Consider the following 112,269-nt stretch of genomic DNA (forward strand, 5'->3'; position numbering starts at 1 on the left):
GCGGCGACGAGGTACGGGAGCGCGCGGTGCTCGCCCGGAAGCGAGAACATCGCCTCGCCGGCCGACTCCCACGAGCAGTCGAGCGCGACGAGCGTCTCCCCCACGTCGCGGTCGGCCGGCGACAGCGCCCGTTCGGCGTGGGGGTTGAGCACGACGCCGTACGGCGTGGCCGCGTCCGAGCGGTGGAGCTCCGCGAGGTCGAAGCGCGCGAGCTTCCGGGCCGTGCACTTGTTGGGGTCGTCGTCGCCCTCGTACCGGACGTGCAGGTCCACGTCGGGCGGGAGGCGGCGCGGGCGAATAAGCGCCCCGGAGCGGGAGCGGAGCGGGACGGCGTGGCGTCCCCCGGCCGACCGATTCAAGCGCGTCGGGGACCGCCTGCGATCCGTGACCTCGGAGGCGACCGCGCGGGCGTACTACCGCGCCATCGACGACGGCGACTACGACGCGCTCGCCGACCTGCTCGCGCCCGAGTTCGTCCACGACCGACCCGACCGGACGCTGTCGGGCCGCGAGCGGTTCGTCCGGTTCATGCGCGAGGGGCGCCCCCGGACGGACACCGAGCACGCGGTCGACGCGGTGTACGTCGCGTCCGGGGAGGGCGCCGACCCCGACGGCGACGCGGCACGTGACGGCGCCGACCCCGACGGCGACGCGCTCCCCGGAGTCGCCGTCCGCGGGCGACTGATCGGCGACGACGGCGAGGAACTGTTCGGCTTCGTGGACGTGTTCGCGTTCGCGGGAGCGATCGAGAGCGACACGGAGGCCGACGCCGGGAGCGGGGCCGACGGCGACGCCGCGGGTCTCGTCGTCCGCCTCACGACGTACACGAACTGATCCGGAACGGCGCGGGACGCGGGATCCGGCGGGGCTCGGGCCGCCGTCGGACTACTCCTTCTCGCCGGCGCCGAGGGCGCTCTCGCCGACCTTCTCGCCGCCCTCGATGACCTCCCGGCCGCCCATGTACGGCCGGAGGGGTTCGGGCACGTCGACGGTGCCGTCGTCGTTCTGGTAGTACTCGAGGATCGCCACGACGACACGCGGGATCGCCACGCCCGAGCCGTTGAGCGTGTGGAGGTACTCGGCCGACTCGTGGCGTTCCGGGCGGAAGCGCAACCCGGCCCGGCGCGCCTGGAAGTCCCGGAAGTTCGACACCGACGACACCTCCAGCCAGCGGCCGCCCTGTTCGGGCCCGTCCTCCATGTCGTCGCCGGGGGCCCACACCTCGATGTCGTACTTCTTCGCCTGTGTGAACCCCAGATCGCCGGTACACATCTCCAGGATGCGGTAGGGGAGGTCCAGGCGCTTCAGGACCTCCTCGGCCTCCGCGAGCAGGTCGTGGAGGCGCTCCTCGCTGTTCTCGGGGCGGACGAAGTTGACCAGCTCCACCTTGTTGAACTGGTGGACGCGGACGATGCCCCGCGTCTCGGTGCCGTGCTCGCCCGCCTCGCGCCGGAAGTTCGGCGAGTACGCCTGGTGTTTGATCGGGAGGTCGTCGTCGAGCAGGATCTCGTCGCGGTACATGTTCGTCACCGGTACCTCCGCCGTCGGCAGGAGCCAGAGGTCGTCGTCGTGGATCTCGTCGGTGTTCTCGTCGCCGACGCGGTAGGCGTCCTCGACGAACTTGGGGAACTGACCGGTCCCCTCCATCGCCTTCGAGTTCACGGGGATCGGCGGGAAGACGTCGTCGTACCCCTGCTCGCGGTGGACCTCCAGGAAGAACTGGATGAGCGCGTGCTCCAGCATCGCGCCCTCGCCCTTCGCGAAGTAGAAGCCGCCGCCCGACACCTTCGCCCCGCGGTCGAAGTCCAGGATGTCCAGGTCCTCGCCCAGGTCGTAGTGAGGGATCACCTCCTCGGGGAGGTCGCGCAGGTCGTCGAACCCCTCGCGGCGCCGCTCGACGTTCTCCGACTCGTCCTCGCCGACGGGCACGTCGTCGTCGGGGAGCTGCGGCACGTGCAGCATCGCCTCGTGGAGTTCCTCCTCCAGCTCGTCGGCGCGCTCCTCGATCTCCTGTAGCTCCGCCTTGAGCTCCTGGCTCCTCTCGATGGCCGCCTGGGCCTCCTCCTCCTTGCCCTCCTGTTTCAGCCGGCCGATCTCCGACGAGACCTCGTTGCGCTCGTGGCGGAGCGTGTCGCCGCGGCCCTTCAGCTCGCGCCACTCCTCGTCGAGTTCGAGAATCCGGTCGAGGTCGACGTCGACCCCCTTGTTCTCGATCCCCTCGCGAACCTCCTCGGGGTGTTCGCGGAGGTACTGCCTCGAGATCATTTGGTGGGGATTCCGGCGGTCCCGCCTAAACCGTGTCGGGTCTGTGTGAGCGATTCGGTAGGTGGTTCGGTGCTGTGGTTTGCGTGTTCGCGTCCTATGCCACCGGGACGGCTACCGCGTGGCGTGGACACAGTTCCCGAAAGCCCCCGCATCGCTGGACTCGCGCGACTCGCTGCGCTCCTCGCTCGCTTCGCTCACGGTTCACTCCGTTCACCGCTCGCAACGAGGTCTCACTTCGTTCGACCTCGCTCCGCTCGCTGTGGTGCTTACGTCGTCGGGCTTCGCCCAGCGATGCGGCCCCTTTCAGTCCCACCCTGAGGTCGGACGGGCCGAGTGTCGAACCTGTCTGCCCGGTGTGTGCGAACCGCGATCGCCTGCTGCGGCGCGCGTCGGCGGGCCTGCGTGCCCGCCGACCGCGCGAGGGACGAGGAGCACAGCGAGGCCGGAGGCCGAGCGAGCACCGCAGGCGGTTGGGGAGGGAGAGGCGTGGGTGGGACTGAAAGGGGCCGTGGCGCTCGGGGAAGGCGGCCGATGCAAGCACCGCAGGAGCGAACGGAGTGAGTGACGAGGAGCGCAGCGAGGCCCCCGACCCGAGCGCCACGGGGGCTTTCGGGAACTGTGCGGCGGACGTGTTCGTCCGGTCGACACATGTCGCTCGAACGTGAAGACACCCACTGAAAACCGCAGACTGAACTGCGGATCTACCGACTGAACTCGATCGCCGCGCCCTGGCCGAAGCCGACGCACAGCGACGCCAGCCCGCGGTCGACGTCCCGCTTGATCATCTCGTGGATCAGCGTCACCGGCAGCCGAGCGCCCGACGCCCCGAGCGGGTGGCCGATGGCGATCGCGCCGCCGTTGACGTTGTAGCTGTCCTCGTCGACGCCCAACTCGCGCCGGGCGTACTCGCACTGGGAGGCGAACGCCTCGTTCACCTCGACCAGCCCGTAGTCGTCGATGTCGGCGCCCGCACGCTCCAGCAGCCCCCGCGTGGCCGGCACCGGGCCGATCCCCATCACCGTCGGGTCGACGCCGGCGACGTGGTTCGTGCCGACCTCCGCGAGCACGTCCAGTCCGTGCTCGTCGGCGAACTCCCGCGAGCAGACGAGCGTCGCCGCCGCGCCGTCGGTGATCTGCGAGGAGTTGCCCGCCGTCACCGTCCCGTCGCCGGTGAACGCCGGCGGCAGCCCCGCGAGCGTCTCCACGTCCGTGTCCGGACGGATCCCCTCGTCCTCGGTGACGACGCCCTCGTCCGTCTCGATCGGGACGATCTCGTCGTCGAACCGGCCCGACTCGGTCGCCTCCGCGGCCCGGCGATGCGAGCGGACGGCGAACTCGTCCTGCGCCTCGCGGGAGACCCCGTACTCGTCTGCGACCTTCTCGGCGGTCATCCCCATCTGGAGCTGGAAGACGTTGTACATCTCCGACAGCTCCGGGTGGAGGTGCTGGTAGGAGTCGCCGTCCATCGGCACCCGCGACATGGACTCGACGCCGCCGGCGACGATGCACTCCCTGTTCCCGGCGGCGACGGCGTCGCTCGCCGAGATGACCGCCTGCATCGAGGAGGCGCACCAGCGGTTGATCGTCGTCGCGGGCGTGCCCTCCCCCAGCTCCGAGAGGAGCGCGATGACGCGGGCGACGTTGTTGTCCTGCTCGCCGCGCTGCTGGGCGACCCCCCACATGAGGTCGTCCACGTCGTCGGCGGCGAGGCCGTGCTCGTCGAGGATGTGGTCGATCAGCGCGACCGAGAGGTCCTCGCTTCGGGTGTCGGCGAAGACGCCGTCCTGCTTCCCGAACGGGGTGCGGTACGCGGCCGCGATGACGGGTGTTGCCATGGATCCGTGTCGGCGGTCTATCCTGATAAATCCGGGAGAACCCCGCCCCCGTTTCGACGGGTTGGATGCGAGGCCGAACGGAGTGAGGCCTCGAAAACGCGAACGGCGACCGGAGGGAGCCGTGAGCGAGGGGAGGTCGACCGGAGTGAGACCTCGTTGCGAGCGGGGAGGGACGACCCGCGAGCCGGCGACGGTGCGTGCCGGACGCCCGCGGCGTCCGTCGCTTCGACGCGCTTAACAGCCTCCGCCGGCAATCCCTGGGGGATGAGTGACCCGGCAGAGGACGTGGTCGAGCTTCTCGTGACCGTCCACCGCTACAACGAGGACCGCGACCTCGACGCCGACGACCTGCCGCCGCGGTACCGCCGTGTCTTCTGGAGCGAATCGCCCGAGGACGAGACCGGGCCGGGCGGCGTGGAGCGCCCGCTCCACGTGACCGAATCGACTGCCAAGACAGCCACGGGCGTCGAGCGCCCCTGGGAGGCAATCTCCGATCTCCTGTTCACCCAGCGCAAGGAGTTCTCCGGGGAGGTGTCGCTCTCGCAGCCCGAGATGGCCGTCGAGTGGCTCCTCGACCGGATCGACGACGAGGACCTCCGCGAGAACCCCGTGCTCGCGGCGATCGTCGCCGACCCCGAGGTCGACCACGACGGCGACTTCTCCGTCTCCCACGAGGAGGCCCGCGACGAGAACCGCCCCGTCCGCGCCGACCGCGTGTGGATCGACGCGCTGCTGGGCGAGTACTTCGACGAGGAGGAGGACGCCGAGATGCTCGACCTCGTCACGGTGAAGGCGCCCGAGGAGATCGAGATGACCCTCCGGGACCTGGTGCTCACGGCGGACCAGGAGGGCGAGATCCGCAAGCTGATGAAGGCGATCGAGCACCGCCAGTACCTCGCCGACATCGGCCTGCGCGAGATCGGCAAGCTCCTGTTCGTGGGCCCGCCGGGCACCGGGAAGACGACCGCCGCCCGCGCGCTCGCGCACGAACTCGGGCTCCCGTTCGTCGAGGTGAAGCTGTCGATGGTGACGAGCCAGTACCTCGGCGAGACCGCCAAGAACGTCGAGAAGACGTTCGAGGTGGCCAAGCGCCTCGCGCCGTGTATCCTGTTCATCGACGAGTTCGACTCCGTCGCCAAGACGCGCAAGTCCGACGAGCACGCCGCGCTCAAGCGCGCCGTCAACACCCTACTCAAGAGCATCGACGAGGTGTCGCTGGTGCGTGACGAGGTGCTGCTCATCTCGGCGACGAACCACCCGGACCAGCTCGACGCCGCCGCCTGGCGCCGCTTCGACGAGATCGTCAACTTCCCCAAGCCCGACCGGCAGATGCGCGCGGACATCCTCCGGGTCATCACCCGCCAGATGGAGATCGCCGAGTTCGACCCCGAGGAGGTCGCCGACCGCACCGAGGGGCTCACCGGCAGCGACCTCCGACTCGTGCTCCGGGAGGCCGTGCTGGAGGCGCTCACCGAGGAGCGCATGGAGATCACCCAGGCGGACATCATGGACGCCGTCCGGGACTTCGAGGAGCGCGACAACCTCAAGAACATGGACATGATCGACGGCGAGGGCGCGGAGGTGCTCGGCGACGGCGGCGCCGGTCACGACCACGACCACTCCGACCACGAGCACTGAGCCGCCGTCGAATGCGCGTCACTCTCCTCGGCACGGGCGACACCACCGGCACCCCCACGGTCGGGTGCGACTGCGACACCTGCGAGGAGGCGCGCGCTCGGGGGATCGAGCGCTCCCGCTTCTCGGTCCACGTCGAGAACGGGCGCACGGGCGAGTCGCTGCTGATCGACGCCTCGCCGGACTTCCGCCAGCAGTTCCTCGCGCACGACGTCCCGCTCCCGGACGCCGTCGTGATCAGCCACATCCACTTCGACCACCTCGACGGCCTCGGCAACGCCTACCGCCTGTTCGACGACCTCCCGGTGTACGCCGCCGACGAGGTCGACCCCGTCACGGGCGAGTCGGTCGCCGACACGGTCCGCTCGAAGTACGACTACCTCGACCGGGTGACCGTCCGCGACGCGACCCCGTTCGAGCCCGTCCGGACGTGCGGCCTCGACGTGACGCTGGTCCCGGTCGACCACCCGCCGCTGGTCTGCTACGGGCTGTGCGTCGAGGACCCCGAGACGGGCGCGCGACTGTCGCTGTCGGGCGACACCAGCTACGACGTGCCCGCCGACTCGCGCGAGGCGCTCTCGGACCCCGACCTCCTGCTGGCGGACGGCATCGTCCCGGCGCGCTTCTGCGAGTACCACCCGCTCGGCGGGAAGGACGAGGCTCCCGACGGCACCCCGTACACCTTCGGCACGAAGCACATGACCCGCGAGGGGGCGCTGGCGTTCGCCGACGACCTCGACGCCGCCGAGACCCGGCTGGTCCACCTCGCGCACTACTACCCGGCGGAGGAGGCGTTCGCCGAGCCGCTGGCGGTCGACGGCGAGACGTACGAGCTGTAGTGTGGGCCCGGGGCGGTCGCCGCGACCCGCCCCGTACCGTCCCGTGTCGCGCCGGTCCGACCCGCACCGGCCCGCTCTGCGCCGGCGAAGGTATTTGCGGCTCCGACACCTAACCGGGCTAACTTGAACGACCGTTCGACCGGAGCGGCCGCGGTCGCCGCCGCCGCCCTCCTCGCGATATCGGTACTCGTCCCGTTCGTCGGCCTCGCCGGCGCGGTGCCGGACGCCCGCGTCGCGGTGACCGACGCGACCGTCTCGCCCGCCACCCCGACCGCGGGCGCCCCGGTCACCGTCGAGGCGACGGTCCGCCTCTCGGGCGGCAGCGCCTCCGCCGCCGACCTCGACCGCGTCGCCGTCGTCGCCGCGAACGGCACGACCCTCGCGGAGGCGACCGGCCTCGGGACGCTCTCGCCCGGGGAGACGCTCACGGTGCCGGTCACGCTCGTCGTCGACGACCCTGGCGCCTACGACCTCTCGGTCGTCGCGACGGTTTCGGACGCCGACGACGAGACGGCGACCGCCGGCCGGCCCCTCTCGCTCGTCGTCGAGCAGGGGGCGCCCCTGGTCGAACTCGACGCGCCCGACGCCGTCGCCGGCGCCGACTCGCGGGTCGACGTGACGCTGTCGAACCCGACGACCGCCGCCCTCCGGGACCTCACCGTGACCGTGACCGACCCGACGGACGGCGAACGGGTCCGCCGGACGGTGGCGACGCTGGCGGCGGGGGGGACTCGGCAACTCAACTTCTCGGTCCGGCCCGACGGGGCGGGCGACCGGGCGTTCCGCGTCCGCGTCGACTACACCACCGCCGCGGGAACCCGGGCGACGGTCACCCACGAGCGCGCCGTGACCGTCGAGGACCTGTCGGCCGACGTCGGCGTGCGCGTCTCCCGCGCGAGCGCCGGCGCCGACGGCGCGGCCGCGGGCGCCGGCGGCGGGGCGGCCGGCCTCGCCGGCCTCATCGGCGGCGGGGCCGGCGGGGCGCTCCAGCCGTCCACCGGCGACGGGAGCGAGGGGGAGGCCGACCGCTCGCGCGTCGACGTGACCGTGACGAACTTCGGGAACGCCGCCGTCGAGCGCGTCGTGCTCGTCCCGCGGGGCGCCAACGGCACCGTCGTCGGGGAGGTCGGGCGCGTCGCGGTCGCCGACGCCCTCGCGCCGGGCGAGTCGGCGACCGTCACCGTCGACCTCTCCGACGTGGAGACCGCCGGCGACCTCCGCTTCGTCGCCGAGTACGACCTCGCCGGCGAGCGCCGCGAGGCGGCCGCAGCCTACGACTTCCGCCCCGAACGCGGCGCCGTGGAACTGACCGGCCTGAACGTCAGCGTCGGCGAGGACGGGGCCGTCAGGATCGAGGGCAACCTCGGCAACGTCGGCGACGGCGAGGTGTCCGGCGTCGTCGTCGGCGCCGCCGACGCCGAGTTCTCCCGTCCGGCGTACCCCCAGCGGAGCTACTTCGTCGGCAGCGTCGGCGCCAGCGAGTTCGCCCCGTTCGAGGTGACCGCGAGCGTCGACGCCGCGAACGCCTCGACCGTGCCGGTCGCGGTGTCGTACACGACCGGCGGCGACCGCGTCACCGAGGTGATCGAGGTACCCCTGCCAGCCGAGGACCGCGACGCCGGCCGGCCGGTCGGCGCGTTCGGCGGCTTCGGCGCGCTCGGGGGCGTCCTGCTGGCGGTCGGGCTGGCGATCCCCGCGGCCATCGGGCTGCTCGCCCGACGGTACGCATGAGCGGCGACGCGTCCGCGAACGCGGCCGACGCGGCCGCGGCCGGGGCCGCCGGACGCGACGGCGCGGAGACGACCCCGGTCGACGCCTCGACCCCCCCGCTGCGCCTCGTCGACGCGACCAAGCGCTACGAGGGCGGCGGCGGCACCGTCACCGCGCTCTCGCACGTCGACTTCGCGGTCGAGCCGGGCGAGGTCGTCGCCGTGATCGGTCCCTCGGGGTCGGGCAAGTCGACGATGCTCAACCTGCTGGGCCTGCTCGACGACCCCACCGAGGGCCGGGTCGAACTGCACGGCTCGCCGGTGGCGGGCCGCTCCGAGCGCGAGCGCACCGACGTGCGCCGCGAGACGGTCGGGTTCGTCTTCCAGGACTTCCACCTCATCCCGACGCTGTCGGCCGTCGAGAACGTCCGCCTGCCGACGGCGTTCCTCCCGGACGACTCCACCGACCGCGCCCGCGACCTGCTCACCCGCGTCGGCCTCGGCGACCGCCTGGGCCACACCCCGGACGAGCTGTCGGGCGGACAGAAACAGCGCGTCGCCGTCGCCCGCTCGCTGATCAACGAGCCGGACGTGCTGCTGGCGGACGAGCCCACGGGCAACCTCGACCGCGACACCGGCGTCGCCGTGCTGGAGGAGGTCCGCGGCATCGCCGCCGGCGGCGTCGGCGTCGTCGCCGTCACCCACGACGACCTCGTGCGCGAGTACGCCGACCGCACCGTGGAACTCGTCGACGGGGTGCTCCGCGATGCCTGACGGCCGCGGGCGACGCGACGGGGCCGGGGGTCTCCTCGCCCGCCTGGCCCGGGCGCTCGGCCGGATCGGAAGCCGGCTCCGCGGGACCGTCGGCGGCGTCGCCGCCGCGGTCGAGGGGCGGGCGGCCGCCGCGGTGCCGGACCCGGTCGCGATCCGGGTCGCCCGCGCCGGCGACGCGCTCGGCCGGCGCTTCCCGGCGGCGTCGCTGGCGGCGCGCAACCTCTCCAGACAGCGCCTGCGCGCCGGGCTGGCGGCGCTGGGCATCGTCATCGGCGTGTTCGCGGTCGTCTCGCTGGGCATGCTCGGCACCGCGCTCCAGACGGCCGCGACCGACGAACTGGGCGGCCTCGGGAACCAGGTGATCGTCAGCCCGGCCGCCGAGACCGGCGAGGAGACGCTCAACAGCCGCGACCTGCGCGCCGTCGAGCGCGCCGCGGCGGGACGCGGGGAGGTGATCCGGCTGAAGTCCGCGGGCGCGACCGTCAGCGGCGGCGGCGGACGGACGGCGGCCCAGGTGTACGGGACGACGAACCCCGCGGCGCTGTTCGGCGAGGCGCCGGGCGTGCCCGACTACCACCGCCAGGGCGCGCTCGTGGGCGCCGACGTGGCCGGCGCGCTCGACCTCCGGGTCGGCTCGACGGTCACGGTCGAGTCGAACACCTACCGCGTCGTGGCCGTCCTGCCCGAGCAGTCGAGCATCACGCCCCTGCGGGCGGACTCGGCGGTCGTGCTCCCGCCCGACGAGTTCGCCGAGAGCGGCTACTCGCAGGTGGTCGTGCAGGCCGACTCCGGCCGCGACGCCGAGGCGGTCGCGGGCGAGGTGCGCGAGCGGCTGAACGCGCGCGAGCGGCGGGTGTCGGTGTTCTCGCTGACGAGCGTCCTCTCGCAGATCTCGGAGTTCTTCGCGCTGCTCAACGGCTTCCTGCTGGCGGTCGCGGGCGTCTCGCTGGTCGTCGCGGGCGTGTCCATCTTCAACGTCATGCTGATGACCGTCTCCGAGCGCCGCGGGGAGATCGGCGTGCTCCGGGCGGTCGGCATCCACCGCGCGCAGGTGCTGCGCACCCTGCTCGTCGAGGCGACGCTGCTCGGCGTCGGCGGCGGCGCCGTCGGGGTCGTCCTCGGGACGGTCGCCGTGGTCCTCGTCGCGCTCAACACGGACCTGCCGCTGGACGCCGTGTTGGTTCCGACGAACGCGCTCGTGGCGCTGGGGGCGTTCGCCTTCGGCGCGGCCGTCGCGCTCGTCGGCGGGCTGTACCCGGCGTACCGGGCGGCGTGGGAGCCGCCGGTGGAGTCGCTCCGGGGGTGAGCCGCGTCCCCAGTCGCCCGAGGGGTTCCCCGGGATCGGACGACGCCCGTCGGACGCGGGGCGGGGGCGGACCCGAAGACACTTGCGGACGTGCCGGCTTCCACCGTGCATGTCGAACGACTGGTCCCGCCGCCGGACGCTCGCCGCCGCGGGCGCGGCGCTGTTCGCCGGCTGTAGCGACTCGCCTCCCTCCGCCCGATCGCCCGACGGCGACGGCGTCGGGGGCGGCTCCGGCGCCGCGACGACACCCGACACGCCGACGCCGGAGCCGACGCCCGTTCCCGAGCCGGAGTCCTCGTTCACGCCCGAGGAGTGGACGGCGCCGACCGACGCCCCGACGACCGACGTGGAGCGGACGGTCCTCGTGGAGAACCTCGAAGTGCCGTGGGACGTGTCGATCGCCGCCAACGGCGACCTGTTCGTCACCGAGCGCGTCGGCCGGGTGAGCCGCTTCGCGAACGGCGACCTCGACACCGTGTTCGCCCCCGACGACGCCATCGACGCCGGGTCGGTCGACAGCGAGCCCCAGGAGATGCAGTGGTGGGTCGAGGGCGGCGAGGGCGGCACCCTCGGCGTCGCGGTCCACCCCGACTACCCGGACGTGGAGGTGCTGTACGTCTACTACACCGCGAAGACCGACGGCGGGCGGGCGAACCGCGTCTCGCGGTTCGACCTCTCGGCGGACGACCCCGCCGCGACCGAGCGGGTCGTCGTCGGCGACATGGCCGCCAACAACTTCCACAACGGCGGCCGGATCGCGTTCGGGCCCCGCGGGTACCTGTGGATCACCACCGGCGACGCCGGCGAGGAGTCGCTGGCGGCCGATCCGGGCGAACTCCCGGGGTCGGTGCTGCGGGTAACCGTCAACGGGGAGGCCGCGCCCGACAACCCCGACGTCGACGGCGGCGACCCGCGCGTGTTCACCTACGGCCACCGCAACCCCCAGGGGCTCGTCTGGCTCCCCGACGGCACGCCGGTCGTGAACGAACACGGCCCGGCCGGCCGCGACGAGATCAACCGCCTCGTCCCCGGCGGGAACTACGGCTGGCCCGACGTTCGTACCGCCGAGGAGTACGAGTCGCTGGGCGAGGACAGCGACGTGCGCCGGCCGCTGGCGAACACACGGACTTCGACCTGGGCGCCGACGGGGTCGCTGTTCTACACGGGCGACGCGGTGCCGTCGTGGTCGAACCGCATGGTGATCGGCGGCCTGCGGAGCCAGCAGCTGATCGTGGCGACGCTGTCCCCGCCGGAGGCGGACCTCCCGCCGCTGGGCGAGAACGGCCGCCGCTTCGACGCCGGCTGGCTCGACGACGCCTACACCGTCACCGCCCACACGATGCTGACGGACGTGCTCGGACGGATCCGCCACGTCGAGCAGGGGACCGACGGGGAGCTGTACGTGATCACCTCGAACCGGGACGGCCGCTCCTCGGAGGCGTTCCCGAAGGAGAACCACGACGTGCTGGTCCGGCTGGAGGCGAGCGAATGAGCGGCGAGGGGTCCTCTCTCGGAGGCCGGATCGCGAGCCGATCCGCCGCAGCGCTCGTCGCGGCCGTTCTGGTCGCGCTCGCGGGCGTCGCGCCCGCGGTCGCCGCGGCGACGGGGCCGGGCGCACACGCGCCGGGCGTCGCGGCCGGCCCCCACGCCGCCGGCTCCGGCGCCGGCGCGGGTGTCCCCGGCGCCCCGGCCGCGCAGTCGGACGGGCTCAACCCCTGCGTCGGCACGGTCGAGCAGCGGCCGGAGACGACGACGCTCGTGTCGATCCAGGGCGCCCGCGGCGGCGGCAAGACCGCGGCGCTGCTGGTCGGCGTCGCGCCGAACGGCTCGGTCCACGGCGTCCACAACGACACCGCCGACGGCCGCTGGTGGTCCTACGACGTGGACCCGCTCCCGAACGGGGAGCTGCTGATGGCGACGACCGAGCCCGGCATCTCCGTCGTCGAGCGGATCGACCCCGCGACCGGCGAGACCACCGAGGTCACCCGCCTGGAGAACGTCGAGGACGCCCACGACGTCGACTACCTCGGCGACGGCGAGTTCGTCACCGTCGACAAGGGCGACGAGCGCAACCGGGTCGTCATCTTCGACGAGTCGGGGGAGATCGTCTGGCAGTGGCGCTTCGGCGAGCACACCGACCGCTTCCCGCGCGACGGCGGCGGCCCCTACGGCGAGGACTGGACGCACGTGAACGACGTCGACCCCATCGGGAACGGCACCCTCATGGTGTCGGTGCGGAACTTCGACCAGGTCGTCGCCATCGACCGCGACACGAAGGAGGTGAAGTGGACGCTCGGCGAGGACGATAACTACGACGTCCTCAACGAGCAGCACAACCCCGACTTCATCCGGGGCGAGAACGGCACGCCGACCGTCCTCGTCGCGGACTCGGAGAACGACCGCGTCGTCGAGTACGCCCGCACCGCCGACGGGGACTGGGAGCGCACGTGGACGCTCTCGGGCGGCGGCCTCCAAGAGCCACGCGACGCGGACCGCCTGCCGAACGGCAACACGCTCGTCACCGACCGCCGGGGCCACCGCGTGCTGGAGGTGACGCCCCGCGGCGAGGTAGTCTGGGAGTTCTACACGCCGTGGCAGCCGTACGACGCCGAGCGCGTCGGCACCGATCCCGGCTCCGAGGGCCCGACGATGCGCCAGGTCGGCGGCGAGGGCGACCAGACGATGACCGGCGGCGCCGGCTACGACGCCGAGCGCATCGAGTCGTGTTACGAGTACCTCCTGGACGTCGAGCGCGACCGCCTCGTCCCCGACGACGAGCTGTGGGGCGACGGCGGCGACCTCGACGACGCGGGGACCGCGACGGCGACGAGCGGCGGCGGCGACGACACCGGCGGCGGCGACGCGGACGGCGACGGCACGGGGACGCGCGAGTGGACGACCGTCCCGGACGACGCCTCGGTCGTCGACACGCCGGGCCTCGGCGTCCCCGTCGCGCTGGCGGCGCTGACGCTGGCGCTCGCGACCGCGCTCGCGACCCGCCGACGGCGCCGAGACGGCGACCGCCGCGGGTGACCGCCTACTCCGCCTCCGCGACGTCGCCGCCGACGCCGTAGCCGGTCGCCATCAGCCGGCGGACGATGGCGACCAGCCCGTTGTCGAACCCGCGACCGAACACGGCCAGCTCGTGGCCGCGGCCGCCCCCGTCGCCGGCGGTGAAGGTGCTCACGAGGATGGCCTCGCGGTCGGCCAGCACGTGGCGACTTATCTCGGTGGCGTCGTCCTCCACCGCGGAGCCGCTGAGCCACTCGAGCCCGGAGACGAACACGTCGACGTCGGGGAGCGACTCGCGGACGGTCTCCGCCAGCGACGGGGAGCCGGCGCCCACGAGCACGTCGACCCCGCGCTGGTCCGCGGCCGCCAGCCGGTCCGTCAGCTCCGGCGTGACCACCCCCTCGTGGCCGATCACGAGGATGACCTCGCTGTCGGCGTCGTCGATCAGTTGTCGGGTCCTGCTCGTGATCCCCTGGTTCCCGGACAGCGCCCACACCTCGTGGGTGACCTCCGTCTCCTCGCCCTCGTCCGGCGGCTCGAGCCCCTCCAGCGCCGCGCGGAGCGACTCGGTCCGCCGCTCGTACTCCGTCCGGAGCGTCGTGACCGCCTCGTCGATCGGGACGGCCCGGAACACCTGCGGGTTGGAGTGTTGCGTCTCCACGAGCCCCTCGGCCTCCAGCACGCGGATGGCGTCGTAGACGCGCGTTCGGGGCACCTCCGAGGTCTCGCTGATCTCCTTGGCCGTCGCCTGTCGCCGCCGCGCGAGCGCGACGAACGACCTGGCCTCGTACTCCTTGAGCCCGAGCTGCTGGAGCAGCTCGACCGCCTGCCGTCGATTCGTACCGTCGTTCATGGGTCCCAACCTCGCTGCGACAGGCACGCTTGACGGCCCGGGGATTTAGTAGGTCCGTGACGCCGGTCCGTCGGCCGTCGACGCGACTGGCGCGTCCACACGGTTGTGATACCGAGAGTGACACGCACCGCAACTCGACAGGAAGCCACCGGTCGGACTGCTGAATTCCGAACAGGGGTTCACTCGATTAATCACAGTAAGACTAAATGGGGCGGACCCCTGCGGATTCCTGGCGCGCGACCGCAGCACTGGTCCCAACCGCGCTGTCGCCGCGCGCCGAGAACTACCCCTCGCGGGTAGTTTTCTCGATATACTCCGACGATGAAAACGGCGACGACGACGGCGACGCGTCCGGGCAGCGACCGGCGGGGGCGGCGCTCCGCGTTCGTCGTTCGGCCGATCACAACAGTTCTATGCGTATCGAGGGGAGAGTAGCCGAGAGGATGACCGACGCCGTCCGGAGACACCGCACGCCGGCTCGACACGGGCCGGGGAGGAACCGATGAGCGAGCGGTCGTGGGAGGACGGTACCGACCCGGGCGTCACGATCGTGGAGGCGGTGGCCGACGCCTCGGGCCGGCGACCGAGAGACCTCCCCCCGCTGCAGCGGGCCGTCGACGTCGACGCGCTCGAGGCGCTTCTGACCGGGGACGGGGGAACGCGGTTCCGGGTCGAGTTCCGCTACGCGGACGTTCACGTCGTCGTCGACCGGGACGCCGTCGTCGCGAGCGAACCCGCGGCGGAGACGGGACGGTAGGGGCGCTCGCGACCCACGTGACCGGCGACGGGCGGCGGCGTTACACGCCCCCGGGGCCGTCCGTCTCGGCCGGCCCCTTCAGGTGCGGCTCGACGGCCCGACGGAGCGAGTCGACCGACCCGAAGCGGGCGCCGCGTCGAACGGCGCCGGTTTCGGGGTCGTAGTCGACCACGCCGGCGTCCCGTACCCTCGGCAGGAGGTTGTACAGGAGGTCGAGCCGGACGGCGTCCCGGGAGTGAGAGTTCCCCGTCGAGGGACGCCGCCAGCGACTCGACCGTGACCTCGCCGGCCAGCAGGTCCGGGAGCGCGCGCCGTCGGCGGTCCGCGAGCGGCCGGAGCGCGACGTCGGTCGGGACCGATCGTTCGTCAGGGCTCATCCCGAACTCGCCCTCGGCTCGCGACCCGATCCCCCGAGTTTGGGACATGGATACCGGGATCGGCCGTAGAACGCAAACGCGACGACTGTCACCCCGATCCTCACACCCCCGGCCCGGGACGGCCGCCCGACGCTACCCGAACCGGTCCAGCCCGGCCTGCCGCCGCGCCACGCCCGGCGGGTCGCGCACCCACGGCGTCCGCTCGTCCCGGAGCGCGGCGGCGTCGTCGGCGTCGGCCGCGGGGTCGGCGGGATCCCACCCCGGGCACGCCTCGCCGCACTCGCTCGCGGGGTCGACGACGCGCCCGAAGTGGACACAGCGCGGCCGGCCGTCCTCGGTCGCCGCGCAGTTGCCGCAGCCCGGGAACCCGTAGGTTCGCCACCCCTTCCCGTATGCGCGCTCGGCGATCCGTCGGCGCTTGCGCGCCTTCTCCGCGGGGTCCACGAGCGCCACGTCCGTCCGGCCGGGTCGCTCGGCGAGGGGTTCCACGCCGGGGCCGTCGCTGTCGAGCGTCCCGGGCTCGCGGACCGTCTCCCGCTCGCCGGCCTCCGGGTCGAACCGCCAGACGCCGACCGCCTCGGGGAGGCGGTTCAGGTGCGCGCCGGTGACGTGGCTCTCGGTCGCGAGGACGACCCGGTCGAACAGGGCGAGGCTGACGTCGACCCGGAGTTGCCGCCGGAGGTCGCCCGGCCGGCCGAGGTCGGGCTTGTTCTCGATGGCGACCAGTTCGTCGTACCAGTCGTCGGGGTACCGCGTCGCCTTCCGGACGTACCGCCTCCCGCCGCGGCGCTCCTCGGCGAAGAAGCCGCACTCGACGGCCGCGTCGGCGACCGCGCGGGCGCGCTCTGGCCGGGCGTCGACCGCCTCGGTGACGGGGACGGCCTCGCCGACGCCGGCGTCGGCTTCGACGGCCGCCGGGGGGATCGTCCGGTCGGTGATCCGGGCGCGCTCGTCGAACGACTGGCCGGGGACGACGCCGACCACGTCGACGACGCGGCTCCCCGGGGCGGCGACGGCGCCGCCGAGCTGACGCGCGAGCACCCAGTCGGTCTCCCGTTCGAGGCGGGCACACAGCGCCAGCTCGAACGCGAACTCCATACCCGACGGCGGGGCCGGACGGGCAAAAACGCTCGCCCCCGGGAGGACGGCCCGGCCCCCGGCCCGCCCTACCCCGCACCGTCCCCGACCGCACCGCGAACGGACGGCCGTGGCGCTCTCGTGGCTGATACCCACGGCGACGGCCTTTTGTGTCGGAGCCGTCCCCCGGCGAGCATGGACAGACGACGGTTCCTCGCGGGGGCGGCCGCCGCCGGCGCCGCGGGGCTGGCCGGCTGCGGCACCGCCGCGGGGACGGTCCGCCCGCCGCGGCTGCCGGCGGACCGGCTCGAGGAGGGGGGATGGGAGCGCACGGGCGCGGAGACGGCGGAGGTGTTCTCGCGGACGGTCGCCGGGACGGACGTGTCGGCGACAGCGGTCACCCGCGTGTTCGACGACGCCGCGCTCCGCGCCGAGGTGCGCGAGAAGACGCTGGGCGCGCTCGACGCGCCGCTGTCGAACTTCTTCGCCAGCCGGGTCGCCTTCTCGCCGAACCTCGCGGACGTACCACTGGAGTCGGCCCGAGAGGAACTGGCCGCCCGCGCCGGCGAGGTCGCGACCGCGCAGTTCGAGTCGCGCCTGGAGTCGGCCGGCCTCTCGGACATCTCCTCGACGGACGCCGGGACGCTCGCCGTCGCGACGGGCGAGGACGCCGACCTCACCGCGTACGAGGCCGTGTTCGCGTTCGACTCGCTCTCGTTCGACGTGCGCGGCGAGCCCGTCTCGATCGACGGGGGCCGCGTCGCCGTCGAGGGGCTGCTCGCCACGTGGGTCCACGGCGGCGGCCTCCTGATCGCCGGCGGCGCCTACCCGGCGGAGAACTTCGCGCGCACCGTCGACACCGAACTCTCGGAGGCGATCACCGTCACCGTCGACGTGGACCTGGGGCTCACGCCGGAGGCGTACGCCGAGGAGGTGCGCGGGCTGGTGACGCGGGTCGAATAGGGCGGGACGTCCGGTCGACGGGGTACCGGCATCGACGCCGTCGCCGGCCCGGTACCGGCGCGGTCCGGCGGCCGCCCGCCCCGACCGCGCCCGCGCGGACCGCCGGATGCACAAGGGGTTAGTTCCGGCCCGCCGACCCGCCGCGTGTGCGAACCACCGACGCCTTCGTCGCCCTGCGGTGCATCGACTGCGGCGCCCGGCACGACCCCGCCGAGGTGACCCACCGCTGCCCGGACTGCGGCGGCATCACGGACCCCGAGTACGACCTCGACGCCGTCGACCTCTCGCGGGCGGAGCTGGAGTCGCGCCCGTTCGACTCGCTGTGGCGCTACGGGGAACTGCTCCCGTTCCCCCGCGAGGCGGCCGTCTCGATGGGCGAGGGGGCGACCCCCCTCGTGGACTGCCCGACGCTCGCCGACCGGATGGGCGTCGGCGCCGTCTACGTCAAGGACGAGGGTCGCAACCCGACGGGGACGTTCAAGGACCGCGGCCAGACGGGCGCCGTCACCGCGGCGGTCGAACACGGCGCCGAGTCGATCGCGCTCAACAGCGCCGGCAACGCGGGGCAGGCGGCCGCGGCCTACGCCGCCCGCGCCGGCCTCGACGCGCACGTGTTCCTCCCCGACCGCGCCGGCTTCACCCAGAAGGCGATGACGGAGGTCCACGGCGGCGACCTCCGGGTCGCGAAGGGTGAGATCACCGACGCCGGCGCCGAGTACGCCGCCGCGATGGAACCCGACGCCGAGGGCGACGAGGCGGACTGGTACTCGACGAAGACGTTCGTGACGCCGTACCGCCACGACGTGAAGAAGACGATGGCCTACGAGACGATCGAGCGACTGGACTGGGACGTGCCGGACGCTGTCGTCTACCCCACCGGCGGCGGCGTCGGGCTGATCGGGATGCACAAGGCGGCCCTGGAGCTGCGCGAACTGGGGTTCACGGACGGCCTGCCGGGGATGTACGCCGCCCAGGCCGAGGGCTGTGCGCCGGTCGTGCGGGCGTGGGAGGAGGACGCCGAGGCGCACGAGCCGTGGACCGACATCGCCACCGCCTGCAACGGGATCGCGGTGCCGGACCCCGGGGCGTCGCCGTGGATCCTCGACGCGATCGAGGAGTCGGGCGGCGGCGCCGTCGCCACGAGCGACGACGCGATCCTCGACGCGGCCGTCGAGGTGGCGCGAACCGAGGGGCTGGAGGTCGGCGCGACGTGCGCGGCCGCGGTGTCGGGCGCGTTCGCGCTCGCCGAGCGCGGCGACCTCGGCGCGGACGACACGGTCGTCCTGCTGAACACCGGCGCGGGCAACAAGGACGTGGACACACTGCGGAGCCACCTCGGCGCCCGCGAGGCGGCCGAGTAGCGCCCACCCCGGACGCGACGCCGGGCGCGCGAGGGAGCGGCGTCCCCCGCGGCCGGCTCACTCGACGACGGTCACGCCGGTGACCTCGAAGCGCGCCCCGCCGCTCGCGCCCTCGGTCGCCCGGATCGACCAGCCGTGGGCGTCGGCGATCTGTCGGGCGATGCTCAGGCCGAAGCCCGTCCCCTCCTCGGCAGTGGTGACGCCGGTGTCGAACACCTCCTCGCGGACCTCGGGGTCGATCCCGTCGCCGTCGTCCTCGACGTAGAAGCCGCCGGGGAGGTCGCCGACGTCGACGGCGACGTCGCCGCCGGCGTGCTCGACCGCGTTGCGCACGAGGTTCTCGAACAGCTGTCGGAGCCGCCCCTCGTCGGCGCGGACCGTCCGGTCGGTGTCGACCGTCAGCGTCGCCTCGGCGGTGTCGACGTTCCCCCAGGAGGCCTCGACCGTCGCCCGGAGGTCGACCGGCTCCGGATCGTGCACCTCCTCGCCCTCGCGGGCGAACGCGAGCAGGTCGTCGATCAGCGCCTCCATGCGGTCGAGCGCGCGCTCGATGTCGTCGAGGTGGGCGCTGTCGTGCTCCTCCCGCACGAGCCGGAGCCGGCCGTCGGCGACGTTCAGGGGGTTGCGGAGGTCGTGGGAGACGACGCTCGCGAACTCGTCGAGGCGCTCCACCTCCCGTTCGAGGCGGCGCTCGCGCGCCTTCTGCTCGCTGATGTCGGCGATCGTGCCCACGTGGTAGTCGTCGCCGTCGACCCGGACCCTGGTGGTGGTCGTCCTGACGGGCACCTCCTCGCCGGTGTCGAAGCGCCGGTGGAGGGTCTCGTGGACGCGCGTTTCCCCCCGGCCGTAGGAGGTCCAGTAGTCGTCGAACCGCTCGGCCTCCAGCAGGGGGTTCGCCTCCCACACCTTGCGCCCGCGGAGGTCCGCCGGCGTCGTCCCGAGGAGGTGCGCGTAGTAGTCGTTGAAGAACACGAGCGTCCCGTCGGCGTCGTAGGCCCCGACGCCGGCCTCGATCTGTGCGACGCCGCGCTCGAGGATCGTCCGTTCGTACTCGCGCTCCCGGTCGTCGCTGACGTCCCGCCCGAACACGAAGAACCGGGCCCCGTCTGCCGTGTCGGCCTTCACGAGGTGGACCTCGACGGGGAACGTCGAGCCGTCGGCCCGGCGGTAGCGCCCCTCCCGGTCCCGCGTCTCCCCCGGCTCCATCCGCCGCCGGCGGTCGCGCGCGCCCGCCGGCTCGATGCGCTCGTCGACCGCCGCGATGTCCGTGCCGACCAGCTCCTCCGTCCCGTAGCCGAGGGCGTCGCACAGCCGCCGGTTGGCGTCGAGGATCCGGCCGTCGACGTCGTGAACGGCGATCATGTCCGGCGAGTGCTCGAACGGCACGCCCGACGTGGCCGCCGACCGGCGGTCCTCCCGCTTCCGGTTCCGGTCCCGCTCGCGCTCGCGGTCCTCCGAGACGTCGCGGACGACGCAGACGTGCCCCCCCGTCTCCAGCGGCGCCAGCGACAGCACCTTCGGGTACGTGCTCCCGTCCGCGCGGCGGCCGACCGAGTCGCCCACCCACGTCTCCTCGCCGGCCAGGTCGGGGAACACCTCCTCGTTCAGGCGCTCGGCCTCCTCGTCGGGGACGGTCGTCGTCCACGGCTCGCCGATCAGCTCCTCGGGCTCGGCGCCGTAGCAGTCGGCGTAGGCCTCGTTCATCTCCGCGTAGCGCCCGTCCTCGTCGATGACGGAGATGCCCTCGTTGGCCGTCTCGACGGCCCGCGTCCACAGCGTCGCCCGCTCCTCCGCCCGCGCCCGCTCGACGGCGTTGCGGATGCGGTTCGCGAGCAGGTCGTACTGGTCGCTGCCGCCCTTCTTCTGGAGGTAGTCGGTGACGCCCGCGGTGATCGCGTCGCTGGCGACTTCCTCGCTCCCCTTTCCGGTGAACAGCACGAACGGGAGGTCCGGGCGGCGCTCCCGGACGGCCTCCAGCAGCTCGATCCCGTTCGTGCCCGGCATGTCGTAGTCGCTGACGACGCAGTCGACCCCGTCGTCGAGCCGGGCCAGCGCGGCCTCGGCGTCGTGTGCCGTCCCCACCGCGAACCGGTCGTCGGTCCGCTCGAGGAAAGTCGCGGTCAGCTCCGCGAAATCCGGGTCGTCGTCGACGTGGAGTACCCGGATCGGTTCGGTCATGCCTCACCCCTCTGGCTCGGGTGGGAAAAACGTACACCCTCGGTGCGCCGGGGTCGCGGACGTACTCGACGACCGCGGCGGTTGCGGCGGCGGTCGGCCGTGGTCGTGGGTACGGTCGTCGCTGCGGGCGTGGCCGTCGCCACGGTCGCGGTCGGCGCCGCGGGCGCGGTCGTCGCCGTCGGCGTCGCCGTCGCTCCCGGTCGGAAGTCGGGCGGCTCGGGTGAATCCCTCGTCACACGGGGCTCGGTGGGGGTAACCCTCGTCACTGCCGCCCGGTCGTGTGTATCCGGTCGGCGCGTATCACTCCTTTCCATCGTCGCCGCGGCTTCCCGAGTCGGCCGCGTCGCCCGCGCGGTCCCACCCCGCCAGCGCGCGGTGCTCGGCGGCCGTCTCCCGCACCGCGTCGGCGTCGAGCGGGCCGTCCTCGGTGACGAGGACGACGGTCCCGGGCGGGGCGCGGTCGAACAGCGGCGCGTACGCCGCGACCCCCTCGGGCGCGTCGAAGGCGGCGCGCTCCGGGCGGAACTCCCCGTCCGGGGCGACCTTGTCGCGGGCGGCGACCGCGTACACGGGCACCCCCTCGCGGGCGGCCGACAGCGCCAGCCCCCGCGTGCCGACCTTGTTGGCGACGCTCCCGTCGGGGAGGACCGCGTCGGCGCCGACGACCGCCGCGTCGACCCGGCCCTCGGCAAGCAGCGACGCGACCGCCGCGTCCGGCAGCAGGGTCACCTCGCGGCCGTCGTCGCCGTCGCCCGCCAGCGATCCCGCGACCTCGCGGCCCTCGCCGCCGGGCTCCGACTCGGCGACGAACACGGGCCCGTCGAGGCGGTCGAGCGCGGCGGCGACGGTGCCCGAGCGCGACAGCGTCAGCACCGCCGGCGGGTCGTCTCGGTCGGGGTCGCGGTCGGCGTCGCCGGCGCGGTCGCGGTGGGCGTCGCCCTCCTCGCGTTCGGCCAGCAGCGCGGCCGCCTCGCGCGCGGCCCGGTCGTCCGCGTCGGCGGCCGCCGCGACCGCCCGGACCGCGCGGTCACGGACGGCCGCGGGGGTCCGGTCGGCCTCGCTCCGCTCACGGGTCACCGTGTTCCCCGTTCGTGTCGAGGCCTCCCCTCGGTCGGCCTCGCTCATCACCCGGTTCACGCGCGTCGCGAGCGCGGTCATGCCCGGGCGGGCGTCCCGGAGGTCGCGGGCGACCGCGGCGACCCGTTCCCACGGCTCCCCCGCGAGCGCCGCCTCCGCCGCCTCGTCGCGCAGCGCCTCCAGCGCGCGCAGCGACACGTACGCGGAGCCGTGGGTGCGGTCGGCGGCGACCGACTCCGCGGTCGGACCGACACGACGGTACGCCTCCCACAGCCGCGGCACCGTCTCCCGCTCCAGCATCGCGGTCGGCTGGACCCACTCCCACTCCGCCAGTTCCTCGTTCGGGTCGACCGTCCGGGTCGCGCAGTCGAACAGGAACGGGTGGACGGTGAACGCTCCGTGTTCGTCGTCCACCGCGACCGGGTCGCCCCGGCGGACGAGCGTCAGGTCGTCCTCCCCGATCCCCGTCTCCTCGCGCACCTCCCGGCGCGCGTCGGCCAGCGGGCCGTCCGTGTCGTCCTCGACGTACCCCGAGACCCCGCCCCAGCGACCGGCGTAGGTGCCGACGGCGTCGCTCCGGCGGACGAGCAGCACCCCGGGGCCGTTCCGGAGGAACGCGGTGACGACGTTCGCCATGCGCGTGGGTGGGGTCGCCGGCGACTTCCCGGTGTCGGCGACCCCGCGAGGTCGGCGCGGCCGTCGGCGGCCACGCGGGCGCGATGCGCGAGCGCCCGGAACACCGGACACGTGTACCACCACCGGCGCGCTTTTGCGGGCGACGGCCGCAGGACGCATATGGACCTGTTTCCCGTCCCCGACCTCCCCGAGATCCGGGAGGGGGACGACCTCGCGGCGCTGATCCGCGACCGGGTCGACCTCCGCCCGGACGACGTGGTGTGCGTCGCCTCGACGGTCGTCTCGAAGGCCGAGGGCCGCGCGCGCGACCTCGATGACTTCCCGGCCGGCCCGCGAGCGCGGGAGATCGCCGCCCGCCTCTCGGAGATATCGGGCGACGAGAAGGACCCCCGGTTCGCGCAGGCCGTGCTGGAGGAGTCGACCGAGGTGATCACGGAGGCGCCGTTCCTCCTCACCGAGTCCCGGTTCGGGCACGTCGGCGTCAACGCCGGCATCGACCGCTCGAACGTCCCCGACCACGACCTGCTGCTCCTCCCGGAGCGGCCCTCCGAGTCGGCCGACCGCATCCGCGCGGAGCTCCCGGCCGACCGCGTCGTCGTCACCGACACCTGCGGTCGGCCGTTCCGGCACGGCCAGCGCGGCGTCGCGATCGGGTGGGCCGGGATGGCGCCGGCGCGCGACTGGCGCGGCGAGGTCGACAGGGACGGCCGCGAGCTCGGCGTCACCGTCGAGAACGTCGTCGACGAACTGGCCGCCGCCGCCAACCTCGTGGCCGGCGAGGGCGCCGGCGGCGACCCCGTCGTCGTCGTCCGCGGCTTCGAGTGGGGCGACCACGGGGAGAGCGACGCGCACTTCCGCGACGTCGACGGCGACTTCGTCCGGCAGGCGGTCCGGGGGTGGGAGTTCGATGGGTGAGGACGCCGACCGCGCCGGCGACGACGCGCCGATGCTCGGGATCGAACTCGCGCCCGAGCACCCCGTCGACCGCATGGTCGAACTGGGCACGCTCGCGGCGGACTCGGGGTTCGACTCGCTGTTCGTCTCCCACCACTACAACAACCGCGACGCCTTCTCGGTCCTCTCGCGGCTGGCGGCCGCGACCGACGAGGTCCGGCTCGGCCCGGGCGTCGTGAACCCCCTGGAGTTCCACCCGGCGACGCTCGCCTCGAAGGTGGCGACCCTCGACGAGGCCAGCGGCGGCCGCGCCGTCTTCGGCGTCGGGCCCGGCGACCCCTCCACCCTGCGCAACCTCGGCCTCGGCGACGACCGCGGACTCCGCCCGGTGCTGGAGGCGTTCAAGACCGCGCAGAAGCTGTGGGCCGGCGAGCGCGTCGACGGCGGGTCCACCTTCGACGCCGACGACGCCGGCCTGAACTACGCGCCGCCGCAGGGCGCCGACATCCCGGTGTACGTCGGCGGCGAGGGCCCCCACATGTGCCGGATGGCGGGCAAGCACGCGGACGGCCTGCTGTTCAACGGCTCCCACCCCGACGACCTCGCGTGGGCTCGCGAGCAGGCCGAACAGGGGATCGCGGACCGCCCCGACTCCCGCGGCGAGTTCGACCTCGCGGCCTACGCCGCCGTGAGCGTCGCCGCCGACGCGGAGGCGGCGCGGGAGGCCGCCCGCCCCCCGGTGGCGTTCATCGCCGCCGGCGCCGCCCCGCCGGTGCTGGACCGCCACGGGGTCGACGCGGACCTGGCCGGCGACATCGGCGACCGCATCTCGGCCGGGGAGTTCTCCGAGGCGTTCGACCTCGTCACGCCCGCGATGGTCGACGCCTTCTGTATCGCCGGCGACGCGGACGCCGTCGCCGAGCGGATGGCCGCGGTGCTGGCGCACGCGGACTCGCTGGTCGTCGGGTCGCCGCTCGGGCCGGACCTGGACGAGGCGGTCGAACTGGCGGCCGCGGCGGCGACGCGGGCGACGGAGTAGACGGGGGTGAGAACGGGGCGGAAACGAGGCGAAGCGGCCGTCGCTGCGGCGGTCGGTCGGGGCGAGCGCGGCTCAGCGGCGTCCCTGCCCCTGCGGACCCTCGAACCGGCTCCGCTTCGCCGGGTCGCCGATGCCGAACTCGTAGCCGAGCGCGCCGAGCGCGAGGTAGCCCATGACCGCCGAGGCGCCCCCGACGAACAGCGCGCCGAACAGGAACGAGACGAACGCCAGCGGGTCCCGCAGCGCCACGTCGGTCACGAAGATGACGATCAGGTCGACGGCGCTGGTGACCAGCCTGACGACGAAGTCGATGACGGTTACCATACCCCGGGGTCGGCCCCGCGGGGACTTGAGCGTTGATGTGTCGGCGGGGGAATCGGCGGCCCGGCCGGAACGCGCCGGAGTTATGCCTTCCGCGACGGTGCTCTCGACCGTGCCCGAGGACCGATCGCTGGACGAGTTCGTCCCCGACGGCGACGCGAACGACGGCGGCGACGAGCCTGCCGTCGACGGCGACTCCGGCACGGACGCCGTCGACGCCGGCGGCGACCCGACTCCCGACTCCGGCGCTGGTGCCGACGCGGAACCCGACGCCGCCACCGAACCCGACGACGACGCCGAACCCGATGACGCCGAAGCACCGGCGGTCGCCGCGGACGCCGTCGAGCCAGCGGAGCCAGCCTACGACGTGTCGCCCGACGGCGCGGCCTGCGCGGCCTGCGGCGAGACCGTGACGCGGCGCTGGCGCGACGACGGCGCGTACGTCTGCCCCGACTGCAAGGACTGGTAGCTCCGGGCGCGACCGATCCCGGGAGCGGCCGTCGCCCCCCGAAGTCACCGCGACCCGTGTCGTTCGAACCCCCTCGCGAGCGTCTCGTCCGCGATGGACAGCACCGTCGGCCGGCCGTGCGGACAGGCGTACGGCCGCTCGCACTGGCCCAGTCGCTCCAGCAGGCGCGCCGCCGTCTCGCGGTCGAGGTCGTCGCCCGCCTTCAGCGACGGGTGACACGCCAGGTCCGCGACCAGGTCCTCCCGGAGCGTCGCGGCCGGGTCGCCCCCGGCGCCCCTGCCACCGGCAGCCTCGGCCAGCTCCGCGGCCACCTCCCGGAGCGCCTCCGCGTCGGCGACCCGGCCCAGCGGCGCGGGCACCGCGCTCACCCGGTAGGTGGTGCCGCCGAAGGGCGTCACCGCGAACCCCAGCGCCGAGAGCGCCTCGCGGTGCGCCTCGACGGCGGCGGCCGCGGGCGGGGACAGCGTCACGGTCGTCGCCGGGTCGAGTTCGGCCGAGGGCACCGCCTCGTCGGCCAGCGCCGCGCGCAGGCGCTCGAAGTTCACCCGCTCGTGGGCGGCGTGCTGGTCGACCACGAGCAGGTCGTCGCCGGCCTCGCAGACGACGTACAGGTCCCGGAAGACGCCCAGCACCGTCGCGTCGGCGAACTCGGAGTCCGCGCCCTCGACGGGCGCGAGCGAGGCGTCGAGGTCCATCGCCACCTCGCCCGAGCGCCGGAGGTCGGCGGTCGTCAGCGCCTCCCGGACGCCGGCCTCGACCGCCTCGGCGACGCGGTCGCCGCCGCGGAGCGCCACCCGCTCCTTCGCCGGGTGGACGTTCGGGTCGACCGCCCACGCCGGGAGGTCGAGCCGGACGGCCGCCACCGGCTCCCGGCCGCCGGGGAGCAGGCTCCCGTACCCGCGCGAGACGGCCCGCCGGAGGTCGTCGTCGCGGACGGGCCGGCCGTTCACCGAGACGTGGACGTGGTCCCGGCTCGCGCGCGTCGCCGAGGGGTAACAGAGCCGCCCCTCGACCGCCAGGTCCGCCGACCGGTCCGCCAGGTCGACGCCGACCCGGTGGGTGAACCCGGTCGACTCCCCGCCCGTCTCGCGACCGTACAGCGCGACGAGCGCGTCCCGCGTCCCGGTGCCGGGCGTCGAGGCCGTCTCGCTCCCGTCGTGTTCCAGCGAGAACGCCACCTCCGGACGGGCGAGCGCGTACGCCGTGATCAGCTCCGATATCCGGCCGAACTCCCGCGCCGGCGACGCGAGCGACTCCCGGCGGGCGGGCCGGTCGCCGAAGAGGTCGGTGACGACGACCGTGGTGCCGCGGGCGCGGCCGGCGTCCTCGACCAGTTTGTCGCCGTCGCCGCGGGTCCCGTCCCCCTCGGCGACGACCCGCGTGCCCACGTCGCCCCCGTCGTTGGTGACGAGTTCGAGGCGCCCCGCGTCCGCGATGGCCGCCAGCGCCTCCCCGCGGAAGCCGAGCGTCCCGGCCTCCCGCAGGTCGTCCGCGTCGCGGATCTTGCTCGTGGTGTGGGGCTCGACCGCGCGGACGGCGTCCGCCCGGCCCATCCCGTGGCCGTCGTCGGCGACCCGGATCCGGTCGGTGCCGTCGCGGTCGACCGACACGTCCACCCGGTCGGCGCCGGCGTCGAGGGCGTTCTCCACGAGTTCGGCGACGACGCGCGCCGGCCTGGTGATCACCTCCCCGGCGGCGATGCGCTCGACGGTCGCCTCCGGGAGTTCGCGGACCGTGCCCTCGCCGTGGCTGCCGGCGCCGGGTCGGTCGCCGGGGGGGTGGCCGTCGGTCACGATCCCTCACCGGCGTCGTCGCCGTCGGTGTTCCCGTTGCCGTCGCCGACGCCGGTGTCGGTGTCGGCCGCCTCCTCGGCGCGCCGCTGGAGGTCGTGGAGCGTGTTCAGCGCCTCCAGCGGCGTCGTCTCCGCGACCCGGAGCTCCCGGAGCGTCGCGAGCAGGTCCCCGACCGCGTCGGCGTCGGCGTCGTCGCCCCCGGCGGCCGCGTCGCGTCCCGCCGTCGCGTCGCGGCCGTCGGCAGTGCGACCGTCCCTCCGGCCGCTCCCGCCCCCGTTCGCGTGCCCGTGCCCGTTCCCGGCGAGGTCGTCGAGCGTCCGCTGGGGCGGGTCCGCCGGAGCGTCGTCGGTCGACGCCGGTCCCGTCCCGTCGGCGTCGCCTCCGGTCCCCTCCCCGTCGTCAGCGCGCTCGGCGGCGACGAGGTCGTGCGCGCGGGCGACGACCGACTCCGGCACGCCCGCGAGGTCGGCCACCTCGACGCCGTAGGAGGAGGAGGCGGCGCCCTCGCGGATCCGGTGGAGGAACGTCACGTCCCCGTCGCGCTCGGTGGCGGCGAAGTGGCGGTTCACCACGCGCTCGTACTCGTCGGCGAGGTCCGTGAGGCCGTGGTAGTGGGTCGCGAACAGCGTCGTCGCGCCCGCCTCCTCGTGGAGGAACTCGACCGCGGCGCGGGCGATGGCCCGGCCGTCCGTCGTCGCGGTTCCCCGGCCCACCTCGTCAAGGAGGACCAGCGAATCGGCGGTCGCGTCGTGGAGCACGTCGGTCAGCTCGCGCATCTCGCGCATGAACGTCGACTCCCCGCCCGCGATGTCGTCGCTGGCGCCGACGCGGGTGAACACCCGGTCGACCACGGGGAGGCGGGCCTCGTCGGCGGGGACGAAGGATCCGGCCTGCGCGAGCACGACCGCGAGCGCGACCTGCCGCATGTACGTCGACTTCCCGCTCATGTTCGGCCCGGTGATCACCGCGACCGTCCCCCGCGGGAGGTCGGCGTCGTTGGGCACGAACTCGGGCTCGGTCTCCTCGACGACCGGGTGTCGGGAGCGCTTCAGGTGGATTCCGGCGTCGTCCGCGTCCCCGCCGCTGTCGCCGTCGTCGGCGCGGTCGCCGTCGCCCGCGATCAGCTCCGGGCGGACGTAGTCGCGTTCGACGGCGACCGTGGCGAGCGCCGCCAGCGCGTCCACGCGGGCGAGCGCGTCCGCGAGGGCGCCGATCCGGTCGGACTCGTCGGCGACCTCCTCGCGGAGGGCGGCGAACAGCTCGTACTCCAGCGACTCGGCGCGCTCCTCGGCGCCGAGGATCTCGTCCTCCCGCCGTTTCAGCTCCGGCGTGTAGAAGCGCTCGCTGTTCTTCAGCGTCTGCCGGCGGGTGTAGTCGTCGGGCACCTTCCCGAGCTGCCCGTTCGTCACCTCGATGTAGTAGCCGTGGACCTGGTTGTACCCGACCTCCAGGTTCTCGATCCCCGTCCGCTCGCGCTCGCTCGCCTCCAAGTCCGCGACCCACTCGCGGCCCTCGCGGGCCGTCTCGCGGAGGTCGTCCAACTCGTCGTCGTAGCCCGCCCGGATCACGCCGCCCTCGGTGATCTCCTGCGGGGGCTCCTCGACCACCGCGGCGTCGATCCGCTCGCGGAGGTCGTCGAGCGGGTCGAGATCCGCCCGGAGGTCCGCCAGCGCGTCGATCCCCGCGAGCGCCTCGCGGACCGCGGGCACCGCGGCGAGGGTGTCGTGCAGGGAGCGGAGGTCGCGGGCGTTCGCCCGCCCCCGCGAGACCCGGCCGACGAGCCGCTCCAGGTCGTAGGCGGCCGACAGCGCCTCGCGCACGTCCTCGCGGACGAGGGTGTGCTCGGCGAACGCCGCGACCGCGTCGTGTCGCGCCTCGATGTCCGCCGCGTCCACGAGCGGCCGCCGGAGCCACGCGCGGAGGCGCCGCCGGCCCAGCGCCGAGCGCGTCTCGTCGACCGTCTCGAACAGCGTCCGGCCGGAGCCGACGTGGTTCTCGAACAACTCCAGCCCGCGGAGGGCGGTCGCGTCGAGGCGCAGGGAGCGCCGGGGGTCGTACCGGCGGACGCGCCGGACGTACTCCAGCGGGCCGTCGTCGCCCTGGGTGTACTCGGCGTACGCGAGCAGGGCGCCGCAGGCGACGCGCTCGGCCGGCCCGAAGCGGTCCGGGTCCGCATACGCCGCGAGCCTGTCGGCGGCGGCGTCGGGTTCGAAGTTCCCCGGGTCGCGTTCCGTGACCATGCAGCCGGCGGCGTCGACGACCGCGTCGGGCACCTCCGGGCCGCGGAGGAGTTCGGCGGGCGCGATCCGCGCGAGTTCCTCGTCCACGTCGGCGGCGTCGCCCCGGGTGACGGCGCACTCGCCGGTGGAGACGTCGACGTAGGCGACGCCGTAGGCGGGGTCGTCGTCCTCACGGATCGGTTCGCGCGTCTCGCGCTCGCTCCGCTCGCCCCCGCGCGCGACGCAGGCGACGTAGGTGTTCGACCCCTCCGCGAGCAGTTCCTCCTCGACGACGGTGCCCGGGGTGAGCACCTGCGTGACCGCGCGGTCGACCAGGCCCGAGGCCTCCTCGGGGTCCTCCACCTGGTCGGCGACGGCGACGCGGTAGCCCGCGTCGAGCAGGCGCCGGAGGTACTTCGGGGCGTTGTCGACGGGGACGCCGCAGGCGGTGTATGTGCCCGTGGAGTCCTCGCGCTCGATGCGGGTGAGTTCGCAGACGCGGGCCACCTCGTCTGCGGCCTCGCAGAACGCCTTGTAGAAGTCGCCGACGCGGAAGAGGACGACGCAGTCGTCGTACTCCTCGGCCACGTCGACGTACTGGGCGAGCATCGGCGTGAGCTCCTCGCGGCGGTCGAGCATCGTCGCCGGCGCTCCCGTGACCATGTCCTTGCTTGAGTGCCGGGCGGGCGAGGGGCGAAAGGGTTTCGCACCGACCGGCGGGGCGACGGTCCCCGCTCAGATCCCGATATCGTCGTCGTCGCCGTCGGCGTCCCAGTCCCAGGGGTCCGCGGTCAGCCGGGACGACGACCGCCGCACGCCCGCGCCGTCGAGCCCCTCGGCGTACGTGAAGCCGTACGTCGGCGGCTCGTACTCCTCGGGGTCGACCACGGGCTCGTTCCGCCGGAAGCGACGGCCGACCAGCAGGACCGGCGTCCCGCCGGCGGCCGTCCCCGGCACCTCCCGAAGCTCCTCCAGGCGGTACCACTGCGGCAGGCGCTCGCGCAGGCGGGTCCCGAAGCGCGTGTCCCGGAAGCGCCAGGCGACGCGGAGCGCGAGCGTGCCGTTCTCGGCGAGCCACTCGCTCGCGCGCTCGACGTACAGCGCGGAGGTGTCGTAGGTGTAGTACGCCGTCTCGTAGTCGGCGTACGCGTCCGCCACCGGCCCCTCGGCCACGTCGCGCCGGAGCGTCGCCGGCGGCGCCCCGACCACGTAGCCGTAGTCCTCGCGGTCGAGCGCCGCCGGGGTGTGCTCGCGGATCAGCGGGTCCGTGCAGTGGACGGGGAGGGGACCGAGCGTCCGGCCGTCGTCCGTCCGGCGGACCGCCAGGCAGTCCCCAAGCAGGCGGAGGAGCAGGCGCGTCTCCGTCACCCGACACGCCAGGGGGTCGGGGCTCGCGCCCGTCAGGCGGTCGGTGACGGCCCGCAGGCGCTCCTCGGGGGCGGCGTCCGCGAGCCCCGCCAGTAGCCGGTCGGCCGCCGCGAGGAGGTGGCGACCGTCGCCGACGGCGGGGTCGAGCAGGTCGGCCCCCGTGCCGGCGGCCGCCCCCACGTCCCGGCCGCCGCTCTCGCCCGACCCCGCGTCGGCGCCGCCGGCCGCGGTGTCGGCGTCGTATCCCGCCGCGTCGAGCAGCCTTCCGGGGAGCGGGTCGGGGTCGGCGGGGTCGGTGTCGATCCCCGGGAGGTTCGCGACCGAGAGCAGGCGGTCGTACGCCGCGGCCGCGCGCTCGGCGTCCCCGGGGAACGCGAGAGGACCGAGGGCCCGGACCGTCCGCGAGAGCGCCTCGGCGACCCCGTCGTCCGACAGCGCCCACCCGGCGAGGTCGGGGGCGCGGCGGTCGAACACGTCGGCGAGGCGCTCGCGGGCGACGCCGAGCAGGTCGCCGGCGTCGCGCCCGACGCCCGCCGCCTCGGCGAACGCCTCGAACCGCTCGACCGCGTCGCCCGCGAGCACGTCCTCGACGGTGCCCAGGCTCCCGAGCGTGCGCACGAGGAGTACCTCCTCCAGCAACTGGAACGCGGCGACGCGGGCGAACGCCCGGCGGTTCTCCGAGGGGGTGAACCCCGTCCGCCCGGCGCCGCGGACCCAGGTGCCGTAGGCGGCCCGGAGGTCGCGGGCGTCGGCGTGGGCGCGCTCGTGGGCGCGCAGCCGTCGCCGCGCCGGCCCCGCGGCCGTCCCGTCGCCGTCGCCGCGGCGGGCGCTCGCGACCGCCTCCCGCAACTCGTCGGCGCGCTCGTCGAAGGCGTCGGCGTCGCCCGCCAGCGCCGACTGCGCGTCGGCTACGGCGGGTGCGAGGTGGTCGTCGAGGCAGTCCCGGAGCGTCCCGACGAGCGCGCCCGGGTCGTCGTCGACCGGACGACCTCCGGGCCCGCCGTCGTCGGCCGGGCGTTCCCCGGACTTGCCGTCGCCTGACCGACCCTCCTGCCCGTCGTCGCCGGAGCCGCGAGGTCGGGCCGGCGTCAGCTGTCCGGGCCGCAGGTCCGCCAGTTTCGCCACCGCGAGCTGTCGCCCCGGCCGGAGCGTCTGCGAGAGCGGGCCGCGCCGGCCGGCCTCGATCACCTCCCCGAGCGGGATGTCGGCGTGGGTCGTCGCGGTCACCCCGGCGACGGTCCGCGCCTCGTCGTCGTCGGCGTCCTCGCGGGTCCGCTCGAACACGAGCAGGCGGTCGAGCCCGCCGGCGACGACGTAGCGGGCCGACGGCGCGGCGCTGGCGGCCTCGAACGCCGCGACCACCGCGGTCCCGACGTCCTCGCCGCGGCCGACGGTCGCCGCCGTCGCGCCGACGACCCCGTCGGCGTCGCGGAGGCGAACCACCCGCCCGTCGCGGGCGTAGCCGTCCCCGCCGTAGCCGAGCACGTCGGCGAACAGCGCCGAACACAGCGCCTCCGCCACCGCCGCGGCGTCGGCGTCGGCCGGCAGCGCCGCCTCGGCCCGGTCGGCGGCCGCGACGGCGCGCTCCACGAAGCCCCCGCCGTACGAACCCTGTGGTCTCCCTGACATCCTCGATCCCGAACCGGGTACCCCTCCGGATCGAACCCACCTAATCCTTTCTCAGTCGGGCGATCCCTCGCGTCGCCGTCGAGTCGGGCGATCCGCGACCGATCGTTTCTCCCGGGTGTCACGTCGGTACGGACGGCGGACGCGCGTCGCTGCCGGCGACGCCGGCCGCGTGTCGCGGGCCCGCCGTCGCGCCCGGCGCCCCCGGTTCCGGGCCCGCGTTCCACACGAACCCGTCGGGTTCGCTCCCCCGTCCCCCCCGTGGCTCCCGACGGCTCGCGACCGGTCGACATCGCTCCCGAGCGATCCGGAGCGGTCGGTATCGCGCCCCCATCGCCGTTTGGTGTGCGGCGCGTCCACAGGCGGCAGAGTTAGGTCCGTCCGGGCCTTGACGACGCGTGTGAACGACACCCAGACAGCCCGCTGCCGGGTGTATTCTCCGCTCTCGGGGGTGCTTCGCGCGTGAGCGACGCCGAGGCGGAAGCCGACCGCGAGCCCGAGGCGGCGACCCGCGACCGCGAGGCGGGCGAACCCTCCCCCCTCCCGATCCCGGAGGCGGCCGACCTCGTCTCCCGCGTCGCCGACAACGTCGGCCGCGTCATCGTCGGCAACGACGCCGCCGTCGAGCACGTCCTCGTGACGGTGCTCGCCCGGGGGCACCTCCTGCTGGAGGACGTGCCGGGCGTCGGGAAGACGATGCTGGCGCGCTCGCTGGCGCGCTCGGTCGACTGCGAGTTCAAGCGCGTCCAGTTCACGCCCGACCTCCTCCCGTCGGACGTGACCGGCGTCAACGTGTACAACCAGAAGACCGGCGAGTTCGAGTTCCGGCCCGGGCCGGTGTTCGCGAACATCGTCCTCGGCGACGAGATCAACCGCGCGCCGCCGAAGACCCAGTCGGCCCTGCTGGAGGCGATGGAGGAGCGGCAGGTCACCGTCGACGGCGTCACCCGCGACCTCCCGGACCCCTTCACCGTCATCGCGACCCAGAACGACGTGGAGCCCGGCCGGACCTACGAGCTCCCCATCGCGGAGATCGACCGCTTCATGAAGAAGCTCCGGCTCGGCTACCCCGACCGGGCCGACGAGACGGAGATGCTCGGCCGCACCGCCGGCGACCACCCGATCGAGTCGCTGGACCCGGTGGCGACGACAGAACAGCTGCGCCGCGCCCGCGCGACCGTCGGGGAGGTCGGCGTCTCCGAGCCCGTCCGCGAGTACGTCACCGACCTGGCGGCGTACACCCGCGAGCACGCCCAACTGGGGGTGAGTCCCCGCGGGAGCATCGCGCTCGTGCGCGCCGCCCAGGCCCGCGCGGTCCTCGACGGCCGCGAGTACGTCGTCCCGGACGACGTGCAGACGGAAGCCCGGTCGGTGTTCGCCCACCGCGTCCGCCCCCGGACCGGCAGCGAGTCAGGCCTCGACGTGGTCGAGGACGCCCTCTCGTCGGTGGCCGTCGAGTAGCGATGCGGCTCACCCGACGCGGGAAGGCGGTCGTCGCCGTCGCCGTCCTCGCGGTCGCCTCCGGCCTCCTGTTCGGCCCCCGGTCGCTCAACGCCGTCGTGGTGCCGGCGCTGGTGGTGCTGACGGCCGCCTACCTCCAGTTGCGGTGGGCGGAGGTGCCGACGGCCGCCCGCGCCGTCCCGCCCGACGACCACGTGGGGCGCAGCTACCCGGTGCGGCTGTTCTTCGGCGACCGCGAGGGCCCCCGCCCCGACGAGGAGACCGGCATGGACCGGCCGTTCACCGGGGTCGTCCGCGAGCGGGTCGGCGACGGCGTCAGCGCCGACCGGCTGGTGACGCAGACGGTGGTGGGGGCGGTCCCCGTCGAGTACGAACTGGCGTACGAACGGCGGGGGCGCCACCGGCTCGGCCCCGCGGAGGTGACCGCCCGCGACGTGCTCGGGCTGGCCGAGACGGACCTCTCGACGGCCGAGACCGCCGAGGTGCTCGTCTACCCGATGGTCCACGCGGTCGCGGGGTGGGCGCGGCGCGACCTGCGCGCGCTCCACGAGACGGGCGTCCACCGCGAGCGCCGCGAGTTCGACCGGCTCCGCGAGTACGCCCGCGGCGACTCCCTGCGCGACGTGCACTGGAAGTCGACGGCCAAGCGCGACGACCTCATCGTGAAGGAGTTCTCCGCGGAGGCCGAGACCGAGGCGGTCTCCGTCGCCGCCGGCGCGGCCGCCGCGCCCGGCGCCGCCGACGGGATGGCCGAGGCGACCGCCAGCCTCGCGCTCGCGCTCGTGGAGGACGGCGTCCCGGTCGACGTGCGCCTGCCCGACGGGACGCTCACCGTCACCGGCGAGCGGGGGAGCCAGGTGCGCCTGCTCGAACGCCTCGCGGTCGCCGGCCCCGGCCGCCTCGGCGACACGGAGGCCGACGTGACCGTGTACGGCGAGGCCGACCGCGTGCGCGTGACCGTCGCCGGCGAGGAGCACGACTTCGCCGACCTCCGGGCGGAGCGCCCCCCGACGTACGGCGTCTCCCGGCCCGACGGCCGCGTCGGCGACGGCCCCGCCGGCGACGGGGAGGTGATCGCGTGAGCGCCCCCGTCGGCGACCGCTTCGGCGGCCTCGGGTCCGGTGGGGGGAGCGACCGCGGCGACCGCGGCGACGCCGCGACCGCCGCCGGCCGCGACGGCGACGGGGACGACCCCGGGAGCTACTCGGTCGCCGCGGCGGTGCGGCGGCCGGCCGCGCTCGGGGTCGCGCTCGCGGTCGCGGCGTTCCTCTCGGTGTTCCACCACGTCGTCGACGTGGTCGGCGGCGCGACGTTCTTCCTGATGGAGACGGCGCTCGTCGTCGCCGTCGCGGCGTGGCTCGGCGGCTTCCTGCGCGAGCGCACCGCCGTCGGCCTCACCGCGGTCGGCTTCGCGCTCGCGCTGCTCGGCTACTTCATGTCGGTCCCGCAGGCCGCGCGGTCGCTGTTCACCCTCGGCCGGGTCGCCGCCGACGTGCTCGCCCTGCTGTCCGGGCTGTCGGTGCTGCGCCTGCTGAACGCCGGCGCGTGGGCGCTGTTCCTCGCGCCGGTGCCGACGTTCCTCGCGACGTACCTGCTGGTGCGCCGGCGGTACGTCGAGGCCGCGACCGTGGCGGGGGCGACGACCGGCTTCTTCCTGCTCACGGGCGACGCCGGCGCCGGGGTGGGGCTGACGGCGGCCGTCGGCCTCACGCTCGCGGTCGGCTTCGCGGGGCTGGAGGCCGCGGGCCGGCGCGGCGTGCTCGCCCAGTGGGACACGCTCGCGGTGCTCGTGGCCGCCATGGTCGTCGCCACGAGCGTCGTCACCGTCGTCCCCGGGAGCGCGACGAACCCCGTCGTCCCCGGCGGCGCCTCCCCGACCGTCGAGTCCAGCCTCGTCACTAACAGCGACTCCGTCGGCGTGCTCGGCAGCATCCGCCTGTCGCCGGAGGTGCGCTTCACCGTCGAGGCCGACGACGCCGCCTACTGGCGCGTCGGCTCCTACGACCGCTACACCGGCGGCGGGTGGGTACGGACCGGGGACACGGAGCCGTACACCGGCCCCGGGTCGCTCGGACCGCCGCCCGGGGAGAGCGAGCGCCTCGTCCAGCGGGTGACCGCACGCGGCCAGCTCGACGCGCTCCCGGCGGCGTGGAAGCCCGTCGAGGTCCGCGGCCGCGCCGGCGACACCGCGCAGGTGACCACACACGACGGGCTCCAGCCGGGGACGACGCTGCTGGAGAACGACACCTACACCGTGGTCAGCCAGCGGCCGACCGCGACCCCCGCCGACCTCCGGCGCGCCGGCACCGACTACCCGGACGGGATCCGCTCGCGGTACACGCAGCTCCCCGGGAGCACGCCCGACCGCGTCGGCGAGCGCACGGCGCGGGTGCTCGATCAGGCCGGCGCGAGCAACCCCTACGACGCGGCCGTCGCCGTCGAGCGCTACCTCGAACGCACGAAGGAGTACTCGCTGGACGTGCCGGCCCCGCAGGGCGACGTCGCCGACACGTTCCTGTTCGAGATGGAGTCGGGCTACTGCGTCTACTTCGCGACGACGATGGTCGCGATGCTCCGCAGCCAGGGCGTCCCCGCCCGGTTCGTCACCGGCTACACGTCCGGACAGCAGGTCAGCGAGGACACGTACGTCGTCCGCGGCCTCGACTCGCACGCGTGGGTCGAAGTGTACTTCCCCGGCCACGGCTGGATCCGGTTCGACCCGACGCCCTCGGGACCCCGCGAGTCGGCCGAGCAGGCGAGCGTCGAGGCCGCCCGCGAGGAGGGCGTCGAGAACGTCGACGCCGCCGGCTCCTCGGACGGGAGCTACGAGACGCCCACGGCGACGCCGGGGAGCGAGACGACCGCCGGGGTCGGCACGCCCGACATCGGCGCGATCAACCCCGGGAACGACGAGTTCGGCAACGCCACCGCCGCAACCGCCGTCGGCGGCCTCACCGGCGACGTGACGCCCGCGGGCGGCGGGGGCGGCGCCGGCGACGGCGGGGGCGACGGCTGGACGCCGACCCGCGGCGACGTCGCCGTCGGCCTCGCCGCGCTGGTGGGTACTCTCGCGGGCGCGCGTCGGTTCGGCGTGACCGGGCGCGTCCGCCGGACGGTCTGGCTGCTCCGGCAGTCGCGCGCGGACCCCGCGACCGACGCCGAGCGGGCGTTCCGCCGGCTCGAGTACCTCGCGGCGCTCGTCTACCGGCCCCGCCGCCCCGGGGAGACGCCCCGGCAGTTCGTGGCGGCGCTGGCGGGCGACCGCTTCGGGGACCGCGCCCGGACGGTCGCGGACGCCTACGAGCGCGCCCGCTACGGCGACGGCGTCGACGAGGCGGACGCGCGGCGGGCCGTCGAGGCGGTCGACGACCTCGTGCGCGAGCACGCCCCGGTCCTCCGGCGCCTCGGCGGCGCCGGCAAGCCGTCGTGACGCGCGGGCCGGGACCGCGCGGTCCGCACGACCCTCCCGTCGCGGTCCGCCCGGCGGCCGCCGGTCCGGCGGGGACGCGCCCCCGACGGCGGGACGCAGCGCCCGTGTCTCGCGTGCGAACACCCGACAGGATTTAATATAGCGGTCCTGTACGTCCGACCGGAAATGTCCGAGGTATGCTCGACGTGCGGACTGCCTGAGGAACTCTGCGTCTGCGAGGACGTCGCCAAGGAGTCTCAGGAGATCTCGATCCGCATCGACGAGCGCAGGTACGGTAAGGAGGTAACGGTGATCGAGGGGTTCGACCCGAAGGACGTGGACATGGACTCGCTGTCGAGCGACCTGAAGTCCAAGTTCGCCTGCGGGGGCACCGTCGAGGACGACGCCATCGAGCTCCAGGGGAACCACAGCGGCCGCGTCGAGAGCTTCCTCCGCGACAAGGGGTTCAACGTCGCGTGACCTCCGGACCGACCTGAGATCCGCCGTCGAGCAGTCGCGTTCCGTTCTTCCGTTCTTCGGATCCCTCGCGAGCGCCGCGGCCGGCGCCGCCGACCCCGCTGTCGTTCGTTCCGGCGGGAGTGACACCCGAATAGCCGCCCCGACCGCTCGGCCGAACCGGGACCCCGCGGCCCGATCCGCCGAACGGTTTTATATGCGTCCCCCGAACGGCCGGCCGTGACTCGGGGGAGCAGGGTCGTCGCCGCGGTCTGTCTCGTGCTCGTGCTCGTCGCGCCCGCGGGGGCGATCCAGCCGGCGGCGGCCGCCGGGACGGCCGATCCGGGACCGCCGTCGGTCGGTCAGCCGACCCGGACCGCGGCGGCGACGGGCGGACCGACCGCGGCGTCGGCGACGGCGGCGACGGCCGCGTCGGCGACCGACGACGTCGAGCTGACGACGACGCTCGCGCTCACGCCGGAGACGCCCGGCGAGGTTGGCGTCACCCTCCGGTTCGAGATCCCCGACCGCGTGACCGAACTGGAGGCGTCGATCGACCCCGACGCCGCGGGCGTCGAGACGGACGGCTTCTCGGCCGCCGGCGGCGACACCTACGAGTGGGACGGCGAGACGGCCTCGCCGACGATCAGCTACCGCCTCCCGGCCAACGAGACCGCCGCGTCCGGCGGGTTCGACGGGCACGCGCTCGCGGCGGGCGGCCCCGTCGCGGCCCGGCCCGACCGGGCGAGGACGGTCGCCGACGCGGCGACACCCCGGGCGGCCGGCACCGCCGACGGCGGCTACCTCTTCGTCGACGCCGGGGAGTGGGCGCTCGTGCGGGTGCCCGGTCCCGGCGTCTCCTGGCGCTACCGGGGCGACGCCGTGGGGTTCAGCCGCGAGGCGACGACCGCCGGTCCGGGCGCCGTCGGCGGGCGCGTCGCCTTCCTCGGCGACCACACGACCCACGAGCGGACGGCCCACGGGCAGACGTTCCGGCTGGTCGTCCCCGAGGGCGCGGCCGACGACATGACGACCGCGCCCGAGGAGGTCCTCGACGCCTACGCGGCCGCGTCCGACGCGCTCCGCGTCGGCGACCGCGACGGGTCGGTGTTCGTCGTCGCCGCGCCGACGGGCGTCGAATGGGCCGTGCGGGGGATCCAGACCGGCGACGCCGACGCGTGGGTGCGGGCCGGGGAGCCGCTGAACGACGCGTCGAGCCCCTGGCTCCACGAGTACGTCCACACCCGGCAGTCGTACCGGACGACCGCCGAGACGCGCTGGACGATCGAGGGCTCGGCCGACTACTACGCCGCGTCGCTCGCGCTCCGACAGGAGCGGATCGGCTTCGAGGCGTTCGCCGACCACCTCGCGCGGGGCACCCGCGACCCGTACGCCGACGCGGTGCTGGCCGACCCGGACACCTGGGAGGGCCCCGCGCAGTACCGGAAGGGCGCCCTCGTCGCCGGCGACCTCGACCGGCGGATCCGCCTCGCGAGCGACGGCGGCGCCACCTTCGCCACGGTGCTCGCCCGGCTGAACGCCGAGGACGACCCCGTCACGGGCGACCGCTTCCTCGCGCTCGTCGCCGACGCCGGGAACGGGTCCGTGGGCGACGCCGCCGAGCGCTACACGCGGACCGACGCCGCCCCCCCGATGTGGGACGGCGACGCCCACGAGGCGGCGTTCGGGACGCTCCCGGCCCGGATCGTGGTGAGCCGGCCGGCGGCCGTGGAGGCGAGCGGCCCCTACCGGAACGGCACGCTCCTCGCGCCGCCGGCGACGCTCGCGCTCGGCGAGACGGTGACCGTCCCCGTGACGGTCGCCAACGACGGCGGCGCCGCCGGCGAGTACCGTGTGGCGCTGACGGTCGGCAACCGCACGGTCGACGCGGCGAACGGGACGCTCGCGCCGGGCGCGAACGCGACCGTCCCGCTGTCGTGGACGCCAGCGGAGGCGGGCACCTACGAGGTGACCGTACGCGGCCGGAGCTACGAGGTGCGCGTCCGCGAGCCGGCGGCGCCGTCGGTCGCGTCGCTGTCGGTGGACCCGTCGACCGTCGCGTCGAACGAGTCGTCGCTCGTCGCCGCCGAGGTCGTCGCCCCCGGCGACGTCCCCGCCGACGGCGACCTCGTCGTCCGCGTCGACGGCGAGCGCGTGGCGACCGAGCGCGTCCGGGTCGCCCCCGGCGGAACCGTCACGCTCCGGATCCCGGTGAGCGTGGCCGACCCCGGCCGCCACACCGTCGCCGTCGGCGACGCGACCGCGACGCTGACCGTGGAGGCGACCGCGACGCCGGAGGACGGGTCGGACGACGGACCGGCGACCGCCGACGGGGGCGGAACCACCGGAACCGACGTTCCGGTCCGCGGGTTCGGCGTCGGCGCGGCCGCCGTCGCCCTCCTCGTCGCGGCCGCGGGGCTGGTCGCGGTCGGTCGCGCCGGCCGGGGGCGTCGGTAGCGGGGGACCGCGCGGCGGTCAGCCGTCGGGCCGCGCCGACGGTCGCCTCAGAACGGCGACTGCGGGCCCTCGTCGGCCTCCGCTTCCGTCTCCGTCCCGTCGCGGCCGTCGTCGCCGGCTTCGAGGTCGCCCTCCCACGCCTCCAGCCCGCCGGCCATGCTCTCGACGGTCGCGTCGGCGGTCCCCTCGAACGACTCGATGAGCCGGGCGGCCTGCACGCTGGCCTTCCCGTGGGGACACACGGTGACGATGCGGTCGCTGCCGGTCAGCGACTCGACCCTGTCGGGGAGCCGGTCGAACGGGACGTTCTCGGAGCCGGGGATGTGCCCGCGGGCGTACGCCCCCGGCGAGCGGATGTCGACGACGCGCACGTCGGCGCCGTCCGCGAGGAGTCGCTCGACCTCCTCCGGTGTGATCTCGCCGTCCATGCCCGTGGGGTGCCGTCGCCCGGTGAAAAGCGCTCCGCCGGCGGCGACCCCCGCAACCGCGGGCGCGACTACCCCCGACACCCCCTACAGCAGGCCCTCCTCGCGCGCCAGCAGGACGCCCTCCAGCGTCGCGTCGTTCGTCGGCGGCGTGCGGGCCACCTCGACGGCGTCGTCGACCGGGACGGTCCGCGGGACGAGGTACTCGTTGTCGTCGAGGTCCTGCCCGACCGGCTCCAGCCCCTCGGCGAAGACGAACCCCCGGGTGTGGCGGAGCAGGCCGGTCGTGCACTGCACCTCCCCGAGCACGGAGAGGGACCCGGCGTCGAAGCCGGTCTCCTCGCGGAGCTCCCGCCGGCCCGCCTCGGTGTAGGACTCGCCCGCCTCGACGATGCCGGCCGGGAGCTCCAGCTGCGTGTTGCGGACGGTCGGGCGGTACTGCTCGACCATGAGGAGGTCGTCGCCGGCGCGGGCGACGACGACGACGGCCGTCGCCAGCTCCGACCAGTAGTACCGCTTCGTCGAGCCGTCGGGGTGTTCCACCAGGTCGTAGCCGGCGAGCTGCCACCCCGTCTCGTACTCGACGACGCTCTCGCGGACCGGCCACTCCGGCTCGCCCGGCCAGTCGTGTCGCCTGCCGTCGTCGAAGTCGGGCGCGTCCGACTCCCATCCGTCGTCGCCGTCGGGCGTCTCGTCGCTCACGGATGCCTCGTCGTTTACGGGTGCCTCGTCGCTCACGGGTGCTCGATCGTTACGCGGTATCGGGTTTCGTTGTACCGGACGAAGACGGCGTCGCCGTCGACGGCCCCCTCGGGCGCGAACTCCCGGAACGTCGCCACCTCGTCGAACGGCGAGTGCGTGAACCCCTCCTTCAGCCCGTAGGGTCCCCTCCGGTACGCCTCCGAGCGGCCGTCCTCGGACTCGACCGCCGAAAAGAAGTACCGAAAGCGCTGCTCGGCGATGCCGCCCTCGCTCGCGTTCAGGGTGTAGGCCGGCCCGTCGGCCTCGGCGGGCGTCGCCGTGAGGTAGTACGGGTCGCCGGCGCCGAGGTAGGAGGGGAGCGCTCCGAGCGCGAGGAGGCCGACGAGCACCGCCAGGACGACGGCGAGGAACGTCCGCGTGACCGGTCGCATGGGCGCGGTACGGGTCGACGGCGCAAACGGGTTACGCCTCGGGGCCGGGGGGCGCTGTCGGCGTGACGCTCCCGCTACTCGGAGGACTCGTCCGGGCCGTCGCCGGCGACGGCGTCGGCCTCGTCGCCGTCCGCCTCGCTCACGACCGGCCGGTACGCCCGCCCGAACGCCCGCCTCCGGAGGGTGCCCAGCGCCGCCTCGCGCTCGGCCTGCCACGTCGCCGCGAGGACCGGCTTCGTCCCGTCGGCGGGATCGGCGTCCGCCCCCCCGTCGGCGTCCCTCCCCTCGCTGTCGCCGTCCGCCGTGCCGTTACCGCCGGCCGCGAACCGGACGGGGTGCCAGACGACGTTGTCGACGTGCTCGCTGCCGGCCAGGTCCGGCTCGTACTCCGGGTGGTCGTCCAGCCACGCCTCGTACTCCTCGCGCGTGCCGACGTGCACGCGCAGCAGCGACGCGAACAGCGCGTCCCTGACCGACTCGACGACCTCGCCGGTCACCCGGTCGGCGTACTCCTCGCGGTCGAACTCCATCGCCTTCGCCGCCTCGCGGACGGCCACCTTCGCGGCGGGCACGAGCGCCTCGTACTCCGCGCGGGCTTCCGCGGGCGTCGCCGGCGCGAGGGTTCCCTCGGTCTCCATACGGTCCGGTGGGGCGGTTCCGCCAAAGAGTGGTTCCCTTCGCTCCCCCGCCGGCGACGCGGCGGGCGACTCCCCCCGCCTACTCCCCGTCCTCGCTGTCGTTCGCGCCGTCGACCTCTCCGTCGCTGTCGGTCCCCCCGTCGCCGTCGTTCGCGTCGCCGTCCGACCCGTACATCTCCTCGGTGAGTTCGCGCGCCTCCGCGAGCACCGACTCGACGGCCTCGTCAGTCACCGCCCCCGCGACGCCGCCCAGTCCGCCGGCGGCGTCGCCGGCGACGTCCGGGCGGTCGGGGGCGCCGTGGTCGTGCGAATGCTCGTGGTCGTTCGCGCCGTGCTCACGGGTCGCGTCCGCTCCCCGTTCGCTGCGGGGCCTCCCTTCGGTCGGCCCCGCAGTGTCCTCGAACACCTCTTCGTACTCGTCCTCCTCGGCGAACTCGACGACGGCCGACGCCAGGTCCGCGGGCGTCCGGGCGCCCCAGTCGTCGACGTGCTCGTCCAGCCACGCCTCGTGGTCGTCGCCGTGGAGCATCGCCGTGAACGCGAGGTGGTTCGCCAGGTGCTCGCCGTCGCGCTGGGGAGTCTCACACACCGGACACGCGTATCCCATGCGCCCGGGTCGGGGCGCGAGGCGCAAAACACCTGCCGTCCGTGGTCGCCGACGCGGCGACCCAGCGTCGGCCGGCGCGACCGCGGTCGGTCGTCGCCCGCGGCGTCCGCGGCGGCTACGGCGACCCGGCGTCCGCGTTGCACCCGCGGACCCACTCGCCCAGGTCCAGACGCATCACGAACGCAGCCTCGCCGTCGCCGTAGTAGCCGGGGACGCGCCGGGCGGGCTCGAACCCCTCGTCCTCGTACAGCGCCTGCGCGCGGTGGTTCCCCTCGCGGACCTCGAGCTTCACGACGCTCGCGCCGGCGGCCGCCAGCTCCGACAGCGCCGCCCGGAGCAGCCGGCGGCCGAGCCCGCGCCCCTGCGCGTCGGGGCGCACCGCGATGTCCTTCACGTGGCCGATGTCGTGGCCGTGGTTCGGGGTCACGTCGCCGACGACGTACCCGAGCACGTCGCCCGTGTCGATGCGGGCGTCGGCGGGAGCGCCGTCGCCCTCGGCGACGAGGAACGCCGGCGCGTCGAGCAGGCGCTCGAAGGCGGCGTACGGCCACGGCTGGGCGAACACCGCCTTCTCGATGCGGAACACGCCGAGCAGGTCCACCCGCTCGACCGGCCGGATCCGCGCCTCGGCGTCCGCGTCGTCGCCGGCGGCGGACCCGCGCGAGGTTGTCACAGGCCGACATAGGGACTGCGAGGCATAAGCGCGGTGGCGGGGGAACCCGGGGGGCGACGGGCGACCGCTCAGTCGCCCTCCAGCCTGACGACCCGGTCGGCCCAGTCGCGAAGCGCGTCGAGGGCGTCGCGCTCCCGGCGGGAGACGGGGTCGTCGGTCCCCAACTCGTCGGAGTCGAAGGCGTTGCAGACGGCCGCCGACGCCCGGTCGCAGTAGGCCGTCAGCCGCGCGGGGTCGCCGGAGGCGTGCTGCAGCGGGATGGTCGCGTCGTTGACGAACACCGCCGCCGGGTCCGGCGGCGCGGCCTCGAACAGCCGGGCGGCCCGCGCGGCGTTGTCGGCGGCGAGTTCGACCGCCCCGGCGTCGGTGTCGCTCCCGGCCCGGGGCGCGTGCGCCGCGAGCACGCCGTGCCAGGCGCCGTCCGGGACCGAGGTGAACCGGGTCAGGCGCCCGCCGAGCACGCGCCCGTCGCGCTCGACTTCCGGGCCGAACTCCAGCACGACGACGCGCTCGGGGCCGTTGTCCGCGACCCAGGCGTCGAGCGCGCGGGCGGTCAGGCGGGTCTTGCCGACGTTCGAGGGTCCCGTGATCAGCGTCGACCCCGACAGCGGGAACGGGGGGGCCGCGCCCTCCCCGTCCGCGACCGCGGGGTCGTCGCTCGCGTCGGTGACGTCCGGGACGACGTCGTCTCCGCCGCCGTCGTCGCCCCCGGTCACGCCGGCCGCCCCCGGAGGTACTTCCCGGCCACGCCGCCGGTCGCCGCGCCGAGCACGAGCGCGAAGGCGACGACGAACGCCGTCATCGGGTCCGCGAGCCCGCCCCCGGCCCGCTCGACGACGAACCGTCCCGCGAGCACCGCGGTCACCCCGATCAGGACGAGGCCGCCGAGGTTCGCGAGCCGGGAGTTCGGCTCGGGGACGGCGCCGGGGTCGTTCAGCAGGTACAGGACCACCGCGAGCGCGAACGGCGTGCCGACGAGGCCGAACGCCAGCACCAACACGAGCAGCGGGAAGAACGCCCCGCCGACGAAGACGCCGCCCGCGCCGACAAGGGCGGTCGCCGCCAGCAGCGCCCGGTAGCGCCCGTCGGAGACGTCGGTCCTCCAGCCGAGTTTGTCGGCGAGGAGGTACGGCGGGACGACCGTGTTGCCGCCGAGCGTCGAGACGGCGGCGCCCCAGAGGCCGAGCAGGAACAGCCACTCCGCCGCCGGCCCCGCGAGCGGGCCGAGCGCCCGGGCGGCGCCAACCGCGGTCAGATCGCCGGCGGGAATCTCGCCCCGCAGCACGCCCGCGGCGACCAGGAAGATGGCGAGGCTGTAGACGCCGAAGGCGACGAGCATCGAGGCGCCCACGTCGACCGTCGCCAGCCCGTAGTCGTCGGCGGTCCACTCCCGCGCCCGCACCGTGTACGACTGCATGGTGACCAGCGTCACGTGGACCGCGCCGCCGAGGACGCCCGCGGCGACGAGCGCCCCGTCGACGCCGCCGGGGACCGTCGGGACCAGCCCGCCGGCCGCCGCCGCGGGGTCGACCGGGACGACCGCCAGCGAGGCGAGGAAGGCGACGACCACGGCGGAGACGAGCAGCTTCGCCCCGAGTTCGAGGACCCGGTACCCCCGGCCGGCGAGCCCGACCGCGAGAACCGCCGCCCACGCGACGCCCCAGAGGCGGGCGTCCACGCCTGTCACCGCCGCCGAGACGTCGGCGACCGTCTTCATGATCACTAGCTGCGCCAGCCCGGCCGCCAGCACCACGTCGGCGACCAGGAGCCACGCCCACCGCTCGCCCAGGCGGTCCTCGACGACGGCGACGATGCCCGCCTCCGTCAGGAGGCCGAGCCGCGTCGCGAGGTACTGCGCGAGCGCCCCGAGCACCGCCGAGAGGACGACGACCCACAGGAGCGCGTAGCCGAAGCTCGCGCCGGCGGTGAGGAGGCTCGCCATCGTCGCCGGCCCGGCCGCGACGGCGCCGGCCACCCACGTCGGTCCCATCTGGCGGAGGCGCTCGCCGATCCGTCCCCGCGCGACCGCCCGAACGTCGTGTCGCGTCTCGCCGCTCATGGGAACCCGGTCGACGCCGGAGCGGTATAATTACTCCGTAATACAACCGACTAACTACGCTCCGTCCGGCGCCGAAGTCAGTCGTCGCCTCCGCCGTCGGTCCGTGCCCCGGCGCCCGTCCCCGGGTCGTCGAGCCGGCGGATCGCCGTCGCGAGGCGGTCGAGGTCGAAGCGGCCGGGGGCGACCAGGGCCGCCAGCAGCGTCGTCGCCGCCGAGACGCCGGCCGCGCCCACGAACGCGACGAGGAAGCTCCCCGCCGGGAGCGCGTCGCCGAGGAGCGGGACCGCCGACAGCGGCCCCCGAACGACCGGCGCCGGGTAGAACGCCAGCCCGACGCCCGCGCCGAGGAGCCCGCCGGCGACGACGCCGGGCTCGCTCGCGCGCGGCGAGTACAGCCCCGCGAGCAGCGGCACCATCAGCGCCGCGCCGAGCAGGTCGGCCAGCAGGAACAGCCGGAGGACGCTCCGGGCGCGCAGGCTCACGAGGACGGCCGCGACGGCGACGACGACGGTCAGCCCGCGGGCCGCGAACGTGAGCGTCCGGTCGGAGGGCTCGTCGAGCAGCCGCGGCAGGTCGGCGGTGACGACGCTGGCGAGCGCGTTGAACAGCGTGTCGGCGGTGCTCGCCACGAGCAGCAGCGCCAAAAGCGTCACCGCGAGCACGAGCGCCTCCGGGAACGCCTCCAGGAGCAGGAGGAAGAAGCCGACGCTGGCGTTGTACTCGGGGCTCGTGGGGTCGACGACGAGGTCCACGTACCCCCGCGCGACGACGCCGAACAGGCCCGCCAGGAGCACCACGACGAAGTTCACGACCGCGGCGGTCGGGAACGCGCGCCGCAGGGTCGCGGCGTCCTCGGCGGCGTAGACGCGCTGCCACCACGTCTGGTTGAGCAGCTCCGCCCCGAGGATGGCGATGGCGACCCAGACGCCGAACCGCAGGCCGTCGAGGAACGTCGGGTCCACCAGCGTCGGGTCGGCGGCGACGACGCGCTCGTAGACGACGCCCGTCCCGCCGAGCGCGAGGACGGCGCCGACGGCGGTCGCCGCCAACAGCGGGAGGATCACGGCGGCCTGGACGGTGTCGGTGAAGATGCTGGCCCGGAGGCCGCCGTAGGCGGTGTACGCCAGGACGAACCCCCCGACGAGGACGGCCGTCTGCCACCGCGGCACCCCCGCGATCAGGTGAAACGCGCTGGCGATCCCCGTCAGCTCCGCCGCGAGGAAGACGAACATGTAGAAGACGCTCACGCAGAGCACGAACGCGTACATGACCGGGCCGTACCGGGCCAGCGCGTACTCGGTGAGCGAGTGCCCCTCGGGGATGAGCTCGCGGATCCGCGGGCCGAGCCGGGCGTACGCCAGCATCGGGAGCGCCTCGCCGACGGCGTACCCCAGCACCGCGGAGACCCCCCCGAACGCCGCCCCCGCCTCCGCGGGCGCCAGCAGGATCCACACGCCCATCACCGAGGCGACGAGCGTCGCCGTCGTCGCCCCGAGGCCCGCGGAGTCCCGGGCGGCGATGAAGTCCTCGACGCCCCCCACCCGCCCCCGGGCGTACCGGACGCCGAGCGCCGCGAACGCCGCCAGCGTCGCGGCCGTCAGCCCGAGCGCCGTCGCGGCGCTCACCACGGCGGTCCACCTCCCGTGCCGGTCGCGCGTCTCCCGTCGGCTGTCGCGTGCATCACCGCGGCCGTTGGACGGACGCCGTGATAAAACTTAGTTGTATCACTTGATTATACACCGCCCCGATTTATCGCCCGGCGGGGTCACGGGGGGGACATGTCGCTGGTGATGCCGAGCGAGCTCGTGGTCGACCGGTTCCTGCCGACGGTGCGGGCGATGCTCGCGCGGCGGCTGGCCGAGCGCGGGCTGACACAGGAGGAGGTCGCCGCCCACCTCGGGGTGACGCAGGCGGCCGTCAGCAACTACGTCGGCGGGGACACGACCACGGTCGCCCGGATCCGGGACGACCCCCGGACGGGGGCGACCGTCGACCGGATCGCGGACGGGCTGGCCGACGGGACGATGGACGGCTACGCGGCGCTGGCGGAGCTGCTGTCGCTCGTGCGGGAGTTCGAGGACCGCGGCCCGATCTGCGAGCTCCACGAGGAGGAGATGCCGGCGCTCCGGGGGGTGGGGTGCGACCTCTGCGTGCGCGGCGCGGACGCGGAGCTCCGGGCGGAGCGCCGGGCGCTCGAACGCGTCCGCCGGGCCGCCCGCGTGCTCTCGACGACGCCCGGGATGGCCCGCTTCGTCCCCAACGTCGGCAGCAACGTGGGGGAGGCGCTCCCGGACGCGACGGCGGTCGCGGACGTGGCCGCCGTCCCCGGCCGGGTGTACGCCGTCGGCGAGCGGGTGGAGGTGCCGGCCAACCCCGAGTTCGGCGCCTCCAAGCACGTCGCGACGGCGGTCCTCGCCGCCGGCGACGTCGACCCCGCGGTCCGGGGCGCGGTCAACGTCGCCACCGACGACGCGCTCCTCTCGGCCGCCCGGGACGCCGGCGTCGACCCCCTGGAGTTCGACGCCGACTACGAGGACCGGCGCGAGCGGCTGCGCGAGCGCTTCCGCGAGCGCGGGGAGGTGCCCGCGGTCGCGTTCCACCGCGGCGCCTTCGGCGTCGAACCCGTCAGCTACGTCTTCGGGGAGATGGCCGTCGACGCGGCCGAGCGGGCGGCCGCGCTCGTCGAGGCCGCGGACGGGTAGCTCCCCGGCGGTCGCCGCCGCCGGTCGCGCACCCCGGAGTCCCTGCGTCCTCTCAGGGCCCGGCCGTCCGCCCCGCGGTCACTCGTAGGCGGCGTCGAAGAAGGCCGCCTCCAGTTCGACGGTCCGGCGGAAGTGCCGCTCGACGCGGTCGCGGCGGCGGGGGGACAGCTCGGGGCCGACCGCGTCGAGCTGCCCGCGGAGCCACTCGACGGTGGCCGCGAACTCCGGCCCGTCGTGCAGGTCGACCCACTCGCGGAGGTAGAACCGGTCCGGGTCCCCGTCGACGTCGGTCGCCCACGAGAGATACGTCCACTCCGCGGGTACGAGAACCGCAAGCGTCTCGGCGTATCCCTCGCCGGCCGCCCGGCCGATCAGGTCCTCGAACGCGGCCGTCGGCGGCGCCCGCTCGGGGTCGGTCCGCTCCGCGTCCGGCACGTCGAGCGCGTCGAACGCCCGCTCGAAGTAGTCGTTCTCCTCGTCGGCGAGCACGCCGAGGAACGACGCAAGCCGCGCCCTGGCGGCCATGTCCGGCGCGTGCGCGACGGCCGCGCCGACGAGCCCCGCGAGCGAGTCGACGAACGCGTAGTCCTGCACGAGGTACCGCCGGAAGACGGCGTCGTCGAGCTCGTCGGCGCCGAGCTCGCGGACGAACCGGTGGTCGACGGCCCGCTCCCACGCCGGGGCGCACTCCCCGCGCAGCCGGTCGGTGAACCGGGTCCCGTCGCTCACAGCTCCCACTCCTCCCGTCGCCACGCGGCGTCCCAAAACCGGTACTCGTAGCGGGCCGAGGTGGCGAACAGCTCCCGGTAGCGTTCGCGGTCGGCCTCGCCTGCGTCGGCGGCCACGTCGTCCATGAGCGCCTTGCACCAGTCGGTGAGTTCGGTGAACTCCTCGCCCGCGTACGTCTCGATCCACTCGGCGTATCCCTCGTGGTCGGGAAGCCCGTCCGCCGCCAGGCGCTTCCCGGTCTCGTTGAACCCCCACATGCACGGCAGCAGCGCGGCGACCGTGTCGCCGAAGGTGCCGTGGGCGGCCGTCCGCACGAGGAAGTCCGTGTACGCGCGGGTCGTCGGCGAGGGCTCGGTCGCCTCCAGGTCCGCCTCGTCGATGCCGAACCCGGCGGCGTACTCGCGGTGCAGCGACATCTCCTCGGTCAGCGTCGACTCCAGTAGCTCGGCGAAGGTGGTCATCCGGTCGAGGTCGGGCGCCTTCGCCGCCCCCAGCGCGAACACGCGCGAGTACTCGATCAGGTAGCGGTAGTCCTGGCGCACCCAGTACCGGAACGGCTCCTCGTCGAGCGTTCCCTCCCCCAGCCGCTCGACCATCGGGTGCTCGCATATCGCCGTCCAGAACGCGTCGGCCTCGTCGGCGATCGAGTCCGTGAACGCCATGTCGGCCCCCTCGACACCCGACCGCAAAAGTGTTATGAGTCGGTTGTAAATGTGAGTTGTGAAATGATCCGCACCGATCCGACCCGTTCCCGACGGCAGGACTGGCCCCCGTCGACGCCGTGGCGACGGGGACGGAGGCGCACATGACGCGGCGACCGTCCCCGGACGCCCGGCCGGTCGGGCTGACGGTCGCCGGCTCGGACTCCGGCGGCGGCGCGGGGATCCAGGCGGACCTCAAGACGATGGAGGCCCACGGCGCCTTCGGCACGAGCGTCGTCACGAGCGTCACCGCCCAGCACACCCGCGGCGTCGAGTCGACGCACGTACTCCCCGTCGGGGAGGTGACCGCCCAGTTCGACGCCGTCGTCGACGACTTCGACGTGCGGGCGGCCAAGACCGGGATGCTGGCGACCGCGCCGATCGTCGAGGCGGTGACCGAGCGGGCGCGGGACCTCGACGCGCCGCTCGTCGTCGACCCGGTGATGGTGGCGGCCTCCGGCGACCGCCTGCTCGACCCCGAGGCCGAGTCGGCCTACGAGGACCTCGTCGCCGCGGCGACGCTCGTGACGCCGAACGCCGACGAGGCGGCCGTGCTGACCGGCGTCGAGCCGACCGACCGGGCGTCGATGGGCGAGGCCGGGCGACGGCTCGTCGACATGGGCGCCGACGCCGCGCTCGTGACGGGCGGGCACGTCGACGGCGGGGCGGGCGACGGCGAGGGGGGCGGCGACGAGGTCGCCGACGTGTTCGTGACCGCCGACGACGTCCGGACGTTCGTCCACCCGCGGGTCGACACCGACGCCACCCACGGCTCGGGGTGCACGCTCTCCAGCGCGGCCGTCGCCCGACTCGCGCACGGCGACCCGCTGTCCGAGGCCGTCGAGGCGGCCGTCGAGTTTCTCGCCCGGGCGGTGCGCTACCCCCTCGACGTGGGACAGGGACCGGGCGCGGTCCACCACCTCGTCGGCCTCCGGGAGGCGGCCGCGAGGGACCCCGTCCGGGAGGCCGTCGAGGGCGTCGTCGAGCGCCTCGTCGCCGCGGACGCGCGCCCGCTGGTCCCCGAGGTGGGGCTGAACGTCGTCGGCGCGACCCCGTACGCCGAGACGTCGGGAGAGACCGCGGCCGTGGAGGGGCGGATCACCCGAACCTCGTCGGGAGTTCGGGACACCCGCGGCGTCCGCTTCGGGGCCTCCAGCCACGTCGCCCGCTTGCTCCTCGCGGCCCGGGAGGTCGACCCGGCCCTCCGGTTCGGCGCGAACTGTCGCTTCGACGACGACGTCGAGGCGGCACTCGCCGATCTGGGCTGGGAGGTCGTCGAGTTCGACCGCGAGGCCGAACCCGACGCCGGCGGCGGGACGATGGACTGGGCCGGCCGGCGGGCGCTGGAGGCGGCCGACGGGACGCCCGACGCCGTGGTCGACCGCGGCGCCGTCGGCAAGGAGCCGATGGCGCGCGTGCTGGCGACCGACGCGGAGGAACTCGCCGACGACCTGGCGGAACTGGCGGACGCGCTGCGCTAGGTCGCCTTCCGGATGGAGCTATGTGGAGAAGTGGCTGTTTCGAACGTACTGGCGGTGCGGACAAGCGGCCGTACCGCGAGCGAGGGCCGTCAGGCCCGAGCGAGCGGCCCTTTTGGCATGAACGGGTTTTCGCCGAGCGGTTCCCGCAGCGCGCCGCGAAGCGGCGCGCGAGGAAACCCGAGGCGAAAAGAGGTTCCTCTAGTCGTCAGCGGGCGCCGCGCCGCTGCCGGAGTCGTGCTGCTGCTTCGTCCACGAGAGCTTCCCGCCGGCCGCGAGGATCTTGCGCTCGCGCTCGGAGGCGTCGAGGTGGGCGGTCGCCTCCCAGTCGTCGTTCACGCGGATCGTGAACTCCTCGGCGCCGTTGCGGACGCCCTCGCCCACGTCGTCGACGATCTCGACGTCGTCGCCCTGCTCGATCCGCTCGTACGTCTCCTCGTCGATGGTGAGCGGGACGAGCCCGAAGTTGAACAGGTTCGCCTTGTGGATGCGGGCGAAGCTCTGCGCGAGGACGCCCTCGATCCCGAGGTACATCGGGCACAGGGCGGCGTGCTCGCGCGAGGAGCCCTGGCCGTAGTTCTCGCCGGCGACGAGGAAGCCGCCGTCGGCCTCCAGCGCGCGGTCGGCGAAGGTGTCGTCCACCCGCGAGAGGGTGAACTCCGAGAGCTTCTCGATGTTCGAGCGGAACTTGAGGATGTCCGCCGTCGCCGGGATGATGTGGTCGGTCGTGATGTTGTCCTCCATCTTCAGGAGCGCCTCGCCCTCGATGTCCGAGGCGAGCTCGTCCTTCAGGGGGACGTCGCCGATGTTCGGCCCCTTGATGAGGCTGTCGTCGACGGCCTCGTCGGGGCTGATGATGTCCGGGTCGGACTCGCCCATGCCGGGGCCGTACTTCGTGCCCATCTCGAAGCCGGGCGCCTCCAGGTCGCCCAGCTCGTCGGCCAGGTCGCGCGGGTCGACGATCTCGCCGGCGATGGCCGCCGCCGTGGCGACCTCGGGCGAGCACAGGTACACCGAGTCGTCCTCGATGCCCGAGCGGCCCTCGAAGTTGCGGTTGAACGTGCGCAGCGAGACGGAGTCGGAGGCGGGCACGTGACCGATGCCGATGCAGGCGCCGCACGTCGCCTCGGAGAAGTTCACGCCGGCCGCCATCATCTCGGCGGTCCAGCCCTCGCGGGCCAGCATCTCGGAGGCCTGCTTGGAGCCGGGCGCGACGATCATCTCGGTCTTCTTGGCGACCTCGCGGCCCTCCAGCATCTTCGCGCCGGGGAGGATGTCCTCGTAGGCGCCGTTCGTACAGGAGCCGATGATGACCTGCTCGACGTCCGTGCCGGCGACCTCGCGGACGGGCACGACGTTGTCGGGCATCGACGGCGTCGCGATGAGGGGTTCCAGCTCCGAGAGGTCGACCTCGATCGTGTCGGCGTACTCGGCGTCCTCGTCGGGCGAGAGGTCGACGTACTCCTCCTCGCGGTCCTGGCGCGCGAGCCAGTCCTTCGTCTTCTCGTCGGTCGGGAAGATGGAGGAGGTCGCGCCGAGCTCTGTCCCGAGGTTCGTGATCGTCGTGCGCTCGGGGATGGTGAGCGTCTCGACGCCGGGGCCGGTGTACTCCAGCACCTTGCCGACGCCGCCCTTGACGGTCAGCTCGCCCAGCAGGTGGAGCGCGACGTCCTTCGCCGTCGCCCACTCGGGGAGCTCGCCCTCGAGCTGGACGTTGACGATCTCGGGCATCTCGACGTAGTAGGGGCCGCCGCCCATCGCGACGGCGATGTCGAGGCCGCCCGCGCCGATCGCCAGCTGGCCGAGGCCACCGGGCGTCGGCGTGTGCGAGTCCGAGCCCAGGAGGGTCTTGCCGGGCGCCGCGAAGTTCTCCTTGTGGACCTGGTGGCAGATGCCGTTGCCGGGCCGCGAGAAGTACGCGCCGTAGGTGCCGGCCGCCGAGCGGAGGAAGCGGTGGTCGTCGGTGTTCTTGAAGTCGAACTGGTACGTCTGGTGGTCACAGTACTGCGCGGCCAGTTCGGTCTGGACCTCGTCGAGGTCCAGCGCCTCGAACTGCAGCCAGACCATGGTCCCCGTGGTGTCCTGCGTGAGGACCTGGTCGATCTCGATCCCGATCTCCTCGCCGGGCGTCAGCTCGCCCTCGACGAGGTGATCGTCGAGGATCTGCTCCGTGATCGTCTGTCCCATATCGTCCGCGTATCGACTCCCGGCGGATATAAATCCGGCGAGTTCCCACCCCGACGTTCGTGAAGGACCGCCGCTCCGTCCGGTAATTATTGCGCACGGCACTCGGATTCGGGACGAAAACTGTCCGAACGATCGAACGTTCGCGGCGACGCTTGACGGCCGGACCCGTCCCCGCGGCGACGGCTGTCGACCGGCGGGCTTTTCGGTCGGCCTGCATCTCTCTCGGGCATGTTCGAGTCCGGCGCGACCGTCGCGGAGTACCTGGACCCGGTCGAGGACGACCAGGTGCAGCCGAACGGCGTCGACCTGACCGTGGAGTCGCTGTACGAGCAGACCGCCCCCGGCCGGATCACCCGCGACGGGAAGCGCGTCGGCGAACGCGCCGAGGTCGACCCGGAGGACGGACTGTACCGCCTCGACCCCGGCGCGTACGTCCTGACGTACGGTGAACGCATCCGGGTCCCGGACGAGCACGTCGGCTTCGTCTACCCGCGCTCGACGCTGTTGCGCAACTCCTGCATGCTCAACACGGCCGTCTGGGACGCCGGCTACGAGGGGCGCGGCGAGGGGTTCCTGCAGGTGGGTCACCGGATCGAACTCGAACCGGGCGCGCGCGTCGCGCAGTTCGTCCTCGCCGCCGCCGACCACGTGGGCCGCTACGACGGCACCTACCACGGCGAAGGGTAGCGGCGCGTCGGAGCGTGCCGTCGGCGGACCGACGGACGTGACCCCCGTCGTCGCGGTCGTTCGGCCGCAGTCCGGCGATCCGTCGCCCCGGGATCGCCGGCCGTATGCCGAACGTCTGACGAAAGACTGTTTGTACCTGGATAGTAATCGGTGCGTAGTTCGACGGCCGGTCACCGATCCAATATGTCAACCAACAAACCGGGCCTCTACCGTGAAGCGTTCCGCGAGACGGTCAGCCCCGCCGTCATCGCGGACACGGACCTCGTCATCACCGACGTGAACGAGGCGGCCCGCGAGTTCACCGGGTACTCCCGCGAGGAACTGATCGGGTCGACGCCGCGGTGTCTCGTCAACGACGACGACGTGTACGCGGAGATCGAGGAGACGGTCCTCGGCGGGGACGCCTGGGTCGGCGAGTTCGAGTCCACCGCCAAGGACGGCCAGGTCGTGTACGGACGGGGGTCGATCGCGCCGCTCACCTTCGACGGCGAGGTGCACGGCTACGTCGCCGTGTTCACCGACATGACCAGCCACCGCCGCTACGAGGAGTCGCTGCGGATCCTCAACCGCGTGCTCCGGCACAACCTCCGCAACGACGCGAACGTCGTCCTCGGCCACATCGAGCGCGTCGCCGACGAGGTGGTCGACCGGATCGAGTCGCCGGAGGCGACGGACCTGCTCGACTCGCTGGACACCGCCGCCGACCGCGTCGACGACATGCTCGACCGCGCCCGTACGACCCGCCGGTTCAGCGGCGTCCTCGCGGGCGAGCACGGCACGCTCCGCCCGACGGACCTCTCGGCGGCCGTCGAGGAGGCCGTCGGCGACGCGCCGACGGCGAACGTCGTCGTCGAGGACGAGGTGTCCGGGCCGACCCCGGTGCTGGCCGACGAGATGCTCTCGGCGGCGCTGTACGCCGTCATCGAGAACGCGGTCGAGCACAACGACAAGTCCCAGCCCGAACTGACGCTCACGACGACCGAGCACCCGGACCAGGTCGTCCTCTCGATCGCGGACAACGGGCCCGGGATCCACCCCAGCCGCCACGACGAGATCTTCGGCAACGGCGAGCACACGCAGGTCGAACACGGGGAGGGGCTGAGCCTGTTCTTCGTCGACCGGCTGATGGAGATGTACGGCGGCGAGGTCTCGGTCCGCCCGAACGAGCCCGAGGGGGCGGTGTTCGACCTCCACTTCCGCCGGCCCGGCGCGGACCCGACCGTTCCCCCCCGGGAGTTCCCGACCGACCCCGGCGGCGGCTCCGGCGGGACCGCGGACCGCTCGGCCGACGGCGGGGCGACCCGCGTCGAGGAAACGGAGCCCCCCGAGGACGGGGGGGCGGCGTCCGGGCCCGCCGTCGGCGCCGCCGGCGACGACCCGGACGGTGCCGACGATCCGCCCGACGGCGTTCGGCCGCCGACCGACGACGTACGGTCGAACCGCGCGGGGACTCGCTCCCGCGTCGACCCCGGCGCCGACCGATCCGCCGCCCGGCCGGCGGATCCGGACGCGGCCGACGGGGGACCGGGATCGCCGGCCGGCGGGACGGAGGTCGGCGACGCCGCCGCCCGCGACGACCCGGCGGCCGCCGCGGCCGCCGACGCCGTCGGCGAGTCGGTGACGCCGGCGCGGTTGCGCGGCGAGGTGCGCGGCTACCCGGCGGTGCTCGACGCGCTTCCGGAGTACGACCGGCCGCACCACCTCCTCCCGCTCCGCCCCGCGGAACCGATCGCGGGCGGCGACCCCCGACTGCGCGGGACCGCCGCCGCGGCGTTCACCGACACCGCGGTCGTGGTCGTCGCCGCCGGCGACGAGGGCGGCCGCCTCTCGGTGCCGTACGACTCGCTGATCGCCGCCGGCCGCGGCGACGACGCGGTCGTGCTCGACGCCGGCGACGCCTCCTACCGGCTCCTCCTGCCCCGCGCACACGGGAACGACGACGCCGTCGAGGCCGCGGTGTCGTTCCTCGAACGCGAACTGCGGTAGGCGGGGTCGGCTCGGCGCGACCTCCCTGATTCGGATCCCTCTAGCGAACGCTGTCCACTGCTCGCGGGGCTCACGGGTCGCTTCGCTCCCCGTTCGCTTCGAGGTCTCACTCTGTTCGACCCCGCTAGCGCTCGCAGGAACAGCGGGCTGGGAGGGATTCGAACCACCTGCACTTCGCTCGCTCCGCTCGCTCGTACCGTAGTTCGAATCTCTCGGACGCCTCCCACGCGACACGGCTCCTCGCGCCACTCGCTCCGCTCGCGGCGCTCGTCGCTGTGTGTCGCGAGAGCGGGCTGGGAGGGATTCGAACCCCCGACCGTCCGGTGACTTCCCCGAACGCACCGGCCGTCCGAACGGGCTAAAAGCCGGACGCTCTCCCTAACTGAGCTACCAGCCCTCGGGTCGATTTACTGCCGTGCCCGCATAAGCGTTTACGAACCGCCGCCGGCGGCGCCCCGGCGCGGCCGGCCGCTCAGAGGTACTCCTCCAGCGCGTCCGCGAGAACGTCGCCCGGATCGCGGTTCTCCAGCGACGCCCGGTCCCTGAGCAGGCGGTACGTCGCCGGCGGCAGGTCGACGCTGATGCGCCCGGGGACGACGCCCTCGTCGCGGAGGGCGGCCTCCGGGGAGTCTCCGTCGCTGATCGCGGAGGCGACCCGGCGCACCTCGCGGACCGTGAGGTCGGCGTCGAGGATCGCCCACGCGAGCGTGAGGCGGGCGTCGCCGGCGACGCGGGCGACGTGTTTCGCGGCCGTCGGCGCGATGTGCCCGCGGGCGACGTGGCGGCGGATCGACTCGGGGAGGTCGTGCACCCGCGCCCACTTGCGGATGAACGACACCTGGACGCCGTCGCCGGCGGCCTCCGCGGCGGCCTTGTACGAGCCGTGGCCGCGCACGAGCGCGGCACAGGCGGCCGCCCCGCGCAACATCACGACGTTGTCGTCGCCGCCGACGGCCTCGGTGGCGAACCGGCGGACCGTCTCGGCGGCCTCGGCGAGGCTGTCCGGGTCGTTCGGGTCGAAGCGTGCGGCCCGCTCGGCGCGCTCGCCCGTGACCGCGGGGTCGCCGCGGACGACGGGTTCGCCGACTTCGGCCTCCCGGTCGGCGGGACGCCACTCGGATTCGGCCCTCCTGCGGCCGCCGTCGGGCCGGTCGTCACTCATCACGGAGCGATCCGACCCGCCGGGGCAAAAGGCTCTCGGGGGTGGTCCTTCTCGCCGTGACCTGTGACGCGGTCCCCGCCCGCGACCCGCCGGCCCTCCCGACGCCGGACATCGACGCGGCTTTGCCGCGCCCGGCCCGAGCGCGGGTATGCTCCGGTACGTCACGACGAACGCGGGGAAGGTGCGGGAGGCCCGCGAGTACCTCGGCGACGGCGTCTCGCAGCTCGACTTCGACTACACCGAGATCCAGGCGGCCGACCTCGCGCCCATCGCCGCCCGCGGCGCCCGGGAGGCGTACCGCCACGCCGGCGAGCCTGTGCTCGTCGACGACGCCGGCCTGTTCGTCCGCGGCTTCGACGGCTTCCCCGGCCCGTACTCCGCGTTCGTCGAGGACACCGTCGGTGTCGGGGCGGTCCGCCGCCTCGTGGCGGGCGAGCTCGACGACCCGCGCGCCTCGTTCCGCTGCGTGCTCGCCTACTGCGACGGCGAGCCGTTCGACGCCAGCCCGGACCCGGTCGACCGCGCGGACCGCGTCGCCGCCGCGGCCGCGGGGGCCGACCCCGACGACGAGGAGGACGGCCCGCTCCCGGTGAAACTGTTCGAGGGGGTCGTCCGCGGCGAGATCGTCGACCCGCGCGGCGACGGCGGCTTCGGCTACGACCCGATCTTCGAGTACGAGGGGACGACGTTCGCGGAGATGGACCCCGAGGAGAAGAACGTCGTCTCCCACCGCGGGCGGGCGCTGGAGAAGTTCGGGGAGTGGTTTGCCGAGCGATAGCGAGGCAAACTACGGAAGACAAGCGAGCAGCGCGAGCGCAGTCTTCAGGTGGTTTCAGGAACGGTAGTTCCTGAAAGGAGACGAGACCCGAGCGGAGCGAGGGTCTCGGCGTGGTCCGTCGAACGCCAGTGAGACGAACTACGGCGGACGGTCGAGCGATGCGACGACCGTCCGCGGGTGGTACCGGGAGCGGTAGGTTCCGCCCCGCGCCGGCGACGCGAACGCCGAAGCTATGCCGCCGCCGACACACGGTCGCCCATGAGCCGCGCGGTCGCCATCAACGTCGCCGCGAACACGAACCTCCCCGGCCGCCGCGGGCCGGTCTATCCGGACGGGCGCTTCGTCTACGTCCCGATCCCCGAGCGCGAGCCGACCGGCGAGCCGGTCCCCACCTACGCCGACCTCGGCCTCGCGGGGTACGTCCCCGACGACGCCGCGGACCTGCCGGTCCACCTCGACCCGGAGTTCGCGGGCGTCCTCGGCCGGGAGGCGTACACCTACGGCGACCCGCACGGCGTGAAGGCCGGTCCGCTCTCGCGGCTGGAGCCGGGGGACTCGCTGCTGTTCTATGCGACGCTGACCGTCGGGGGGCCCGAGTCTGCCCGCGCGGACTGGCTTCCCCCGGACTGGGGGGCGTTCCTGATCGGCGAGTTCCGGGTCGCGGAGGTGCTCACGGGCGAGGAGTACCGGGACGCCGAGCCCGAGACGCGGTCGCGGTTCGCCTCGAACGCGCACGTCCGCCGGGAGTCCTTCGACGCGGCGGTGCTCGTCCGCGGCGACCCCGACGGCTCGCGGCCGTTCGAGCGCGCGGTCCCGCTGTCGACGCCCGCCCGCGGGAGCGAGGCGAACCGGCTGGTCGCCGACCTGTCGAACGACTCCGGGAGGGGACCGTGGTGGCGGCGCGTCCTCCGGTTCGACGCCGACGCGACCGCGACGCTTCGGGACCTGATCGGCTCGACTCCCACGGACTGGTCGGTCTGACGGTCGCACGGCCGGGAGAGGAGTGTCCGGCGGCGACGGCCCCTCACCCGATCACGCGGAGGTGGTAGGCTCACCCCCCAGGAACGCGAGGGCGGCCAGGAGGCCGACGGCGCCCGCGCTCGCGAGCAGGTCCGTCGCGGTCGCCACGCCGACCCGTTCCGCGACGTGAACGCCCGCCGCGTTCGCGTACGCGACGAGTTCCCGCGCGCTCACGAGGTGCTTCAGGACGTCCTTCAGGTACGAGGCGAACACCATCGCCGCCAGCGCGGCGACCGCGTGCGAGGCTCCGGTCCGGTGCGGCATACACCGCCCTCGTCGTGTCCGCATGAAATGCTTTCGTGCCCGTCGACGGGTTCGCTCCGGACCCGACGCCGCCGCCCTTCGGGGTCTGCCGTCGAAGGAATGCGCCGTCCGGGAATTGAACCACGCCCGGACGTGCTCGCTGCGCTGCGCGCGACCGGTCTACTTCAATTCTAATCCGCGATGACGTCTCTCACTGCCGTTCGAGACGATCATGCGCCGTCCGGGAATTGAACCCGGGCTATTAGCTTGGGAAGCTAATGTCCTACCACTGGACCAACGGCGCTCACTCGCTTTGCTCGCGCCCCGAGCCTCGCAGTTCCGGCGGAACTGCTCGGCAACGGCGCTCGCGTGTGTCGCTTGCTACCCCATCGTCGTACTTCAACTAATCGGTCGGCGTCGGCGACGCGAAACTGGACGCGCGTCCACGCGTCGCCGGCGGGAAGTGGGCTATTTGTCCGCCCGCGCCGTACGCGGTTCCGATGAGCGAATCCGTCCTGCTGGACGAGGAATCGACGCCCCTGGACCTCCGGCTCTCGGACGCCGAACTCGACCGGGTGCAAGAGCACGTGACCGACTTCATCGCCGGCCGGGTGGAGGCGGCGGGCGCCGAGGGGGCGGTGCTGGGGCTCTCGGGCGGCATCGACTCGACGACCGTCGCGTACCTCGCGGTCGACGCCCTCGGCGCCGACGGCCTCCGCGGGCTGGTGATGCCGGGGTCGGTCAACACCGACGAGAACATGAGCGACGCCGAGCGCGTCGCCGAGGACCTCGGCATCGAGTACGACGTGGTCGAGATCGAGCCCATCGCCGAGGCGTTCTACGAGGCGCTCCCCGACGCCGCCGCCGACCGGATGGCCGAGAGCAACGTCCGCGTCCGCGTCCGCGCGGTCCTCAACTACCTCGCGGCCAACGCCGACGACCGGATCGTCCTCGGGACGGGCAACCGCAGCGAGGCGCTCACGGGCTACTTCACGAAGTACGGCGACCAGGCGGTCGACTGCAACCCGATCGGCACCCTCTATAAACAGCAGGTGCGCCAGCTCGCCGCCCACGTCGGCGTCCCCCGCGACCTCGTGATGAAGACGCCGTCGGCCGAGATGTGGACCGGCCAGACCGACGAGGAGGAACTCGGCCTCGACTACGACACCCTCGACGCCATCCTCGCGCTCCACGTCGACGGCCCGCTGTCGACCAGCGCCACCGTCCGCGCGCTCGACGTGACCGCCGAGGCGGTCGCCCGCGTCGAGGAGCTGTACGAGTCCTCGAAACACAAGCGGGCGATGCCGCCCGCGCCGGACGAGCTGTCGCTGTAGCGCCGCCGGACGCGGCCGGGGGCTGACTGCCGGTCCCCTCGTCCGGTCCGCGAGGGGGGAAAGGATTTACCGCCGCGAGCGGACCTGCCCGCCGTGTCCCCGCTCGAATCCCCTTCCCCCCGCGCAGTCGTCGCGCTCGCGCTGGCGGCCCTGTTCGTCGCCGGCGGCGCGGCCCTCCCCGCGGTCGCCAGCCCCGCGCCGGTGTCGGCGTGTCCGCCGTGCGACGACGGGTTCGTCCGCGCGGCGGCGGACCACGGCCTCGACACCGCCGTCGCCGAGAGCGAGGCGACCGTCCGCGTCCATCGGAACGGCTCCGCGACGTGGACCGTCCGCGTGGTCCCGGCGAACGAGTCCGCGCTGGACCGCCTCGCCGAGAACGAGACGCTCGGTCGCGCCGTCGCCGGCGACAGCTTCGGCGTCCGGTACGGCGACGGGATCGACCACCGGCTCCTCGCGGCCGACGTGCGCGAGGGCGCGTTCGTGGTCCGCTACCGGACCCTCGACGTCGTCGCGGACGGTCCGTTCGGAACGAGCCTGCTCACCTACTTCCGCGACGACCCCGGCGCGTACGTCTACACGGACCTGGGCGCGGACGAACTGACCGTCGTCGGTCCCGACGGGACGATCGTCGCCCGCGGCTTCGGCGACGTCGAGGGCCGCCGGCTGACCGCGACCGCCCTCCCCGACGTGCGCGACGGTCCGTTCGTCGTCTTCGCGCCGTCCGGAACGCCCGCCCCGGGGCTCCTCGGGACGCTGGCGGTGCTGGAGGCGCTCGCGGGCGTCGTCGCCCGAAACCTCCTCGCGTTCGTCCTCGTCCCCGACGGCGTCGCCGTCGGCGGACTGGTCGCGCTCCGGCGCGTCGCGGGGCCCGCCCGCGACCGCGACCCGCGGCGGCTCGGCGCGGCCGTCGCCGTTGGCGGGGCCGCGCTCGCCGTCGGGACGCTCGCCGCCGAGGGCGGCGTGCTCCTGGGGGTCACGGGGAACCTCCTCGTCGGCGTTCTCGTCGGGGCGGTCCTGGTCGGCCTCGGCGCCGCCGTCGCGGTCCCGGCGGCCAGGCGGGCGCTCACGGCCGGTCGGCTCCTGGGTGTCGGCGTCGTCCTCGCGGGGCTGGTCGTCGCTCTCGGCGGCCGCGCGCTCGGCGGGGACTTCCACACCGCGCTCGCGCTGGGCGGGGCGCTCCTGCCGGCGGTCGCGGCGCTCGGGCGGGCCGACGCCGGCGCCGACGCCGACGGCACCCGAACGGCCGTCGGACTGGCGGTCGCGCTGTTCGCGGCGCTCCTCGCGCTCGCCCCGCTGACGGCGCTGGGCGGGACGCTGTTCCTGCTCGGGCCCGTTCTGCTGACGCTCGCGGCGGGCGCGTTCGTCCTCGCGGCGGTCCCGCTGTACCTCCTCGGCGGGGCCAGCGTCGGGACGGACCCGGACGCGTCGCCCCCGAACCGGCGGACACCCGCGTGACGGCGGCCTACCGCACCGGGTTCTCCGGCCCGCGCCCGAGGAACTCCGCGCAGAACGCCCGCACGACCTCCGCGTCGTACTCTTCCATCCGGAGCAGGTGGCGCCACGCGGTGAGCGTGTACGGCGCCTCCGGGTCGTCGTACGGGTTCGGCACCGCGACGAAGCTCCGCCACGTCCCGGTGAAGTTCCGGGCGAACGCTCTCAGGCTCTCTTCGGCCTCGTCGGTCAGCGCGTCCGGCACGTAGTAGGCGACGACTGCGCCGTGTTCGAGCGTGTGCACGAGCGCGCCGAGCGGCTTCGGCTCCGTGTAGAAGCCGGCCGGGACGGTCGTCCCGTAGTGCGGTCCCGAGGTCGGCGGCTGGGTGTCGTACTCGATGTCCGTCCCCTGCCGGACGTGGTCGGCGCCCTCCGAGGGGAACTGTTTCACGCCCTCCAGCAGCGCGGGATCGCCCTGTTCGGGCAGCGGCTCCGACTCGATGCCGCCGCCGCCCCCGCCGAGACAGCCCGCCAGCGCGCCGACCGCCCCGGCGCCGAGTCCGGCGAGCGCGCGTCGTCTGGAGAGCGGGCGTGTCGACGGGGTCGCGGGGTCGTCTCCGTCGGTCATGTCCCGCCTTGGTGGCCCGGAGGATTCAACGCTTCCGGTCGTCGTCCGCGTTGTCCGTCCCCGTTTCCCGTCCCCGTTGCCCGTCCGCGTCGGCCCTGAATCGCTCCGATCACCCGTTCGGGCCGTCCGTGCGTCGGAGCCGCTCACCCGTCCGGACAGGCCCCCTCCCGCGGGAAGTGCTCGGCGTGGAGGCGGGCGAACGCCTCGCGCTCGGCCGCGGCCGTCTCCTCCCCGCGTGCGCCCGCGCGGACGAGCCGCCTCACCGCCGCGACCGCGTCGGAGTCGTTCTCGGCCACCTCGCGGGCCACCGCGGCCGGGTCGTCGACGACACGCGAGACGAGCCCGAACCGGAGGGCCTCCTCGGCGTCGAGGATCCGGGCCGAGCAGGCGACGTCGAGCGCCGCGCCCTCGCCGACGACGCGCGGGAGCCGGGCGGTGCCGCCCCACGCGCCGAACAGGCCGAGGGCGACGCCCGTCTCCGCGAACGTCGCCGCCGGCGTCGCCACCCGGAGGTCGCACGCGAGCGCGAGTTCGACCCCGCCGCCGCGCGCGGCGCCGTCGACGCCCGCGACGACGACCGCGTCGGCGGACTCGATCGCGTCGGCGACGCGCTGGCCGTGGGCCGCGAACGCCTCGGGGTCGTCGAGGCCGGCGACCGCGTCGAGATCGGCGCCGGCGCAGAAGGCGGAGCCGGCGCCGCGGAGCAGGACGACCGGCTCGTCGGCCTCGACGACCGCCGCCTCCAGCGCGTCGAGGTCGGCCGGGCGGAGGGCGTTGCGCGCCTCGGGCCGGTCGAGCGTCACGGTCCGGTACGCCCCGTCCGCGGCGCGTTCGGTGCGGATCACGGGACGGAGTAGCCCCCCGTTTCCAAAGGTCTTTGCGTGTCCCCGGCCTACCTCGCGGCGATGGACGACGCCGCGCGGACTCGGGCCGCCGCGGAGCGGTCGGTCGCCGACGTCGAACCGGCGGCGCTCCGGGACGCGCTGACCGACCGCTTCGCCGACGCCGAGATGACTCCCGGCGCGCTCACGCTCCTTTCCGCCCGCGCGCTCGACCCCGACGTGGACCCCGAGGCGGTCGAGGACCACGCCGCCGGGGTGCAGCTCATCTACGAGGGGCTCCGGCTCACCCGCGAACTCGCACAGACGGAGCCCTGGGCGACCGCCGACCTCGACGCCGTCGGCGACATCGACGCCGACCTCGACGTGCTCGCGGCCGACGTGTCCGTCTCGCGCGGCTTCTACCTCCTCGCGCGCACGGCCGCCGCCGAGAAGGCCGTCGAGACGGTCCGCGCGTTCGGCCGCGACCAGACGCTCCGACGCGAGGCCGACGCCGACCGGGCGGCCGCGCTCGACCGGAACCTGGAGGCGGACGTGTTCGAGCTCGCGGTCGTCGCCGGCACCGCCGCCGTCGGCGGCTCCGCCCCCGCGGACCTGCTGTCGTACGCCGCCGAACTCGCCGCCGGCGACGATGACCGAATGCCCGCGATCGGCGCGCTCCCCGACTCCGCCGGCGACCGGATCGCCACGCTCGCCGACGAGGACCGCGTCGCGTCGTCGGCGGACCCCTGACGCGTCGCCGGCGCGGATTCGGCCGCCGTGTCGTGATACGGTGTCGCTCTGACGGATCGGATCGTAACGCCTAAAGACGACTCCCGGCTATCCGTACTCGCGCCTGGGTAGCTTAGCGGTAAAGCGCGTCCTTGGTAAGGACGAGAGCCCGGGTTCAAATCCCGGCCTAGGCTGTCTCCCCTTCTCCGGCGACGCTCGACTCCGGAGCCGACCGTCTGCCTACCGATACGCCTCGAACTCCTCCCCGAACGCGAGGAAGTAGCCGGTGCCGACGACCCCGATCCCCGCCGCGAGCGCGAACGCCGCCTCGGGGCTCACGAACTCCCAGAGGTACCCGCCGAGCGCGGCGCTCGGGATGACGACCGTGTTGCGCAGCAGGTAGTACGTCCCGGTGACGCGCCCGCCGGCCCCCGCCTCCGCGGGGCCGACGATGAGCGCCTTGTGGGAGGGGAGCCCCGCGAACCGGAGCCCCGAGAAGGCGAACACGAGCACCAGCAGCCACTGGAGCGGCACGAGCGGGCCGAGGACGTCGGGCGCGCCGACGAGCACGACCGGGAACACCGCGTACACCGCGAACCCGAGCGCGACGACCGGCTTGAGGCCGACGCGCTCGGCTGCCTTCGCCGCCGGCGCCATCACCAGCAGCGCGACGAGCATCTCCACGCCGAGCAGGTAGCCGAAGAACGCCGCCGGCGAGAGGTCGACCGCGTAGGAGACCCCCGAAAGCGATAGCGTCGCCGAGAAGCCCACCTCGTAGAGCCGGGTGACCACGAGGACGAAGAAGACGTACACCATGCCGTTGGCGAACCGGACGAGCGTGTCGCCCACGAGCAACGGCCGCAGCTCCGCGGGCATCTCCCGGAGGTCGCGGCGGATGCGGTCGATCCCCGCGAACGAGTCGCCGATGCTGTCCTCGCTGGCGTCGTAGAGGACGTGCTGGACGGCGGTCCCGAGGAGGCCGAAGCCGACCGCCACCGCGAGGACGTACCGGAAGCTCACCGTGAACGCGGGGTGGAGGCCGATGAGGACGGCCGCCAGCACCGGCCCGACGAGGAACGCGGTGCGGCGGAACGTCTCGGTGCTGGCGAACCCCGCCGCCAGCCGCGAGGGGTCGGTCGCCTGCTTCACGACCGCGAACGTCGCCCCGAGCCCGAACGACTTCCACGCCTGCGCGAGCAGCAGGCCGACGAAGATCCAGACCCACGGCTCGACCGTGACGCCGCCGACCACGAACGACCCGAGTTCGGGCGCGAGGAGCCACACGCCGAACCCGGCCGTCGAGATCAGGCCGAACAGCGTCAGCGAGTAGCGCGACCCGAGGCGGTCGGAGATCGCTCCGCCGGGGTACGGGTACACCGCGGAGACGACGTTGCCGACGGTGCCGAACAGGCCGACGACGAACCCCGAGGCTCCGAGCGCGACGAGGTACTCCGGGAGGAAGCGGCTGGTCATCTGGAACCCCAGGCTGAACGCGAACATCGCCAGCGACAGCACCAGCACGTCCCGTTCGAGGGCGAAGAACCGGCGGAAGGTGTCCAGCGGTCCCGATTCGTCCGTGTCGACGGTGACTCGATCCTGACTCATCGGTGGGCGGTTCCCCCGTGCCGACCGGCGCGTGCCGACCCGGCCGGGGGCTCTGTTCGACGTCACGGGGGGATCCCACATCATACCGACGGCCCGACGGCGAACCACACGCGTCCGCGCTCAGTCGGGTCCCGTCGAGTCGGCCGGGCCCCCCGCGGCCTCTACACCGCGGTCCCCGCGACTCTCGCCGCACCCGACTGCGTCGTCGCTCCCGGCTCCGTCCTCACCTTCGTCCCTGTCATCGTCCGACAGCGCCGGAACCGCGACCGTCACCGCGGTCCCGCCCGCCTCGCCGTCGTCGATGCTCAACTCGCCGTCGGCCATGTCGACGCCCCACGCGACGAGCCAGAGGCCGAGGCCGCTCCCGTGCTCCAGCGGGGTCTCGTTCCCCCGTTCCAGCACCGCGCGCTCGTGGTCGGCGATCCCGGGGCCGTTGTCGACGACGCGGACGCGGACGGCGCCGTCGTCCCGCGTCGCCCGAACGCGGACCCACGGCTCCTCGGCGTCGTTGTGCTCGGCGGCGTTCTCGACGACGTTCTCCAGAACCGGCACGAGCACCGAGGACACCGCCGCGCCGTCCGCCTCGGCCGCGAGGTCGTACTCCGGTTCGGGGTGGCGCTCGCGGGCCGACGCGACGCACTCCTCGAGCACCGCCGACAGCGACACCGACTCGTCGGGGTGACGCCCGCGCTCGAAGATGTCGATGGCGTCCCGGGCCTTGTCGCTGATCGCCTCGATCCGCATCGCCCCCTCCTTCACCGCCTCCACGTGCGCGTCGTCGGCGGCCGCCAGGTCCGCGTTGCCGTAGATGAGGTTCGTCTCCGTGCGGATGTTGTGCCGGAGCACGCGGTTGAGCACCTCCAGACGCTGCTGGCGCCGGAAGTGGTCGCTCACGTCGTGAAAGGAGACGACCCGCCCGAGCGGGCGGCCGTGGAAGTCGGCGACCGCGGTGACGGTGGCGTCGTACTGGCGCTGCTGGAAGCCGGAGCCGGTCGCCAGGTGACGCGAGGAGCGCCCCTCCTCGGGGAGCTGATCGTAGCGCGGGACGACCTCGTCCGCCGGCCGCCCCAGCGCCTCCGCGGAGGAGACCCCCAGCACGTCCGAGGCCCGCTCGTTCATGTCGACGACGTAGTCGTGGCGGTCGACGACGACCGCGCCCTCGCGCATCCGCTCGAACACCAGCCGGCGGGCGCGGTGGTTCGCGGAGGGGCTCGTCCCGAGCAGGCGAAAGCGGGTGATCGCCCCGAGGTAGGCGACGCCCGAGACGGCGAACAGGACGGGCGTCGGGTCGAGCCCGGAGGGGACGGCACCCGCCAGGAACAGCGCGTTGCTCGCCCAGGGGGCGGCCGTCCCGACGAGGAGGCCGAGGCTCTGTCCGCGGAACGGGAGCGCGTCGCTCCGCACCAGCCGCAACAACGGGATGGAGCCGAGCAGCCCGAGGAGGTAGGTGTAGGCGGTGATCACCCAGTACCACGGCCCGCCGGTCCGGTTGAGCACCGCCCGGCCGTCGACGGTGACGAGCCGCGAGTCGAGGTACAGCAGGTCGTGGTACCCGCCGGTCGCCGCGAGCAGCACCGTCACGGCGGGCACGACGGCCAACAGCGCGACGTACCGCGGCCGAACGTACCGGTCCCGCCCGGTGTACTCCAGCGCGAACAGGAGCCACGCCACCGGGATCACGACGACCCCGACCCACTGGACGTCGGAGTAGAACGTCTTCGCGGCGAGGGTGTCGGCGCGGAGCTCGAACACGAAGAACACCGACCACCACACCTGCCCGGCGAGCATGGTCGCGAGCGGCGTCGCCCCCGGTTCCGGCCGCTCGCGCCACGCGAGCAGCGTGGCCGTCATCCCCACGGCGACGGTGCCGACCATCACCGCCGTGAGCAGCCCGGACGGGAACACGTGTCCCGCTACTGGGATCGGGGTATAATAAATTCCGCCTTTCGATTATTCAATCTGAAACGACTGTTCGGGCGATTGATCGGTCAGGCCAGCGCCGACACGGCGACCAGCGCGGCCATGACGACGACGTACTCGCATTCGGCGGCCAGCGAGACGAGGTCGTCGTCAGCGCGCCCGAGCAGCCCCGTGACGACGAGCGAGTACGCCAGGCCGACACACAGCGCTGCGGCCGGCCCGACGGAGAGCACCCCCGCGTGCGCCGCCCAGACGACGCCGGCGGCCGTGACCAGGTCCAGCGCCCACAGCGCCCGCCGCGTCGCCGGGACGCCGAACGCGACGGGCAGCGTGTTCACGCCGACGGCCCGGTCGGCCTCGACGTCGCCCACGTTGGGCACCTCCGTGTCGACGAACGACCGGAGGAGGAAGTAGCCGAACACGACCGCCGTCGCCGGGGTGACGGCGGCGCCGGTGAACGCGACCGGCAGCGCCGTCAGCGTCGTCGCCCACGCGAGCGCGACGACCGCGGAGTTCACCACGAGCACCTCCTTCAACCGCCGGACGCGCGTGGCGGCCTCGGGTACCCAGTCGGCCGCGTACGCGATCCAGAAGACGCCCGGCAGCAGCGTGACCGCCAGCGTCGCCGGGCCGCCGAGGACGGACGCCGCGACCGCGAGGCCGTACGCGACGGCCCCCAGGACGTACAGCAGGTCCCGGTGGCGACGGACGAACGCCGACCGCTCGGGGTCCGAGACGGCGTCGGTGTCCACGTCCGCCACCCGGTCGTTCGTGTACACCGCGAACGTGACCAGCCCCACCACCACGGGGGCGGGGTTCGGCGGCAGCGACAGCAGCGTCATCGCGATCGCCACCTCCACCGTCGCTATCGCGGCGAGGTACGCCGAACTGTACACCAGGGCGTCGCCGGCGCGCTCCCCCAGCGCGGTCAGCCACTCGACGACGCCGTCCGCCCCCACGTTCGCGTCGTACTCGCCCGACGCGTGTTCCGTTTCGTGCGACATTTGTGATCGATGGACCGCCCGGCGGGCCCCGCCCGCCGACACACCGTGAACGACTCACCGACGGGGGAGTATAAAATTCTGATGCGTATGTCGCTGAATCGAGTCCACGTGTATCCGGATAGAAATCACACGCGATATTCTACCTACTTAAGATAGGGCTACCACGCGGCGGCGTCGGTCGATCGCGACGGTTCCTCTAGCGAAACCGAAGTGTGTGTCAGCGCGACAGCTACGCCGGCCGCTACTCGGCGTACCCGGTGCCGGTCGCGGCGTCGGGCACCTCGTTCCGCACGACGTCGAGTCCCAGTTCGTCGATGGCGGCCTCCATGTGCTCGTCGTCGACGTACTCGTCGCCGGCGGCGACGCGCTTCGAGTGCGCCAGCGCCATCACCTCGCCGCGGCGGTCGTCGGGCAGTTCGTACTTGTCGACGACGAGTTCGATGGTGAGGCCGTTGTGGTCGCGGGTGTACAGCGAGTGGAACGCGCCGCGGTCGAACTCGCTGTAGCGGTGGCCGCGCTCGGAGAGCGCCTCCTTGATCGCCGGGAGCTCCTCGGCCTCGATGCTGAACGCGAGGTGGTGGACGGCGCCGATGCCGGGACGCTGGCCGGCCGCCGACTCGCGGTCCTCCTCGACGAAGAACGTGATGATGCGGCCGTCCCCGCTGTCGAAGAACAGGTGCGTCACCTCCGGCGCGTCGAGGTTCGGCTGGCGCATCACCAGCGGCATGCCCAGCACGTCGCGGTAGAACTCGACGGTGTCCTCCTCGTTGCTCCCGATGAGGGTAATGTGGTCGGTCCCGGTGACCGAGAGCGCGCTGTCGGGCGCCTCCGCGGTCACGGGGATGTCGGATCTGTCCGCCGGGGGAACGTCGGGGTCGTCTGTCGCCATACCCGACGAACGGGCTCCGGCCACTTAGCCGCTCGCTGACATCCGTGTCACCGGGTGTTCGCCCCCCTGCTCACGCCCGTCTCCAGTTCCGTCACCGCGTTGGTCCGGTCGTCGCCGGTGTCGCCGGCGTCGCCGGTGTTCTCGGTGCCGGCCGGCTCGAACAGCGCCACCTTCGCTGGCTCGGCCGCCACGGGCCGGTGTTCGACGCCCGCGGGCACGACGAGCAGTTCGCCCGGCCGGAGCGTCTCGGTCGGCTCCTCGCGGAACTCGATGTCAAGGGGACCGCCCTCGATCACCCAGAACAGCTCGTCCGCGTCGGGGTGGCTGTGCCAGACGAACTCCCCGTCGAGCCGAGCGAGCTTCACCGCCTGCCCGTTCAGCTCCGCCGCCAGCCGCGGCGACCACGTCTCCGAGAACGACTCGAACCCGGCCGCGAGGCTCACCTTCCCCATGGGGGCGGGTCGGGTCCCGACGGTGAAAAACCGACCGTCCGCCGCGCTCCCGGGAGGGCCCGAGCCCCCGGCTACCGCAGGTCCTCGACGAGCGTCTCCGGCACCGCGTCGAGCACCGCCTCGGGGGCGACCGCGACCGCCCGCTCGCCGGCGTCGACGAGCGCGCGACGGCCGAGGGCGTACACCCCCGAGACGACGAGCAACCCCGCGACCCCCCAGCGGGCGGGGCCGTCGAGCGTCGCCAGCGCGGGGAGCGCGAGCGCGACGCCGAGGAGGAAGTCCTCCGGGGCGCCGTCGTAGCGGACCCACCGCCGGGGGGCGTGCCACCGGCCGCGCAGGTGCTCGTACACCGCCCGGTCGCCGGTCGCCTCCCACGGCCGCAGCGTCAGGTCGCCGCCGACGACGTCCGAGACGGCGTGCAGCGCGGCCGCGACGAGGAACGCCGCCAGCGACAGCGTCGGCGGGGAGGGGACCGCCGCGGCGACCCCGATCGCCAGCAGCGCCGCGAGGCTCCCGTAGACCGGGAAGTGGAGGTCCCTCCGGTGGTCGCCGAGCAGGTCGAGGTCGGGGGCGAGGCCGCCGAGCGCCCCCGCGAGGACGGCCGGCCCGGCCTCCGGCGCGAGCGCGAGCGTCCCCACCCCGACCAGCACGCCCGCGAGGACGTGCGTCGTCGCCATCATGGCCGCCGGTAGGCGCCTCGGCCCCAAAAGCCGCGTGTGGGCCGTGATAGCGCGGGTGTCGCGCCCCGGCCCCGGTCGGGACGAGGACCGATCGGAGGGGAGGACGGGCGACACCCGGGCGCGTCCGCGACGCCCGAGCGCGACCGGGCGACAGCGCTTTGTGGTATGCCGTAGCATGACACTGCATGAGGATCGTCATCGTGGGATACGGCCGGGTCGGCTCCCGGACCGCGCGCGTGCTCGACGAGGAGGGCCACGACGTCTCGGTGGTGGACAACGACCACGTGAAGGTGGAGCGCGCCCGCGATCGGGGGCTGACCGTCGTCGAGGGCGACGGCTCGAACCCGTCGGCGCTGCGCGAGGCGGGCGTCGCCGACGCCGAGGCCGTCGGCGCGATCACCGGCGACCCGACGGTGAACTTCGAGATCTGCATGGAGGCGAAGGACGAGACCGACTGCCGGACGGTGATGCGCATCTCCGAGGACTTCCACCAGGAGATATACGACGAGTTCGAGGCCGCGGTCGACGAGATCGTCTACCCCGAGCGCCTCGGCGCCGCCGGGGCCAAGACCGCGATGCTCGGCGGGAACTTCAACGCCATCGGCGACCTCACCGAGCGGCTCCAGCTCGTGACGATCGCGGTCGACGACGGCGCGCCCGTGATCGGCGACCACGTGAACGACCTCTCGGTCGAGGGCGGGCGGGTGTACGCCCACGGCCGGAGGCGCGGCCCGCTCACGATCCCCCTTCCCGGGACGACCGTCGAGGCGGGCGACCGGCTCGCGGTGCTCGCGGAGACGGACCGGGTCGGGGAGGTCCGCAGCGAGATCCTCGGGGAGGCCTGACTGGGGCGGCCCCCGCCGGTCCGCCGGCTCGCGGGAGTCCTGGCCGGCGACGCCGCTCGACGGCGACGCGGTGGGGGAAAGAGCAGGGCCGGTCGGCCCTGACAGGCGGTCGGGGGGAACGCGAGCCTGTGACGCGGATCGACGGGTGACCGGCGACCTCGGGCGCTCGACCCGACCGGGTGCCGGTCGGGGGTGGGTGTGTCCGCGCGCCCGTCGGGGGCATCCGACCGATCCGACATAAAGACGCGTCAGACGGGAGCCGTCCGTCAGACGCCCGTACGACTCCGCTGTCGTCCGATCCGCCCCGGCGGCTCGGCCCCTCCGCCCGGGGTCGAGCCGACGCGTCGGCGGCAACGATCCCGTGCGACGACAACCCTTTGCCCCGCGCTCTCGACCCCGGAGGTATGCAGGGAACCGGACCGCCGCTCGTCACGCCGTTCGACGCCGACGGCGACCTCGACGAGCCGGCGCTTCGCGAGCTCGTCGAGTGGGTCGAGGCCCGCGGCGTCGACTTCCTCGTCCCGTGCGGGTCGAACAGCGAGGCCGAACTCATGACCGCGGCCGAGCGCACCCGGGTCGTCGAGGTCGTCGCCGAGGCGGCCTCGGTGCCGGTGCTGGCGGGCACGGGCAGCCCCGGGAAGCGCGAGACGCTGGCGGCGACCGCGGACGCCGCGGCCGCCGGCGCCGACGCCGCGCTCGTGGTCACGCCGTTCTACTACGACCACGACCAGGCGACGCTGGCGGCGTACTACCGGGAGGTCGCCGACGAGGCCGAGATCCCGGTGTACCTCTACTCGGTGCCGCCGTACACCGGCGTGCGGCTGGAGCCGGAGACGGTCGGCCGCCTCGCGGACCACCCCAACGTCGCCGGGATGAAGGACTCCTCCGGGGACGTCGCCGCGTTCCAGCGGATCCGCGAGCGCACCGCCGACGCCGACTTCGAGCTCATGGTGGGCGCGGGCGGCGTCCTCGGGCAGGCGCTCGCGGCCGGCGGGTCCGGCGGCGTGCTCGCGCTCGCGAACGTCGCGCCGGAGGCGACGACGGCCGTCTACGAGGCCCACGAGGCCGGCGACGACGCCCGCGCCCGCGAACTCACCGCCGCGTGCGTCGACCTGAACCACGCGGTCACCGCCGAGTACGGCATCCCGGGGCTGAAGTACGCGATGCGTCAGCGCGGGGCGCCGGCGGGGCACGCCCGCTCGCCCCACCGGCCGGTCGACGAGGAGGCGCGGACGGCGCTCGACGACCTCCTCGACGACTTCGCGGACCTGCGCGAGGACCTCTGAACGCGGCGCCGGCGGCCCGGACTCGCCGCCGCGGCTCTACTCCTCCCGACCGCCGGCGTCGCCGGCGGCGTCCGTGCGGGTCGCCCGCGTCGCCGTCGCCTTGAACGAGGCGACCACCTCGCCGCCCTCGCGCAGGCCGAGGCGGTCGGCGCTGTCGGTCGTCACCAGCGCCGACAGGGGCTCGCCGGCGCCCACGTCGACCCGAACCTCGACGACCGCGTCCCCGCGGTCGACCGCCGAGGCGACGCCCGTGAACCGGTTCCTGGCGCTCGTCGCGTCCGCCGGGGGCGTCTCCCCGGGGTCGTGAAGCGTCACGGCGTCCGCGCGCACGCTCGCCTGCACGCGGTCCCCCGCCGCCGGGTCCGGGTCGCCGACGGCCAGTGCCCGGAGCGTCCCGGCGTCGGTGTCCACGACGACGAGTTCGCCCTCGCGGCCCGCGACGGTCCCGCCGAACACCGACTCGGCGGCGCCGGCGGTCCCGGCGAGCGCGGCGGTCAGGCGGTCGAACCGCGCGAGCAGCGCCCGCGCCGCCGGCGTCAGTTCGCTCCCCCCGCCGTCGGCGCCGCCCCGTCGGCGCTCCACCAGGTCGCCGAAGGCGTCCTCCAGCGTCTCCAGGCGCGAGAGCGCCCGGGCCCGGGAGCGACCCAGCTCCGCCGCGGCGCCGCTGACGGACCCCGCGGCGGCGACGGCCCGCAGGAGCGCGGCGTCCCCCCCGTCGAACGTCGCACCGGGGGCGGTGAGACTCGCCTCGAACGCCGCGGTCCCCTCGTCGCCGCCGTTCGCATCCATCGCCGTCCGCTTCGGCGACCCGCCTGAAAACCGTTGCGCGCGCCGGCTCACGCGGCCCGCGGGCGCGCTCCGGAGGATACGAAACCGGTATCAGTTTCGCTGAACGGGCCTCCGTGGAAGGCGTAACTGGTTCCCACAACTATATACGTCCGTACGCGGTCGTTGTTTCCATGTCGAAACAACGGACCGGCGGCGTGGACGGCGCGACCGACAGGCGGTCGTTCCTGGCGACCGCTGGTGCGACGGCGGCGACGCTCGGGCTCGCAGGCTGTCTGGGCGGCGGTGGTGGCTCCGACGGGTCGACCGCGACTTCCGGGTCCGGCGGCACGGGAACCGGGGACGGCGGCGACGCCACCACGGCCGCCTCGGGGATGGAACTGGAGGACTCGATGACGATCTTCCACGCGGGGTCGCTCGCGCCGCCGTTCTCGACGGCCGAGCCGAAGTTCGAGCAGCGACACGGCGTGGACGTGACCCGCGAGGCGAAGGGGTCGGTCGCCTCGACCCAGAAGATCACCCAGCAGGGCCGCTCGGCGGACGTGCTCGGCACCTCCGACTTCAGGCTCATCCGCAACCGCGTGCTCCCCGAGTACGGCGACTGGTACGCCATATTCACGACGAACTCGATGTCGATCCAGTACCGCGAGGACTCCCCCGGCGCCGAGGAGATCTCGGCGGACAACTGGTGGGAGGTGCTCACCCGCGACGGGATCACCATCGGCCACTCCGACCCGGCGGTCGACCCCGGCGGCTACCGCGCGGTGATGACCCAGCAGCTCGGCGCCGAGGAGTTCCAGGGGGAACGGCTGTACGACGACGCCACCTACCGGAAGCTCCGGGAGAACTCGACGGTCCCGACGGGTACCGAGACGAACCTGGAGGGGCAACTGGAGTCCGGCGAACTCGACTACGTCATCTACTACCAGTCCATCTCCGCGAGTTCGGGCCTGCCGTACGTGGATCTCCAGCCGGAGGTCGACCTCTCGCAGGCGACAAGCGAGTACGCCAGACACTACGCGAAGGCGGAGGTCGAGACCGACTCGGGTACGTTCACGGGCGCGCCGATCGCCTACGGGATCACTGTCCCCAGCGTCGCCCAGTCTCCGAACGCGGGCGCGAAGTGGGTCGAGTACTTCGCGACCGAGCCGGGGCGCCAGATCCTGAACGACCTCGGGCTCGTCCCGGTCGACCCGATCGTCGTTCCGTCGTCCGCCGAGGACGCGGTCCCGAGCAACGTCATGGAGGTCGCCAGCGCCCAGGAGACGCTCGGCCCCCTGGAGCTGTAGTCGGGACTGAGGACACGGTACTTTATGACTCACACTCACAGGGATGTCCATGGCGACGAGTACTGACACCGACCACCGACTGGCGCGGCTCGGCCGCGCGCCGATAGCCGTCGCGTTCGCGGCCGTACAGGTGGCGGCGTTCGCCGTCGCGTACACGTCCGGAAGCCCGACGCTGTACGCGTATTTCATGATCGGCAGCGTCGCCGTCGCCGCGTACGGGCTCGACGGGAGCGCGTTCGTCGTCGGCGCCGCGACGCTCGGGAGCGTCCTGCTGGTCGCGCTGGGGCTCCCGCTGGCGCTGTTCGTCGCTCGACAGCAACCGGGCCTGATCGCCGAGAAGGCACTGAACCCGGACGTCCACCGCGTGCTGTACCTCGGCGTGTACGGCCCCCTGCTGGCGGCGCTCGCGAGCCTGCTGTTCGGCGTCCCGCTCGCGCGCCTGCTCGCCGACGGCTTCCCCGGGCAGCAACTGATCGAGAGCCTCGTCGACCTGCCGCTCGTCGTCCCCCACAGCGTCGCGGGGATCATCATCCTGTTCGGGTTCGGGAAGGGGGGCGCGTTCCCGTCGGTGTCGGTGCTGGGCACGATGACGGGGATGGTGCTGGCGATGGCGTTCGTGTCGGCACCGTACGCCGTCAACGCGACCCGCGAGGCGTTCGAGTCGATCGACGACCGACTGGCGTACGCCTCCCGGATCCACGGCGCATCCCGGTTCGACACCTTCCGCCGCGTCACCGCGCCGCTGGCGGTCCGCGGGATGATCACCGGCGGCGTGCTCGCGTGGGCGCGAGCCGTCTCGGAGTTCGGGGCGGTCGCCGTCGTCGCCTACTCGGTGAAGTTCTTCTACCCGCCCGCCGGCGAGCGGGTAACCGCCCAGCACGCGCCCGTCTTCGTCTACAACACGTACCTCCAGGGCGGCCTGGAGGAGAGCGGCGCGGTCGCGTTCCTCCTGCTCGCGGTGTCGGCGGTCATCTTCCTCGTCGTCCGGTACCTGACGAGCGACACCACGACGACCGGGGGTGTCGTCTGATGGGGCTGTCCGCCGACGTGACTGCGACGTTCACTGCCGACGGCGCCGACGCGTTCGTCGTCGACGCCACCATCGAGGTCGAGCGGGGCGAGAGCCTCGTCGTGCTCGGGCCCAGCGGGAGCGGGAAGACCCTCCTGCTGGAGACGGTCGCCGGCTTCCACTCCCACGAGGGGTCCGTCTCGCTCGACGGCGAGGCGCTCCACGGCCTGGCCCCGGAGGACCGCGGCTTCGGCTTCGTCTTCCAGGACTACGCGCTGTTCCCCCACATGACCGTCCGCGAGAACGCCGCCTACGGCACCCGCTACCGCGACGACCACGGCGACCCGGACGCCCTCCTCGCGGAACTGGGCGTCGCGGACCTCGCCGACCGCTACCCCCCGACGCTGTCGGGCGGGGAGAAACAGCGCGTCGCGCTGGCGCGGGCGCTGGCGGTCCGACCCGAGGTGATGCTGCTGGACGAGCCGCTGGCGGCGCTCGACGTGCCGACCCGGCAGGCGCTGCGCGACGACCTCGCCGAGGTGCTCGCGGACGTGACGGCGGTGTACGTCACGCACAACCGGACGACCGCCCGGGCGGTCGCCGACCGCATCGCCGTGATGCGCGACGGCCGGATCGTCCAGACGGGGACGCCCGACGACGTGTTCGAGCGCCCCGCCTCCCCGATGGTCGCGGAGTTCACCGGGTCGAACGTCGTGCCGGCGGACGCGGTCCGCGGGGCGCTCGACGTCCCCGACGACGCCGTCTCCGTGGCGGTCCGCCCCGAACACGTCGCCCTCGACGGCGACGGCGTCCTGGCGGGCGAGGTGGGCCGGGTCGTCCGCGAGGACGCCGCCCACCGCGTCACCGTCGACCTCGACGCCGCCGACCCCCGCCCGGAGACGTCGGCGGGCGCCGTCGCCGACGGCGGCGGCGGCGCGCGACTCTCGCTGTTCGTCGCCGACGACCCGCCGGCGCCGGGCGAGCGCGTCCGCCTGTCGGTGCCCCCCGAGCGCGTCACGGCGTACGCCGCGGACGCCGGGTGACCGACCCGGTCGCGACCCCGACCGACGGGCGGCCCCGGGACCCCGCCTCCGGACGGGGGCGGCGCGGCCCGCCCGCGACGGCTGACGTAACTGAAACCAGTTGTCGAACACGTTCGACGCGGCCGCGATCGGTTTCCGGACAACCTCAAGTACGACGACTCCGACTGCCGATCGTGGCCATCTCGGAGCGACTGGACGCGGACTACGCCCTCCGGTTCGACGCCGGCGAGTGGACCGGCGCGATAGGGGATTCGGTTACGGTCCTCCCGATCGTCGTCGGGATAGCCGCGCTCACGCCCGTCTCGCTGGCGCACGCGCTGCTGTTCTTCGGGCTGTTCCAGGTCGTGTGGGGGCTCGTCTACGGCCTGCCGCTGTCTGTGGAGCCGATGAAGGCGCTGGCGGGCCTGGCGCTGGCCGGGACGCTCACGGCCGGCGAGTACCTCGCGGCCGGCCTGCTCGCCGGCGTCGCCCTCCTGGCGTTCGCGGCGACCGGCGCGCTCGCGCGTGTCCGGCGGTACGTCGGCGAGCCGGTGATCCGGGGCATCCAGCTCGCGGTGGCGTTGCTGCTCCTCCGGGCGGGCGTCGACCTCGGGACCGCCGACCCGGCGCTGGCGCTCGCCGCGGCCGCGCTCGCGGGCGTCGTCGCGCTCGCGGGGTACCGCCGCGGCGCCGCCCTCGCGGTGCTCGGTGCCGGCGTCGCGATCACGCTCGCGGGGACGGGCGTCCCGGCGCCCGAACTCCCGGCGCTCGGGCTGTTCCCCGCGGCGGCGCCGGCGCTCACGACGAACGCGTTCTCGGCGACGGCCGCACAGCTCGCGATGACCGTCGGCAACGCCGCCGTCGCGACGAGCCTCCTCCTGTCGGATCTCTTCGACGCGGACGTGTCCGCCGACCGGCTCTCGGGGAGCATGGGCGCGATGTGCCTCTCGGCGGTCCCGCTGGGGGGGATCCCGATGTGTCACGGCTCCGGCGGCCTCGCGGGCAAGCACGCCTTCGGCGCCCGCACCGGCGGCGCGAACCTCGTGCTCGGGGGCCTCTACCTCGCGGCCGTCCCCTTCGCGGGCGTCGTCGCCGCCTTCCCGATGCCCGTGCTCGGCGTCGTGCTCGCGGTCGTCGCGGTCCACCTCGGCCGGCGCGCGGTCGACGTGGAGGACCGCCGCGCGCTCGCGCTGGTCGCGCTCGTCGGGTGCGTCGGCCTCCTGTGGAACGTCGGCGCGGCGTTCCTCCTCGGCGTCGGCGTCGACGCGGCCCGCCGGCGTCTCGGGACGGCCTGAGGGGGAACGACCCGGCTTTTTGTCTCGGGGAACCCCGGATCGGGTATGGAGACGTGGGCCGCGCTGTTCGAGCGGGCGGAGGCGTTCGACGTCGGCGAGGCGGCGATCCGGTCGGCGCTCGCCGAGCGGCGCGAGGGCGACCACGGGGACGACGGCGACGTGGACGGGGAACGCGGCGACACCGCCGGCGACGGGGGACGCGAGGGCGACGACCGCGCCGGCGACGACGCCGTGTCGGACCCGGCCGACCCCTCGCCGGCGCGGGCCGTCGCCGACGCGGACGTGCTCGCGGCGGACCTGCTCGTCGGGGGACACGCCCGCGAGGCGCTCGACGCCCTCCGGCGTCACTCGTGGACGGCGCTCGTCGCCAGCGACGACCTGCTGGCGGACGCCGAGGGGCTGGTCGCCGACCTCGCGGACCCGTCGCTCGCGGCCGACTGGCGCGAGCGCGTCGACGCCTGGCGCGAGCCGGTCGCCCAGCCCCCCGGCGACCACCCGGCGCTCGCGTCGGCGTACCGCGGCGGCGCGATGCACGTGCTCTCGCTGGACGACCGCCTCACCGCCGCCGACGCGGGCGCCGGGCTCCGGGGCCGGTTCCCGGTGAGCGTGCGCGAGCCGCGGGCGTTCGCGGCGCTGTTCGACGCCGGGTCGCTGTACCCCGAGGTGGCGGACGGCGAGTACCCCGGGCCGGACCGCGACCCGCGGGAGTGAATCGGGACCCGGCGAGCGGACAGCCGGTGGGACCCGGACGCCGTCCCTTCTTCTCAGCGAGCGGGACTCGTCGGGTGGACTGACGTTTCATCGACACGAATTCACACGTGTATGACAGTACTGATCGCGATCGACGGCGAGGAGGGGAGCGGGACGGTCGTCGCGGAGGGCGTCGAACTGGCGTCGCGCCTGGACGAGGAGCCGGTGGTGCTGCACGTCGCGTCCGGGAGTGACCTCGGGGACGCGGAACGCGCCGCGGAGTCGGTCGTCGCCGACGCGGTCGACGACCCGGACACGGTGACCCTGCGGATCGTCGAGGGGAACCCGGCCGAGCGCGTCCTGAACGAGATCGAGGAGACCGGCCCGGACTACGCCGTGCTCGGGTCCAGCAAGCGGACGCCCGCCGGGAAGGTCGTGTTCGGGAGCGTCCTCCAGCTCGTGATGCGGGGGTCGGACGTGCCCGTCGTGACGGTCCCGCAGGACCGCGAGTGAACCCTACGTCGTCGAGATACCCCCGTGGCCGTTCCTCGCGTCGCCCGGCCCGGTCAGTCGTCGGCTTCTGGGGCGTCCACGTCGTCCGCCGGCGTGAGGTCCCGCCCGAACTCGTCGAAGTCGTCGAGGTCGTCCGGGAGGTCGTACTCGATCCGTCGTTCGTCGGCGCGGTTCGTCAGCCGCTCCTCGACGGGCTCGGCGACCGACTCCCAGCCGGGCTTCACCTTCACGCTGCGGGCGGGCGAGCCGACCGCGATGTGGTGGTCGGGCACGTCGCCCTGCACGGCCGACTTCGCGCCGACGACGGCGTTCTTGCCGACGCGGCAGCCCGCGCGGATCATCGAGTCGTAGGTGACGCGCGCGTCGTCGTCGATGACCGTGTGGAAGTTCGTCACCTCGGTCTGGTCGACGATGTCGTGGTCGTGGCTGTACACGTGCGCGGAGTCGGAGATGGAGACGCGGTCGCCGATGGTGAGCCTCCCGCGGTCGTCGAGGTGGACGTCGTCGTGGACGACCGTGTTGTCGCCGATCTCGATGTTGTGGCCGTAGGTGAACGTGATCCCCTTGAACAGCCGGAGGTTCTCCCCCGCCTCCGCGAACAGGTGGTCCGCGAGCATCTGTCGGAACCGGAGCGCGAAGGCGATGTTGTCGGCCATCGGCGTCGCGTCGAACTGCCGCCACAGCCACTGGAGGTGCTTCGAGCGGGTGAACCGCTCCTCGTCCTTCTCGGCGTAGTACTCGGACTCCAGCGTCGCGTTGCACGGGTCGTACCCCTGCAGCCGCACCCGCTCGGCGGGCGTCACGTCTCCCCCCGCCTGCCACCGCTCGTAGGCGTCGCGGTCGCCGAACAGGTCCACGAGCGTGTCGCGGACGACCTCGCAGGTGTCCTCCCCCGACGAGAGCCGGTCGTCCACCTGCTCGATGAAGGCCGTGACCCCCTCGTCCGCCTCGGCCGGGAGGGACACGTGACGCTTGGTCATACCGAGCGGGTTGGCCGCGACGGGACAAATGGGTTCGGATGTGCGAAGTCGGCGAGGAACCGTCGACGGCGCGGGGACGGACGCGTCGGGGGCGGGGTCGCCGGCGCCGCCGGCGCCGCCGAAGCGACAGCGGTTAGAGAGGGCCTTCCCTGTCGTCGACAATGACGGACTCGCTCCACCCCGACGGCGGGACGCCACCCGCCGACGACCCCGACGCCGACGACCCCGACGGCGTCCGCGCCCGGACGCCGGCGTGGACGCGCGAACAGGCCGCCGACCTCGCCCGCGTCGACGACGCCGTCAAGCCGGTGATCTACCCGCCCGACGAGCCCGTCAGCGACGAGGTGTACCTGTGGGACACCTGGCTGCTGCGCGAGCGCGACGGCTCGCTCGCGGACGTGGGCGGCTACCGCGTCGCGTTCGCGCTCACCGCCCCCCGCGACCTGCTGCCCGGCAAGCGCCACGACGTGGCCACGATCCGGTGTTTCTACTCCGCCGACGGCGAGTCGTGGGAGTCGGCCGGACCCGTCTTCGCCGACAGCGAGCCGCTGGGGTCGCGTCAGTGGGCCGGCTGCGCCCTCTGGGACCCTGACGGCCCCGGCCCTGCGAACCTCTACTGCTACTACACAGCCGCCGGCGAGGCCGGCGAGGCGGACCTCAGCTACAGCCAGCACCTCGCGCTGGCGACCGGCGGCACCCTGACCGCGACGGGCGACGGACTCGACGTGGAGGGTACCTTCACCCACGAGTCGCTGCTCCGTCCGGACGGCGTCCGCTACGAGCGCGAGGACCAGTCCCGCGGGATGATCTACACCTTCCGGGACCCGTGGTTCTTCGAGGACCCCGCGACCGGCGAGACGCACCTGCTGTTCGAGGCGAACGTGCCCGTCCCCGAGGGGAGCGACGCCTGCGACGGCGACGCCGTCGGCCAGGAGTTCAACGGCGCCGTCGGCGTCGCGACCTCGCCGACCGGCGACCCGACCGACTGGGAGCTGCGCGACCCCCTGCTCCACTCCACGTGCGTGAACCAGGAACTGGAGCGCCCGCACGTCGTCGTGCGGGACGGGCGCTACTACCTGTTCGTCTCCAGCCACGAGCACACCTTCGCCCCGGGGATCGACGGGTTCGACGCGCTGTACGGCTTCGTCGCCGACTCGCTGTTCGGGGAGTACCGCCCGCTCAACGACACCGGCCTCGTGCTCACGAACCCCGGGAACGCGCCGTTCCAGACGTACTCGTGGCTCGCGTTCCCCCACCGCGAGGAGCTGCTCGTCACCTCCTTCTTCAACTACTACGACCTGGAGGGCCGCACGCTCGATCAGGTGGCCGAGCTCCCGCCCGAGGAGCAGTTCCGCCGCTTCGGCGGCACGCTCTCGCCGACGATCCGGATCGGCCTCGACGGCGACCGGACCCGGGTGCTAGGGAAGCTCGCGCACGGGCACATCCCGCTGCCGAGCGAGGACCTCCCGGACCTGCCCACCCGAGGCGTCGAGGGGGGTCGCGGCGGCTACGGCGGCTTCCGCTGAGGCGGCGGAGCGGACGGCCGCCGCGTCCACCCCGCCGACCACGTCCACCCCGCCGACCACGTCCACCCCGCCGACCACGTCCACCCCGCCGACCGCGCGGCCGTCGCTCGCCCGCCTATCGCCCGGTCGACGTGGGCCACGTGCCCGCCATCGGCCACGCCGCCACGTCGAGGTCGGCCGTGCCGCCCTCCGCGAACGCGGAGACGCGGTCGGCGTCGCTCCGGGTCGGGTAGACGCGCGTCGAGAGACAGCGCCGCCCGTTCGCGAACAGCTCCAGCGTGGAGCCGTCGACGAAGACGCGAAGCGACAGCGCCGTGTCGTCGCCGTCGCCGCCGGCGGCGCGGTCGTCCGCCACGTCGCCGCCGACAGCGTCGTCGCCGTTCCCGAGCAGGTCGCCGACGGGCATCCCCCGCGGCGCGCGGTTCACGCGCTCGTCGCCGCCGCTCGCGCTCCGGTCGACGGTCAGCGTCTCGCCGTCGAACCGGACCTCGGTGCGCTCGCCGCCGGCGGGCGACTCCAGCACCGACAGTCCGACGGACTCGGCGCCGCCGAGGCGGAGCGTGCACTCCAGCTCCAGCGAGCGGCCGCGGACGTCGAGCAGCCGGCGCTCGTCGTCGAGCGCGACCGTCGTCGACAGCGCGCACTCTTCCCGCAGGTCGAGCAGTTCGGGCGCCGGACGCTGCCGGAGGCGACCGTCGTCGTCGGTGTCGATCACCCGCGGGAGCGACATCGTCCCGGACCAGCCGGCGTCCCACTGGGCGGCGCCGTCGCGCGTCTCGGGGAGCCAGCCCCAGGTCAGGTAGCGGTCGTGCTCGTCGTCCCACAGCGACTGCGGGGCGTAGAAGTCGCCGTGGTCTAGCAGGCCCGCCTCCCGCACGTCCATCCCCGGCTCGCCGCCGTCGCTCTCGGCGGGCGCCGACCGCTCACGGGTCGCTCCGCTCACGGCTCCTTTCGGTCGCCGTTCGCTGTCGCGGTCTCCCGTCGGTCGACCGCGCACGCTCCCCGTTCGCCCCGAGGGCTCGCTCCGCTCGCCCCCGCTCCCGAGGTCGACGTCGCCGAGGTAGTAGGCGACGCGGTCGTCGTCGGAGACGTGCAGCAGGCGGGCGTCCTCGAAGGTGAGCAGTTCGGGGCACTCCCAGACGGGGGCGCCGCGCGGGCCCTCGCCGGCGTGGAGCACGCCGACGTACTCCCACTCGTCGAGGCTGTCCCCGCGGTACAGCAGCACGGCGCCGTCGCCCGGCTCGGTCGCGTCCCCGCCGGGCCCGTCGCCCCCGGCGGCGACCCCCGAGCCGATGAGGTGGTACCAGACGCCGTCCTCGCGCCACACGCAGTGGTCACGGAACTCGGCGGCCCAGTCGGCCGTCTCGTACACGTCCAGCCCCGCGGGCGCCGACTCGATGACGGGGTTGCCGGGGTCCTTGGTCCACCGGCGGAGCCCCGGGTCGTCCGTCGTCGCCAGACAGGGGAGCTGGTCGCGGCCGCGCCCCCCGGTGTACAGCAGCGTCGGGGTCCCGTCCGTGTCGATCACGGTACAGCCGGACCAGCAGCCGTCCCGGTCGGGGCCGTCCGGGTCGGGCGCGAGCGCGACCGGCTCGTCCCGCCAGTGCACGAGGTCGTCGCTGACGGCGTGGCCCCAGTGGATCGCGTCGTGGAACGGGCCGCCCGGGTTGTACTGGTAGAAGACGTGGTAGCGCCCGTCGTGTTTCACCAGCCCGTTCGGGTCGTTCAGCCAGTTCGCCGGCGGCGAGAGGTGGTACGCCGGCCGGTGGCGGTCGCCGGCGAGGCGCTCGCGCAGCGCGGCGAACCCCGCGGGCGTCGCGGGACGGCCGGTGAACGCGGGGAGGGTGTTCCGCCCGAGCGTCGCGAGCGCGTTGCGGACGAGGCGCTCGCGCGCCGGGGCGTGGCCGTCGTCCGGGCCGTCGAACCGGAGGGTGCCGCCGAGGCCGAGGACGGCCCCACCCGACTCGATCGCGTCGCGCTCGGGCCCCGACCCTGGCTCCCCGCCGCCCACGCGCCACTCGATCACGGCCTTCTCGGGGTGGATGTCGTCGTCGCCGTGGGTCGCGCACGCGAGCACGTCCCCGCTCGCCGGCAGCAGGCGGTCGTAGCGCGCGAACGCCGCCTCGCCGCCGGGACCGACGACGGGCACCCGCGGCGGCGACCCGTCGTCGCGCTCGAACCCCTCGAAGAGGGGGTGGTCCGCGTGGATCGCCCGGGCCCGGTACCCGGACACGTCGTCGGGATGGGCCGCCCCGGTCGCGTCGGGGGCGACCGCGTCGACCCCGAGCGGCTCCACGGCCGGCAGCGCCCGCGCGCTGAGGAGGAGGCCGCCGCCGTCCTCCAGGTACGCGCGCACCGGCGCCGCGGCGGCGGCGACGTCCACGTCGCAGTCGGCGAACGGGCGGTCCCGGTGCCACCAGAGCACGTCGTAGGCGTCGAGGGCGACGTCGCCGGCGGCGACCGCCGCCAGCGACACCGGCTCGACGGCGGCGGCGACGCGGTCGGCGACCGCGAACGCGGAGCGGCGCTCCGCGCTCCGCTCGTCGGCCGAGACGACGCCGACGCGGACCGGGGCTGTGTGCATGGCTCGACGGAATCACTCGCGAACGAAAAAACGTTCGCGTCGACGGCGGCGCCGTCGGCGGGCTCCCGGGCGCCCCCTTCCCCGCGTCCGGCGTCCCCCGCAACCGGGCCCGATAAGTGGCGTCCGCACCTACGCCGGGGCATGCAGTACCGAGAACTCGGTGACTCCGGCGTCGAAGTGAGCGAGGTGGCCTTCGGCGCGTGGGTCGTCGGCACCGACTGGTGGGGCGACCGCTCGGACGACGAGGCGGTCGACATGGTGCGCCACGCCCTCGACCGCGGGATCACGTTCTTCGACACCGGCGACGTGTACGGGCACGGCCGCTCGGAGGAGCTCATCGGCGAGGCGCTCGGGGAGTTCCGCGAGGAGGTCACGGTCGGCACGAAGGTCGGCTACGACTTCTACAACAACGCGCAGGCCGGCCACGGCGAGATCCCCAAGGACCTCTCGCCGGGGTACCTCCGCGAGGCCGTCGAGAAGAGCCTCGACCGGCTGGACATGGAGTACCTCGACGTGCTGTTCCTCCACAACGCGAACGTCGACGAGGTGACCGACGAGGCGCTCGAGGAGCTGTACGCCATGCGCGAGGAGGGGCTGTACGACGCGCTCGGGTGGGCGCTCGGGCCGTCCATCGGCTGGCTCGCGGAGGGCGACCGCGCGGTCGAACTCGACTTCGACGCCGTCCAGACCGTCTACAACCTCTTCGAACAGACTCCCGGCCGCCACTTCCTGGACACGATCCGCGAGGAGGGCGCCGACACGAGCCTCATCGCCCGCGTTCCCCACTCCTCGGGCCTGCTGAACAAGCAGGTCACCCCCGACACCGAACTGGGGAAGGGCGACCACCGCGCCCACCGGCCGCAGGAGTGGTTCGAGACGGGCTGGGAGAAGGTTGAGGCCATCGAGTTCCTCGAGCGGGACGGCGAGCGCACGATGGGCCAGGCGTCCATCCAGTACCTCCTCGACGACGAGGAGGTCGCCAGCGTCGTCCCCACCTTCCGGTCGCTCGACGACATCGACGAGTGGGCCGCCGCGCCCGACACGCCGCGCCTCAGCGACGAGGAGCGCGAGCGCGTCGACGAGCTGTACGCGGAGAACTTCGGAGTCGACCGCGACGACGGCATGAACCCCGAGGACTTCCGCACCTCCGTCGGCGGCGACGACCTCCGGAGGGCGGGCGTCCTCCCGCCGGAGCCGGCCGACTGAGGCCCCGTGACCGACGACCGATCGCGGCGGTACGCCCGCCGCCTCCGCCGGATCGCGGGCGTCACGCTCGTCGTGCACGCCGCGCTGGCGGCGCTCGTCTACCGCGACGCCGCCGGCCGCGACGTCGCCGGCGGCCGCTGGGCCGCCCTCGCGCTGCTCGCCGGCCTGCCGGGCGTCGTCGGCTATCTCCGCCGGCGCTGACGCCCCTCGCCCCGCCCCGACTCGCGACCCCCTGCCTTCGCCTCGAAACCGCACGACTGCGTGGCTGTCGACTGCTCGTCGTTCACTTTCACTCCGCACCGTCGCACCCGAACCGGGGCGCCCGCGTGTCGGTTCACCGCCCGCGCGGCCGGTCCCGCGACGTGTCCCGGCCGTTCAGTTCACCCGTCGACGACGACCTCGAAGCGGGCGCCGCCGTCGGCCGACTCCGTCGCCCGGACGCGCCAGCCGTGGGCGCTGGCGATCTCCGAGACGATCGCGAGGCCGAAGCCGGTGCCGTCGTCGGCGGTGGTCTCGCCGCGCTCGAACACCTCCTCGCGGCGCTCGGGCGGGATCCCCGGGCCGTCGTCGGCGACGTAGAAGCCGTCGCGCTCCTCGCCGTCGAGGCGATCGACGGCGACGCGGACGTCGTCGCCGCCGTGTTCGACGGCGTTGCGGACGAGGTTCTCCAACAGCTCCCGGAGGCGGGAGGCGTCCGCCTCGACGACGCCCACGTCGTCGTCGACGGAGAGCGCGCCGCCGCCGTCCACGGTGTTCCAGACGCTCGTGACGGTCGGCGCCAGCGGGACCGGCTCGGTCTCGCCGACCGACCGCCCGGTGCGCGCGAGCGTGAGCAGGTCGTCGATGAGCGACTCCATCCGCGCGTGCGCCTCCGCCATGTGGTCGATGTGCGGGCTGTCGCAGTCGTCCGCGAGCAGTTCGAGGCGGCCCTGCGCGACGTTCAGGGGGTTGCGGAGGTCGTGGGAGACGACGCTCGCGAAGTCGTCGAGCCGCTCGTTCTGCCTGGCGAGCTCGCGCTCGCGCCGTCGCATCAGCGCCTCGCGCTCGGCGCGGTCCAGCGCCGCCTCCACGGTGTCGCCGAACAGCTTCGCCAGGGCGACGTCCGCGTCGTCGAACCGGTCCGGCCGCGTGCTCCCGGCGAGGAACACGCCGTGCTCGCCCAGCGGCATCACCAGCTCGCTGCGGACCGGCGTCTCCGGGTTCGCGACGTTCGAGGCCCGCCGCACGTCGTCGTGGCACGCGGGCTCGCCCGACTCGTACACGTCCCACGCGACGCTTCCCGGCCCCAGGCTCGGCACCTCGCCGAACAGCTCGCGCGCCTCGCCGGTGACGCTCACGGGGACGAGGCGCTCGTCGTCGCTCGACCGGAGGTACACCGCGTTCAGCCGCAGGTCGAGCACCTCGTGGGCGGTGTTCGTCGCCGCGGCGGCGACGGCGGCGTCGTCGCGCGCCTCCATCAGCTCCCGCGTCGTCTCGTGGAGGGCGTTGAGCCGCGACTCCCGCTGGAGCCTGTCGAGCGCGACGGCGGTGTTCTCCGCCAGCAGCTCCACCAGGTCCAGCGTCACCTCGCTCGTGTCGCCCGGCGTCTCCGTTCCGGCGATGAGCACGCCGTGGTCGGGGATGGGGACCACGATGCCGCGGTGGGGGTCGTCGGGACGCTCGGCGGCGCCGAGCCGCAGCGACTCCCCGGTTCGGAAGACCCGGTACACCCGGTCGCCGGGGGTGTACGTCGGCGGCTCGCCGTCGAACCGCTCGCGCACCGGGTCCGGGTACGCCATCGGCTCCAGGCCCTCCCCGCCGGGCGCGCGGAGGTGGACCCCCGTCAGCGGGTAGCCGAGCACCCGCTCGCTCACGTCGACGACGACCCGGCACAGCGATTGCCGGGTCGTCGCCGTCATGAGCTCCTGTGTCGCCGCGTACAGCGACCGGAGTCGCTCGTCGACCCCGGGCCCCGCGGCCTCCTCGGCCGTCATCGACCGGTCGTATCAAGTCGTCGGTAATAAACCCCGGTCCTCACGCATCAGCTCGGATATTCGGCGGGATCGCGGCCGAGGGAACGGCTCGCCGCCGTCACTCGATTCTGACCGATCTGCCGGCTCGAAAGCAACGTCGGACGCCGGGGGGCGTGGCCCGCCCGGAACGGCCGGCCGACGGCGGGCGGCGTCGGCGACCCGGCGACCGCCCGGGCTACCTCAGGCGAGGAAGACGTGGCGGGGCCGGTCCGCCAGCACGTCGCGCCCCCACGAGACAGTGTCGCGGAAGTCGTCCGAGCGGAAGAAGGCCATCGCGTCTTCCTTCGAGGCCCACTGGCTCGCGATGAACATGTCGTTCTCGTCCTCGCGGTTCACCATCAGGTCCGTCTCGTGGTGGCCGTCCATGCCCTCGAGAGTGTCGCCGACGACCTCGAACTTCTCGACGAAGTCCCCGCGGTGTTCGGGCTTGACCGTGTAGAACATCCCCATCGTCCCGAAGCCGGACTCCTCGCCGGCGCGCTCGACGATGCCGGGCAGGTCCGAGAGGAACCCCGCGGCCGTCTCGGCGGCGTTGGCGGTCTCCCAGATGCTCACGACCGCGGCCCGGTCCGCCTCGCCGTCTCGCGAGTCGGTTCCCTTCTCGCTCGACTGGTCCGGGGCGCTCCGCGCCCCGCCACCCTCGTAGACGGCCGTCTTCACGTGGGTGCCGTAGTGGTCGAAGTTGCCCCGGAGCCCCTCGACCTCCTCGAAGAGTTCGTCGGGGTCTGCCTCCGAGTAGAGGACGGTCGCGAACACGTCCTCCCCGTGCGGCTTGCCGGCGTAGATGTCCAGATCCTCCAGCTCCGCTCGGATGCTCTCCTCCTCGGCGTCGTCCGCGTCGCCGGCGTCGCCGTGGTGCTCGTCCCCGTCGTCGGCGTGCGGGTGCCCGCCGCCGGACCCGCCTTCCCCGCCGCCGTGGTGGTGGGCGCCCTCGCCGTGAACGTCCGCGTCCCCGTGCGGGCGGCCGCCGGACTCATGCTCGCCCGTCGGCACCTGCTCGCCGTCGAGGTACGCGCCGAGGTCCGTCGGCGGGAAGCGCCGGCCGACGTAGAACGGGCCGAACTCGCCGTACTCGGCGGAGGCCTCGTCGAAGCGCATCTCGTAGACGATGTCCTTGATGTCCGCCGGGTCGCCGCCGAACAGGGTGACCCCCCACTCGTAGTCGTCGAAGCCGACCGAGGAGGCGATGACCTGCTTGATCTTCCCCGCGTACTCCCGGCCGATGTCGCCGTGGGCCGAGAGCAACTCCGAGCGCTCGTCGTAGTCGAGGGTGTACCAGTTCTGCCCGGCCTCGCGCTTGCGGCTCATCGGGTAGAAGGAGACGTACTCCGTGTCCGGGATGTCGGGCTTCAGTTTCCCCTCGATGTACCGGCGGATGCCCTCGTCCGTCTCCTCCCCGTCGTCGTCGAAGTACTCGTCCGAGACGTAGTCGGACACCTCGGTCACCGAGACGTAGGAGGTGGATTGGTCGGTGAACTCGGCGAGCGCGGTCGACTCGAAGCGCCGCTCGGCCGCCGACAGCGCGTCCAGCGTCGGCCGGAAGTGGACGACCATGAGGTCGGCCTTGTGGCCGAGCACCGAGAACACCGCCGAGGCACCCTCCTCGGCGTCGGCGACCGCCTCGTGTTCCTCCAGGTACGCGACGCCCTCCTCAACGGCTCGTTCGCGCTCGCGGTCGGGGGCCGCCCGCCAGGCGTCCCAGTCCACCGTTCGGAAGTCGTGCAGTGCGTACCAACCCTCCTCCGTGCGCGGGGGCTTCGCCATGCGCCGCGTTCGGACGCGGGGGGCTTGTGGCTTGCGTCACCGTCGCGTCGGCGGGCCGTCGCGACGCTCCGGTACCGCCCCCGTCGTCGCCGCCCTCCCGCTCGCCGCCGCCGCCCTCCTCGTCCCCGTCTCCGCCGTGTCGTCACCCTCCCGCCCGGAGACCCGAACCCATTTGACCGCGCGCCGACTTCGACCGGTAATGAACACGCTCCTGTGGGTCCTCGTGGGAGCCCTCGTCTACTCCGTCGCGATGATGGCGCTGTACACCCGGGGGTACCTCCCGGACGCCGTCCGCGTTCAGGGGCCGCTGACGACGGTCCACACCACGCGCGGTCGGGCGTTCCTCAACTGGCTGGCCGGGCCGCGGCGGTTCTGGCGCGCCTGGAGCAACGTCGGGGTCGGCATCGCCGTCGTCGTGATGGTCGGGATGTTCGCGTTCCTGGTGTTCTCGGCGCTGGCGACGCTGCAGAGCCCGATGCAGACGCAGGCGAACCAGCCGTCGAACTTCCTCATCATCCCCGGCGTCAACGACTTCCTCCCGCTGGCGGTCGCCCCGGAGATCGTCCTCGGCCTGTTGATCGCCCTCGTCGTCCACGAGGGGGGCCACGGCCTGCTGTGCCGCGTCGAGGACATCGACATCGAGTCGCTCGGCCTGGTGTTCCTGACGCTGATCCCGGTCGGGGCGTTCGTCGAACCCGACGAGGAGAGCCAGGCGGCCGCCGACCGCGGCGCGCGCACCCGGATGTTCGCCGCCGGCGTCACCAACAACTTCGCCGTCACCGCGGTCGCGTTCGCGCTGCTGTTCGGCCCGGTCGTCGCCTCGATCACCCCCGCTGCCGGGCTCGCCGTCGGCGGCGCCTACGCGGGCGCGCCGGCGGCTGAGGCCGGCATCGAGGGAGGCGACCGGATCACCGCGGTCGCCGGCACGCCGGTGTCGGGCCCCGAGGAGTTCCGGTCGGCGCTGGCGGCCGCACCCCCGTCCGTCGAGGTGACGCTCGCCGACGGCGAGACGGTCACCGTCGAGCGGCAGGTGACGGTCGTCGGCGCCGTCGAGGGCAACCCGCTCGGCTTCTCGGTCGACCCCGGGGGCGACGCGACCCGGATCGTCGCGGTCAACGGCACGGAGGTCCGGACGATGGCCGAGTTCCGCGAGGTCGCCCGCGAGCACGAACTCGCCCGCGTGACCACGAGCGAGGGCGAGACGGTCGCGCCCCTCGGCGCGTACGTGAGCAACGTCTCCGCCGACGGCGCGCTCGCGAACCAGACGAACCTCTCGGGGCCGCTCACGATCGTCCGGATCGACGGCGAGCGGGTCCTCGACTTCTCGGACCTCGACCGCGTCCTCTCGGGCGAGGCGTACGACCCCGGCGACACGGTGACCCTGCGGGTGTACGCCGACGGGGAGTTCCGCGAGGTCGCCGTCGAACTCGGCGGCACCGCCGCGGACCCGCGCGTCGGCGTCGTCGTCGCCCGCGGCGTCTCCGGCGTCGTCCTCGACGACCTCGGGATCCAGCGCTACCCGGCCGAGGCGTACCTCGCGCTGCTCGGCGGCGACCCCGGCGACCTTCCGCCCGGCCTCGGCGGCATCGCGGGCACGCCGCTCGGGCTCGTGTACGCCGCCCTGCTGCTCCCGCTCGCGAGCGCCGTCTCCGCGGCGCTCCCGTACAACTTCGCGGGCTTCTACGGCGAGTTCGCCGGCTTCTACGACGTGACCGGCCCGCTCGCCCCGCTCGGGGAGGGCCCGGTGTTCCTCCTCGCGAACGTGCTGTTCTGGACGGGGTGGATCAACGTCCAGCTGGGCATCTTCAACTGCATCCCGGGCTACCCGCTCGACGGCGGCCGGATCCTCCGGATGGGCGCCGAGGGGATCGTCTCCAGGCTCCCGGTTGCGAACCGGAACCGGCTGGTGACGACGCTCACCACCTCGATCGGGCTCACCATGCTCGCGGCGCTGCTGGTCGTCGTGTTCGCCCCGCAGTTCCTGTGAGGAGGGGAACCGACGGAAGGGGAGAGATGGGAACGGCTGACTCCGGGTCCGCTCCGACCCTCGACTCGACGGGAGCGTCTCAGACGTCGGCGGAGCCGCCGTCGGCGGCCGTCCCCTCGATCCGTCGTCCGTCGTCCGCCTCGTCCGTCCCGTCGGCGTCACCGGCGTCGTCGCCGCCGTCGGTGCTCCGTTCGGCGTCGGTCCCGTCGCGATCGTCGGCTCCCCGGTCCCCGCCGTCCGCCTCGCCCTCGGCGCCCGCCCCGTCTTCCCCCGTGGCGTCGGGTGCGTCGGCGTCGCCCTGCCGGGCGTGGAACTCCTCGGGCGTGTCGGGCACCCGCTCGAACTCGCCGAAGTCGCGCTCGTGGTGGCGGATCACCTGCTCGCCGATCCAGGCGGAGTACTCGTCGTCGAAACACCAGTCGTCGTCGGAGGGCTCCACCTCGAAGCGGCCGTCGGTGGCGAACGCGACGTACATGTGGTAGAAGCCGAGGATCACGTCCGCGAAGTCGCGGGCCTTCCCGCCGACCTCCGTGCGCTTCTCCGCAAGGTGGTCGCGCCCCGCCTCGGTGAGCGCGAAGTACTTCCGGTCGGGTTCGTCCTCGCGCTCGATCCGCTCGGCGTACCCCTCCTCCTCGAACTTGTAGAGGATCGGGTAGACGGAGCCGTAGGAGGGCTCCCAGTGGCCGCCGCTGATGTCGGTGATCTCCTTGAGGATCTCGTAGCCGTAGCGGGGCTTCTCCTCTAAGAGTTCCAGCACGATGTACGAGATGAGGCCACGCGGCGGGCCGCTCTTCCGCATCACCCGTCGTTTCCGGTGTCGGTCACTAAGGGTTTCGGTCCGGGAAACCCGGCTGACTGACCAGCCAGTTCGTCTACCGGCCGATCTCGGTTCACGCGATTCCGAACCCGCGTGGGGCGTCGCCGGCGGCGGGTCGACCGTCCGCGCCGCTGTCGTTCCTCCGGGGCGCTCGATCCGTCTACCCTTCGCGACGCAGCCGCGTCACGACGAACTCCCGCTCCAGCTCCCCGAGGAACTCCCCGAGGCGCGGCCCCTGCGTCTCGTCGAAGAACAGCCGGTAGCCGGCCGCGAAGAAGTCGCCGACCTCCACGTCGTGGCGGCGGGCGACCTCGTAGATCTCCCCCTGGATCGCCTCGCCGTCGTGGCCCGCGGCGACGAAGTCGGCCAGCTCGTCGAGGGCGGCCTCGACGTCGGCGTCGAAGTCGTGCCCGGGCAGCTCCGACTGGAGCCGGTAGTTGTACTCGTTGTCGCAACGTTCGGCCCACCGGCGGGCGCGCTCGACGCGCTCCAGCGCGTCCTCGATGGCCCACTCCGGCGTGTCGTCGGTGAAGTGCCCCTCGTCGCGCGCGAGCTGGATCCGGAACTCCCGGTCGTCGACCATCCCCAGCACCGCGGCGAATGTGTACGGGAGGCGGACGCGCCCCTCGCGCACCTCGTCGACGACGAACGGGTACGCCCGCTCGGCGAACGCCGCGAAGCGGTCGTCGGGGTCCTCGTCGCCGAAGTACGCCCGCTCGAAGCGGTCGAACTCGTTGACGAGCTGGTCCAGGCGCTCGATGGAGAGGTCCTTCGCCTTCTTCGGGTTCCGCGCGAAGAAGTAGCGCAGCACCTCCGGCTCGATCAGCTCCAGCACCTCCTGGACGGTGACGACGTGGCCCTCCGAGGAGGAGAGCGACTCGCCGTCGAGCGTGAACCACTCGTACACCATCGGGACGGGCGGCTCGTTCCCGAGCACCTCCCGGGCGATGTCGACGCCGCTGGGCCAGGAGCCCTCGGCGTGGTCCTTCCCGAACGGCTCGAAGTCCACGCCCAGGACCTCCCACTGGGCGGGCCACTCGAAGCGCCACGGGAGCTTCCCCTCGCGGAACGACGCCGTGCCCTCGTGCCCGCACCCCTCCATGAAGCGGCCGCCGGCCTCGATGCCGGAGCAGCGGTAGCGGACCTCGCGGGCGTCCACGTCGACGTCGGTCACGTCCTGGGTGAGCATGCCGCACTCCGAACACTGCGGCATGAACGGGACGTAGTCCTCGTCGACCTTGTCCTGGTACCGCCCGAGCGTCTCGCGAGCCGCGTCGGCGTCGCGGAGGACGCGCTCGACCACGTCGTCGAACGTTCCGTCGGCGTACAGCTCCGTGTTCGACACCATCTCGACGGGGATCCCGAGCGCCTCGGCGTCGGCCGCCAACAGGGCCGCGAAGTGGGCGGCGTAGGAGTCGTGGCCGTCCTCGAACGGGTCGGGGATGTCCGTGTACGGCTTCCCGAGGTTCTCCCCGAGCGCGCCCGCGTTCACGTCGCCCAGGTCGACGATATCGCCGTCGGTGTCGGCGAGCTTCCGGGGGAGCTTCCGGAGGGCGTCCCTGTCGTCGCTGGTGAACACCTGCCGGACCTCGTGGCCCCGCTCGCGCAGCACCTCGGCGACGAAGTACCCCCGGATGATCTCGTTGAAGTTGCCGATGTGGGCGATGCCCGAGGGGGAGACGCCGCCCTTGATGACGATCGGCTCGTCGGGGTCGCGGGCCTCGACCTCGTCGGCGACCTCGTCGGCCCAGAAGGCGTGGTGCTCGCCGCCGTCGTCGACGCCGCGGCTCCCGACCGCGTGCGGGTCGATCGCCGCCTCGGTCTCCCTGTCGGCGCTCATCGCTGCGCCCAGTAGGACGGCTCCTCCCCGCCCGCGGGAACGACGTCCGTCCCGCTGTGCTCGCCGTACAGTACCGCGTTCTCGACCGCCCCGGGGTCGTGGCCGTCGAGGACGACCGTCCGCATGCCCGCCCGCTGGATCAGCTTCGCCGCCAGCAGGTCGACCGGCGCGGAGGCGCCGGCGTCCCGGCTCATCGGGACGACGACCTCGACCAGCTCCTCGGGCGTCAGCTCCGCGAACTGCTCGGCCGTCTCGTCGACGTTCGGGTCGGCGTCGTAGATGCCGTCCGCCCCGGTGGCGTACACGAGCAGGTCGGCGTCGACGAACTCGCCCAGCGCCGCGGCGACGGCGTCGGTCGTCTGGCCGGGCGTGACGCCGCCCATGACCGACACGTCGCCACGGCGGATGGCGTCGGCGGCCTCGTCGTAGTCGTGGGCGGGCGAGGGGTCGACCGAGGCGCCGAGCGCCGTGATCAGCAGCCGGGCGTTCACCCGGGTCACGTCGATGCCGAGCTGGTCGAGCTGGACCTCGTTGGCGTCCAGCGCCCGCGCGGCGCCGATGTAGTCTCGGGCGACGCCGCCGCCGCCCACGACGACCCCCAGCTCGCACCCCTCGCCGACCAGACGCTCGATGGCGTTCGCGTACGCGGCCACCCGATCCGGATCGAGCTCCGGCGCGAGGACGCTCCCGCCGAGCGACAGGACTACTCTCATTGCTCCCGCCTACCCTCGTTTCGCTCTTAAGGCTCCCGGAGCGGACCCGTCTCGGGCCGTCTCAGCGGCGTGTCACCACGTCGCGCGGTGCCCTGTGACGTCCTCCCACTAGAGGGACAGAATTATACATCGATGTATAGAAACATACTCTGATGTCGGAGACGACCGGGTCGGACGACGACCGGTACGAGTTCGATGGGTTCGCGTTCATCGGGCGGACGTTCGCGGAGTACGAGCGGATGCTCGGGCTCGGGGGGATCGACCTCGACGGCCTGCGGGTGCTCGACTGCCCGGGCGGGGCCTGCGGGTTCACTGCCGGGGCCGTCGCCCGCGGCGCGGACGCGTACGCCGTCGACCCCGTCTACGCGCTCCCGTTCGACGACTTGGCGGCGCGGGGCCGCGAGGACGCCGCACGGGCGGTCGACGGACTGGACGGCGTCGAGCACCTGTACCGCTGGGACTTCTACGACGACCCCGCGGAGTTGGCGACGTACCGGCGGGCGTCGCTCGCACGGTTCCTCGCCCACCGCCGCGCGGCGCCGGGCCGGTACGTCGCCGCCGGGCTCCCCGACCTCCCGTTCCCCGACGACGCCTTCGACTTCGTCTGCTCGGCGCACCTCCTGTTCCTGTACGCCGACCGCCTGGACCACGCCTTCCACGTCGCGGCCCTGCGGGAACTGTGCCGGGTCGCCCGCGGGGAGGTCCGCGTCTTCCCGCTGCACGACTTCGGTGCGGACCGATACGCCGCGCTCGACGACCTCCTGCTGGACCTCGAACGGGCGGGGTACGACCCCGCCGTCGAGCCGGTGCCGTTCGAGTTCCAGCGGGGCGCCGACGACTGCCTCCGGATCGAGGTGTGACCGCACCCGCCGTTCCGTCGCCGCCCGTCCCGAGCCGAAGGCTAAAGCCGTTCGCTCACCCTCCCTCGGACATGCGCACGCTCTCGCTCGTCGGCCCCGGCACGGCCGACCTCCTCGCGCCGCTCGCGGCCGAACTCGACGGCCGCGTGGCGACCGTCCGCCGCGACGACACCGTCGGCGGGGACGGCGCCCGCGACGACGCCGACGCCGTGGCCGACGCGAACGCCCCGGACGACGCCGACGCCGTCTACCGCCTCGGCGTCGACGGCGCCTGGACGGGCGTCGGCACGGGCGGGGACTTCGAGACGCTCCTCGACCGGCTCGCGCCCGAGTTCGACTACGCGCTCGTCGCGGGCTTCTCGAAGCTCCGGCTCCCGACCGTCGTCGTCGGCGACGAGGCCGTCCCCGGCGACGTGGTCGAACGCGCCGACGACGCGGCCGACCTCGACCTCGACGAGCTAGTCGCCGCCGTGGAGACGGCCGAACCGCACGTCACCCTCGAGACGCTCGTCGCCGAGGCGAAAGCCGGCGAGGGCGCCGACCGCTCGGGCGCCATCGCCACCTTCACCGGCCGCGTCCGGGCGAAGGATGCCCCCGACGACGACCGCACGGAGGCGCTGACGTTCGAGAAGTACGAGGGGGTCGCCGCCGACCGCATGGCCCGCATCGAGCGGGAGCTGGAGGAGCGCGAGGGCGTCTTCGACGTTCGGATGCACCACCGCGTCGGCACCGTCGCCGACGGCGAGGACATCGTCTTCGTCGTCGTGCTGGCGGGCCACCGGACGGAGGCGTTCCGGACCGTCGAGGACGGGATCAACCGCCTCAAGGACGAGGTGCCCATCTTCAAGAAGGAGACCACGGAGTCCGAGGAGTTCTGGGTCCACGAGCGGTCCGAGTGAGCCCGACGGTCGTGCGTCGCCGCCGCGCGAGAGCGTACCGTCAGATATTTTCTAACTCCTGTCTACGAATTCAACGTCATGCGAAGCGATCTACGTTCCGGATATCCGTTCCGATTCTGGAGCGTCTTAGGAGAGGATAAACTGTCTAACGGTCTCTCGAACGGTCGTAAAACGTTTCGATCTGCTCCTTTCACAGCAGAAATTCCCTGAACGGACCCGAATCACCCCCAACGGACTGGACTTTATATGCCCCACCGACTCCGTAGGCAGAGTCGAGGTGACATAATGAGCGCAACCGTGCAGCCCTCCGACACCGACCGCGTCTCGACCGACGAACCCTCCAAGGAGGAGCGCCTCGCGGCGTTCCTCCGTGAGAAGGCCGAGGACGGCGAGCTCTACTTCAAGAGCAAGTTCATCGCCGACGAGGTCGGCCTCTCGCCGAAGGAGATCGGCGCCCTGATGGTGAAGCTCAAGGACTCCGCCTGCGGGCTCTCCATCGAGAAGTGGTCGTACACGTCCGCGACAACCTGGCGCGTCGAACCCGCGAACTGACGGCCGCGCGGTCGAACGATCCACGCACGGGCGGTCCCCGCGAACCCCCGTACCGAGCCCCCACAGGCGGCCGAGCGACGTGAGATCCGGTCCCCACCCGCGCTCCGCGTCCGTCCCGGTCGGCGCCGCCGGCGAGGACTTATGCCCGTTCACCGCGAACGACCGCCGATGAGCGAGGCGGTTCCCGACGACTACCCGCGCCCCCCCGAACTCGACGCCGTCTTCCACTGTTCGGAGGTCCGAACCGACGGCGATCGGGTCCTCTACTACGGCGTCAGCGACGTCGGCGAGCGCGAACTCGTCCGGCGCGTCTGGCCCGCCTTCCGCGAGGCCGGCTACGAGGTACAGGTCGTCACCACCGACGGCGGTCTCGACGTCGTCGTCGCCACGCCCTACTCGGACGGCGTCGACGGCGTCCCGTGGGTCAACGTCGGCCTGTTCGTCGCGACGGTGCTGTCGACGCTGCTCGTGGGCGCGACGGCGTGGTACTACGTCCCCTTCTCGACGATCCGGGCGAACCCCCTGGCCGCGCTGGAGGCGTGGCCGTTCACGGCGGCGGTGCTGGGCGTCCTGCTGACCCACGAACTCGGCCACTACGCGATGGGCCGGTACCACGGCGTCGACGTGTCGCTCCCGTACGTCATCCCGTTCATCCTCCCGTTCGGGACGATGGGCGCCATCATCCGGATGCGCGGGCAGATGCCCGACCGCGAGGCGCTGTTCGACATCGGCGTCGCCGGCCCGCTGGCGGGGCTGGCGGCGACGGTCGTCGTCACGGTCGTCGGCCTCCTGCTGGGCCCGTTCACCGTCCCCGAATCGGTGTTGAGCGGCGGCCGGGTGATCGTGTTCAACAACCCGCCCCTGCTGGACCTGATCGCGGCCGCCCTCGACCAGCCGACGGGGTACTCGGACCCGACGAAGACGGCCCACCCGGTGATCATGGGCGCGTGGGTGGGGATGTTCTTCACCGTCCTCAACCTCCTCCCGGTCGGGCAGCTCGACGGCGGCCACATCGTCCGCGCGATGGTCGGCCGGCGCCAGGAGACGGTCGCCGCGACGGTGCCGGCGGCGCTGTTCGGCATCTCGGCGTACCTCTACTTCGTCCGCGACCTCGGGCTGAACGAGTCGGTCGGGCTGTGGGCGTTCTGGGGGCTGTTCTCGGCGTTCATCGCCTACCGCGGCCCCGCCGACCCCGTCGACGACTCCTCGCTCGACGCGACGCGTATGGCCGTCGGCGTGCTCACCTTCGCGCTCGGGCTGCTGTGTTTCATGCTCGTCCCGATCCAGGTCACGACGATCTGACCGGCTCGGCCGTCAGTCGTCGCTTTTCCCGTCCCGGGTTCCGTCGTCGTCCTCCCCGTCGCCGGACCCGTGATCGTACCCCCGGTCCGGGAGCGGATCGCCGTCGATCCGCACCCCGGACTCCGTGACGCTCCCGATCGCCGTGACCGACGTCGGCGACGCCGCTCTCGCGTCCTCGACCGCGTCGCTCGGGACCGTGAACACCAGCTCGAAGTCCTCGCCGAAGAACAGCGCCGCTTCCCGGCGCCCGTCGGGGTCGTCGAACCGTTCGGCGACGGCGTCGTCGACCGGGACGGACGCCCCGGCGATATCGAACCCGACCCCGCCGTCGTCGCCGCTCGCCCCGGCGAGCTGGTGGAGCGAGCGCGCGAGGCCGTCGCTGGAGTCCATCATCGCCGTCGCGTACGGCCGGAGCGCGACGCCGGCGGCGACGCGGGGCGTGAACCGGAACAGCGCGTTCCCGCGGTCGGCGTCGCCGTCGGCGAACGCCCGCAGCGCCGCGGCGCTCCGGCCGAACGTCCCCGTGACGCACACCGCGTCGCCGGGGCGGGCGCCGGAGCGGAGCACCGGGTCGTCGGTCCGCCCGAGCGCGGTCGTCGCGACGGTGAACTCGTCGTGGCGGTCCAGGTCGCCCCCGACGTACTCGGCGTCGACGCGCTCGCACACCTCGCGGGCGCCCCGGACGAACTCGTCCACCTCGTCCGGGTCGAACCGGGGGGCGCCGTAGGCGGCGACGGCCGCCTCCGCCGCGGCGCCCATGGCGGCCACGTCCGACAGCGAGGCGGCGACGGCCCGCCAGCCCGCGGTGTAGCGGTCGACCCCCGCGGGGAAGTCCGTCGTCTCGTGGAGCATGTCCGTCGTGAGCACCCGGTCGCCGACGACGGCGCAGTCGTCGCCCGCCGCGGGGAGCGACGCCGACAGCCGCGCGAGCGCCTCGCGTTCGTCCATCGGCGCTCGGTTTCGGCGCCGGCGACAACGGTGTTTCGCATGCGAGACGCGAGGGAGCGAACGCAGTGAGCGACCGAGCGTCTCGACACACCGCGGCGAGGTCTGCGGGCCGAGCCGCGCACTGACTGCGAGGCCGAGCGGAGCGAGGGACGACCGGAGGGAGTCCCTCGAATCACCGCGGCGAGGTCCGAAGGGCCGAGCCGCGCACGGACCGTGCTGTACGGCCTCGGATCACGGCGGAGCGGCACGGGGACCGCTCCGCCCACCGAACCGCGGACGTCGACGACCGAACACGGGGCCGGTTCCGGAGACCGGACGTCGGAACCGGCCCTCGGCGGTTTCGGAGCCTTGAAGCCGCCCGCGGGCGACGGGCGGGTACATGGATTCGGGCCAGCTGCGCGCCACCGTCGTCGGGTTTCTCGGCGCGTTCGCGGTCCTCGGCGCCCTCCTGTACCTCGTCGGCGTCGGCGACCTCGTCGAGGTGCTCAGGGGGGCGTCAGTCGAGACCGTCGCGCTCGTCATCGTCGCCACTCTCGGGTGGCTCGCGGCGTGGTCGATCGCGCTGCGCACCGTGCTCGGCGTGCTCGGGGTGCGGCTCTCCGTCGTCAGGTCCTTCCTCGTGTTCAGCGGCGCGATGTTCTCGAACAACGTCACGCCGTTCGGACAGGCGGGCGGCGAGCCGGTGACCGCGCTGCTCATCTCGAAAGTGGCGAACACGGAGTACGAGCGGGGGCTGGCGGCCATCGCCAGCGTGGACACGCTCAACTTCGTCCCGTCCGTCACGCTCGCGCTCGTGGGCGCCGCCTACTTCGCCACGGAGGTGACGTTCGGCACCCGGCTGCGGGTCGCGACGGGCGTCGTCGTCGCGCTCGCGCTCCTCGTCCCCGGCGCGGTGTACCTCGGCTGGCGCAACCGCTACGCCCTGGAGGACCGGGTCGTCGCCGCGGTCGTCCCCGGGGTGCGCCGGGTCGCGCGGGCGCTCCCCGTGTTCTCCGCGCCAACCGAGGAGTCGGTCGAGTCGCGGATCGGCCACTTCTTCGGCGCCATCGAGCGCGTCGCGACCGACCGGACCGGCGTCGCCCTCTCGCTGGCGGCCTCGACGCTCGGGTGGGTGTTCCAGATGATCGCGCTGTACCTCGCGTTCGTCGCCGTCGACCAGCCCGTCCCCTTCTCGGCGATGCTGTTCGTCGTCCCCATGGGCGCCATCGCGGGCGTCACGCCGCTGCCGGGCGGCGCCGGCGGCATCGAGGCGGTGCTGGTCGCCGTGCTCGCCGCGCTCCCGTCGGTGTCGGTGTCGGCGTCGGTGGCGCTGGCGGCCGTCGTCATCTACCGCGGCGCGGTGTTCTGGGTGCCGGTCGCCATCGGCGGCGTCGTGGTCAGCGTCGTCGGGGCCGACAGCGTCGGCTAGGCGGCGACGTCCGGCGGCCCCGTGGACGGGTCACACGCGGGCGGTGATACGACGGCTTTAAACGGAACGACGGTGAATCCGCCCGTATGGTTACCCTCTACGACGTCCCGGCGGCGGACCTCAACGAAGAGGTCGCCGCCCGACTGGAGGATCGCATCGAAGAGCCGGAGTGGGTGCAGTTCGCCAAGTCCGGCCAGGACCGCGAGCTCCCGCCCCAGCAGGAGGACTTCTGGTTCCGCCGCGCCGCCTCGCTGCTCCGCAAGGTCGCCGACCGCGGCCCGGTCGGCGTCGAGCGCCTCGCCACCGAGTACGGCGGCGCCAAGCGCGGCTCGAACCGCTACGTCGTCCGGCCGCCCGAGCACGAGGGCGGCTCGCGGAAGATCATCCGCGTCGCGCTCCAGCAGCTCGAGGAGGAGGGCTTCGTCGAGACCGCCCAGGGCGAGGGCCGCCGCATCACCGACGAGGGTCGCTCGTTCCTGGACGAGGTCGCCGGGGACGTTCTGGAGGAGCTCGACCGTCCCGAGCTCGAACGCTACGCCTGAGTCCGCCGATCACCTGTTCTGACCGTTCTCTCCCCTGTCCAGCGGCGCTGCCGCGCGGCGGCGACGCCCGCTCGGGTCCCGACAGTCGCGGCTCGGGGGCCGTCGCCGGGCGTCCGCCCACCCACAATCGTTTTGACCGCGCGCCGGCAATTCTGAACCGACATGAGCGAGAACCCCGACGACGAGCGGCTGGAGGAACTGCGCGAGCAGAAGCTCCAGGAACTCCAGGAGCAGGCGCAGGGACAGGGCCAGAACCAGGAGGCCCAGCAGGCCGCCGAGGATCAGGCCGAGCGCCAGCAGGAGGCGCTGCTCAAGCAGTACCTCACGGACGGCGCGCGCCAGCGGCTCAACGCCGTCGAGATGAGCAAGCCCGAGTTCGCCAAGCAGGTGAAGCGACAGGTGACCGCGCTCGCACAGAGCGGCCGGGTGAACGGCCGCATCGACGAGGACCAAATGAAGGAGCTGCTGCGGGAGCTCCAGCCCGACCAGAAGAGCTTCGACATCCGCCGCCGCTGACGGACGCGTGGAGCTGGCACTCTGCTACAGCGGCGGGAAGGACTCCTCGCTCGCCGCGCTCGTCCTCGACCGCTTCTACGACGTGACGCTCGTCACCGCCCACTTCGGCGTCACCGACGACCACGAACACGCCCGCGAGGCCGCCGAGGCGCTCGGGTTCCCGTTCGACACCCACGAACTGGACCCCGCGGTGGCCCGCGAGGCCGTCGAGACGATGCGCGCCGACGGCTTCCCCCGCAACGGCATCCAGCGCGTCCACGAGCACGCCCTGGAGTCGGTCGCCGAGCGCGACGTGGACGCCGTCGCCGACGGCACCCGCCGCGACGACCGCGTCCCCTCGGTCTCGCGGGCGTTCGCCCAGAGCCTGGAGGACCGACACAGCGTCGACTACATCTCCCCCCTCTCCGGGTTCGGCCGCACCGCCGTTGACCGCCTCGTCGACGAGACGCTCGACGTGGAATCGGGTCCCTCCGAGGAGGTGCCGAAGGCCGACTACGAGGGCGAACTCCGCGCCCTCCTCCGCGAGGAGGCCGGCGACGACGCCGTCCGCGAGGTGTTCCCCGAGCACGAACAGACGTACGTGCGCGGGACGCGCTGACCGGCGCTCGACCGGCGCCCCCGGCCGACATCCGCGGCGTTTTCACCCCCGACAGCCGACCACTCGTCGTGTCCGCCCTCTCGCCCCCGGCATCGCCGTCGCCGTCGCGGCCGCGGTGCTGTGGGGCGTCTACCTGTTCGCGCTGAAGCGCTACGTCGCGGGCGTCCCCGCGACGGTGCTCACGGTGCTGGTCAGCGCCTGCGCGCTCGCGTGGTACGCCCCGGTCGCGCTCTCGCGCCTGTCGGCGGCGGACGTGCCCGCGGCCGCGACGCTGGGACTCGGCGGGTCGCTCGCGCTCGTCGGGAGCGTCCTCGGCGTCGGCGCCGGCTTCGTCCTGTTCGTGAACGCGCTCGCGCTCGGCGAGGTGTCGTACGTGGCGCCGATCAACAAGGTAGTGCCCGCGTTCGTCCTCCCGCTGGAGCTGCTCCTGCTCGGCGCCGACCTCCCGGCGCTCGCGTTCGTCGGCGTCGCCGTCGTCACCGTCGCGGTGTACGTCGCCAACTACCGCGGCGGCGACCCGGCCGAGCCGCTCCGGCGGGCTGTCACCGCCCGCCCAGCACAGCTCGCGCTGCTGTCGGCCGGCGCGTACGCCGTCGGCGACGTGGCGAAACGGGCCGCGCTCGACCGCGTGGGGCTCCCGCCGGCGGCGCTCGTGGTGCTCGTCCTCGGCGGGGTGCTGCTCGTGCTCCTCCCGCTTGCGGTTCGCGACTGGCCCGGCGGCGGCCGGCGGACGCTGCCGACGGCGACGACGTTCGTCGCCCTCGGGCTGCTGGTCGCCGTCGCCGAACACCTCACCTCGGTCGCCTTCTCGCTGCTCCCCGCGAGCGTCGCCTCGCCGGTGATCAACACGCAGGCGATCGTCGCGGTCCTGCTCGGGGGCGTGATCCTGAAGGAGCGGCGACTCGGCACGCGCCTCGTGGCCGCCGCGCTCGCGGTGGTCGGGGTCGGCCTGCTCGCGGTGTGAGCGCGCGGCGGCCGGGGGGACGCTCGCCGCGCCCTCGGCCGGGTTCCCCGTCGGTCGACCGCGACCACGAACCACGGGGTTAAACTCCCGGACGCGCGACGTACCCGTCAATGCCAACCTACGAGCGCCTGAAGGGGTTCCGCGACTTCTACCCCCCCGAGATGGCCGTCCGGCGGGAGGTGACCGACACGCTGGAGTCGGTCGCGCGCCGGTACGGCTTCCGGGAGATCGACACCCCCCGCCTGGAGCCCGCCGAGATGTGGACCGACAAGTCCGGCGACGACATCGTCGACGAGCTGTACGCCTTCGAGGACCACGGCGGCCGCCACGTCACCCTCGCGCCGGAGCTGACGCCGACGGTCGCGCGGATGTACGCCGCGAAGGCCCAGGAGCTGTCCAAGCCGGTGAAGTGGTTCTCGACGCGGCCGTTCTGGCGCTACGAGGCGGTCCAGCAGGGGCGGTTCCGGGAGTTCTACCAGACGAACGTCGACGTCTTCGGGTCGGCCGAGCCCGAGGCGGACGCGGAGGTGCTCGCGACGGCCGCCGACGCGCTGACCGAACTCGGCCTGTCGGCCGACGACTTCGAGTTCCGCGTCAGCCACCGCGACATCCTCGGGTCGCTGCTGCGCTCGTTCGAGGCCGACGTGGACGTTCGCGCGGCCATCCGCGCGGTCGACAAGTCCGAGAAGGTCGACGAGGCCGAGTACCTCGACCTGCTCCACGACGCCGGCCTCGGCTACGACCAGGCCCGCGCGTTCGACGACCTGCTCGGCGTCGACGACCCCGCGAACCTCGACGAACTGACCGACTTCGCGCCCGACTCGCCGGGCCTCGCCGACGCCGTCGACAACCTCCGCGCCGTGCTCGCCGCGGCCGACGACTTCGGCGTCGGCGAGCACTGCGACCTCTCGCTGCACACCGCCCGCGGGCTCGACTACTACACCGGAGCCGTCTTCGAGTGCTTCGACGCGACCGGCGAGATCGGCCGCTCGGTGTTCGGCGGCGGCCGCTACGACGACCTCATCGAGGAGTTCGGCGGCCAGCCCACGCCCGCGGTCGGCGTCGCGCCGGGCCACGCCCCGCTCGGACTCCTCCTGGAGCGCGCGGGCGTCGCCCCGGAGGCGGGCATCGAGACGGACTACTACGTGCTGCAGGTGGGGGACACCCGGGCGACCGCCGCGCGGATCGCCCGCGACCTCCGGAGCCGGGGCCACGTCGTCGAGTCCGACGTCTCCGGGCGGAGCTTCGGCGCCCAACTGAACTACGCGGACTCGATCAACGCCGAGACCGTCGTCATCGTCGGCGAGCAGGACCTGGAGAACGACGAGGTGACGGTGAAGGACATGGCCTCGGGCGACCAGACGACCGCGCCCGTCGACGACTTCCCCGGCGAGCGCGACCGGCCGACGTACGGCGACTTCGCGTAATGGCGACCCGCCGGGCGTACCGCGTCGCCTACGACGGCCGCCCGTTCTACGGCTTCCAGCGCCAGCCGGACGTCCCGACCGTCGAGGACGCCCTCCTCGACGCGCTGGCGGCGCTGGACGTCCTCGGCGACGGGAAGCAGGACGGAGACGGCGACGGGGACGCCCCCGCCGGGCGCGCCACCCCGCCCGGCTACGCCGCCGCCGGCCGCACCGACCGCGGGGTGTCGGCGCTCCGCCAGACGGTCGCGTTCGACGCGCCCGGCTGGCTCACCCCGGGCGCGTTCGACAGCGAACTCCCCGGCGACGTGCGGGTGTGGGCCGCCGCCGACGTGTCCGCCGACTTCCACGCGACCCACGACGCCGCCCGCCGGACGTACCGCTACCACCTCCACGCCCCCGACGCGGACCTTGACCGCGCCCGGGCGGCCGCCGACCGCCTCTCCGGCGAGCACGACGTGCACAACCTCACGAGCGACCCGCGCGGCCCGCGCACGCGACGGGCCCTCTCGGTGTCGGTCGCGGCCGGCGGCGAGACCGTCTCCGGCGACGACGACGCCGCGGCTCCCGGCGTCGCGGACGGCGAGTTCCTCGTGCTCACGGTCGCCGCCGGCGGCTTCCCCCGCGGGTTCGTCCGCCGGGCCGCGACGCTGGTCCGCGGCGTCGCGGTCGGCGACGCCGGCCTCGACCGCGTCGACGAGGTGCTCGGCGACGACCGGCTTACGGGTCCCCGCGGCGTCGCGCCGGCCGCGCCAGAGCCGCTCGTGCTCGCGGACGTGCGCTACCCCGGCGTCGACTTCGACCCCGACCCCGGGGCGGTCGCGTCGCTGCGGGAGGTGTTCTCCGAGCGCCGGGTCGACGCGCTCGCCCGCGCCCGGGTGCTCGGGGAGCTATCGAGCGCTCCCGAGCGCTAACCCGGGGTCCGGACGCCTCATAGCGAGGCTTTGGAGGGACGCGCCCGGACCGGGGGTATGGCCTACGAGGCGGTCATCTTCGACAACGACGGAGTGCTGACGCGGCCGACGCCCATCGAGACCCGGCGGGCGGCCGTCGAGGCGGCGTTCCGGTCGGCCGGGGCGGCCCCGTGCCCGGAGGCGGTCGACTCGGTCGTCCACGGCGACCGCGAGGCGGTCACGGCCGCGTGCGACCGCTACGGCGTCGACCCCGAGTCGTTCTGGGCGCGCCACGAGTCCTGTAGCGCGAGCACCCAGCGGACCGCCATGCTCGACGGCCGCAAGCCGCTGTACGACGACGTGCGTTCGACCGTCGAGGCGCTCGACCGTCCGATCGGGATCGTCTCGAACAACCAGCACGAGACGATCCGCCACCTGCTCGACGTGTTCGGGCTGGAGGGACGCGTCTCGGTCGCGCTCGGCCGCGAACCGACGCTCGACGGCTTCGCGCGGTGCAAGCCCGACCCGACGTACCTGCAGCGGGCGCTCGACCGCATCGGCACCCGCGACGTGCTCTTCGTGGGCGACTCGAACGCCGACCTGCTCGCGGCCGACCGCGCCGGCGTCGACAGCGCCTTCGTCCGCCGCGAGCACCGCGTCGGCTACGACCTCGCGACGGATCCGACGTACGAGCTGGACGCGCTCGACGACCTCGCGGCGCTCGCGTGAGCGACCGTGGGGTCGCGTCCCCCGACGCCGGGTCGCCGGGCTACTCCCAGTCGTCCGGCCACAGGCCGGCGGCCTTCATCCCGGGCTCGAAGTCGGCCTCGCGGAACGCCTCCTCCAAGTCGTAGGCGTCGAGCACGGGCGCCTCGACGTCCTCGCGGGCGAGCTCCCGAACCATGAGCGCCGCGAGCACGCCGTGCTCGCGGACGCAGCGGTCGTCCACCTTGTCGCGCGTGTCGGCGTGGGTGTGTCCCCAGCCGCGGCCGCGCTCGCCCGAGTCCGAGTGGAGCTGGAGCGCGGGCACGCCCCGGCGGACGAACGGCCACTGGTCGGAGAACGGGTGCGGCTCCTCCTCGACGTCGACCGGCTGGCGCGTCCCGTCGGCGACGCGCCGGGCCACCTCGGCGGTCGCCTCGGAGGTGTGGGTCATCGCGATCAGGTCGCGGAAGCGGCCCGCACCGTCGAGGTTGACGACGGCCTTCACCGCGTCCGGGTCGCTCGTCTCCGCGAGGTGTTCGGAGCCGAGCAGCCCCGTCTCCTCGCAGCCGACGGCGGCGAACCGGACGCCGACGTCGAGCTCTGCGGCCGCGAGCACGCGCGCGGCCACGACCAGCGTCGCGATCCCGCAGCCGTTGTCGAGGGCGCCCTCGGCGATGTCGTGGGCGTCGTAGTGAGCCACCGCGAGCACGTGCTCGTCGGTCTCGGGGCCGGTCCGCGCGAGGACGTTGCGCGACTCGCCGGGGACGGTCTCGGCCTCGACGGCGAGGTCGACCGTTCCGCCCTCGGCGGCGTACTCGGTGAGCCACGCGCCCGTCTCCTTGCTCACGCCCACGGCCGGGACGCTCGCCTCGTCGCCGAAGGTGAGCGACCCGGTCGGCGGCAGTTGGCCGGGCACGTGGTTGACGAACACGAACGCCTCCGCGCCGGCCTCGGCGGCCGCGCCGAACTTCTCCATCCGGTGGATGAACCGGGAGTCGCTCGGGGTCGTCGTCGACGCGACGGCGACCTTGCCCTCCACGTCGACGGCCGCGATCTCCTCGGGCGTGCCGTAGCCCACGTCGACCAGCTCGCCCGATACCTCGCCGGCGGGGCTGTACGGCAACGCGATCGCCTCGAACTCCCGGTCGCCGGGCGCGGTCAGCCGGAGCGTCGTCTCCCCGCGGCGCCACGCGGGCGCGTCGAACGGCTGCTCGCGGACGCGCTTCAGGCCGGCGTCGGCGAACGCGTCCGCGACCGTCCCGGCCGCCCGCGCCTCGCCCTCGCTGGCGCCCATGCGGCTCCCGAGCGCGGTCAACTCGGTGAGGAAGCTCCACGGGTCGGTGTCGGTCCACGCCCGCCCGACCGCGGCGGCGACGTCGTCTGAGAGGTCCATGCACGTCGCTCAGGCGGTGCGGGCAAAAGCCCGGCGGGAGCCGGGTGACGGGACCGCCGCCTCCGCCGTCGGATCGCGGACGCGCTCCGCCCGGCGCCGGCTCGGCACTCGGCTATGCGACGCTCCGTGCGGTCCGCGTACCGGATAAAACTGGAGGGCGGGCGACAGCGGGGACCGGGGTCATCCACCCCGGCGTCCCGTCGCCGCGAGGCACGGCGTTCGGCGGGCGGTGTGGCTCCGGACGGCCCGGGTCGCGCTCGCGGCCCGCGCCGTCCGGGCGCCGCCCGTGTCGGTCTGGCGCTAGCGGGGGCCCGGCAGCGCGGCGCCGGTCACCTCCGTCGTGTCGTCCGTGCTGTTGTCGTCGGTCGTGTTTCCGTCGGTGGTGTCGTCGGTACTGTCGTCGGTGGTGTCGTCGGTACTGTTGTCGGTGGTGTCGTCGGTACTGTTGTCGGTGGTGTCGTCGGTACTGTTGTCGGTGGTGTCGCCGTCGGTCGAGTTTCCGACCGTGGTGTCGTCGGTGGTGTTGCCGTCAGTTCCGCCGTCCGTCGCGTCGTCCTCGGTCTCCTCCTCGGTGTCCGTGCCGGACGCTCCGGGCTCCTCTTCGGCCGCCGGCTCGGTCTGTTCCATCGGATCGGTGTCGTTCTGCTCCGCCGTCGGTGTCCCCGCGCCGCTGCCGGCGCCCGGGCCGGCACAGCCGGCCACGAGCAGCAGCAGGACGACGCCGAGGACTGCGAGTGGTGTTCTCCCAACCATGACAGTTCGCGGTGGATGCCGCGGTGGATGCCGACGCCGGTCTCCGGAATAAACCGGCCCGACCGTGGCCGTCGCTTCCGATCGGTTGTTCGGTTTCGGACCGTTTCGGACCGTTCCGTCGGGGAGCCGCGATCGACGCCGCCCGGTACGCGAGCGTTTCGGATCGGTAGGGCCCTCTTTCGGGGTTGACCGCCGGCGGGCCCGTCGCGGTTATCTGATCCGTACCCGGTCCGCGACCGCGGCCGTCGCCCCGAGAAACCGCCAGACGGCGGCGTGTCCGTCCGGCGACTGACGAAGGTTTTTGCCCGGCGCCGTCGTCGTTCCGACAGTGATCCCCTCCACCCACCAGCCACCGGTCGCGGCGCCGATCCCGACCGGGGAGGCGCTCCCGCGTTCGCCCGCGTCAGGCGACACCCGCGTCGGTCGCGAGCCGCCCCGGAACCCGCCCGCGAACGGATGACGGAACCGCCCTCGCGCCGCCTCCTCGCGTTGCTGGCGGTGATCGCGGTGGTCTCCGGCGCCCTCGCCGTCGCGGCCGCGCCGGCGGCCGGGACGCCCGCCGTCCGGGAGCCCGCCGGGATCGACGACGTTCGGTACGTCGGGGCGGGGAGCGCCCCCGTCGGCGACGGACTGACGCTGTGGCGCGAGGGCGACCACGCGTTCGCCGTCTCGGTTACGGCAGACGACCCCGGGCGGTACGAGGTGTGTCTCGACGCCGGCCCCCCCGACGCGAACCGCTCGACGACGGTCGGGTGCTCGACGGAGCGGGTGAACGGCACCGCGAACGTGACCGTCGCCGTCGACGGGTGGCCGGCGAACGCGACCGGCAGCCAGGTGCTCACCGCACGCGTGAGCGAGGCCGGCTCGAACGCGACGCTCGCGACCGCGGACCTCGACCTCCGCGTCCTCGCGCGCGACGGCGACGCCGACGGCGACGGCCTCCCGAACGAGCGCGAGGTCGACCTCGGAACCGACCCGTTCACGGCCGACACGGACGGGGACGGCCTCGCGGACGGCGCCGAGGTCAACACGCACGGGACGGACCCCCTCGTGGCGGACACGGACGGGGACGGCCTCGCGGACGGGATCGAACTGGACACCTACGGGTCGAACCCGACGGCGACGGACACCGACGACGACGGGCTCGCCGACGGCGCGGAGGTGAACGAGCACGGGACCGACCCGACGAACCCCGACACCGACGGCGACAACCTTGCCGACGGCGCGGAGGTGACCGAGTACGGCACCTCGCCGACGGTGGCGGACACGGACGGGGACGGCCTCGCGGACGGCGCGGAGGTGAACGTCCACGGCACCGATCCGACCAGCCCCGACACCGACGGCGACGGCCTCTCGGACGCCGCCGAGGTGAACGAGTACGGGACGAACCCGAACGCCCGGGACACGGACGGGGACGACCTCGCCGACGGCGAGGAGGTCAACGCCCACGGCACCGACCCGACCGACCCCGACAGCGACGACGACGGGACGCCCGACGGCGTCGAGGTGCGCGCCGGCACGGACCCGTCCGGCGGGGGCGACGCGGCCGACGGGTCCACGTTCGGGCGGCTGCCGGTCGAACCGGCGTCGGCCGCGGCCCTGCTCGTCGTGGCGGCCCTGGCGGCCGCGGGCGTCGCGGCCGCCGTCCGCCGCTGGCGCCGCCGGACCGCAGCCGATCCGATCCCCGCCGGCGGCGACGCCGCGGTCCCGGACGAGCGCGCCGCGTCTCCGGCCGAACCGAACGAACCGGCGGCCGCGACCGCGGCCCCGGACGACGAGGCCGACGGCGAGTCGACCCACCCGGGCCGGGCGGACGTCGCCGCCGTCGGGGGCGACGACGACGGGGACCCGACCCCCTCGAACGCGACGGGGACGGCGTGGGCGGCCGACGACGCCGACGAGCGGACGGAGCCGGCGCCGGCGACGCCCGCGGCGGAAGGGAGCGCCCCGTCCCCGACGGAGCCGGTTGCCGGCGGGGACGACCCGTCGGCCGACGGGTCCCCCTCGCCCGACGACGGGGAGTCGGCGGTGGCCGTCTACGACCGTCTCTCCGACGAGGAGCGGATCCTCCGGGCGCTCGAGGACAACGGCGGCCACCTGCCGCAGAGCCGGATCGTCGAGGAGACCGGCTGGTCGAAGTCGAAGGTGAGCCGCGTCCTCTCGCGGATGGACGAGGCCGGCAGCCTGCACAAGATCGCGCTCGGCCGGCAGAACCTCATCGCGCTCCCCGACTCGGTGCCTGAGGCGGCCCGCCGCCGCGACGAGTTCGACGGGCCGGCGGACCGGCCCTGAGCCGCCCGGCGAGAGATTTTCTATCGCGGTATGTGATTCATCGATTCGCCGAACAGAATATCCTCGCTCGGCGCGAAGGGCGCGTATGACCGACATCCACGGCGGGCTCGACTGATGCCGGTGGTCCCGGGCCTGCTCGAACGGCTCGCGTTCCGGGCGAACCTCGCCCCCTCGGCGATCCTCGACGTGCACGGCGCGGCGTCGCTGCACGCGGCCGCGCTGGCGGAGGATCTCGGCGTGTTCGCGGCGCTCGACGGGTCGCGAACCGCCGCGGACCTCGCGAGGGAGCTCGAACTCGACCGGGAGGCCCTCGAAACGCTCCTCGACGCGCTCGCCGCAGTCGGCTACGTCGCCCGCGACGGCGACGAGTACCGGCGGACGCGCGCCACCGAGCGGTGGCTCACCGCCGGCGGCGAGGCGAACCTCGCGCCGTTCGTACGCTTCTGGACCGACGTGGTGCTCCCGTACTGGCGCGACCACGCCGCCCGGGCCGTCCGCGAGGGCGACCCCGGGGAGTCGCTGTACGAGTGGCTCGGCGACGACGAGGACGCATGGGCGACGACGCAGGCGGGGTTCCGCTCGGCCGCCTCGCTCCTTCAGGGGCCGGTCGCGGACGCCCTCGGCGACGTGGCGGGCGCCAGCGTCCTCGATCTGGGCGGGGGACACGGCGCGTACGCCGTCGAACTCGCCGAGCGAGGCGCGGCCGTGACGCTCGTCGACCACCCGGCTGCGCTGGGGCCCGCGCGGGAGGCTGCCGCGGCGGCGGACGCCGACGTGCGACTCGTCGGGGGCGACTACCTCGCGGACGACCTGTGGGAGCGGCTCGGGGCGGTCGGAGCCGCCGACCCCGAGACCGGATCCTCCCCCGGCGAGGAACCGGACGCGGACCGCTCGGGTGACCCCGACGAGGGCTACGACCTGATCCTGTTGTTCAACGTGCTCCACGGCCACGACCCCGACGAGGCGGCCGACCTGCTCGACCGCGCGGCGGCGGCGCTCGCGCCCGGCGGCCGGCTCGCCGTCCTCGACCAGTTCGACGCGGACGGACCGACGAACCTGGCGGCCGTCGGCGTCGCGCTGATCGACCTCACGTACCTCGTCACGCTCGGGAGCGGAACGCCCGACGAGGAGGCGACGACCCGGTGGATCGACGCCGCGGGGCTCGCCCGCGTCGATTCGCGGACGTTCC

100 protein-coding genes and 3 tRNA genes (2 of these 103 running past the window's edge) are annotated in these 112,269 nt (G+C 73.9%); 56 read left to right on the forward strand and 47 right to left on the reverse strand.

Going from position 1 to position 112,269, the window contains the following annotated elements:
* Window positions 1-272, reverse strand: partial view of a DUF367 family protein gene (locus ACQUQ1_RS00270; RefSeq protein WP_435062067.1) — the 5' portion only. 223 nt of this gene lie to the left of the window's left edge; 272 of the gene's 495 nt are visible here — the first part of the coding sequence; its start codon is at window positions 270-272; its stop codon lies beyond the left edge, outside the window.
* A gap of 112 nt (window positions 273-384) precedes the next feature.
* Between ACQUQ1_RS00270 and ACQUQ1_RS00275 the strand changes: the two genes are divergently transcribed.
* On the forward strand, window positions 385-834 hold the full coding sequence (locus ACQUQ1_RS00275; RefSeq protein ID WP_435062069.1) for a nuclear transport factor 2 family protein: 450 nt from the start codon (window positions 385-387) through the stop codon (window positions 832-834).
* Window positions 835-885: 51 nt separating this feature from the next.
* Here the strand turns inward: ACQUQ1_RS00275 and serS are convergent, their stop codons facing one another.
* Window positions 886-2,265 (reverse strand): serine--tRNA ligase, encoded by a 1,380-nt coding sequence (serS, locus tag ACQUQ1_RS00280; protein ID WP_435062071.1) that lies wholly within the window; start codon window positions 2,263-2,265, stop codon window positions 886-888.
* Between the two features lie 701 nt (window positions 2,266-2,966).
* On the reverse strand, window positions 2,967-4,100 hold the full coding sequence (locus ACQUQ1_RS00285; protein WP_435062073.1) for a thiolase family protein: 1,134 nt from the start codon (window positions 4,098-4,100) through the stop codon (window positions 2,967-2,969).
* A 264-nt stretch (window positions 4,101-4,364) separates the two neighbouring features.
* Between ACQUQ1_RS00285 and ACQUQ1_RS00290 the strand changes: the two genes are divergently transcribed.
* From ACQUQ1_RS00290 to ACQUQ1_RS00320, 7 genes are all read left to right on the forward strand, one after another.
* The gene (locus ACQUQ1_RS00290; RefSeq protein ID WP_435062075.1) at window positions 4,365-5,738 is read left to right on the forward strand and encodes an ATP-binding protein; all 1,374 of its coding nucleotides are present in this window, start codon (window positions 4,365-4,367) and stop codon (window positions 5,736-5,738) included.
* Between the two features lie 11 nt (window positions 5,739-5,749).
* Window positions 5,750-6,574: an MBL fold metallo-hydrolase gene (locus ACQUQ1_RS00295; protein ID WP_435062077.1), complete on the forward strand. Its 825-nt coding sequence runs from the start codon at window positions 5,750-5,752 to the stop codon at window positions 6,572-6,574.
* Between the two features lie 123 nt (window positions 6,575-6,697).
* Complete coding sequence (locus ACQUQ1_RS00300; RefSeq protein WP_435062079.1) at window positions 6,698-8,305, forward strand: CARDB domain-containing protein; 1,608 nt, start codon at window positions 6,698-6,700, stop codon at window positions 8,303-8,305.
* Window positions 8,302-9,057 carry an ABC transporter ATP-binding protein gene (locus ACQUQ1_RS00305; protein WP_435062081.1) on the forward strand — a complete coding sequence of 252 codons (756 nt, stop codon included), beginning with the start codon at window positions 8,302-8,304 and terminating at the stop codon, window positions 9,055-9,057. The genes ACQUQ1_RS00300 and ACQUQ1_RS00305 overlap by 4 nt, the downstream gene beginning before the upstream one ends.
* Window positions 9,050-10,363, forward strand: a complete 1,314-nt coding sequence (locus ACQUQ1_RS00310; RefSeq protein ID WP_435062083.1) for an ABC transporter permease — start codon at window positions 9,050-9,052, stop codon at window positions 10,361-10,363. Before ACQUQ1_RS00305 ends, ACQUQ1_RS00310 begins: the two co-directional genes overlap by 8 nt.
* 109 nt (window positions 10,364-10,472) lie before the next feature.
* Window positions 10,473-11,855: a PQQ-dependent sugar dehydrogenase gene (locus tag ACQUQ1_RS00315; protein ID WP_435062085.1), complete on the forward strand. Its 1,383-nt coding sequence runs from the start codon at window positions 10,473-10,475 to the stop codon at window positions 11,853-11,855.
* On the forward strand, window positions 11,852-13,396 hold the full coding sequence (locus tag ACQUQ1_RS00320; RefSeq protein WP_435062087.1) for an aryl-sulfate sulfotransferase: 1,545 nt from the start codon (window positions 11,852-11,854) through the stop codon (window positions 13,394-13,396). Before ACQUQ1_RS00315 ends, ACQUQ1_RS00320 begins: the two co-directional genes overlap by 4 nt.
* Before the next feature lie 4 nt (window positions 13,397-13,400).
* Here the strand turns inward: ACQUQ1_RS00320 and ACQUQ1_RS00325 are convergent, their stop codons facing one another.
* On the reverse strand, window positions 13,401-14,228 hold the full coding sequence (locus ACQUQ1_RS00325) for a TrmB family transcriptional regulator (RefSeq protein ID WP_435062089.1): 828 nt from the start codon (window positions 14,226-14,228) through the stop codon (window positions 13,401-13,403).
* A gap of 502 nt (window positions 14,229-14,730) precedes the next feature.
* Between ACQUQ1_RS00325 and ACQUQ1_RS00330 the strand changes: the two genes are divergently transcribed.
* On the forward strand, window positions 14,731-14,985 hold the full coding sequence (locus ACQUQ1_RS00330) for a HalOD1 output domain-containing protein (protein ID WP_435062091.1): 255 nt from the start codon (window positions 14,731-14,733) through the stop codon (window positions 14,983-14,985).
* Between the two features lie 40 nt (window positions 14,986-15,025).
* Here the strand turns inward: ACQUQ1_RS00330 and ACQUQ1_RS00335 are convergent, their stop codons facing one another.
* Both ACQUQ1_RS00335 and ACQUQ1_RS00340 read right to left on the reverse strand, forming a co-directional pair.
* Window positions 15,026-15,157 (reverse strand): hypothetical protein, encoded by a 132-nt coding sequence (locus ACQUQ1_RS00335; protein WP_435062093.1) that lies wholly within the window; start codon window positions 15,155-15,157, stop codon window positions 15,026-15,028.
* 337 nt (window positions 15,158-15,494) lie between these two features.
* Window positions 15,495-16,460: a DUF5787 family protein gene (locus ACQUQ1_RS00340; RefSeq protein WP_435062095.1), complete on the reverse strand. Its 966-nt coding sequence runs from the start codon at window positions 16,458-16,460 to the stop codon at window positions 15,495-15,497.
* 174 nt (window positions 16,461-16,634) lie between these two features.
* Here ACQUQ1_RS00340 and ACQUQ1_RS00345 point away from each other — a divergent pair, with 174 nt between their 5' ends.
* Together ACQUQ1_RS00345 and ACQUQ1_RS00350 are read left to right on the forward strand one after the other, a co-directional pair.
* Entirely contained in the window at window positions 16,635-17,402 is a 768-nt protein-coding gene (locus ACQUQ1_RS00345) for a hypothetical protein (protein ID WP_435062097.1), read from the forward strand.
* Between the two features lie 146 nt (window positions 17,403-17,548).
* The gene (locus tag ACQUQ1_RS00350; protein WP_435062099.1) at window positions 17,549-18,763 is read left to right on the forward strand and encodes a threonine synthase; all 1,215 of its coding nucleotides are present in this window, start codon (window positions 17,549-17,551) and stop codon (window positions 18,761-18,763) included.
* A gap of 57 nt (window positions 18,764-18,820) precedes the next feature.
* On the opposite strand, the gene ACQUQ1_RS00355 is transcribed toward ACQUQ1_RS00350, so the two are convergent.
* Window positions 18,821-20,941 carry a PAS domain S-box protein gene (locus ACQUQ1_RS00355; RefSeq protein WP_435062101.1) on the reverse strand — a complete coding sequence of 707 codons (2,121 nt, stop codon included), beginning with the start codon at window positions 20,939-20,941 and terminating at the stop codon, window positions 18,821-18,823.
* Between the two features lie 300 nt (window positions 20,942-21,241).
* The gene (locus ACQUQ1_RS00360) at window positions 21,242-22,654 is read right to left on the reverse strand and encodes an NUDIX domain-containing protein (RefSeq protein WP_435062103.1); all 1,413 of its coding nucleotides are present in this window, start codon (window positions 22,652-22,654) and stop codon (window positions 21,242-21,244) included.
* Between the two features lie 159 nt (window positions 22,655-22,813).
* Between ACQUQ1_RS00360 and ACQUQ1_RS00365 the strand changes: the two genes are divergently transcribed.
* Together ACQUQ1_RS00365 and ACQUQ1_RS00370 are read left to right on the forward strand one after the other, a co-directional pair.
* Window positions 22,814-23,569, forward strand: a complete 756-nt coding sequence (locus ACQUQ1_RS00365) for a coenzyme F420-0:L-glutamate ligase (RefSeq protein ID WP_435062105.1) — start codon at window positions 22,814-22,816, stop codon at window positions 23,567-23,569.
* Between the two features lie 31 nt (window positions 23,570-23,600).
* Complete coding sequence (locus tag ACQUQ1_RS00370) at window positions 23,601-24,587, forward strand: 5,10-methylenetetrahydromethanopterin reductase (RefSeq protein WP_435062800.1); 987 nt, start codon at window positions 23,601-23,603, stop codon at window positions 24,585-24,587.
* Window positions 24,588-24,659: 72 nt separating this feature from the next.
* On the opposite strand, the gene ACQUQ1_RS00375 is transcribed toward ACQUQ1_RS00370, so the two are convergent.
* The gene (locus tag ACQUQ1_RS00375; protein ID WP_435062107.1) at window positions 24,660-24,911 is read right to left on the reverse strand and encodes a hypothetical protein; all 252 of its coding nucleotides are present in this window, start codon (window positions 24,909-24,911) and stop codon (window positions 24,660-24,662) included.
* Between the two features lie 109 nt (window positions 24,912-25,020).
* Here ACQUQ1_RS00375 and ACQUQ1_RS00380 point away from each other — a divergent pair, with 109 nt between their 5' ends.
* The gene (locus ACQUQ1_RS00380; RefSeq protein ID WP_435062109.1) at window positions 25,021-25,377 is read left to right on the forward strand and encodes a DUF7573 domain-containing protein; all 357 of its coding nucleotides are present in this window, start codon (window positions 25,021-25,023) and stop codon (window positions 25,375-25,377) included.
* A gap of 44 nt (window positions 25,378-25,421) precedes the next feature.
* Here the strand turns inward: ACQUQ1_RS00380 and mutL are convergent, their stop codons facing one another.
* From mutL to ACQUQ1_RS00395, 3 genes are all read right to left on the reverse strand, one after another.
* Window positions 25,422-27,170: a DNA mismatch repair endonuclease MutL gene (gene mutL, locus ACQUQ1_RS00385; protein ID WP_435062111.1), complete on the reverse strand. Its 1,749-nt coding sequence runs from the start codon at window positions 27,168-27,170 to the stop codon at window positions 25,422-25,424.
* Window positions 27,167-30,052 carry a DNA mismatch repair protein MutS gene (gene mutS / locus ACQUQ1_RS00390; RefSeq protein WP_435062113.1) on the reverse strand — a complete coding sequence of 962 codons (2,886 nt, stop codon included), beginning with the start codon at window positions 30,050-30,052 and terminating at the stop codon, window positions 27,167-27,169. Before mutS ends, mutL begins: the two co-directional genes overlap by 4 nt.
* Window positions 30,053-30,124: 72 nt before the next feature.
* Window positions 30,125-32,386 (reverse strand): hypothetical protein, encoded by a 2,262-nt coding sequence (locus tag ACQUQ1_RS00395; RefSeq protein ID WP_435062115.1) that lies wholly within the window; start codon window positions 32,384-32,386, stop codon window positions 30,125-30,127.
* A 459-nt stretch (window positions 32,387-32,845) separates the two neighbouring features.
* Here ACQUQ1_RS00395 and ACQUQ1_RS00400 point away from each other — a divergent pair, with 459 nt between their 5' ends.
* From ACQUQ1_RS00400 to ACQUQ1_RS00420, 5 genes are all read left to right on the forward strand, one after another.
* A complete protein-coding gene (locus ACQUQ1_RS00400) occupies window positions 32,846-33,844 on the forward strand; it encodes an AAA family ATPase (protein ID WP_435062117.1) in 999 nt (332 codons plus the stop codon).
* A 2-nt stretch (window positions 33,845-33,846) separates the two neighbouring features.
* A complete protein-coding gene (locus ACQUQ1_RS00405) occupies window positions 33,847-34,926 on the forward strand; it encodes a DUF58 domain-containing protein (RefSeq protein ID WP_435062119.1) in 1,080 nt (359 codons plus the stop codon).
* Window positions 34,923-37,274, forward strand: coding sequence for a transglutaminase TgpA family protein (locus ACQUQ1_RS00410; protein ID WP_435062121.1), 2,352 nt, complete (start codon window positions 34,923-34,925; stop codon window positions 37,272-37,274). The genes ACQUQ1_RS00405 and ACQUQ1_RS00410 overlap by 4 nt, the downstream gene beginning before the upstream one ends.
* A 165-nt stretch (window positions 37,275-37,439) precedes the next feature.
* The gene (gene yciH / locus ACQUQ1_RS00415; protein ID WP_435062123.1) at window positions 37,440-37,733 is read left to right on the forward strand and encodes a stress response translation initiation inhibitor YciH; all 294 of its coding nucleotides are present in this window, start codon (window positions 37,440-37,442) and stop codon (window positions 37,731-37,733) included.
* Window positions 37,734-37,949: 216 nt separating this feature from the next.
* Window positions 37,950-40,166, forward strand: coding sequence for a CARDB domain-containing protein (locus tag ACQUQ1_RS00420; RefSeq protein WP_435062125.1), 2,217 nt, complete (start codon window positions 37,950-37,952; stop codon window positions 40,164-40,166).
* Between the two features lie 47 nt (window positions 40,167-40,213).
* Here ACQUQ1_RS00420 and ACQUQ1_RS00425 read toward each other — a convergent pair whose 3' ends face one another.
* The 9 genes from ACQUQ1_RS00425 to ACQUQ1_RS00465 form a co-directional block, all read right to left on the reverse strand.
* Window positions 40,214-40,594: a rhodanese-like domain-containing protein gene (locus ACQUQ1_RS00425; protein WP_435062127.1), complete on the reverse strand. Its 381-nt coding sequence runs from the start codon at window positions 40,592-40,594 to the stop codon at window positions 40,214-40,216.
* A gap of 84 nt (window positions 40,595-40,678) precedes the next feature.
* The gene (locus tag ACQUQ1_RS00430; protein ID WP_435062129.1) at window positions 40,679-41,293 is read right to left on the reverse strand and encodes an NUDIX hydrolase; all 615 of its coding nucleotides are present in this window, start codon (window positions 41,291-41,293) and stop codon (window positions 40,679-40,681) included.
* Window positions 41,294-41,325: 32 nt separating this feature from the next.
* The gene (locus ACQUQ1_RS00435; RefSeq protein WP_435062131.1) at window positions 41,326-41,724 is read right to left on the reverse strand and encodes a hypothetical protein; all 399 of its coding nucleotides are present in this window, start codon (window positions 41,722-41,724) and stop codon (window positions 41,326-41,328) included.
* A 74-nt stretch (window positions 41,725-41,798) separates the two neighbouring features.
* A complete protein-coding gene (locus ACQUQ1_RS00440) occupies window positions 41,799-42,362 on the reverse strand; it encodes a DUF5809 family protein (protein ID WP_435062133.1) in 564 nt (187 codons plus the stop codon).
* 79 nt (window positions 42,363-42,441) lie between these two features.
* Complete coding sequence (locus ACQUQ1_RS00445) at window positions 42,442-42,969, reverse strand: DUF5810 domain-containing protein (protein ID WP_435062135.1); 528 nt, start codon at window positions 42,967-42,969, stop codon at window positions 42,442-42,444.
* A gap of 115 nt (window positions 42,970-43,084) precedes the next feature.
* A complete protein-coding gene (rimI, locus tag ACQUQ1_RS00450; protein WP_435062137.1) occupies window positions 43,085-43,642 on the reverse strand; it encodes a ribosomal protein S18-alanine N-acetyltransferase in 558 nt (185 codons plus the stop codon).
* A gap of 68 nt (window positions 43,643-43,710) precedes the next feature.
* On the reverse strand, window positions 43,711-44,250 hold the full coding sequence (locus ACQUQ1_RS00455; RefSeq protein ID WP_435062801.1) for a hypothetical protein: 540 nt from the start codon (window positions 44,248-44,250) through the stop codon (window positions 43,711-43,713).
* A 104-nt stretch (window positions 44,251-44,354) separates the two neighbouring features.
* Window positions 44,355-45,701, reverse strand: coding sequence for a divalent metal cation transporter (locus ACQUQ1_RS00460; RefSeq protein ID WP_435062138.1), 1,347 nt, complete (start codon window positions 45,699-45,701; stop codon window positions 44,355-44,357).
* Between the two features lie 77 nt (window positions 45,702-45,778).
* On the reverse strand, window positions 45,779-47,329 hold the full coding sequence (locus ACQUQ1_RS00465; RefSeq protein WP_435062140.1) for a sodium:solute symporter family transporter: 1,551 nt from the start codon (window positions 47,327-47,329) through the stop codon (window positions 45,779-45,781).
* 150 nt (window positions 47,330-47,479) lie between these two features.
* On the opposite strand from ACQUQ1_RS00465, the gene ACQUQ1_RS00470 reads away from it, so the two are divergent.
* The gene (locus ACQUQ1_RS00470) at window positions 47,480-48,403 is read left to right on the forward strand and encodes a thiamine-phosphate synthase family protein (RefSeq protein WP_435062142.1); all 924 of its coding nucleotides are present in this window, start codon (window positions 47,480-47,482) and stop codon (window positions 48,401-48,403) included.
* A gap of 78 nt (window positions 48,404-48,481) precedes the next feature.
* Here ACQUQ1_RS00470 and ACQUQ1_RS00475 read toward each other — a convergent pair whose 3' ends face one another.
* Together ACQUQ1_RS00475 and tenA are read right to left on the reverse strand one after the other, a co-directional pair.
* Window positions 48,482-49,132, reverse strand: coding sequence for a TenA family protein (locus ACQUQ1_RS00475; protein WP_435062144.1), 651 nt, complete (start codon window positions 49,130-49,132; stop codon window positions 48,482-48,484).
* Window positions 49,129-49,794, reverse strand: a complete 666-nt coding sequence (tenA, locus tag ACQUQ1_RS00480; protein WP_435062146.1) for a thiaminase II — start codon at window positions 49,792-49,794, stop codon at window positions 49,129-49,131. The genes ACQUQ1_RS00475 and tenA overlap by 4 nt, the downstream gene beginning before the upstream one ends.
* A gap of 143 nt (window positions 49,795-49,937) precedes the next feature.
* Here tenA and thiD point away from each other — a divergent pair, with 143 nt between their 5' ends.
* Window positions 49,938-51,314 carry a bifunctional hydroxymethylpyrimidine kinase/phosphomethylpyrimidine kinase gene (gene thiD, locus ACQUQ1_RS00485; RefSeq protein ID WP_435062148.1) on the forward strand — a complete coding sequence of 459 codons (1,377 nt, stop codon included), beginning with the start codon at window positions 49,938-49,940 and terminating at the stop codon, window positions 51,312-51,314.
* A gap of 198 nt (window positions 51,315-51,512) precedes the next feature.
* Here thiD and ACQUQ1_RS00490 read toward each other — a convergent pair whose 3' ends face one another.
* Window positions 51,513-53,498 carry an aconitate hydratase gene (locus ACQUQ1_RS00490; RefSeq protein ID WP_435062150.1) on the reverse strand — a complete coding sequence of 662 codons (1,986 nt, stop codon included), beginning with the start codon at window positions 53,496-53,498 and terminating at the stop codon, window positions 51,513-51,515.
* A 228-nt stretch (window positions 53,499-53,726) separates the two neighbouring features.
* Here ACQUQ1_RS00490 and ACQUQ1_RS00495 point away from each other — a divergent pair, with 228 nt between their 5' ends.
* Together ACQUQ1_RS00495 and ACQUQ1_RS00500 are read left to right on the forward strand one after the other, a co-directional pair.
* Window positions 53,727-54,185 (forward strand): deoxyuridine 5'-triphosphate nucleotidohydrolase, encoded by a 459-nt coding sequence (locus ACQUQ1_RS00495; protein ID WP_435062152.1) that lies wholly within the window; start codon window positions 53,727-53,729, stop codon window positions 54,183-54,185.
* Window positions 54,186-54,368: 183 nt separating this feature from the next.
* Complete coding sequence (locus ACQUQ1_RS00500; RefSeq protein ID WP_435062154.1) at window positions 54,369-56,171, forward strand: sensor histidine kinase; 1,803 nt, start codon at window positions 54,369-54,371, stop codon at window positions 56,169-56,171.
* A gap of 289 nt (window positions 56,172-56,460) precedes the next feature.
* Here the strand turns inward: ACQUQ1_RS00500 and ACQUQ1_RS00505 are convergent.
* Window positions 56,461-56,568: transfer RNA gene (locus tag ACQUQ1_RS00505), tRNA-Lys, on the reverse strand.
* Window positions 56,569-56,643: 75 nt separating this feature from the next.
* On the reverse strand, window positions 56,644-57,333 hold the full coding sequence (locus tag ACQUQ1_RS00510; RefSeq protein ID WP_435062156.1) for a DUF7119 family protein: 690 nt from the start codon (window positions 57,331-57,333) through the stop codon (window positions 56,644-56,646).
* A 148-nt stretch (window positions 57,334-57,481) separates the two neighbouring features.
* On the opposite strand from ACQUQ1_RS00510, the gene ACQUQ1_RS00515 reads away from it, so the two are divergent.
* Both ACQUQ1_RS00515 and ACQUQ1_RS00520 read left to right on the forward strand, forming a co-directional pair.
* Entirely contained in the window at window positions 57,482-58,111 is a 630-nt protein-coding gene (locus ACQUQ1_RS00515) for a non-canonical purine NTP pyrophosphatase (RefSeq protein WP_435062158.1), read from the forward strand.
* Window positions 58,112-58,369: 258 nt separating this feature from the next.
* Window positions 58,370-59,092, forward strand: coding sequence for a hypothetical protein (locus ACQUQ1_RS00520; protein WP_435062160.1), 723 nt, complete (start codon window positions 58,370-58,372; stop codon window positions 59,090-59,092).
* Between the two features lie 51 nt (window positions 59,093-59,143).
* On the opposite strand, the gene ACQUQ1_RS00525 is transcribed toward ACQUQ1_RS00520, so the two are convergent.
* Both ACQUQ1_RS00525 and ACQUQ1_RS00530 read right to left on the reverse strand, forming a co-directional pair.
* Window positions 59,144-59,395, reverse strand: coding sequence for a hypothetical protein (locus tag ACQUQ1_RS00525; protein WP_435062162.1), 252 nt, complete (start codon window positions 59,393-59,395; stop codon window positions 59,144-59,146).
* 212 nt (window positions 59,396-59,607) lie between these two features.
* Window positions 59,608-59,678, reverse strand: a tRNA-Gly gene (locus ACQUQ1_RS00530).
* Window positions 59,679-59,874: 196 nt separating this feature from the next.
* Between ACQUQ1_RS00530 and ACQUQ1_RS00535 the strand changes: the two genes are divergently transcribed.
* Window positions 59,875-60,708, forward strand: coding sequence for an NAD+ synthase (locus ACQUQ1_RS00535; RefSeq protein ID WP_435062164.1), 834 nt, complete (start codon window positions 59,875-59,877; stop codon window positions 60,706-60,708).
* 93 nt (window positions 60,709-60,801) lie between these two features.
* Window positions 60,802-62,163 carry a hypothetical protein gene (locus ACQUQ1_RS00540; protein ID WP_435062166.1) on the forward strand — a complete coding sequence of 454 codons (1,362 nt, stop codon included), beginning with the start codon at window positions 60,802-60,804 and terminating at the stop codon, window positions 62,161-62,163.
* 7 nt (window positions 62,164-62,170) lie between these two features.
* Here ACQUQ1_RS00540 and ACQUQ1_RS00545 read toward each other — a convergent pair whose 3' ends face one another.
* Window positions 62,171-62,767, reverse strand: coding sequence for a DUF3105 domain-containing protein (locus tag ACQUQ1_RS00545; protein ID WP_435062168.1), 597 nt, complete (start codon window positions 62,765-62,767; stop codon window positions 62,171-62,173).
* A gap of 143 nt (window positions 62,768-62,910) precedes the next feature.
* Window positions 62,911-63,612 (reverse strand): enoyl-CoA hydratase/isomerase family protein, encoded by a 702-nt coding sequence (locus ACQUQ1_RS00550; RefSeq protein WP_435062170.1) that lies wholly within the window; start codon window positions 63,610-63,612, stop codon window positions 62,911-62,913.
* A 60-nt stretch (window positions 63,613-63,672) separates the two neighbouring features.
* On the opposite strand from ACQUQ1_RS00550, the gene ACQUQ1_RS00555 reads away from it, so the two are divergent.
* Window positions 63,673-64,338, forward strand: coding sequence for a DUF7114 family protein (locus ACQUQ1_RS00555; protein ID WP_435062172.1), 666 nt, complete (start codon window positions 63,673-63,675; stop codon window positions 64,336-64,338).
* A gap of 101 nt (window positions 64,339-64,439) precedes the next feature.
* Window positions 64,440-64,511: transfer RNA gene (locus tag ACQUQ1_RS00560), tRNA-Thr, on the forward strand.
* A 46-nt stretch (window positions 64,512-64,557) separates the two neighbouring features.
* On the opposite strand, the gene ACQUQ1_RS00565 is transcribed toward ACQUQ1_RS00560, so the two are convergent.
* The 6 genes from ACQUQ1_RS00565 to ACQUQ1_RS00590 form a co-directional block, all read right to left on the reverse strand.
* The gene (locus tag ACQUQ1_RS00565; protein ID WP_435062174.1) at window positions 64,558-65,922 is read right to left on the reverse strand and encodes an MFS transporter; all 1,365 of its coding nucleotides are present in this window, start codon (window positions 65,920-65,922) and stop codon (window positions 64,558-64,560) included.
* Window positions 65,923-66,042: 120 nt separating this feature from the next.
* Window positions 66,043-67,827: a histidine kinase N-terminal 7TM domain-containing protein gene (locus ACQUQ1_RS00570; protein WP_435062176.1), complete on the reverse strand. Its 1,785-nt coding sequence runs from the start codon at window positions 67,825-67,827 to the stop codon at window positions 66,043-66,045.
* 83 nt (window positions 67,828-67,910) lie between these two features.
* Window positions 67,911-68,846: a UbiA family prenyltransferase gene (locus ACQUQ1_RS00575; protein ID WP_435062178.1), complete on the reverse strand. Its 936-nt coding sequence runs from the start codon at window positions 68,844-68,846 to the stop codon at window positions 67,911-67,913.
* A 241-nt stretch (window positions 68,847-69,087) separates the two neighbouring features.
* The gene (locus tag ACQUQ1_RS00580; protein WP_435062180.1) at window positions 69,088-69,735 is read right to left on the reverse strand and encodes a VOC family protein; all 648 of its coding nucleotides are present in this window, start codon (window positions 69,733-69,735) and stop codon (window positions 69,088-69,090) included.
* A 47-nt stretch (window positions 69,736-69,782) separates the two neighbouring features.
* Complete coding sequence (locus tag ACQUQ1_RS00585) at window positions 69,783-70,187, reverse strand: cupin domain-containing protein (protein WP_435062182.1); 405 nt, start codon at window positions 70,185-70,187, stop codon at window positions 69,783-69,785.
* 71 nt (window positions 70,188-70,258) lie between these two features.
* Complete coding sequence (locus tag ACQUQ1_RS00590; RefSeq protein ID WP_435062184.1) at window positions 70,259-70,867, reverse strand: metal-dependent hydrolase; 609 nt, start codon at window positions 70,865-70,867, stop codon at window positions 70,259-70,261.
* 185 nt (window positions 70,868-71,052) lie between these two features.
* On the opposite strand from ACQUQ1_RS00590, the gene ACQUQ1_RS00595 reads away from it, so the two are divergent.
* A complete protein-coding gene (locus ACQUQ1_RS00595; protein WP_435062186.1) occupies window positions 71,053-71,712 on the forward strand; it encodes a potassium channel family protein in 660 nt (219 codons plus the stop codon).
* A 404-nt stretch (window positions 71,713-72,116) separates the two neighbouring features.
* Window positions 72,117-72,998, forward strand: a complete 882-nt coding sequence (locus tag ACQUQ1_RS00600) for a dihydrodipicolinate synthase family protein (protein ID WP_435062188.1) — start codon at window positions 72,117-72,119, stop codon at window positions 72,996-72,998.
* Between the two features lie 36 nt (window positions 72,999-73,034).
* Here the strand turns inward: ACQUQ1_RS00600 and ACQUQ1_RS00605 are convergent, their stop codons facing one another.
* Window positions 73,035-73,787, reverse strand: a complete 753-nt coding sequence (locus ACQUQ1_RS00605) for a TOBE domain-containing protein (protein ID WP_435062190.1) — start codon at window positions 73,785-73,787, stop codon at window positions 73,035-73,037.
* Window positions 73,788-73,957: 170 nt separating this feature from the next.
* On the opposite strand from ACQUQ1_RS00605, the gene ACQUQ1_RS00610 reads away from it, so the two are divergent.
* The 6 genes from ACQUQ1_RS00610 to ACQUQ1_RS00635 all read left to right on the forward strand — a co-directional run bounded on the left by ACQUQ1_RS00610 (window position 73,958) and on the right by ACQUQ1_RS00635 (window position 79,602).
* The gene (locus tag ACQUQ1_RS00610) at window positions 73,958-75,073 is read left to right on the forward strand and encodes an extracellular solute-binding protein (protein WP_435062192.1); all 1,116 of its coding nucleotides are present in this window, start codon (window positions 73,958-73,960) and stop codon (window positions 75,071-75,073) included.
* A 49-nt stretch (window positions 75,074-75,122) separates the two neighbouring features.
* Window positions 75,123-76,103 carry an ABC transporter permease gene (locus tag ACQUQ1_RS00615; protein ID WP_435062194.1) on the forward strand — a complete coding sequence of 327 codons (981 nt, stop codon included), beginning with the start codon at window positions 75,123-75,125 and terminating at the stop codon, window positions 76,101-76,103.
* Entirely contained in the window at window positions 76,103-77,125 is a 1,023-nt protein-coding gene (locus ACQUQ1_RS00620) for an ABC transporter ATP-binding protein (protein WP_435062196.1), read from the forward strand. The genes ACQUQ1_RS00615 and ACQUQ1_RS00620 overlap by 1 nt, the downstream gene beginning before the upstream one ends.
* A gap of 173 nt (window positions 77,126-77,298) precedes the next feature.
* Window positions 77,299-78,399 (forward strand): putative sulfate/molybdate transporter, encoded by a 1,101-nt coding sequence (locus ACQUQ1_RS00625; RefSeq protein WP_435062198.1) that lies wholly within the window; start codon window positions 77,299-77,301, stop codon window positions 78,397-78,399.
* A 45-nt stretch (window positions 78,400-78,444) separates the two neighbouring features.
* Window positions 78,445-79,110, forward strand: a complete 666-nt coding sequence (locus ACQUQ1_RS00630; protein WP_435062200.1) for a DUF7384 family protein — start codon at window positions 78,445-78,447, stop codon at window positions 79,108-79,110.
* Between the two features lie 111 nt (window positions 79,111-79,221).
* Window positions 79,222-79,602, forward strand: a complete 381-nt coding sequence (locus tag ACQUQ1_RS00635) for a universal stress protein (RefSeq protein WP_435062202.1) — start codon at window positions 79,222-79,224, stop codon at window positions 79,600-79,602.
* A 53-nt stretch (window positions 79,603-79,655) separates the two neighbouring features.
* Here the strand turns inward: ACQUQ1_RS00635 and ACQUQ1_RS00640 are convergent, their stop codons facing one another.
* Window positions 79,656-80,582, reverse strand: coding sequence for an acyltransferase (locus ACQUQ1_RS00640; protein WP_435062205.1), 927 nt, complete (start codon window positions 80,580-80,582; stop codon window positions 79,656-79,658).
* Window positions 80,583-80,743: 161 nt separating this feature from the next.
* Here ACQUQ1_RS00640 and ACQUQ1_RS00645 point away from each other — a divergent pair, with 161 nt between their 5' ends.
* Window positions 80,744-82,108 carry a glycoside hydrolase family 68 protein gene (locus ACQUQ1_RS00645; RefSeq protein ID WP_435062207.1) on the forward strand — a complete coding sequence of 455 codons (1,365 nt, stop codon included), beginning with the start codon at window positions 80,744-80,746 and terminating at the stop codon, window positions 82,106-82,108.
* Between the two features lie 115 nt (window positions 82,109-82,223).
* Here the strand turns inward: ACQUQ1_RS00645 and ACQUQ1_RS00650 are convergent, their stop codons facing one another.
* Complete coding sequence (locus ACQUQ1_RS00650) at window positions 82,224-84,692, reverse strand: glycoside hydrolase family 32 protein (RefSeq protein WP_435062209.1); 2,469 nt, start codon at window positions 84,690-84,692, stop codon at window positions 82,224-82,226.
* Window positions 84,693-84,833: 141 nt separating this feature from the next.
* Between ACQUQ1_RS00650 and ACQUQ1_RS00655 the strand changes: the two genes are divergently transcribed.
* Both ACQUQ1_RS00655 and ACQUQ1_RS00660 read left to right on the forward strand, forming a co-directional pair.
* On the forward strand, window positions 84,834-85,898 hold the full coding sequence (locus ACQUQ1_RS00655) for an aldo/keto reductase (protein WP_435062211.1): 1,065 nt from the start codon (window positions 84,834-84,836) through the stop codon (window positions 85,896-85,898).
* Between the two features lie 6 nt (window positions 85,899-85,904).
* Window positions 85,905-86,099 (forward strand): hypothetical protein, encoded by a 195-nt coding sequence (locus ACQUQ1_RS00660; RefSeq protein ID WP_435062214.1) that lies wholly within the window; start codon window positions 85,905-85,907, stop codon window positions 86,097-86,099.
* 179 nt (window positions 86,100-86,278) lie between these two features.
* Here ACQUQ1_RS00660 and ACQUQ1_RS00665 read toward each other — a convergent pair whose 3' ends face one another.
* Window positions 86,279-87,871 (reverse strand): sensor histidine kinase, encoded by a 1,593-nt coding sequence (locus ACQUQ1_RS00665; protein WP_435062216.1) that lies wholly within the window; start codon window positions 87,869-87,871, stop codon window positions 86,279-86,281.
* A gap of 219 nt (window positions 87,872-88,090) precedes the next feature.
* Entirely contained in the window at window positions 88,091-89,674 is a 1,584-nt protein-coding gene (locus ACQUQ1_RS00670; RefSeq protein WP_435062218.1) for a heme-binding protein, read from the reverse strand.
* Window positions 89,675-89,873: 199 nt separating this feature from the next.
* Between ACQUQ1_RS00670 and ACQUQ1_RS00675 the strand changes: the two genes are divergently transcribed.
* Window positions 89,874-91,661 carry a site-2 protease family protein gene (locus tag ACQUQ1_RS00675; protein WP_435062220.1) on the forward strand — a complete coding sequence of 596 codons (1,788 nt, stop codon included), beginning with the start codon at window positions 89,874-89,876 and terminating at the stop codon, window positions 91,659-91,661.
* Window positions 91,662-91,740: 79 nt separating this feature from the next.
* On the opposite strand, the gene ACQUQ1_RS00680 is transcribed toward ACQUQ1_RS00675, so the two are convergent.
* From ACQUQ1_RS00680 to pyrH, 3 genes are all read right to left on the reverse strand, one after another.
* The gene (locus tag ACQUQ1_RS00680; RefSeq protein ID WP_435062222.1) at window positions 91,741-92,460 is read right to left on the reverse strand and encodes a PadR family transcriptional regulator; all 720 of its coding nucleotides are present in this window, start codon (window positions 92,458-92,460) and stop codon (window positions 91,741-91,743) included.
* 178 nt (window positions 92,461-92,638) lie between these two features.
* The gene (lysS, locus tag ACQUQ1_RS00685; protein WP_435062224.1) at window positions 92,639-94,318 is read right to left on the reverse strand and encodes a lysine--tRNA ligase; all 1,680 of its coding nucleotides are present in this window, start codon (window positions 94,316-94,318) and stop codon (window positions 92,639-92,641) included.
* Window positions 94,315-95,031 (reverse strand): UMP kinase, encoded by a 717-nt coding sequence (pyrH, locus tag ACQUQ1_RS00690; protein WP_435062226.1) that lies wholly within the window; start codon window positions 95,029-95,031, stop codon window positions 94,315-94,317. The genes lysS and pyrH overlap by 4 nt, the downstream gene beginning before the upstream one ends.
* Window positions 95,032-95,183: 152 nt before the next feature.
* Here pyrH and ACQUQ1_RS00695 point away from each other — a divergent pair, with 152 nt between their 5' ends.
* The 4 genes from ACQUQ1_RS00695 (at window position 95,184) to ACQUQ1_RS00710 (ending at window position 98,644) form a co-directional block, all read left to right on the forward strand.
* Window positions 95,184-95,891, forward strand: coding sequence for a methyltransferase domain-containing protein (locus ACQUQ1_RS00695; protein WP_435062228.1), 708 nt, complete (start codon window positions 95,184-95,186; stop codon window positions 95,889-95,891).
* A gap of 71 nt (window positions 95,892-95,962) precedes the next feature.
* On the forward strand, window positions 95,963-96,790 hold the full coding sequence (locus tag ACQUQ1_RS00700; protein WP_435062230.1) for a molybdopterin synthase: 828 nt from the start codon (window positions 95,963-95,965) through the stop codon (window positions 96,788-96,790).
* A gap of 285 nt (window positions 96,791-97,075) precedes the next feature.
* On the forward strand, window positions 97,076-97,342 hold the full coding sequence (locus ACQUQ1_RS00705; protein ID WP_435062232.1) for a DUF7123 family protein: 267 nt from the start codon (window positions 97,076-97,078) through the stop codon (window positions 97,340-97,342).
* 168 nt (window positions 97,343-97,510) lie between these two features.
* Window positions 97,511-98,644, forward strand: a complete 1,134-nt coding sequence (locus tag ACQUQ1_RS00710) for a site-2 protease family protein (RefSeq protein WP_435062234.1) — start codon at window positions 97,511-97,513, stop codon at window positions 98,642-98,644.
* 12 nt (window positions 98,645-98,656) lie between these two features.
* On the opposite strand, the gene thiL is transcribed toward ACQUQ1_RS00710, so the two are convergent.
* Complete coding sequence (thiL, locus tag ACQUQ1_RS00715; RefSeq protein WP_435062236.1) at window positions 98,657-99,592, reverse strand: thiamine-phosphate kinase; 936 nt, start codon at window positions 99,590-99,592, stop codon at window positions 98,657-98,659.
* A gap of 379 nt (window positions 99,593-99,971) precedes the next feature.
* Between thiL and ACQUQ1_RS00720 the strand changes: the two genes are divergently transcribed.
* From ACQUQ1_RS00720 to ACQUQ1_RS00755, 8 genes are all read left to right on the forward strand, one after another.
* Entirely contained in the window at window positions 99,972-101,000 is a 1,029-nt protein-coding gene (locus tag ACQUQ1_RS00720) for a lysylphosphatidylglycerol synthase transmembrane domain-containing protein (RefSeq protein ID WP_435062238.1), read from the forward strand.
* Window positions 101,001-101,086: 86 nt separating this feature from the next.
* On the forward strand, window positions 101,087-101,542 hold the full coding sequence (locus tag ACQUQ1_RS00725; RefSeq protein ID WP_435062240.1) for a 30S ribosomal protein S19e: 456 nt from the start codon (window positions 101,087-101,089) through the stop codon (window positions 101,540-101,542).
* Window positions 101,543-101,704: 162 nt separating this feature from the next.
* A complete protein-coding gene (locus ACQUQ1_RS00730) occupies window positions 101,705-102,058 on the forward strand; it encodes a DNA-binding protein (protein ID WP_435062242.1) in 354 nt (117 codons plus the stop codon).
* Window positions 102,059-102,065: 7 nt separating this feature from the next.
* Window positions 102,066-102,656: a DUF7411 family protein gene (locus ACQUQ1_RS00735; RefSeq protein WP_435062244.1), complete on the forward strand. Its 591-nt coding sequence runs from the start codon at window positions 102,066-102,068 to the stop codon at window positions 102,654-102,656.
* A 91-nt stretch (window positions 102,657-102,747) separates the two neighbouring features.
* Window positions 102,748-103,620, forward strand: a complete 873-nt coding sequence (locus tag ACQUQ1_RS00740; RefSeq protein ID WP_435062802.1) for an EamA family transporter — start codon at window positions 102,748-102,750, stop codon at window positions 103,618-103,620.
* Between the two features lie 110 nt (window positions 103,621-103,730).
* Complete coding sequence (gene hisS, locus ACQUQ1_RS00745; RefSeq protein WP_435062246.1) at window positions 103,731-105,047, forward strand: histidine--tRNA ligase; 1,317 nt, start codon at window positions 103,731-103,733, stop codon at window positions 105,045-105,047.
* Window positions 105,047-105,958, forward strand: a complete 912-nt coding sequence (gene truA / locus ACQUQ1_RS00750) for a tRNA pseudouridine(38-40) synthase TruA (protein WP_435062248.1) — start codon at window positions 105,047-105,049, stop codon at window positions 105,956-105,958. The genes hisS and truA overlap by 1 nt, the downstream gene beginning before the upstream one ends.
* 57 nt (window positions 105,959-106,015) lie before the next feature.
* On the forward strand, window positions 106,016-106,666 hold the full coding sequence (locus ACQUQ1_RS00755; RefSeq protein WP_435062250.1) for an HAD family hydrolase: 651 nt from the start codon (window positions 106,016-106,018) through the stop codon (window positions 106,664-106,666).
* A 40-nt stretch (window positions 106,667-106,706) separates the two neighbouring features.
* Here the strand turns inward: ACQUQ1_RS00755 and ACQUQ1_RS00760 are convergent, their stop codons facing one another.
* Window positions 106,707-108,035, reverse strand: coding sequence for a M28 family peptidase (locus tag ACQUQ1_RS00760; protein ID WP_435062252.1), 1,329 nt, complete (start codon window positions 108,033-108,035; stop codon window positions 106,707-106,709).
* A 300-nt stretch (window positions 108,036-108,335) separates the two neighbouring features.
* Window positions 108,336-108,788 carry a hypothetical protein gene (locus ACQUQ1_RS00765; protein WP_435062254.1) on the reverse strand — a complete coding sequence of 151 codons (453 nt, stop codon included), beginning with the start codon at window positions 108,786-108,788 and terminating at the stop codon, window positions 108,336-108,338.
* 328 nt (window positions 108,789-109,116) lie between these two features.
* On the opposite strand from ACQUQ1_RS00765, the gene ACQUQ1_RS00770 reads away from it, so the two are divergent.
* The 3 genes from ACQUQ1_RS00770 to ACQUQ1_RS00780 all read left to right on the forward strand — a co-directional run.
* Window positions 109,117-109,248 (forward strand): hypothetical protein, encoded by a 132-nt coding sequence (locus ACQUQ1_RS00770; protein WP_435062256.1) that lies wholly within the window; start codon window positions 109,117-109,119, stop codon window positions 109,246-109,248.
* On the forward strand, window positions 109,245-111,080 hold the full coding sequence (locus ACQUQ1_RS00775) for a DUF7343 domain-containing protein (RefSeq protein WP_435062258.1): 1,836 nt from the start codon (window positions 109,245-109,247) through the stop codon (window positions 111,078-111,080). Before ACQUQ1_RS00770 ends, ACQUQ1_RS00775 begins: the two co-directional genes overlap by 4 nt.
* Window positions 111,081-111,194: 114 nt before the next feature.
* On the forward strand, window positions 111,195-112,269 hold the 5' portion of the coding sequence (locus ACQUQ1_RS00780; RefSeq protein ID WP_435062260.1) for a methyltransferase domain-containing protein. It continues 44 nt past the right edge of the window; the window shows 1,075 of its 1,119 coding nt (coding positions 1-1,075); the start codon lies at window positions 111,195-111,197; its stop codon lies beyond the right edge, outside the window.

Source organism: Halobaculum sp. EA56, assembly GCF_051195075.1.
Classification (GTDB): domain Archaea; phylum Halobacteriota; class Halobacteria; order Halobacteriales; family Haloferacaceae; genus Halobaculum.

What these genes read in the sequence shown, in the direction of transcription:
- serS (WP_435062071.1), bottom strand. Translation starts at nt 2,265, where the DNA reads ATGATCTCGAGGCAGTACCTCCGCGAACACCCCGAGGAGGTTCGCGAG.
- ACQUQ1_RS00285 (WP_435062073.1), bottom strand. Translation starts at nt 4,100, where the DNA reads ATGGCAACACCCGTCATCGCGGCCGCGTACCGCACCCCGTTCGGGAAG.
- ACQUQ1_RS00290 (WP_435062075.1), top strand. Translation starts at nt 4,365, where the DNA reads ATGAGTGACCCGGCAGAGGACGTGGTCGAGCTTCTCGTGACCGTCCAC.
- ACQUQ1_RS00295 (WP_435062077.1), top strand. Translation starts at nt 5,750, where the DNA reads ATGCGCGTCACTCTCCTCGGCACGGGCGACACCACCGGCACCCCCACG.
- ACQUQ1_RS00305 (WP_435062081.1), top strand. Translation starts at nt 8,302, where the DNA reads ATGAGCGGCGACGCGTCCGCGAACGCGGCCGACGCGGCCGCGGCCGGG.
- ACQUQ1_RS00310 (WP_435062083.1), top strand. Translation starts at nt 9,050, where the DNA reads ATGCCTGACGGCCGCGGGCGACGCGACGGGGCCGGGGGTCTCCTCGCC.
- ACQUQ1_RS00315 (WP_435062085.1), top strand. Translation starts at nt 10,473, where the DNA reads ATGTCGAACGACTGGTCCCGCCGCCGGACGCTCGCCGCCGCGGGCGCG.
- ACQUQ1_RS00320 (WP_435062087.1), top strand. Translation starts at nt 11,852, where the DNA reads ATGAGCGGCGAGGGGTCCTCTCTCGGAGGCCGGATCGCGAGCCGATCC.
- ACQUQ1_RS00325 (WP_435062089.1), bottom strand. Translation starts at nt 14,228, where the DNA reads ATGAACGACGGTACGAATCGACGGCAGGCGGTCGAGCTGCTCCAGCAG.
- ACQUQ1_RS00330 (WP_435062091.1), top strand. Translation starts at nt 14,731, where the DNA reads ATGAGCGAGCGGTCGTGGGAGGACGGTACCGACCCGGGCGTCACGATC.
- ACQUQ1_RS00340 (WP_435062095.1), bottom strand. Translation starts at nt 16,460, where the DNA reads ATGGAGTTCGCGTTCGAGCTGGCGCTGTGTGCCCGCCTCGAACGGGAG.
- ACQUQ1_RS00345 (WP_435062097.1), top strand. Translation starts at nt 16,635, where the DNA reads ATGGACAGACGACGGTTCCTCGCGGGGGCGGCCGCCGCCGGCGCCGCG.
- ACQUQ1_RS00355 (WP_435062101.1), bottom strand. Translation starts at nt 20,941, where the DNA reads ATGACCGAACCGATCCGGGTACTCCACGTCGACGACGACCCGGATTTC.
- ACQUQ1_RS00360 (WP_435062103.1), bottom strand. Translation starts at nt 22,654, where the DNA reads ATGGCGAACGTCGTCACCGCGTTCCTCCGGAACGGCCCCGGGGTGCTG.
- ACQUQ1_RS00365 (WP_435062105.1), top strand. Translation starts at nt 22,814, where the DNA reads ATGGACCTGTTTCCCGTCCCCGACCTCCCCGAGATCCGGGAGGGGGAC.
- ACQUQ1_RS00370 (WP_435062800.1), top strand. Translation starts at nt 23,601, where the DNA reads ATGCTCGGGATCGAACTCGCGCCCGAGCACCCCGTCGACCGCATGGTC.
- ACQUQ1_RS00375 (WP_435062107.1), bottom strand. Translation starts at nt 24,911, where the DNA reads ATGGTAACCGTCATCGACTTCGTCGTCAGGCTGGTCACCAGCGCCGTC.
- mutS (WP_435062113.1), bottom strand. Translation starts at nt 30,052, where the DNA reads ATGGTCACGGGAGCGCCGGCGACGATGCTCGACCGCCGCGAGGAGCTC.
- ACQUQ1_RS00395 (WP_435062115.1), bottom strand. Translation starts at nt 32,386, where the DNA reads ATGTCAGGGAGACCACAGGGTTCGTACGGCGGGGGCTTCGTGGAGCGC.
- ACQUQ1_RS00405 (WP_435062119.1), top strand. Translation starts at nt 33,847, where the DNA reads ATGCGGCTCACCCGACGCGGGAAGGCGGTCGTCGCCGTCGCCGTCCTC.
- yciH (WP_435062123.1), top strand. Translation starts at nt 37,440, where the DNA reads ATGTCCGAGGTATGCTCGACGTGCGGACTGCCTGAGGAACTCTGCGTC.
- ACQUQ1_RS00425 (WP_435062127.1), bottom strand. Translation starts at nt 40,594, where the DNA reads ATGGACGGCGAGATCACACCGGAGGAGGTCGAGCGACTCCTCGCGGAC.
- ACQUQ1_RS00435 (WP_435062131.1), bottom strand. Translation starts at nt 41,724, where the DNA reads ATGCGACCGGTCACGCGGACGTTCCTCGCCGTCGTCCTGGCGGTGCTC.
- ACQUQ1_RS00440 (WP_435062133.1), bottom strand. Translation starts at nt 42,362, where the DNA reads ATGGAGACCGAGGGAACCCTCGCGCCGGCGACGCCCGCGGAAGCCCGC.
- ACQUQ1_RS00445 (WP_435062135.1), bottom strand. Translation starts at nt 42,969, where the DNA reads ATGGGATACGCGTGTCCGGTGTGTGAGACTCCCCAGCGCGACGGCGAG.
- ACQUQ1_RS00460 (WP_435062138.1), bottom strand. Translation starts at nt 45,701, where the DNA reads ATGAGCGGCGAGACGCGACACGACGTTCGGGCGGTCGCGCGGGGACGG.
- ACQUQ1_RS00470 (WP_435062142.1), top strand. Translation starts at nt 47,480, where the DNA reads ATGTCGCTGGTGATGCCGAGCGAGCTCGTGGTCGACCGGTTCCTGCCG.
- tenA (WP_435062146.1), bottom strand. Translation starts at nt 49,794, where the DNA reads ATGGCGTTCACGGACTCGATCGCCGACGAGGCCGACGCGTTCTGGACG.
- thiD (WP_435062148.1), top strand. Translation starts at nt 49,938, where the DNA reads ATGACGCGGCGACCGTCCCCGGACGCCCGGCCGGTCGGGCTGACGGTC.
- ACQUQ1_RS00490 (WP_435062150.1), bottom strand. Translation starts at nt 53,498, where the DNA reads ATGGGACAGACGATCACGGAGCAGATCCTCGACGATCACCTCGTCGAG.
- ACQUQ1_RS00495 (WP_435062152.1), top strand. Translation starts at nt 53,727, where the DNA reads ATGTTCGAGTCCGGCGCGACCGTCGCGGAGTACCTGGACCCGGTCGAG.
- ACQUQ1_RS00500 (WP_435062154.1), top strand. Translation starts at nt 54,369, where the DNA reads ATGTCAACCAACAAACCGGGCCTCTACCGTGAAGCGTTCCGCGAGACG.
- ACQUQ1_RS00510 (WP_435062156.1), bottom strand. Translation starts at nt 57,333, where the DNA reads ATGAGTGACGACCGGCCCGACGGCGGCCGCAGGAGGGCCGAATCCGAG.
- ACQUQ1_RS00515 (WP_435062158.1), top strand. Translation starts at nt 57,482, where the DNA reads ATGCTCCGGTACGTCACGACGAACGCGGGGAAGGTGCGGGAGGCCCGC.
- ACQUQ1_RS00520 (WP_435062160.1), top strand. Translation starts at nt 58,370, where the DNA reads ATGAGCCGCGCGGTCGCCATCAACGTCGCCGCGAACACGAACCTCCCC.
- ACQUQ1_RS00525 (WP_435062162.1), bottom strand. Translation starts at nt 59,395, where the DNA reads ATGCCGCACCGGACCGGAGCCTCGCACGCGGTCGCCGCGCTGGCGGCG.
- ACQUQ1_RS00535 (WP_435062164.1), top strand. Translation starts at nt 59,875, where the DNA reads ATGAGCGAATCCGTCCTGCTGGACGAGGAATCGACGCCCCTGGACCTC.
- ACQUQ1_RS00545 (WP_435062168.1), bottom strand. Translation starts at nt 62,767, where the DNA reads ATGACCGACGGAGACGACCCCGCGACCCCGTCGACACGCCCGCTCTCC.
- ACQUQ1_RS00555 (WP_435062172.1), top strand. Translation starts at nt 63,673, where the DNA reads ATGGACGACGCCGCGCGGACTCGGGCCGCCGCGGAGCGGTCGGTCGCC.
- ACQUQ1_RS00565 (WP_435062174.1), bottom strand. Translation starts at nt 65,922, where the DNA reads ATGAGTCAGGATCGAGTCACCGTCGACACGGACGAATCGGGACCGCTG.
- ACQUQ1_RS00575 (WP_435062178.1), bottom strand. Translation starts at nt 68,846, where the DNA reads ATGTCGCACGAAACGGAACACGCGTCGGGCGAGTACGACGCGAACGTG.
- ACQUQ1_RS00580 (WP_435062180.1), bottom strand. Translation starts at nt 69,735, where the DNA reads ATGGCGACAGACGACCCCGACGTTCCCCCGGCGGACAGATCCGACATC.
- ACQUQ1_RS00585 (WP_435062182.1), bottom strand. Translation starts at nt 70,187, where the DNA reads ATGGGGAAGGTGAGCCTCGCGGCCGGGTTCGAGTCGTTCTCGGAGACG.
- ACQUQ1_RS00590 (WP_435062184.1), bottom strand. Translation starts at nt 70,867, where the DNA reads ATGATGGCGACGACGCACGTCCTCGCGGGCGTGCTGGTCGGGGTGGGG.
- ACQUQ1_RS00595 (WP_435062186.1), top strand. Translation starts at nt 71,053, where the DNA reads ATGAGGATCGTCATCGTGGGATACGGCCGGGTCGGCTCCCGGACCGCG.
- ACQUQ1_RS00600 (WP_435062188.1), top strand. Translation starts at nt 72,117, where the DNA reads ATGCAGGGAACCGGACCGCCGCTCGTCACGCCGTTCGACGCCGACGGC.
- ACQUQ1_RS00605 (WP_435062190.1), bottom strand. Translation starts at nt 73,787, where the DNA reads ATGGATGCGAACGGCGGCGACGAGGGGACCGCGGCGTTCGAGGCGAGT.
- ACQUQ1_RS00610 (WP_435062192.1), top strand. Translation starts at nt 73,958, where the DNA reads ATGTCGAAACAACGGACCGGCGGCGTGGACGGCGCGACCGACAGGCGG.
- ACQUQ1_RS00615 (WP_435062194.1), top strand. Translation starts at nt 75,123, where the DNA reads ATGGCGACGAGTACTGACACCGACCACCGACTGGCGCGGCTCGGCCGC.
- ACQUQ1_RS00620 (WP_435062196.1), top strand. Translation starts at nt 76,103, where the DNA reads ATGGGGCTGTCCGCCGACGTGACTGCGACGTTCACTGCCGACGGCGCC.
- ACQUQ1_RS00630 (WP_435062200.1), top strand. Translation starts at nt 78,445, where the DNA reads ATGGAGACGTGGGCCGCGCTGTTCGAGCGGGCGGAGGCGTTCGACGTC.
- ACQUQ1_RS00635 (WP_435062202.1), top strand. Translation starts at nt 79,222, where the DNA reads ATGACAGTACTGATCGCGATCGACGGCGAGGAGGGGAGCGGGACGGTC.
- ACQUQ1_RS00640 (WP_435062205.1), bottom strand. Translation starts at nt 80,582, where the DNA reads ATGACCAAGCGTCACGTGTCCCTCCCGGCCGAGGCGGACGAGGGGGTC.
- ACQUQ1_RS00645 (WP_435062207.1), top strand. Translation starts at nt 80,744, where the DNA reads ATGACGGACTCGCTCCACCCCGACGGCGGGACGCCACCCGCCGACGAC.
- ACQUQ1_RS00650 (WP_435062209.1), bottom strand. Translation starts at nt 84,692, where the DNA reads ATGCACACAGCCCCGGTCCGCGTCGGCGTCGTCTCGGCCGACGAGCGG.
- ACQUQ1_RS00655 (WP_435062211.1), top strand. Translation starts at nt 84,834, where the DNA reads ATGCAGTACCGAGAACTCGGTGACTCCGGCGTCGAAGTGAGCGAGGTG.
- ACQUQ1_RS00665 (WP_435062216.1), bottom strand. Translation starts at nt 87,871, where the DNA reads ATGACGGCCGAGGAGGCCGCGGGGCCCGGGGTCGACGAGCGACTCCGG.
- ACQUQ1_RS00670 (WP_435062218.1), bottom strand. Translation starts at nt 89,674, where the DNA reads ATGGCGAAGCCCCCGCGCACGGAGGAGGGTTGGTACGCACTGCACGAC.
- ACQUQ1_RS00675 (WP_435062220.1), top strand. Translation starts at nt 89,874, where the DNA reads ATGAACACGCTCCTGTGGGTCCTCGTGGGAGCCCTCGTCTACTCCGTC.
- ACQUQ1_RS00680 (WP_435062222.1), bottom strand. Translation starts at nt 92,460, where the DNA reads ATGCGGAAGAGCGGCCCGCCGCGTGGCCTCATCTCGTACATCGTGCTG.
- lysS (WP_435062224.1), bottom strand. Translation starts at nt 94,318, where the DNA reads ATGAGCGCCGACAGGGAGACCGAGGCGGCGATCGACCCGCACGCGGTC.
- pyrH (WP_435062226.1), bottom strand. Translation starts at nt 95,031, where the DNA reads ATGAGAGTAGTCCTGTCGCTCGGCGGGAGCGTCCTCGCGCCGGAGCTC.
- ACQUQ1_RS00695 (WP_435062228.1), top strand. Translation starts at nt 95,184, where the DNA reads ATGTCGGAGACGACCGGGTCGGACGACGACCGGTACGAGTTCGATGGG.
- ACQUQ1_RS00700 (WP_435062230.1), top strand. Translation starts at nt 95,963, where the DNA reads ATGCGCACGCTCTCGCTCGTCGGCCCCGGCACGGCCGACCTCCTCGCG.
- ACQUQ1_RS00705 (WP_435062232.1), top strand. Translation starts at nt 97,076, where the DNA reads ATGAGCGCAACCGTGCAGCCCTCCGACACCGACCGCGTCTCGACCGAC.
- ACQUQ1_RS00710 (WP_435062234.1), top strand. Translation starts at nt 97,511, where the DNA reads ATGAGCGAGGCGGTTCCCGACGACTACCCGCGCCCCCCCGAACTCGAC.
- thiL (WP_435062236.1), bottom strand. Translation starts at nt 99,592, where the DNA reads ATGGACGAACGCGAGGCGCTCGCGCGGCTGTCGGCGTCGCTCCCCGCG.
- ACQUQ1_RS00720 (WP_435062238.1), top strand. Translation starts at nt 99,972, where the DNA reads ATGGATTCGGGCCAGCTGCGCGCCACCGTCGTCGGGTTTCTCGGCGCG.
- ACQUQ1_RS00725 (WP_435062240.1), top strand. Translation starts at nt 101,087, where the DNA reads ATGGTTACCCTCTACGACGTCCCGGCGGCGGACCTCAACGAAGAGGTC.
- ACQUQ1_RS00730 (WP_435062242.1), top strand. Translation starts at nt 101,705, where the DNA reads ATGAGCGAGAACCCCGACGACGAGCGGCTGGAGGAACTGCGCGAGCAG.
- hisS (WP_435062246.1), top strand. Translation starts at nt 103,731, where the DNA reads ATGCCAACCTACGAGCGCCTGAAGGGGTTCCGCGACTTCTACCCCCCC.
- truA (WP_435062248.1), top strand. Translation starts at nt 105,047, where the DNA reads ATGGCGACCCGCCGGGCGTACCGCGTCGCCTACGACGGCCGCCCGTTC.
- ACQUQ1_RS00755 (WP_435062250.1), top strand. Translation starts at nt 106,016, where the DNA reads ATGGCCTACGAGGCGGTCATCTTCGACAACGACGGAGTGCTGACGCGG.
- ACQUQ1_RS00760 (WP_435062252.1), bottom strand. Translation starts at nt 108,035, where the DNA reads ATGGACCTCTCAGACGACGTCGCCGCCGCGGTCGGGCGGGCGTGGACC.
- ACQUQ1_RS00765 (WP_435062254.1), bottom strand. Translation starts at nt 108,788, where the DNA reads ATGGTTGGGAGAACACCACTCGCAGTCCTCGGCGTCGTCCTGCTGCTG.
- ACQUQ1_RS00775 (WP_435062258.1), top strand. Translation starts at nt 109,245, where the DNA reads ATGACGGAACCGCCCTCGCGCCGCCTCCTCGCGTTGCTGGCGGTGATC.